Raw genomic sequence first — 115,078 nt, 5'->3', positions numbered from 1 at the left:
CACCGACTGCCTGCGCGCCCTGCTCGCCCAGCGGGGCGTGCCCGACCTGCGCATCGTGGTCCTCGACGACGGGTCCACCGACGGCACCGCCGACGTGGTCCGCGCGGTGGTCGGCGACGACCCGAGGGTCACCCTGCTCAGCGGGGTCGCCCCGCCGCCGGGCTGGCTGGGCAAACCACACGCCTGCTGGCAGCTGGCCACCCGGGCCGACCCGGCCGCCACCGTGCTGGTCTTCGTCGACGCCGACGTGGTGCTCGCCCCGCACGCCGTGGCCGCCGCCGTCACCGAACTGCGCGCCGCCGACGCGACGCTGCTGTCGCCGTACCCCCGGATCGTGGTGGCGACGGCGGCCGACCGGCTGGTGCAGCCCCTGCTCCAGTGGCTCTGGCTGACGTTCCTGCCGCTGCGCGCGATGGAACGCTCGCGGCGGCCGTCGCTGGCCGCCGCGGGCGGGCAGTTCCTGGTGCTGGACCGGGCCGGCTACACCGCCACCGGCGGGCACGTCGCGGTCGCCGACAAGATCCTGGAGGACGTCGAGCTGGCCAGGGCGGTCAAGCGGGCCGGTGGGCGGATCGCCCTGGCCGACGGCTCCCGGCTGGCCACCTGCCGGATGTACGACGACTGGCCGCAACTGCGCGACGGGTACTCGAAGTCGCTGTGGGCGACGTTCGGGCATCCGGGCGCGGCGGCCGTCGTGGTGGCGATGCTGCTCCTGCTCTACACCGCCCCGCCGCTGGTCGCGCTGGCCGGCGTGGTGGCCGGCGCGCCGGGGGTGGCCGCCGTGGGTCTGGCCGGTTACCTGCTCGGGGTGGCCGGGCGGGTGCTCACCGGCCGGTCGACGGGGGGCCGGTGGTGGCCCGACGCGCTCGCACACCCCGTGTCGCTCGTGGTCCTCGGTTGGCTGACCCTGCGGTCGTACCATCTGCGAAAGCGACACCGCCTGACCTGGCGGGGCCGCCCGGTCAGCTAGGAGGACGCGGCATGGCGCGGATCGTGGTCGTCGGCGCCGGGGTGGGTGGCCTGGCCACCGCCGCCCGGCTGGCCGCAACCGGGCACCAGGTGACCGTCTTCGAGGCCGCCGACACGGTCGGCGGCAAGCTCGGCCGGTACGTGCACGACACCCCGGCCGGGTCGTTCCACTTCGACACCGGGCCGAGCCTGCTCACCCTGCCCGAGGTCTTCCACGACCTGTTCGAGGCGACCGGGGCGAAGCTCGACGAATACCTGGACCTGGCGCCGCTGGACCCGATCGTCCGGCACGTCTTCGGAGGCGACGGTCCCGCGCTGGACTCCTGCGCCGACCCGGTGGAGTTCGCCGACCGGATCGGGGCCGCCTTCGGTGACCGGGCGGCGGCCGACTGGCAGCGGCTGTGGCGCCGGGCCGCCCGGGTGTGGAACGCCTCCTCGCGGGACATCCTGCGCCGCGCCGTCGACTCCCCCCGCGACCTGGCGTCGCTGGCCTGGCGCGTCGGTGACCTGGCCGCCATCGCGCCGGGCCGCACCCTGCGCGGGTTGGGCCGCCGGCACCTGTCCGACCCGCGGCTGCGGATGCTGCTGGACCGGTACGCCACCTACACCGGCGCCGACCCGCGCCGCGCGCCGGCGGCGCTGGTCGCCGTCCCCTACGCCGAGTTGACCTTCGGCGGTTGGTACCTGCGCGGCGGGCTGGGCACGCTCGCCGACGCGCTGCTGACCCGCTGCCTGGACCTCGGCGTGGTCGTGCAGACCGGCGCCACGGTGACCCGGATCGACGCGGCGGGCGGCCGGGTGCACGGGGTACGCCTCGCCGGCATCGCCGCGCCGGTGCCCGCCGACGTGGTGGTGGCCAACGTGGACGCGCTCACCGTCTACCGTGATCTGCTGCCGCACGCGCGTCGGCTGGCCGGGCTGAGCGACCGCAGCCTGGCCGGCTTCGTGCTGCTGCTCGGCGTCTCCGGCAGCACCGGGCTGGCGCACCACAACGTCTTCTTCCCGCGCGACTACGACGCGGAGTTCGACGCGGTCTTCGGTGATCCGGGGCGGGGCGTACGGGCCCGGCCGGCGGTCGACCCGACGGTGTTCGTCACCGTCGCCGACGACCCGATGGTCCGCCCGGCCGGGCACGAGGCGTGGTTCGTGCTGGTCAACGCCGCTCGGCAGGGCACCTCCGGTGGCGCTGTCGACTGGCGACGCCCGGGGCTGGCCGACGCGTACGCCGACCGGATCCTGGAGGTGCTGGCGCAGCGCGGCGTGGACGTCCGCGACCGGCTGCTGTTCCGCGAGGTCCGCACCCCGGCCGATCTGGACGCGGCGACCGGAGCGCCCGGCGGCGTGATCTACGGGACCGCCGGTGGGCTGCTCCGCCCGGCCAACCGGGGTCCGGCGCACGGCCTGTGGTTGGTGGGCGGTTCCAGCCACCCGGGCGGTGGCCTGCCGATGGTGACCCTCTCCGCGCAGATCGTCGCCGACGAGATCGGCCCCGCCTGGTAAGCCCTGTCGCTCAGCCGGCGTCGAGCAGCGCGCGGCGGACCGTGGAGAGCAACTGCCCCAACCCGAAGCCGGCCAGCAGCACCCACACCGCGGTCGCCATGGTGATGGTGCCGGCGGCCAGATCCGGCTCGATCAGCCCGGCCAGCCCGGCGATCAGCAGCCCGGCCAGCGCGACCGACACCCGGGTGGGTCGCTCGCCGACGGTCACCGCGCCGATCTCGCGCATCCCGGCGGAGACCGCGCGGGCACGGACGTACTCGTGCAGCCAGGACAACGCGCCGCCCGCGACGACCAGCGCACCCGGCGCGCCGACCAGCCAGAACGCCAGCAGCCAGGCCACCTCGCCGAGCCGGTCGGCGACCGAGTCGTAGACGTAGCCGAGCCGGGTGGTGCGGCCGGTGGCCACCGCCACCGCCCCGTCAACGCTGTCGGCCACCGCGGCGAGCAGCACGAACAGCGCGCCGAGGAACGGCCCGTCCGCCGGCCGGGTGGCCAGCAACGGTACGCAGAAGCAGAGCAGCACCCCGGCCACGGTGACCGCGGTGGGGCCGACCCGCAGCCGGCCCAGCACATACCCGACGTGGTAGGAGAACCGCAGCCAGGCGCGGACCACCGGCGCGGCGGCCCGAGGGTCGAACCCGCCGTGCAGCCGCGCCCACGCCGTGGCGTACTGGTCCCAGTTCAGCTGTGTGCCCACCACGGATCAACCGTCGTGCCGAGCATCAGGTGTCGCGGACCCCGTGTTCACACCCGCGCGCCGGCCTTGAGGTTCTGCCAGACCTCGCGGGTCGCCGTGGACCGGTTGAGGGTGATGAAGTGGATCCCCGGCACGCCCTCGTCCAGCAGCCGGCGGCACATCTCGCTGGCCTGCTCGATGCCGAGCTGGCGGACCGCCTCCGGATCGTCGGCGACCCGCTCGAAGCGGGCCGCCAGCGCCGTCGGGAAGGGTGCCCCGGACAGCTGCACCGACCGCTCGATGGTGCGGATCTGGGTAACCGGCATCACCCCGGCCAGGATCGGGGTGTCGCAGCCGGCCGCGGCCACCCGGTCACGCAGCCGCAGGTAGTCGTCGGCGTCGAAGAACATCTGCGTGATCGCGAACTGGGCGCCGGCCCGGCACTTGCGGACGAAGTGCGCGGTGTCGCTGGCCACGTCGACCGAGCGGGGGTGCTTGTACGGAAAGGCCGCCACGCCCACGCTGAAGTCGCCGGAGTCGCGTACCAGGCGCACCAGGTCCTCGGCGTAGTCGACGCCCTCGGGATGCCGGACCCACTCGCCGCCCGGGTTGCCGGGCGGGTCACCGCGCACCGCCAGCACGTTGCGCACCCCCACCCCGGCGAGCCGGCCGATCACGTGCCGCAACTCGGCCACGGAGTGGTCGACGGCGGTCAGGTGGGCCATCGGCAGCAGGGTGGTTTCGGTGGCGATCCGCTCGGTCACCGCGACGGTGGTGTCCCGGGTCGAGCCGCCCGCCCCGTAGGTGATCGACACGAACGACGGGCGCAGCGACTCCAACTCGCGGATGGCCTGCCAGAGCAGCAGCTCTCCCGCCTCGGTCTTGGGCGGGAAGAACTCGAACGAGAAGGTCGGCTGACGGTCACGGATGAGCTCCCCGATCGCCGGCTGGGGATTGGGGAGGACCGAGGGAAGACCGAGCGCCACGTCCCCGACTCTAGCTGGCGGGGCCATCGACACCCAGGTGCTTCCCACCGCCTCCCACAGTTCGGCGGGCGCGTGCCGGTCCGGCGGGGGAAAGCCGTCGTACCCCCGGGGTAGGAAGGGGTGGCGCGGGAGGGGCGGCGGGGGCGGCCCGAGATCCGGCGCGGGGGTCGCACAGCCGAGAGTGGCGCCGGTCTCGTCCGTGGGCGGGCGGGTGCCGCCGCGCCGACGCCCCGCCGGGAGGCCCGATGACCTCGCCCACACCACCGCGCCCCACCCCGCTCGGGCCGCTCCTGGCCCGGTGCCGGCTCGCCCGGGGTTGGAGCCAGCAGCGCACCGCCGCCGAGTTGTGCGCCGCCGCCGGCGTGCCGACCCTGAGCAGGCACGAGGTGTCCCGGTGGGAGCGGCAACGACGCATACCGGGAGGGTTCTGGCTCGGCTGGCTCGCCGTCGTGCTGGACGTGCCGCTGGTGGTGCTCGCCGAGGCCGCCGCGAGCGCCCGACGAGCCGGTCCGGCGCGGGCCGCCGGGCCGGGCCGGGCCGGCACGGCGGGCACACGGCCGGGCGGGCGGGCCCGGTCCGCGCAAAACGGACCACGTGCCGGTACAACGCGGGCCGTGGCGACCCGCTAGCGTCGTGGCGTGACCCACGCTGCTCCCGTGTCCCCCGTCGACCGCGCCGACCTGCGGCAGCGGGTCGACAAGGCCCTCACTGAGTTCCTGGCCGGCCAGCGGGCGCGGCTGACCCGGGTGGACCAGGCCCTCAACCCGGTGGCGGAGGCCATCGAGGCGTTCGTGCTCGGCGGCGGCAAGCGCCTGCGGCCGGCCTTCGCGTACTGGGGGTTCCGGGGTGCCGGCGGGGTGGACTCCGACCAGGTCCTCACCGCCCTGGCCGCGCTGGAGTTCGTGCAGGCCAGCGCCCTGATCCACGACGACCTGATGGACCGCTCCGACACCCGCCGCGGTGAGCCGGCGGTGCACCGGCGGTTCGCCACCCAGCACCGGGCGGCCGGCTGGGGCGGTGACCCGGACGGGTTCGGTGACTCGGCCGCGATCCTGCTCGGCGACCTCTGCCTGGTGTGGTCCGACGAGCTGCTGCACTCCGCCGGTCTGGATCTACGGGCGGTGGCCCGTGCCCGGCCGGTCTTCGACGAGATGCGCACGGAGGTCACCGTCGGGCAGTACCTCGACGTGTTGACCCAGGTCACCGGGGACACGTCGGTGGAACGGGCCAGCAAGGTCGCCCGGTACAAGTCGGCGAAGTACACGGTCGAACGGCCGCTGCTGCTCGGCGCCGCGCTGGCCGACGCGACGGACGACGTACGGACAACCTACTCGGCGTACGGGCTGCCGTTGGGTGAGGCGTTCCAACTGCGCGACGACGTGCTGGGGGTCTTCGGCGACCCGGCGCAGACCGGCAAGCCGGCCGGGGACGACCTGCGCGAGGGCAAGCGCACCTACCTGGTGGCGGCGGCCCTGGAGGCCACCGACGACGCGGGCCGGGAGCTGCTGCTGAACCGGCTCGGCGACCCGGCCCTGGACGAGCAGGGGGTGACCCGGCTCCGCGAGCTGATCACCGCGAGCGGGGCACTGGCCCGCACCGAGCAACGGATCGTCACACTCACCGACACCGCGCTGGCGGCTCTCGCCGCCGTCGACCTCGACACCGAGGCCCGCCAGGCCCTGGTCGACCTGGCCATAGCCGCCACCCGCCGCACCGACTAACCCCCTCCGGTTGATCATGAGATTGCCGGCGCGGGTGCCGCCAACCTCATGATCAACGGGGATGAGAGGGGTCAGAAGCCGAGGGCTTGGGCTCGGCGTTTGACCTCGCGGGCCTGGTCGCCGGAGAGGGCGGCGGCCGGGGTGGCGCCGGGCAGGGTGTCGTCCGGCTCGTAGAGCCAGCGCAGCGCCGCCTCGTCGTCGTAGCCGTTGTCGGAGAGCAGGTTGAGCACGCCGGGCAGGTGCTTGCGCACCACATCGTTGGCCACCAGCTCCGCCGGCACCCGGCGGATGCCGTCGCGGCGGACCGCCAGCAGCTCCCGGTCGCGGATCATCTGGTGCACCTTGCTGATTGACACGTCGAGGCGCTCGGCGACGTCGGGCAGGGTGAGCCAGCCGGCCGGGTCGGTGGGGCCGGCGAGCTCGGGGCCGGGCACGGCCTCATCGGGTACGGGTTCGGTCACCCGATCACCCTGCCACGCCGCCGCCGCGGGGAGCCACCGGCACCCCGAACGGCCCGTCCGCGCCCGATCCGGGACCCGGGATGACCAGCGGATCAGGGCCGGACCGGGTGCCCCGACCTCGACGGGACGGCCCGGGTGTGACCCCGGCCTGTAGCATCCTGTTCAACCTTCGCCCCCTGGACACATAGACTCCCTGCCGATGGACACACAGGTCGCCGACACGTTGCTGGGCTCGCTGATCGACGGGCGCTACCGCATTCGCGGTCGCGTGGCCCGTGGCGGCATGGCGACCGTGTACACCGCAACCGACGAACGCCTTGAGCGCACCGTCGCTGTCAAGATCATTCACCCGACCCAGGCGTCCGAGGCGCGGGCCCGGATCGCCAACTTCGTGGCCCGGTTCACCGACGAGGCGAAGACCATCGCCCGGCTGACCCACCCGAACGTGGTGGCGGTCTACGACCAGGGCACCCACGCCGGCCTGCCATACCTGGTGATGGAGTACGTCCGCGGTCGCACGCTGCGCGACGTGCTGGCCGAGCGACGCCGACTCAACCCGGACGAGGCCCTGGCCATCGTCGAGCAGATGCTCGCCGCGATCGCCGCCGCGCACCGGGCCGGCCTGGTGCATCGCGACGTCAAGCCGGAGAACGTGCTGGTCGCCGAGGCACCCACCGGCGGCGTCGCCAACCTGGTCGACAGCGTCGTCAAGGTGGCCGACTTCGGGCTGGCCCGCGCCGTCGAGGCGAGCGCCGACGACGAGCAGGGCAACCAGTTGATGGCCACCGTGGCGTACGTCGCCCCGGAGCTGGTCACCGAGGGTCGGGCCGACCCGCGCACGGACGTCTACTCCGCCGGGATCGTGCTGTTCGAGATGCTCACCGGCCGGGTGCCCTACGACGGGGACCGCCCCGTGGACGTCGCCTGGCAGCACGTCGACCGCGACGTACCGGCGCCCTCGACGCTGGTGCCCGGCCTGCCGTCGGTCCTCGACGGCCTGGTTCAGCGGGCCACCCGGCGCGATCCCGACGCCCGGCCCGCCGACGCCGGGGCCCTGCTGGCCGAGGTGCAGTTCGCCCGGGACCAACTGGGCGACGTCAACAGCAGCACCGCCGTGATCCACCGGGTGGCCGACGAGACCCCGGTCTCCCAGCCGACGATGATGGTCGCCACGGTCCGCCCGGCCGAGCGTCCGGCCTGGGCCCGCCTGCCCGAGGGCGGTGGCCAGGGGCCGGGTCGACGGCGGGCCGCCCCGGAGCCGTCCGAGGGCCTGGGTGCCCGACTCGCCGCGCTGCGCAGCACGGTGATGGGCAACCCGCGGGGCCGGCTGGCCGTCGCGGCCGTGGTGGTGACGCTGGGGCTGGTGGCCGCGATCGGCGGCTGGTGGTTCGGTTCCGGCCGCTACACGGCCGCACCGCAACTGGTGAGCCTGAGCAAGGCCGACGCGCAGGCGCAGGCCGAGCGTGCCGGTCTGACCCTGGCGTACGGGGAGCCGCGCTTTGACGAGACGGCCCCGAAGGACAGCGTGCTGGAGCAGAGCCCCGCGTCGACCACCAAGATCGTCAAGGGTGGCGTGATCACCCTGACCCTCTCCCTCGGCCCGGAGCGCTTCCCGGTGCCGGACGTGATCGGCAAGGAGTACGAGCTGGCCGAGGCGGACCTGGTCAACGCGAAGCTGGTGGTGGCCAAGGGCACCGCCCGCTACGACGACACCCTGCCCGCCGGCGTCGTCCTGGACAGCAACCCGAAGGTCGGCGCCGAGGTCAAGCCGGGCACGAAGATCACCCTCATTCTGAGCCGTGGCCGGGCACCGGTGTCGGTGCCGAATCTGGTCGGCAAGAGCCTGACCGAGGCCCGTGCCACCCTGGCCGGGCTCGGCCTGGTGCCGGTGGAGACCCCCAAGGACTCCGACAAGCCCAAGGACGAGATCCTCGGCCAGAGCCCGGCCGACGGCACCGGCGTGGAGAAGGGCGCCCAGGTCAAGCTGGATGTCAGCAAGGGGCCGCCGCTGGTCGTCGTGCCCCGCGTCGTCGACCTGCCCTGCCAGCAGGCCAAGCAGGTGTTGGAGGGCCAGGGCTTCCCGGTGGCGGTCCAGTTCAACCCGAACGCCACCGTGCGCTTCCAGAACCCGGGCGAGAATTCGCAGGTGCCGCCGGGCACCCAGGTCACCATCGGGTGCCTCTGACATGCCGGTGACCCGTTCCCGCCCGGTCGGCGCGCACACCCCCACCTCCGGTGGGCTCGCCAGAGCCGCCCTGCCGTACCTCGACGCGACCGGCGCCGAGGTGGTGCAGGTCTACGTCTCCAACTCGCGGGGCTGGGCGTTACCCCCGGGCGATCCGACGCAGGACGCGCTGTTCCGCGACGGCTGCGCCGAGCGGGGCATCCCGGCGTTCATCCACGCCTCGCTGCTGGTCAACCTGGGCTCCCCCACGCCGGCCACGGTCGAGAAGTCGGCACAGACGCTGGCGCACGCGCTACGCCGGGGCGTGGCGATCGGTGCCCGTGCGGTGGTGTTCCACGCCGGCAGCTCGGTGGACGAGGGGTACGCCGAGACGGCGATGCGGCAGGTCCGCCAGGAACTGCTGCCCCTGCTCGACTGGGCCGCCGAGGCCGGCGGGCCGATGCTGCTGGTAGAGCCGAGCGCGGGCGGCGGCCGGTCGCTCGCCTCACGGGTCGAGCACCTCGGGCCCTACCTGGACGCGGTGGACCGGCACCCCATGCTCGGGGTCTGCTTCGACACCTGCCACGCCTGGGCCGCCGGGCACGACCTGGCCGCCGAGGGCGGCATGACGGCGACCCTGGACACGCTGGTGGCCACGGTGGGAGCGGACCGGCTGCGGTTGGTGCACGCCAACGACTCGAAGGATCTGTGCGGCTCCACCCGGGACCGGCACGAGAACATCGGCAAGGGCACCATCGGCGAGCCCGCCTTCGCCGAACTGATGGCCCACCCGGCCACCGCCGGCGTCCCGATGGTCGTGGAGACCCCCAGCGAAAAGCACGTAGGCCACACAGCCGACATCCAGACCCTAACCCGCCTGTCCCGCTAGCCCCCGACCCCGCCCCCACCCCAACTCCGCCCGTTGCTCCGCCCGTTGCTCCGCCCGTTGATCATGAAGTTATTGCCATGACACGCCGGCACTAGTGGCAATAACTTCATGATCAACAGGGAGGGGCGAGGGGGCGGCAGGGCGGGGGGTGGGGTGGGGTTAGGCGGCGGCCAGGATGCGGGGTAGGGCTTTTAGCGCTCGGTCCAGGCCTTCGTCGTCGAGGCCCAGGTGGGTTACCAGGCGGGCGGTGCGGGGGCCGAGCACTGAGATCAGCACACCCTCGGCCCGCGCGGCAGCGGCCAGGGCGCGGGCGTCCAGGGCGTGCTTGGTCAGATCCAGCGCGACCAGATTGGTACGGACCGTGGTGGCCAGCACACCGAACGGCGCGACCGCCTCGGCGAGCCGGGCCGCCCTCGCGTGATCGTCAGCCAGCCGGTCGACGTGGTGCGCGAGCGCGTACCGACCGGCGGCGGCGAGGATGCCGGCCTGACGCATGCCGCCGCCCATCCGCTTGCGGATCATCCGGGCCCGTTCGATCTTCTCCGCGCTGCCCACGACCAGCGAGCCGACCGGCGCACCGAGGCCCTTGGAGAGGCACACCGACAGCGTGTCGAAGAGCCGGCCGTACTCGATCAGCGGCACCCCGTCGGCGACGTGCGCGTGCCAGATCCGGGCGCCGTCGCAGTGCAGCGCTAGGCCCGCGTCGTCGGCGACCGCGCGCAGATCCCGCAGGGTGGCCAGCGGGATCACCCCACCCCCGCCGCGATTGTGGGTCTGCTCGACGGCGATCGCGCGGGTGGGGACGGCGAAGAAGCCGTCCGGCCGGATCATCCCGGCCACCACCTCCGGGTCGATGTCCGCGCCGACCGCAGGCCAGGTCCGCGAGGAGATGCCACCGTACGCGGCGGCGGCCCCGATCTCGTACGTGACCACGTGCGCGTCGGCGTCGCAGAGCAGCTCGTCGCCGGGAGACACCAGCAGTTGCAGGGCGATCTGGTTGGCCATCGACCCGCTCGGGGCGAACAGCGCCGCCTCGTGCCCGAACAGCGCGGCCACCTCGGCTTCGAGGGCGTTGACGGTCGGGTCCTCGCCGTAGACGTCGTCGCCGACCTCGGCGGTGGCCATCGCCTCCCGCATCCCGGCGGTGGGCCGGGTCACCGTGTCGGAGCGCAGGTCAACAAGATCAGCCACAGTCATCCCTTTCGACCGCCGGTTGCGGGTCGCTCATTCTTCTCGGCTGCCGACAGAGAAGTCCGCGGCCTCAGCCACGGAGCATCTCCGCCACGAGGAAGGCCAACTCCAGCGACTGCTGGGTGTTCAGTCGCGGGTCGCAGGCGGTCTCGTACCGGTCGGGCAGGTCGAGGTCCTCGATGCCCTGGGCGCCGCCGAGGCACTCGGTGACGTCCTCGCCGGTCAACTCGACGTGCAGGCCACCGGGGTGGGTCTCCAGGCCCCGGTGCACCTCGAAGTAGCCGAGCACCTCGTCGACGATGCGGTCGAAGTGCCGGGTCTTGTAGCCGTTGGACGACTCGTGGGTGTTGCCGTGCATCGGGTCGCACTGCCAGACCACCTTGGCGCCGGCGGCGGTCACCTTCGCCACGATCGGCGGCAGGGCGTCGCGTACCCGGTGGTTGCCCATCCGGCTGATCAGGGTGAGCCGGCCGGGGATGTTGTCCGGGTTGAGCTTCTCGCACAGCTCGATCGCCTCGTCCGGGGAGGTGGTCGGGCCGAGCTTGACGCCGATCGGGTTGGCGATCCGGGAGATGAAGTCGATGTGCGCGCCGGTGATCTGTCGGGTGCGCTCGCCGATCCACAGGAAGTGCCCGGAGAGCCCGTACGCCCGGCTGTCGGAGACCCGGGTGAGCGCCCGGTCGTACTCCAGGGCGAGGGCCTCGTGGGAGCAGTAGAGGGTGACGGTCCGCAGCGCCTCGTCGTCGGTCATCCCGCAGGCCCGGATGAAGGCCAGCGCTCGGTCGATCTCCCGGGCGATCGCCTCGTAGCGCTCCCCCGCCGGGGAGTTCTTCACGAAGCCCTTGTTCCAGTCGTGCACCGCGTGCAGGTCGGCGAGGCCACCGGCGAGGTACGCCCGCAGCATGTTCATCGCCGCCGCCGAGTTGGCGTACGCCCGGATCATGCGCTGCGGGTCGGCGACCCGGGCGACCGGGTCGGCCTCCAGCGAGTTGATCATGTCGCCGCGGTAGGCGGGCAGGCCACGGGCGTCGGTCGGCAGCGAGCGGGGCTTGGTGTACTGGCCGGCGACCCGGGCGACCTTGACCACCGGAAGCGACGCGCCGTAGGTGAGCACGATCGCCATCTGGAGCAGGGTGCGGGCATTGGCCAGCAGGTGGCTCTCGGTGTTGTCGGCGAAGGTCTCGGCGCAGTCACCGCCCTGGAGCAGGAACGCCTTGCCCTCACAGACGAGGGCCAGCTTCTGCCGGAGCTGGTCCACCTCGTAGGGCGCGACGACCGACGGCACGGTGTCGAGGACCTTGCAGACCTCGGCGACGGCGGCCGGGTCGGACCACGGCGGGACCTGCTCGCGGGGAAGCTCCCGCCATCGGTCCAGGCCGAGGGCGGCGTCCTCGGCGGAGTCCGCGGTCGGACGACTGGTCTGCAGACCCGGGTTACCAAACCCGGGATGGCTCAGCTGATGCCACTCATGGCGCATGACAGAAAGCGTACGGCGACCCCCGGTGCGGCCGAGCGCCGAGGGGGACGGTTCCGCACGTTGGGAGGTCGATCCCGGCGACCGCGAATCAGGACACGGGGGACGGAACGGCGCCCTGTGGCGTCGCGCCGGCGGCCGGTGCGCCGCCCGGCGCCTCTTCGGCGATGCACCAGTCGCCACCGTCACGGGTGACGGTGAACACCAACGGCCGGGTGATCTTGCTCTTGCCCGCGGTGACCGAGACCGACACGCTGACCTCCTGACCACGCGGCCCGGACCGGACGTCGGTGATCGTCGCCTCGGGCACCGTGAAGTGGTCGGCGAAGTCGCCGTTGGGGCCGGTGGCCGCGGCGTCGAAGCCGTCGTGCAGCAGCGCGCAGAGCTGACTCCGGCCGGCGGCGACGTCCTTGGCAGTCATCGCGTCGAGGTACGCCTGCACACGCTCGCGGGACCGCGTGGCCGCCTCCTCGGCGGGGGCCCGCTCGGGCTTGGCCGCCTCGTCCTCGTCGCCGCCCATCCCGCAACCGACCAGGGCGGCCGGGAGCAGGACGAGCCCGGCGGCGGTCGCCGCCAGCCTGCGGTGGATCGGGCGCATGACCACCTCCGTCGACGGGGATCGAGACGTGCCGAGCCGCGAGTCTGCCACATCCGGGCGGAACCGCCCAATGCCGGCGGCCCGGCCGACGCGTTGCGTCGACCGGGCCGCTTCGTCACGGGCGGGGAGAGACGGTGCGGTCCCTCCCCACCGTGTGGGTGGTGCGTCGGCCCTCGGCTCAGCCGAGACCGCCCTTGATGGCGCCGATGAGCTCACCGTTGCTGGTGTCACCGGAGAGTTCCCAGAAGAACGCGCCACCGAGGCCCTGGTTCTTCGCGTACGTCATCTTGCCGTTGATGGTCGACGGGGTGTCGTAGCTCCACCAGTTGCTGCCGCACTTGGCGTACGCGGTGCCAGCGATCGTGCCGGTGGTCGGGCAGGTGTTCTTGAGGACCTTGTAGTCCTCGATGCCGGCCTCGTAGGTGCCCGGTGCCGCGCCCGTGGCGCTGCCACCCGGTGCGGCCTGGGTGACCCCGGTCCAGCCCCGACCGTAGAAGCCGATGCCGAGCAGCAGCTTGTTGGCCGGTACGCCCTTGCTCTTGAGCTTCTGGATCGCGGCGTCGGAGTTGAAGCCCTGCTGCGGGATGCCGGTGTACGAGGTCAGCGGCGAGTGCGGGGCGGTCGGACCCTGGGCAGCGAAGGCACCGAAGTAGTCGTAGGTCATCGGCATCAGCCAGTTGAGGTTGCCGATGGCCCCGGCGTAGTCGGTAGCGTCGATCTTGCCGCCGTTACTGCCGTCCGCGGTGATGGCGGCGGTGACCAGGGCGTTGGAGCCGAACTTCGTCCGCAGCGCGCTGATCACGTTCTTGAACGCGTTCGGACCGCTGCTGTCACAGGTCAGGCCGCAGGCGTTCGGGTACTCCCAGTCGACGTCGATGCCGTCGAAGACGTCGGCCCAGCGCGGGTCCTCGACGAGGTTGTAGCAACTCTCGGCGAAGGCGGCCGGGTTCTGTGCGGCCTGGGTGAACCCGCCGGACCAGGTCCAGCCACCGAAGGACCAGATGACCTTGAGGTGCGGGTTCATCTGCTTGAGCTTGCGCAGTTGGTTGAAGCTGCCGCGCAGCGGCTGGTCCCACGTGTCGGCGACACCGTCGACGCTGTCCGCCGCCGTGTACGCCTTCTCGTAGTCGGCGTAGCTGTCACCGATCGAGCAGCGGCCACCGGTGGTGTTGCCGAAGGCGTACAGGATGTGGGTCAGCTTGGCGGCGGAGCCGCTGGTCTGGATGTTCTTGACGTGGTAGTTGCGGGCGTAGACGCCCCACTCGGCGAAGTAGCCGACGACCTTCTTGCCACCCGGCGGGGTGGTGGTCGGCGGTGGCGTGGTGGGCGGAGCGGTCGTGGGCGGCGCCGTGGTGGGTGGGGTGGTGGTCGGCGGTGCCGTGGTCGGCGGGGTGGTCGGGGTGCCGCCACCACACGGTGCGCCGTTGATGGTGCAGTTCAGCGGCGCCTTGTACGCGCCGGCGCCGTTGTAGCCCCAGTTGAACGAGGCGCCCGGGGCGAGCGCGCCGGCCCAACTCTTCTTGACCGCGACGTAGTGGTTGCCGCTGCTGGTCACGTCGGCGTCCCAGGCGCTGCTGATGGTGGTGCCCGACGGCAGGTCGAACTCGATGCGCCAAGTGCTGACGCTGGCGCTCGACCCGTTGGTGACGGTCACCCTCGTTTCGTGACCGGTCCCCCAGTCCTGCACCTTGGTGAACGTGGTGGTGACCGTGCCGGCGCCGAACGCGGTGGTCATCGGCACCGCTGCGACGGTCACGGCGACCACGGCACCGGCCCAGAGGGCCCGGCGGAGCGATCTTTTCATGAGGCGTCTCCCGAACTGTTAGGAAACTTTCCAAAAGAGATTGCTGAGACCGTACTCACGAGGTCATCACTTCGTCAAGATGTGCATGTTTCGATTTCCCTTGGTGCGTGGACTGCACTCGCCCGGCCCTCGCCGGATGCCCGCCGGCCCGCCGCCCGCCCTTCCCGGCGACCTCGATGCGCCGCGCGTAGCCTCGGGTCCATGACCGTCTTCGACATCCCGATCGACGCCCTCAACGGCGGCCCCGCCAACCTCGCCCAGTACCGGGGCCGCGCGCTGCTGGTGGTCAATGTCGCCTCCCGCTGCGGCCTCACCCCGCAGTACGCCGGGCTCCAGGCCCTCGCGGACACCTACGCCGAGCGCCTGGTGGTCCTCGGCGTGCCGTGCAACCAGTTCGCCGGGCAGGAGCCGGGCACCGCCGCCGAGATCAGCGACTTCTGCCAGGTCAACTACGGCGTCACCTTCCCGCTGACCGAGAAGGTCGACGTCAACGGATCGGACCGGCACCCGCTCTACGCCGCGCTGGTCGACACCCCGGACGCCGACGGGCACACCGGGGACGTCCGCTGGAACTTCGAGAAGTTCCTGGTGGCCCCCGACGGCACGGTCGCCGCCCGGTTCGCCCCGACGGTCGAACCCGACGCCGACGAGTTGCGCGCGGCCATCAACAAGGTGCTCCCCGCCGAGGTGTAACCAACCCTCCCGCTCGCGTCGATCATGGACTTGTGGTGCCCGGTATGCGATGTCTTGCCGGACTCCTCCCCCACCACAACTCCATGATCGACGCGAGCGGGGGGGGGCGGGGTGGGGCGCTCGTTACCGGACGGGTGGCACGTCACCGGGGAGCCGATTCTTGGCCAGCTCGGGCAGTACGTTGTGCTGGACCGGGTTGCGGCGCAGCCATGCGTCCGTGCTGGCGGTGAAGGTCGCGCGATCCTCGGCGAGGCAGCGCATTCCGAGGGCCTGTGGGGGACTGTCGACGCCCCGGCAACCGAATTACCCACCGCGCCGGTCGGGAATGTGTCACGGGTGGACGGAGTTGGGGACCAGCATGACAACTGTGGGACTGATCGGCAGTGGCAACATCGGCGGCACAGTGGCCCGGTTGGCGGTGGCCGCCGGCTACGACGTCGTGTTGAGCAACTCGCGGGGGCCCGAGACGCTCACCGGGCTGGTCGAGGAGTTGGGCGAGCACGCCAGCGCCGGCACGGCACAGGGCGCGGCGCAGGTCGGTGACCTGGTGGTGGTCAGCGTGCCGCTGAAGGCGTACCGGGCGGTGCCCGTCGAGCCGCTGACCGGCAAGGTCGTCATCGACACCAACAACTACTACCCGCAGCGTGACGGCACGATGCCGGAGCTGGACGCCGGCGAGATCACCAGCAGCGAACTGCTCCAGCAGCACCTGCCCGAGGCTCGGGTGGTCAAGGTCTTCAACAACATCTTCTTCAAGCACCTGGGTTCGCTGGCCCGGCCGGCCGGCGCGGCCGACCGCAGCGCCCTCGCCATCGCCGGTGACGACGCCGCCGCGAAGGCCGAGGTCACCGCCTTCCTGGACCGGATCGGCTACGACGCCGTGGACGCCGGGTCGCTGGACGAGGGGTGGCGCTACCAGCCGGACACCCCGGCCTACGGCACGCTCTACTCCGCCGACCCGGCCAACTGGGAACACCCGGCCCCGGCCGACGCCGAGAAGCTGCGTACCCTGCTGGCCGCCGCCACCCGCTGAGCAGCACCGCCGCCCTCCGTGTGACCGCCTACCGGGTGGTCGTGCGGAGGGCGGCGGCCAACTCCTCGTCGTAGCTGGCGATCGGCTGACCGTCCGAGGCGTACGCGACGAGCCGCCCCTGGGCCATGTTCGCCGACCGGAACGAGAACGTGCGCGTTCCCGGGTACGCGTCGAGCAGCGGGATGGCCCGGGGCGCCCCGCCCGGGGCCGAGTAGTACTCCAACCGGGCCACCTCCGGGGAGACCACGCCGTTGACCCGTACCTTGGTCTTCTCGGCGCGGGTGCCGAAGGTGACCGGCGCGTCGGTGGCGTAGGCGGCGCACTCGGCCGGGCCACGGCAGACGAAGAAGTATCGCGGGTTGACCACGTCGCCGAGGGTGTACGCCTTGAAGGTCGGGTCCGCTCCGGCGGGCAGCGGTTGCACGGCGAAGAACGCGAGCGCCACCGTGGCCGTGATGCCCACCCGCAGCCAGGCTCGGCCGGCGGCGGGTCGCCGGGTCGTCCGGGAGGCGGCCACCGCGACGCCCCCGAAGCCGGCCAGGCACAGCAGGCACACCCCGAGAGCGCGGGCGTTCTCGAACAGGAACTGCACGCCCGGCCGCACCGACACCGGGCTGAGGGCCGCGCCCAACGAGACGACCATCGTGCCGAGCAGCGCCGCCCCGGCTACCCGCCGGGTCACCCCGGACGCACCGATCAGCAGCATCGCGGCGAGCACCGGCCACACCTGGTGGTGGGTCCAGGACACCGGGGACGCGGCCACGGTGGCGCAGCCGACGAGCACCGCGCCGTGCGCCGGTCGGCCCTGCGTCGTCAACTGCCGGGCGCGCAGCAGCGCCACCGCGCAGATCAGCGCCACCAGGCCGGCCCAGAGCAGGGGCAGCGTCGACTCGTCGACGCCGACGCGCAGCAGCATCCCGTGCACGGACTGGTTGCCCAGCGAGGCCAGATTGCCGATCCGGGAGGTCTGCCGCACGGCCTCGGTCCAGTACGTCCAACTCTCCCCGGGCAGCACGATCGCGGCGAGCCCGGCGCAGGCCACGAACGTCGCCGCGGCACGACCGGCGTCGCGGTAGCGGCCCGTGGCGAGGAAATACACCACGAACAGCAGCGGCGTCAGCTTGATCGCCGCGGCAATCCCGACCAGCACCCCGCGCAGTCGGGGTGGGACGACGCCCATCCCGTCGAGCAGGGCCATCAGCACGATGAAGACGCTGACCTGGCCGAAGCGCAGGTTGCTCTGCACCGGCGCGGAGAGCATCAGCACCGTGGCCGCCACCGCCACGACGAGCGGGCGCCGGGACCGTCTGGTGGTCAACGCGACGCCGACCGACCCCGCGATGGCGACGACCGCCGCGCAGGTCGCCACCAGCCAGATCCCTTGCAGTACGCCCTCGCTGACGGCGGTGATCGGCCCCAGCACGAGCGCGGCGAACGGCGGATAGGTGAACGGGCCGCCGTTCGCCGCCACGTACCCGTACAGCGGTCGACCGGCGTGCAGATCGGACAGCGCGCCGTAGTAGATGTGCAGGTCGGAGAGGCGGTCCGGGCGCCGCAGCACGAGCACACAGGACACCAGCGCGACGACCACGAAGGCCGACCACGCCAGCGCCACCCGGCGATCCCGCATCGACCGATGATAATCGGGCGCGACGCCGCCAGCAGTCCCGTGCCCGCCCGGTGCGGGTAACGCGCCGAGCGACGGCGGCGGCAGCGGCGGCAGCGGCAGCGGCAGCGGCAGCGGCAAGAAACTTCGCGCGCACAACTTGCGCCGCAGTCCCGTACACGGGACTCTGTTTCCCTGGGTTGCTGCCCGCTCACCGAACGTGCCCCCGGAGGCCACATGCACACGCTCCGCACCGTGCCCCGCCGGCTGCTGGCCGGCGCTGGCGCGCTCCTGCTCGGCGCCACCCTCGCCGCCGCCGGCACGCCGACGGCGGCCAGCGCCAACACCGTCGGCTACGTCCGGCTCGCCCACCTCTCCCCCGATACCCCCGCCGTGGACGTCTACCTGGCCGCCCCCGACGCCGCGAAGCCGCAGGTCTTCCCCGGTGTCGGCTATGGCGTGGTCTCCGACTACCTGGCGCTGGCGCCCGGCCGCTACGCGGTGGCGATGCGCGAGGCCGGCACCCCCGCCAGCGAGCCCCCGGTGCTCACCACCGAGGTCGCGGTGAGCAGCGGCGAGGCGTACACGGTGGCCGGTGTGGGCCGCCACGCCGACCTGGGGCTGCGCGTGCTCCACGACGATCTCAGCGCGCCCACTCAGGGCCGGGCCAAGGTCCGCGTCGTGCAGGCGTCGGTGCGGACCCCGGTGCTCGACGTGGCCGCCGCCGACGGACCGATGATCGCCAACGGCGTGCAGTTCGCCACGACCACCGAGTACCAGCAGGTCGAGCCGGGTGCCTGGCGGCTGCGGCTGACCGGCGCCGGCGGGCCGAGCACCGACGCCGAGGTGCAGCTCACCGGAGGCGCGGTCTACTCACTGCTGGTGCTCGACGGCAAGCAGGGCGGTCTCACCGCCGAGCTGCGCCGCGACGCCGAGGGCGGCACCGTCGTACCCGCCGGTGGGGTGGACACCGGCGCGGGCGGCACCGCCGGGTTCGGCGCGTACCCCCTGGTGGCCGGCGGGTTGGCCGCGGCGGCCGCGGCCGCGAGCCTGCTGCTGTGGCGCCGGCGGCGCACCACCTGGTGAGCACCGGGTCCGCGATCCGACGGCACCGCGACCGTCGGGTGCCGCTGGTCGCGCTGGTCGCGGCCGGCGCGGCGGTCTGCCTGGCCGCCGGCACCGGGGTCGGGCTGGCCACCACCGGCCCACCGCCGCCCACCGCGAGCTGGCACCCCGGCTGCGCCGACGCCTGCCCGTCGGCGGCCGCCGGGCCCGCGTCACAGGGGCCACCCACGCGGGTACGCGTGCCACGCATCGGCGTCGACTCGCCGCTCACGGTGCTGGGGCTGGACGGCAGCGGCGCGTTGGTCCCGCCGGCCGACTTCGACACCGCCGGCTGGTACGGCGGCGGCCCGGCGCCCGGCGACACCGGCCCGGCGGTGCTCGCCGGGCACCTGGACTCGCGGCGCGGCCCGGCGGTCTTCGCCCGGCTCGGCGAGCTGCGCCCCGGCGACCGGGTGCAGGTGTGGCGCGGCGGGCGGTGGCTGTCGTTCCGGGTGACCGGGTCGCTGCGCACCCGCAAGGACGGGTTCCCCACGGCCACCGTCTACGGGCCGACGCCCGGCCCGGAGCTGCGCCTGGTCACCTGCGGGGGCGAGTTCGACCGGCGGCGCGGGCACTACCGGGACAATGTGGTGGTGTTCGCGGTGAGTGAGGCCGCCATCGGCTGAGCCGCCGTGGCGTCAGATTGGGCGGCGGCCGGCGAAGCCGCACTCGGCCCGGTGGTACCAGCGCACGTCGGAGTCGCCCTCCAGCCAGCACCAGAGCACGGCGCGGCCGGCCCGCTCGCCGGGGAAGTCGAGCAGCACCGGGGCGATGCCCTTGACCTGGATGTCGTGGGAGTGCAGCTCCTCGACGACGCCGTGCAGGCGGGCCTCCAGCCCCTTCACCTCGGCCATTCCGCCGAGCGCGCTGACCCCGTGGTCGGCCAGGTCGACGCGCAGCTCAGCCAGGTCGGCGCGGAGCCGGATCAACTCGTCGACACGCGGCTGCAGGGTGGCCACCAGGTGCCGGGCCTGGGCGAGTGTGAACACGCCCGCCAGTATGCGGCACGCACCCGTCGCGCACGGTCCCGCGCGGACGTCAGTCGGCCTGGGCGGCCAGCTCCCGGGCGCGGTCCCGGGCGGCCTCCAGAGCGGCGAGCAGCGCCGCCCGCACGCCGTGTTTCTCCAGCTCGCGGATCGCCGAGATGGTGGTGCCGGCCGGCGAGGTGACCGCCTCGCGCAGCTTCACCGGGTGCTCGCCGGAGTCGCGCAGCATCACGGCGGAGCCGATCGCGGTCTGCACGATCAGCTCGTGCGCCACCTGGCGCGGCAGCCCGAGCAGGATGCCGGCGTCGATCATGGCCTCGACCAGCAGGTAGAAGTAGGCCGGGCCGGAGCCGGAGAGCGCGGTGACCGCGTCCTGCTGTGACTCGGGCACCCGGATCGTCTGCCCGAGGGGCTTGAACATCTCCTCGGCCAGCGCCAGGTGCGCCCCGGTGGCGTACGTGCCCGCCGAGATGGCCGTCATCGCCTCGTCGACCAGCGCCGGGGTGTTGGTCATGACCCGGACCACCGGGGTGCCCTCGGGCAGCCGACGGTTGAAGAAGCTGCTGGGCAGCCCGGCGCAGAGTGAGATGACCAGCTTGTCGGCGGGCACCTTGGGGCCGATCTCGTCCAGCAGAGCGCCGGCGTCCTGCGGTTTGACCGAGACCGCGAGCACCGCCGCCTCGTCCACGGCGGTCAGGTTGTCGACCACCCGGACGCCGTAGCGGGCGGTCAACTCCTCGGCACGGGCCGGCCGGCGGGCGGTGGCCAGCAGGCGGTCCACCGGCCATCCGGAGCGCAGCAGCCCGGAGAGCATCAGCTCACCGATCTTGCCCGCGCCGATCACCGCGACCGTGTGCACCCCGGCTGACATCTCGGCCGTACTCCCCTCGCCTCGGGTCGCGGCGCGACGGACCCGTGGGCCCGCCGCGCCGCCGTAGGTGTTGATCAGCTGCCGAAGAAGACCTCAGCCTCGGCGTACCGCTCCAGCGGCACGGTCTTCAGCTCACGGGTGGCGTCGGCCAGCGGCACCCGGACGATGTCCGTGCTCTGCATCGCGACCATCTTGCCCCAGTCGCCCTCGTGGACCGCGTCGATGGCCTGCAGGCCGAGGCGGGTGGCGAGGACCCGGTCGAAGGCGGTCGGGGTGCCACCGCGCTGGATGTGACCCAGCACCACGGTGCGGGCCTCCTTGCCGGTCTTGGCCTCCAACTGCTCGGCCAGCCACTGGCCGATGCCGCCGAGGCGGACGTGGCCGAACGAGTCCAGCTCCTGGTTGGCGAGCACCATCTGGCCGTCGAGCGGCTGGGCGCCCTCGGCGACCACCACGATCGGGGCGTACTGGTGCTGGAAGCGCTTCTCGACGTAGCCGGCCACCTGGTCGACGTCGAACTGCCGCTCGGGCAGCAGGATCACGTTGGCGCCGCCGGCCAGGCCGGCGTGCAGGGCGATCCAGCCGGCGTGCCGGCCCATCACCTCGACGACCAGGGTGCGGTGGTGGCTCTCCGCGGTGGTGTGCAGCCGGTCGATGGCCTCCATCGCGATGTTGACCGCGGTGTCGAAGCCGAAGGTGTAGTCGGTGGCGCCCAGGTCGTTGTCGATCGTCTTCGGTACGCCGATGACGTGCACGCCCAGCTCGTAGAGCTTGGTGGCCACGCCCAGGGTGTCCTCGCCGCCGATCGCGATGAGCGCGTCGACGCCCTGGCTGGCGAGGTTGTCCTTGATCCGCTCGACGCCGTTCTCGATCTTGAACGGGTTCGTGCGGGACGAGCCGAGGATGGTGCCGCCGCGGGGCAGGATGCCGCGGACGTCCGCGATCTCCAGGGGACGGGACAGACCCTCCAGCGGGCCCTTCCAACCGTCCCGGAAGCCCACGAATTCGTGACCGTAAGTGGCGACGCCCTTGCGGACCACCGCCCGGATGACCGCGTTGAGACCTGGGCAGTCGCCGCCGCCGGTGAGCACGCCGATACGCATGATCCGCTCATCCTCCTGGAGCATCAGGTAAAGCCCGATTTGCCCCAGGATATGTGTCAGGTCAGACCATCGGCGCCGTTGCCGGCCCGGGGCGGGCCGTCACTGCGCACTGTAGTCGGCCTGCCTGTGCGATGACAGCGCGCCCCGGGCGACCCGACACCCAGCCACGGTTCAGTAGGTCACCTCGTGGTTCGCGCCCGGCGCCGGCGGCTGGCCGGTGACGACGGCCTTGGCGAACCCGAACAGGTTGACCACGGTGCTGCTCGGCGAGTCCCAGTACTCGGCGGAGCTGGCGTGCACCTTGATCAACGTCAGACCAGGGGTGTCCAGCCCGTCCGGGAACCACACCCTGAACACCGGATTCCACAACTGCTCGGCGCGGGCCCGGTCGAACCCCTCGGTGGCGGTGCCCGAAACCGACACCCAGGCGCTGCGCTTCTGGTCGGAGAACGCGACATTGACCTCCGGGTTCACCCGGATCTGACGGACCTTGGCCGAGTCGGCGGAGGCGAAGAACCACAGGTCTCCGTCGAACTCGGCCTCCTGCAGCCCCATCGGCCGACTCACCTGCCGCCCGTCCAGGGCGATCGTGGTCAGCATGCAGATCCGGGCGTCGCGGACCAACTCGGTGACCCGGGCGCGGGCCTCGGTGGCGTTGGTCGGCTCGTTGCTCATGGCGGTCTCCCTCGGCTCGACTCGTCGGACCGATGCCCGGGACAGAACCGGTCAAACCTGCAAAGGTACGACGACTCTCAGCGGGTCGTCATCGCCCGCCAGCGGGCCAGGTTGTGCCGGGCGTCGACCAGGGCGTCGTGCCGGGCCGCGTCCGCGTCCGGCAGGTGCGGCCGACCCCGGTCGTCCCAGAGCTGGCGCAGATCCTTGGTGAACCGGGGGATCTCCCGGGGCAGCGCCGGCATCGCACCCCAGAGCTGGGCGAGGACCACATGGTCGTACGCGGCGTACCAGGCCCACAGCTCCACCTGCTCCCCCGGCCGGTCCCGAACCGGCTCGACGAGGAAGTCGTACAGGTCGTCGCGGATGCGCTCGCGCGAACGCCAGGCCCGGTCCGCGGGCGAGGGCAACTTGTCCAGCACGTTGCGCCGGACCCAGGGCACGGCTCGGGAGTCGTCGAACTCGGTGGAGACCGCGTAGAACTCGCGGCCGTACTCGTCGACGACACCGATCGAGACGAGATCGACGATCCGCCCGTCCTCGATGAATTCGCAGTCGTAAAAGTAGCGGTACACCATTCCGGCCATCCTCGCCCACCGCCGTCGGACGCCTCCCGGCGGGGCCCGCAGACGGATCACCGCAGCTCAGCGGCGATCCGGGCCACGGACCACGGCCGGCACCCACAACGGAGGTACGCCGCAGGTCGAGACGGTCACGGAAGTGCTTCGAGGGGTGTACAGCAAGCGACCGGACCGTCATGATCTGATGTGTATCGCTAACCGGACGCCAAATCGGTGTCAGTTCACCTTGTCTGGGCCATCAGGTTTCGCCCGGTGAGCGAATTTGTGGTCCTTGACCGGGGAGGGGTTGGGCCGTGGAGGTTCGCCTGCCAGAGCCGGGTGATGCGCTCACGGGTGTCGAAATGTTCGCTGGACTGGAACCCGAGGTGCGGCAGCGCGTGATCGCCGCCGCCGTCCCCCGCACCTACCGCAAGGGCCAACTGCTCTTCGTGGAGAACGACCCGGGTGAGTCGCTGATCGTCCTGCGCCGGGGTGCCGTGGCCGTCTTCCGCACCGCGCCCACGGGCGAGCGGGCGGTGCTGTCGGTGATCCGTCCACCGGACGTGCTCGGTGAGGTCTCCCTGCTCGACGCCTCCACCCGGTCCGCCTCGGCCGAGGCCATCGAGGACTGCGCGGCGCTCGCGCTCTCCCGGGGGGCGTTCATGGAGCTGGTGCACTCCAACCCGCGCATCCTGGACGCGGTGATGCGCTCGCTGGGCGGGCTGATCCGCCGGCTCACCGAGCAGAACGCCGACCACGTCTTCCTGGACCTGCCCGGCCGGGTGGCCAAGACGCTGGTGCGGCTGGCCGGCGAGAGTCAGGCCCCGATGATCACGATCGAGCTCAACCAGAGCCAGTTGGCCGAGATGGCCGGCGGCTCCCGGCAGAGCGTCAACCAGGCGATCGGCTCGTTCGCCAGCCGCGGCTGGCTGCGCACCGAGGGCCGCCGCATCGTGGTCACCGACGTGGCCGCGCTGCGCCGCCGTGCCGGCATGAACGACCGCTGACCCGCCGGGAGCGGGCAGCACACAGAGACGAACACGACGCGGCCAGGTCACCCGAGGGCGACCCGGCCGCGTCGTCGTGTCACAGGCGCCGGATCAGACTCCGGAGCTGCCCGGCCCGGCCCACTTGTCCGGACCCTTGCCGTCGCCACCCGGGCCGTGGGACTGCTCGATGACGATGCCCTCGGCCTGGAGCGTGGCGAGCGTGGCGGCGTCGACGTCCACCGACTCGCCCGCGGAGTGGCTGACCCCGTTGCCGTCGGTCCAGTCGCTCTCCAACTTGACGTACACCATTGACCTGTCCCCCTCTGGTCGCTGATCGAGATTGGCTGACTGAATGTAGTCCGCGAATCCCCCGTGTGGACTGTCCACAAGCCAACAGGCCGGTACCCGACAGCGGTCCCGACGGTGATACTCCGTCTGACGGGACGCCCTTGGCGTCGACCGGTCCGCCAGTGGAGGGTGTCATCGCCGCGCAGTGTGAGCGCTGTGGACGCACGGCCGCCGACGGCGACCGCTTCTGCGGTGGCTGCGGCGCCGAGCTGGGCGCCGTCTGCCCCCACTGCCTGCGCCCGCTCGCCTCGGACGTCACGTTCTGCACCTCGTGCGGGTCGCCTCGGCCGGGAGCGGACCGACCCGCCGCCGTCACCCCCCAGGAGGACCGCCGGCGGGTGAGTGTGCTCTTCGTCGACCTGATCGACTTCACCCCGTACGTCGAGCGGGCCGACCCGGAGCAGGTCCGTGGCATGCAGACCGGCTTCTTCTCCGCCGCCCGCCGGGTCGTCGGCCAGTACGGCGGGGTGGTGGAGAAGTACATCGGCGACGCTGTGATGGCGCTCTTCGGCGCGCCGATCGCCACCGAGACCGACGCGCTGCGCTGCGTACGCGCCGGGCTGGAGCTGCAACGGGTGCTCACCCGGTTCGCGCCGACCGGCAGCACCGAGCTGCGGTTCCGGGTGGGGGTGGCCACCGGCGAGGCGCTGGTCGACGTGGCCGCCGCCCGCGACGGCGGGCAGGCGATCGTGGCCGGCGACGTGGTGAACACCGCCTCGCGGATGCAGTCCGTCGCGCCGCCGGGCGGAGTGCTGGTCTGCGGCAACACGCACGCGCTGACCAAGGACGCCATCCGCTACGAGGAGCAGCCCCCAGTCACGCTGCGCGGTCGGTCGTCGCCGACCGAGGTGTGGCTCGCCCTGTCTCCGCTGCGCCGCCAGCCCACCGATCGGGAGCCGGACACCACGCCGCTGGTCGACCGGGAGCACGAGCTGGGCATGCTGGTCAACGCCCTGCACCGGTCGCTGCGGGACCGGCTGCCGCAGGTGGTGACGATCTTCGGCCGAGCCGGCATCGGCAAGAGCCGGCTGCTGCGGGAGCTCTACCGGCACACCGGCCGGCTGGTCGACGAGCCCCTGACCTGGCGGACCGGGCGATGCCCGCCGTTCGGGGAGAACGTCACGTTCGCGGCGCTCGCCGACATCGTCAAGACCGAGGCCGGCATCCTGGACACCGACCCGGCCGGCAGCGCGGCCCAGCGGTTGGCCACCGCCGTCGGTGAGCTGATCGGGCCGGGCGAACGGGACCGGGTGGTGGACGCCCTGCGCCCGCTGGTCGGGCTGCCCGGCACGCCGCTGCCGGCCGAGGAGGCGGAGTCCGCGTGGCGGCGCTTCCTGCTGGCGTTGGCCGCCCGGCGCCCCACCGTGCTGGTCTTCGAGGACCTGCACTGGGCCGACGACGCGATGCTGCGCTTCGTGGAGCTGCTCGGGGCGGCGGCCCGGGAGGTGCCGCTGCTGCTGCTCTGCACCGCCCGCCCGGAGCTGGTCGACCGGGATCCGAGCTGGGCCGGCACGATCACCGGTTCGGTGACCATCACCCTGCCGCCGCTACGCGACACCGGCATCGCCGCCCTGTACGCGCACCTGTTCGGCCAGGCGGCGTTCTCCGCCGACATGCTCAGCCCGCTCATCGAGGTGGCCGGCGGCAATCCGCTCTACGCCCACGAGTACGTCCGGATGCTGATCGAGCAGGGCGCGTTGCGCCAGTCCGGGCGGGGGTGGTCGCTGGACAAGCAGCTCGAACTAACCATGCCGGAGAGCGTGCACGCGGTGATCGCCAACCGGGTGGACCTGCTGGACGCCAAGGACCGGGCGGTGCTGCTGGCCGCCTCGGTGGTCGGGGTGCAGTTCTGGCCGGGTGCGGTGGCGGCGGCGCTGGGGCAGCCGGTCGAGTCGGTCGAACGCTCGCTCCGCCGCCTGGAGCAGCGCGACTTCGTGCACGAGCAGGCGGCGTCGACGATGGCCGGGCAGGCGGAGTTCCGGTTCCGGCACGTGCTGGTGCGCGACGTCTGTTACCAGCGGCTGCCGCGCACCGAGCGGGTCGCGCGGCACGAGCGGGCGGCGGACTGGCTCGACGCGCTGTCGCACAGCCGCGACACCGACCTGGCGGAGGTGCTCGCCCACCACCGCTGGGCGGCCCACGAGATCGCCCGCTCGCTCGGCATGCAGGTCCGCCGTTATGCGGCGCCGGCGCGGCAGGCGCTGCACCGGGCAGCCCGCCGGGCGTACGCCCTGCACGGGCTGGACGCGGCGGCGAGCCACGCGGGCCGGGCGCTCGGCCTGGCCGACGACGGTGACCCGGTGGGCCGGCTCCAACTGGAGCTGCTCAGCACGGAGATCTCGTTCTACCGCGACGGCAACGGGTTCCTCTCCGGCGGTGGGCCCGAGCAGGTGCACGCGCTCGCCGACCGGCTGCTGGCGCACGGCGACGACGCCTGCGCCGCCCGGGCGTGGACGCTGCTCGGCCAGGCGGCCTGGCTGCGCGCCGACCGCGCCGACGCGCTGGTCTGCCTCGACCGCGCGGTCCAGTTGTTCGAGCCGCTGCCGGACACCTCGCAGAAGGCCGACGCGTACGCCGAGCTGGGCCGGTTGCACATGCTCAACTACGAGCGGGACCTGGCCGTGGCGGCGGCCGACACGGCGGCGGAGATCGCGGAGCGGCTGGGCCTGACCGAGACCCGCACCAACGCCCGGATCACCGCCGCCACCGCCCGTTACCAGGCCGGCGACCGGATCGGCCTGGACGAGCTGCACGCGGTCGTCGAGTTCGCGCGGGCCGGTCAGCTGCTCGCGCTGCCCCGGGCCACCCAGAACCTCGCCTGGGCGATCCGCGAGGAGGGTGACTGGCTGCGCTCGGACGCCCTGCTCTCGGCAGCGCCGGCCCGGACGGCCAGCGGCCAGACGCTGACCACCAGCTATTCGGCGGAGGCGATGCGGGCCTGGTTCGAGGGTGACTTCGGCCGGCTGCTCGCGGCGGCGGAGGCGTTCGTGGACACTCCGACCGGCAGTTGGGACATGCAGGTGCGGGGGTTGCGCTGCTGCCTGCTGGTGCTGCGCGACGACGATGATCCGAGCGACCTGGTCGACGCGCTGGACACCGCGCGACGCAGCGGGTTCCACCGCCTGCGCTGGACGATGCTGGGCATGGCGGCGCTCTGCCGGGCGTTGCAGGACCGTGGCGCCGAGGCGGCGGAGCTGATCGACGAGCTGGATCGGTCCTGGTCGGAGGTGCCGGCCCTGGCCAGCGGGGAGTGGATCGCCGCTGCCGCGTACGCCGCCGCCCTGGCCGGGCGGGACGCCTCGGTGCGGGTCCGGGCGATGCTGGACCGGGTGGGTCATCGCACGCCGTGGTCGGAGGCGGCGCTGCGGACCGTGACGGCGGCGGTGGCCGCGGCCGACGGCGACCACCGGCGCGCGGCCGAGCTGCACCTGGCCGCCGCCGAGACGTACGGCCGGATCCCGGACGCCAGTGACCGGGCGCTGGCGCTGGCGCTCGCGGCGGCCGAGCTGACCCGGGCCGGCGAGCCGGCAGCCGCCCGGGTGGCGCGTGCCGAGGTCGGCACCTTCGCGTTGCGCAACAACGCCCCGGGTCTGCTCGCGCTGGCCGGGCGGCCGATCAGCCCGACCGGGCCGGCGGTGGCCTGCTGAGCGTGGGTCAGGCGGCCACCGGCGCGGGGGCGAGCTGCTTGAGCTTCTGCGCGTAGATGTCGACGTACTCGCGGCCGGAGAGTTCCATCAGCTCGTACATGATCTCGTCGGTGACCGCGCGCTCGACGAACCGGTCACCGGCCATCCCCTCGTAGCGGGAGAAGTCGAGGGGGGCGCCGAAGCGGATCCGCACCCGGGCGATCTTGGGGATGAGCTTGCCGGGCGGCTGGATCTGGTCGGCGTTGAGCATCGCCACCGGCACCACCACCGCGCCGCTCTCCAACGCGAGCCGGGCCACCCCGGTCTTGCCCCGGTAGAGCCGCCCGTCCGGGGAGCGGGTGCCCTCGGGGTAGATGCCGGCCACTCCCCCGGCGCGCAGCACCTGCAACTGGGTGTCCAGGGCGGCGCGGGCGGCCCGGCCGCCGGAGCGGTCCACCGGGATGGTGCCGGTGCCGACGAAGAACATCCTGGTCAGCCAGCCCTTGATCCCCTTTCCGGTGAAGTACTCGGCCTTGGCCACGAAGGTGACCTTCCGCCGGGTGATCAGCGGGGTGAAGATCGAGTCGGAGAAGGAGAGGTGGTTGCTGGCCAGGATCACCGGGCCGGTCGCCGGCACGTTGTCCAGACCCTCCACCTGCGGACGGAAGATCAGCTTGAGCAGCGGACCGAGGATGACGTACTTCAGCAGCCAGTAGAGCACCGGCGTCCTTTCCCGTGGTGGGCCCGCGACGGCGCGCCATGCCCGCAAGCGTCGCCCGTCACGGTCGAGCCTACGAAGCCCGGAGCCGCACCACAACGGACCAAGTGGGCACCTCGCACACGGCTACCCGCCCTGCTCCTCCTTCCACTGTAGGTATTCGCGGTACAGCGCATCTTCCCGCCGTCGCTTGCGCCTGTGCAGCACCCGGGAGGCGACGAGGAGCACGGCGCCGCCGCCCAGCATCAGGTAACCGATGATCCGGTCGTCGGCGACCTTCGGGGCCGCGCTGAACAGCGCCCCCACGAAAATCGCGGCGAGGCCCAGATAGAGGGCGATACCGGGTGGCGTCTGCCGGTACTCCAGGTGGTGGCGGTCGGCGAAGGTCTGGAACTGCGGCGGAATGTCCAGTTCCTCGTACTCATCAGCAGCCACGTGCGCCTCCCCGGTCCCGTTCGATGACAGCCCGGCAGGGCGGGCTCGGCGTGTCGAGTTGCCCGCGTCAACGATCATCGAGATAGCACTTGTCGCGCAAGAACGGACATTGGAGCCCTGCCGCGACCTGCGGCAGTGGCCGTGACTTTGGAAGACGCGACACAACGCACTCCCGGAACCGACCCCTGACGTGTCACGATTCAGAGCACGGCGTGCGGACGGACGCCGAGGGGGCAGGGCCGGCCGCGCCGCACGGCGCGTTGAGGAGGATGTCCGGGTGTCAGCGGGTGGGGCCCGCCGGGGACGGCGGGACAACGGGCTCGACGCGAGCGAGTACGCCGTCGTCGGCGACGTCGATCCGCGCGTCGGCGAGCACCTGCTCGACGTGCTGGCCGCCGGCGGGATAGCCGCCTACCTGCAACCGTCTGCCGACCTCAACCCGGTCACCCGCACCACCACCGTTCCGGCCCGACCGGTCGACCGGCTCTACGTCGACCGGTCGCACCTGACCACCGCACGCGACTACCTCACCCAGCTCGCCGACGAGACGGCCCCGGAGCAGCCCCCAGCCCGCGACGAGCCGGACATCGACGCCGAGTGGGCCCGGATCGTGGCCGGTTTCCACACCGCCTCGACGGCCGGCGACCACCCGTGGCCGGCCGCGGAGGACGTCGACGACCGGGACGACCGCAAGACCCGGGACGAGCCGGCCGCCGGGCCACTCGCCCGTGCCGGCACCGACGAGGCCGGGCCGACCGCCACCGACGTCCGCCGGCTGCCGTCGGCCACCGACTTCTCCGGGATCTCGGTCGGGCGGGGCCCCCGGCCGGACGAGCCGTCGCTGCTGGACGGGCTGGACACCTTCGGCGCCGACCTGCCCGACGACGACGAGGACGAGGGTTACCACCCGCCGCCACCGCCGCCGCTGCCCCGGTTCTCCAAGTACGCGGTGATCGGCACGCTCGCGGTGGTCGTCGGGTTCGTGCTCTTCCTCTTCCCGTGGCTGCTCCCCATCGACCGTTCGGCGGTCACCCTGTTCGGCTTCACCGGTATCCTGGCCGGTTTCGTCACGCTGATCTGGCGACTGCGCCCCGGTGACGAGGACGACGACGATCCGGGCAACGGCGCCGTCGTCTGACGCCCGACCGCATCCCGGGACGACCTCGCCCCGCCCGGGGCGTAACAATGGTGTAACTTACGGTCAGTAGGAATACCGCTGTACGTCACTTCCCCCGCTGACTGACCGGTTTTTCCTTGCTCGTGGCGGTCAGTCCTCTGCTGATCGGAATGCCCGAGATGCGACAGAGTTCCCTCGTGGTGGTGGCCAACCGCCTCCCCATCGACGACAACCAGGCGCCGGACGGGGCCTGCGAGTGGCGCCGCAGCCCCGGTGGGCTGGTCAGCGCGCTGCACCCGCTGCTGCGACACACCCCGGCCACCTGGGTCGGCTGGGCCGGCGGCACCGGGCCGGCCCCCACGCTGCCGGACGTGGACGGCGTTCGGATGCACACCGTCCCACTCAGCCACGAAGACCTTCGCGACCACTACGAGGGGTTCTCCAACGCCACCCTCTGGCCGCTCTACCACGACGCCGTCGAGCAGCCGGAACACCACCGCCGGTGGTGGGAGGCCTACCAGCGGGTCAACCAGCGCTTCGCCGAGGCGACCGCCGAGGTGGCCGAGCCGGGCGCGGTGGTCTGGGTGCAGGATTACCACCTGCAACTGGTCCCCGGGCAACTGCGCGCCCTGCGACCCGACCTGCGCATCGGGTTCTTCCTGCACGTGCCGTTCCCGCCGCCGGAGCTGTTCATGCAGCTCCCCCGCCGGGCCGAGCTGCTGCGGGGCATGCTCGGGGCCGACCTGGTCGGCTTCCAGCGCGCCCAGGCCGCGCACAACTTCGCCCAACTCGTCACCCGGGTGCTGGAACTGCCCGCCACCGACCGCCGGATCGGGATCGACAACCGGGTGGTCCGCATCGGGGCGTTCCCCGTCTCCATCGACACCACCGAGATGGCCGCCCTCGCCGCCCGCCCCGAGGTGGCCGCCCGGGCCCGCCGGCTCCGCCAGGACCTCGGCGACCCCCGGCAGGTCATCCTCAGCGTGGACCGGATGGATTACACCAAGGGCATCGAGCAGCGGCTCAAGGCCTACAGCGAGTTGCTCGCCAGTGGCGACGTGAAGGTTCGCGACACGGTGCTCGTCCAGGTCGCCATGCCGAGCCGGGAACGCGTCGGCCAGTACCAGATCCTGCGCGAACGGATCGAACGCGAAGTGGGCCGGATCAACGGCGAGTTCGGCCGGGTCGGCGAACCGGCCATCCACTACCTCACCCAGCCCTTCGACCGGGCCGAGCTGGCCGCGCTCTACCGGGTCGCAGACGTGATGGCGGTGACCCCGCTGCGCGACGGGATGAACCTGGTCGCCAAGGAGTACGTCGCCGCGCGGGTCGACGACACGGGCGCGCTGCTGCTCAGCGAGTTCGCCGGCACCGCCGCCGAACTCTCCCAGGCCTACCTCGTCAACCCGCACGACCTGGAAGGGCTCAAGCAGGCGCTGTGCACGGCCCTGCGGGCCAGCCCGACCGACGTCACCGAACGGATGCGGGCCATGCGCGCCCACCTGCACGAGCACGACATCCGAGCCTGGGCCCGCTCCTACCTCAGCGCCCTCGACGAGAACGGCGCCCTGGTCGGTCGCCTGACCAGCACCGACGGCCCCCCGGACGGCACCGCCCGGGTGCCCCGGCCCGCCGACCGGGCCACCCAGCACACCACCGGCTGACCCGCGGCCGCCGCTCGCTCAGCGCGCCACCGGCTCCTTCTCCAACCAGTCCAGGATCGCGTCGATCGGCTCCGCCCACCGCACGTCGAGCATCAGGTCGTGCCCCATCCCGGGGAAGAGCAGCGGCGCCGAACCGTAGCGGCGAGCCACCCGGGTCAACGTCGACGACGGCACCACCCGGTCGTCCGGGCTGCCCAGCACCAGCACCGGCGGCGCACCCACCGGCGGCTCCGCCTCCGGCTCGCCCAGCAGCGCCCACTGCGCCCGCCGGCCCGCCCGGCCGAGCCGCGCCGTGTACCGCCGCGCCTCCTCGTCGGGCAACTCGCGGCTGAACAGCTGCCCACGGCTGAGCCGCAGCGGCCCCCCGAACACCGCCGGCAGCGTGCCGGCCGGGTTGCGACGCACCGCCGTCCCGAACATCCCCCAGCCGCCGAAGACCGGCGCCACCAGCACCGCGCCGCGCGCCGGGTAGCGGGCCAGCGCGTGCGCCACCACCAACGCCCCGGCGCCGTGCCCCACCAGCACCGCCTGGCGCGGCAGGCCCGCCGCCACCTGGACCACATCGTGGGCGTACGCCCGCAGCGTCGCCTCCGGCGCCGGCTCGCTGCCGCCGTGCCCCCGCAGACTCATCGCGTACGCCGGAAAGCCCCGTGACGCGGCGTGCCCCAACCAGTGCTCGGCGAACGCCCACGCGCCGTGCCCGAAACCCGGCACGAAGAGCAACGGAGGCCGCCCCTGCTCCAGCTCCGGAACGGCGCTGACCACCTCACGCCGCGCCGGCCGGACCGGACGGGACCACTCCCGGCCCCGCATGATCCGCAGCTCACTCCTCGCGCTCACCGGCCCAGCCTTTCGTTCGCGACTGCGGGGCTCGCAAGCTCACTCCTCGCGCTCACTTGCCCTCCAGGTCGTGTAGGGCGCGCTGGACGGCGCGCAGGTAGTCGGCGTGGCCGACCTCGAACCAGTGCCGGCTGCTCTCCTTGACCTGCCCGGAGTAGCGCTCCCCGGCCCGGTCACGCGTCCGCTGCGCGAACGCCGCAGCCCGCTCCGGTCGGTCCCGCCGAGCCCGCAGCAGCCGGGCGAAGAGCACCGTCTGCCAGTGCGCCAGCGTGAACATCCCCGAATCCGGCTGCACCAGGCCGGCCACCGCCAGCGTCGGATGCCCCGGGGTGAAGGCGTTGAGCCACAGCGTGGGCCGGCCCGTGCCGGCGCTGTCACCGAACACCGATGCGTCGAGGAACTCGAAGCGCGGCAGGTAGCCGGTGGCGAAAATGACCAGCTCGGGGTCGATCTCGCGGCCGTCGGCCAACTCCACCGCGTACGGGTGGAACCGAGCCACGTCGGGCACCGGGCCGATCCCGCCGTGGCCCACGTAGTAGACGAGCTGGCTGTTGGCGATCGGGTGCGTCTCGTACACCCGGTGGTCGGGCTTGGGCAGGCCGAAACGGGTCAGGTCGCCCACGGTCAGCCGCAGCGTCCAGTGGTAGAGCCACTGGCGTACCCGCCGCGGCACCCGCAGCGCCAGCAGGGAGTCGTTGACCTGGTCGGCGGGGCGACCGAGGACGTACTTCGGGGCGTACCAGTAGCCGCGCCGGGTGGAGTGCCAGCAAAGCGACGCCTGCTGCGCGGCCTCGACGGCGATGTCGCACCCGGTGTTGCCGGCGCCGACCACCAGCACCCGCTTGCCGCGCAACTGCGCCGGGTCCTTGTAGGACGACGCGTGCATGATCTCGCCACGGAACTCTTCGAGCCCCTCGTAGCGGGGCAGCTTCGGTGACCAGTTGTGCCCGTTGGCGATCAGCACGGCCGCGTAGCGGGAGGTGCGCTCCGGCCCGTACCCGCCGGTGGATCGGGTGGTCACGTCCCAGCGGTCCCCCTCGGCGGGCTCGACCCGCACCACCTCGGTGCCGAACCAGATGTGCGACCGCAGGTCGAAGTGGTCGGCGTACCGCTCGAAGTACGAGAGCAGCTGGCTGTGGTGCGGGTAGTCCGGCCAGGAGTCCGGCATCGGGAAGTCGGGGAACTGGGTGAACGGCTTCGACGAGATCAGGTGGGTGCTGGCGTACACCGGGCTGCGGTCGTGCCGCCAGTTCCAGGCGCCGCCGACCCCGGTCTCCCGTTCGTAGCAGTCCACCCCGAAGCCGTGCTCACGCAGGTTCTTGATGGCCGTCAGGCCGCTGGCCCCGGCCCCGATGACGCAGACCGTGTCGCCCCGGTCGGAGAGCGGGCGGTCGTCGCGACTGTGCGCGGACGGGGTCGCCTCCGGGTCGGGCCGGCCGTGGTCGGTGGAGGTGGACACCGGGACATCTCCTTTTGTGCGGCACGGGTGCCGGTCGCCGCGAAATCCTCCCCACATCGGAGCCGGATGTCCAGCCCCGACGCGGACCGATCGGCGGGTCCTGCGGGCGAGGCGTCAGCCGGAGCTGGGCAGCAGCAGGTCCACCAGGACCGGAAAATGATCGCTGGCCCGCCGGGTCTGCGGGGTGTCCACCACGTCGTAGTCGACCACGGCGATCCGTGGGTCGACGAAGAGCGCGTCGATGCGTCGGCGCGGGTCCGCGCACGAGTAGGTGAGCCGGTCCGCCCGGTCGGCCGCGACCGCCGCGTCGGTCAACCCGTGCGCCACCGTGGCCCAGGCCGGCCCGTCGGGCCCCTCGTTCAGGTCGGCCCCGACCACCAGCGGGCCGCTCGCCGCGTCCAGCCCCCGCTTGAACTCGGCGGCCTGCCCGGGACGTTCGGCCGGGTCGGTGGACAGGTGCGAGCCGGCGAGGGTGAACCGGGCGTCGCCGACCCGGCATTGCGCGTACGCGGCGCCGCGCAGGTGCCGGCCCGGGGTCAGCGGGAAGCGCTGACACCTGGTGCCCGACACCTGGACGCGCAAGCTGGTCAGCAGCAGGTTGCCCAACGCGGGGAGCCCGCCGGCGGCCACCACCAGGCCGAACGACTCGGCCAGCGAGGCGGACTTCTGCCGCCACCGGAACCGGCGCGGCCCCTCCTGCACGATCACCACGTCCGGCCGTGCGGCCCGGACCACCGCCGCCAACGCGGCGGTGTCGTCGCGCTGGCTGTGGATGTTGTACGACACCACCCGCAGTGGTACGCCCGAGCCCTGGCCCATCCCGACCGCCTCAGATCCGCCGGGCCAGGTCGGCCGCGCCGATCACGCCGGCGCTGTTGCCCAACTCAGCGGGGAGCACCTCGGCCACCGGCAGGCGGCCCCGCTGGGCGAGCGCGTCGAGGTAGGAGCGGCGGGTCGGGCCGAGCAGCAGGTCACCGGCGTCGATCACGCCGCCGCCGACGACCAGGGTCTGCGGGTCCAGGATCTGCGCCATGTCGGCGAGGCTGGTGCCCAGCCACCGGCCGATCTGCGCGAACGCCTCGGCGGAGACCAGGTCGCCGCCCTGCGCGGCGGCGGTCACCATCGGGCCGGTGATCGCCTCGGCCTCTCCGCCGGCCAGATCCAGCAGCGCGGCGGCCCGCTGCGGCTCCTGCCGGGCGCCGGCCCGGGCGAAGCGGACCAGGGCGCTGCCGCTGGCGTACTGCTCGATGCAGCCCAGCCGCCCACAGCCGCACTGGTGGCCGTCCGGCACGGCCAGCATGTGGCCCAACTCCGCGGCGATGCCGTGCGCGCCGCGCACCAGCTCACCGCCGAGCACGATGCCACCGCCGACGCCGGTGCCGATGGTGAACATGACCATGGAGTCGTCGGCGGCGCGGGCGGCGCCGTAGCGGAACTCGGCCCAGGCGGCAACGTTGGCGTCGTTCTCCACGATCACCGGCAGGCCGACCGCGGTGCTGACGTAATCGCGCAGCGGCTCGTCGCGCCAGGCCAGGTTGGGGGCGAAGAGCACGGTCGAGCGGTTGGCGTCGATCCAGCCGGCCGCGCCGATGCCGACGCCCTCCACCGTGTGCTCGGCAGCCAGCTCGCTGACCAGTTCGATGATGACGTCGCGGGTCTTGCCGACGTCATCGGCGGGAGTGTCCCGTCGGGCCTGCACGAGGACCTTGCCGGTGTCGTCCACGACACCGCCGGCCACCTTCGTGCCACCGACGTCGACTCCGATGGTCAGCGTCACCGCTGCCGCTCCCCTCTGCTGTCCGGCCCACGCGCCGACGGCACGCCGGTCCGGGTCAGGTTGTCCCGCGCTCAGGCGACGTCGCCCGGTGCGTCCGCACCGGTGTCGTCGGGCACCCGCGATGCGGGCACCACGGGTCGGCTGGTCGGTGCCGGTGCGGCCACCGACCCGGCCTCGTCGACGGGTGCTGCGGCGGCCGGGGCGGGTGCGTCCGCCGTCCGGGTGGCGACCGACCAGACATCTCGCTCCGGCGCCGGCTGAGAATCATGCCCGCTGCGGGTGGCATCGCGCCACACGTGATCGTCATCGGAGGTGCCGGGCCGGTCGGCCGGGTCGGCCTGCGGCGCCTCGCCGCCGCTGCTCGGGGCGGCCGTTCCCGCAGGTGCCGGCGGGGTCGGCGCGGAGGACGACGCGGGCGACTCGCTCGGGGCAAACGCGCGGAGCAGGCTGGCCACGCCGGCCGCGAGGTCGCCGGCTCCGGTCGCGAGCCGCTCGGCGAATTCCGGACTCGGGTCACGTAAAGCGGCGATGCCGCGACAGACCGGGCAGACGCAGCATTCGGCCGAACCGGTGGCGAAACCACCGCCGACGCCGGAGCCGCCGCCCGGTGCGGCACTGTGACCGAGGACACCGGACAACATCCCGCCCAACGGGCCGAACGCACCACCCGCCGCCCCGCTGGAGGCCAGTCGCGCCCCCGCCAGCAGGGTGGCGACAAGCCGTTCCGCCTCTTCCCGGGCCGAACCCGGATCCGTTTCCCCCACCCTCGGCTCCCCTACCGTGCTGCCGGACACGTCATTGCGCCGCACCGGGTGTTTCTACCCGGCGCTTGAGCTGCTTCAACGCAGTGTCCATGATCATCTTTTCGGCCTTGCGCCGGAACATGCCGAGCATCCCCACGGACAGCTCGACCTCCAGGGTGTAGGTCACCGTGGTGCTGCCGTCCGGGTTGGCCACCAGGTCGTACGAGCCGCGCTGGCTCTTCTGCATCTTCGAGGGGGCGACCAGCTGCCACTCGATGCGCGAGATGTCCTCGGCGTACTCATAGGCGAGCACGTACTCGTCGGCCATCACCCCGGCGTCGATGGTGAAACGCACCTGGCTGGCGTAGCCGTCCTCGTACTCCTCGATCACCTCGGCGTGCCGCACCGCTTCGGTCCACTCCGGGTACCGCGAAAAGTCACAGATGACCGCCGCCACCCGGTCCGGTGACGCGCCGATGATGATCGACTGGGTGGAGGAGTCCGCCATGGGCGAAGGCTACCCGGCGGGTACCTCCCGCGCGCCGCGCCGCCCCCGACCACCCGCCGAACCGGCCGCCACGAGCCCCAACCTGCATCCTGCCTGTGCCATCCGTTCCGCCCGCCGGGTAGTTTCGACAGTGCCGCCACCCCCGGGCGGCTGGCCGCCTGGCCAGTGCGAGCACGAAGGAGTGCAGGTGCGCGAGTTCTCTGTTCCGCCGATCGTCACCGTTGGCGAGGCGGCCAACCTCACCGATCCGGTCTGGGACAACGCCGAGGTCGCACCGGACGCCGTCCAGTTCGCCCGCGCCACCCCGTCCGCCGACGGCACCGGCACCACCTGGGCGGAAGTGACCTGCCTGCAGTTCCGCGACGAGGTGACGGCGGTGGCCCGCGGGCTGATCGCCGCTGGCATCCAGCCCGGCTCCCGGGTCGCGCTGATGAGCCGCACCCGCTACGAATGGACGCTGCTGGATTACGCCATCTGGACGGCCGGCGCGGTCACCGTCCCGATCTACGAAACCTCCAGCGCCGAGCAGGCCGCCTGGATCCTCGCCGACTCCGGCGCGGTCGCCGTGGTGGTGGAGACCAGCGTGCACGCCGACCTCATCGCCGGAGTACGCGACCGGGTGCCCGAGCTGGACCACGTCTGGCAGATCGAGCTGGGCGCGGTCGACGAACTGGTCAACACCGGCGCCGCCGTCGAGCTGGCCGAGGTGGAGCAGCGACGCAAGGGCGTCCGCGCCAGCGACCTGGCCACCATCATCTACACCAGCGGCACCACCGGCCGGCCCAAGGGCTGCATGCTGACCCACCGCAACATGTACGCCGACATCGCCAACGCGATACCGGTGCTGCCGAACCTGTTCAACGCCGGCGCGGCCACCCTGCTCTTCCTGCCGCTGGCGCACGCCTTCGCCCGGCTCATCCAGATCGGCGTGGTGCAGGCCCGCGCCACCATGGCCCACTGCGCCGACACCAAGAACCTGATCGCCGACCTACAGGACTTCCGGCCCACCTTCGTGCTCTCCGTACCCCGGGTGTTCGAAAAGGTCTACAACGGGGCCAAGCAGAAGGCCGAGGCCGGCGGCAAGGGCGGCATCTTCGCCCGCGCCGAGCAGGTCGCCATCGCGTACAGCGAGGCGCTGGAGACGCAGCGCGGGCCCAGCCTGGCGCTGCGCGCCCAGCACGCGGTCTTCGACCGGCTGGTCTACCGCAAGCTACGCGCGGCGCTCGGCGGCCGGTGCCGCGACGCCATCTCCGGCGGCGCGCCGCTGGGCGCCCGGCTCGGTCACTTCTACCGCGGCATCGGCGTGACGATCCTGGAGGGCTACGGGCTGACCGAGACCTCGCCCGCGGCCGCCGCGAACCTGCCCACCGGCACCCGGATCGGCACGGTCGGCCGGCCGCTGCCCGGCGTGACCGTGCGGATCGAGGACGACGGCGAGATCCTGATCGCCGGCGAGCTGATCTTCCAGGGCTACTGGCACAACGAGGTGGCGACCGCCGAGGTGCTCAGCCCCGACGGCTGGTTCCGCACCGGTGACCTGGGCCAGCTCGACAACGACGGCTACCTCACCATCACGGGCCGCAAGAAGGAGCTGATCGTCACCGCCGCGGGCAAGAACGTCGCCCCGGCCGTGCTGGAGGACCTGGTCCGGGCACATCCGCTGATCAGCCAGTGCGTCGTCGTCGGCGACCGCCAGCCGTTCATCGCGGCGCTGGTCACCGTCGACGAGGAGGCGTTGCCGGCGTTCCTGGAGAGCGCCGGGTTGGCCCCCGGCACCCCCGTCGACCAGCTACGCGAGCACGAGGCCCTGCGGGCGGAGATCCAGTCCGCCATCGACACCGCGAACCAGGCCGTCTCCAAGGCCGAGGCGATCAAGGTCTTCCGGATCCTGCCCCAGGACTTCACCGAGGCCACCGGTGAAATGACGCCGTCGATGAAGGTCAAGCGACAGGTCGTGCACAAGACGTACGCGGCGGAAATCGCCGATATCTATCGAGGCTGACTACCATCCGTCACGTGCCCGCATCCACAACAGCCGCACCACAGCCGCATCCCCTTGCCCTGGCCGCCCGCCTGGTGATGCTGGCGCTGGTGGCGATCCTGACCCTGTTCGCCACCAGCGACGTCGCCGAGCTGTGGTGGATCGCGCTGCTGGCGGTCGCCGGGCTGCCCGCGCTGCTGGCCCCGCAGCACCGGCTGATCGGGCCGCTGAGCCGGATGGCCGAGGTCGTGGTGCTGGGGCTGGCCGCGAGCCAGGTGGCCGCGGTCGCGTCGACCGACGGCACGGTCGGCGGGCTCGGCGCCTCGGCGGTGCTCCCCTACCTGGCGGTGCCGGTGACCGTCACCGCGCTGCGTCGCCGCTTCGCCGAGAGCGCCGCGCTGCTCGTGGTGGCCGCCGCCACGCTGCTGGTCAGCGGCGCGTTGACGGAGGTCGGCGACGGGCGTCAGCTCGGCCAGGTCGGCTACCTCGCGGTCTGCGCGCAGTGGCTGGTCCTGGCCACGTTCGGGCTCTACGCCGCCAGCACCCTGCACCGGATGATCGCCGTACGCGCCGAGAGCAAGCCGCAGCCGTACGCCGAGGCGACCCGGCTGCTGACCCAGCTGCGTACGGTGGCCCGGCAACTGCCCGGCGCGACCCTGGACCCGGGCGGCATCTCCGAGCACCTGCTGGAGGAGTTGCGCACGGTCGCCCGGGCGGACCGGGGCGCGGTGCTGTCGGCCAGCGGAGGCGGGCGGCTCGTGGTGCTCGCCCAGGCCGGGGTGGACCGGGTGGACTGGGAGACGACGCTCGACGCGGACTCGGCGATCGCCGACGCCTGGGCCAGTCAGCAGGCGCAGACGGCGGCGCGGTCGCAGTCCCGCTCGCACCGGGGCGGTGACGTCTCCGCGCTGATCGTCCCGTTGGTCGCCGGGGTACGCACGGTGGGGTTGGTGGTGCTGGAGGCCGACGCCGCGCACGCGTACCCGCCCCCGGTGGTGTCCCGGGTGACCGGGCTGACCCAGCCGGCGGCGCTGCGGCTGGAGGCGGCGCTGCTCTTCGACGAGGTCCGCTCGCTGGCCACCAACGAGGAACGCCAGCGGCTGGCCCGGGAGATCCACGACGGGGTGGCACAGGAGTTGGTGATGGTCGGCTACGGCATCGACAACGCCCTGGCCACCGTCTTCGACGACGCGGACGAGACCGCTGAGGCGCTGCGGACGCTGCGCGCCGAGGTGACGCGGGTGATCACCGAGCTGCGGCTGAGCCTGTTCGAGCTACGCAGTGAAGTGGACCGCCAGGGTGGGCTGGCCGCGGCGATCGCCGAGTACGCTCGGACGGTGGGTGCCTCCGGCGGGTTGCGGGTGCACCTGTCGCTGGACGAGTCGACCGCTCGGCTCCCGGCCGCCACCGAGGCCGAACTGCTGCGCATCGCCCAGGAGGCGGTGACCAACGCACGCAAGCACGCGGGGGCGTCCAACCTCTGGGTCACATGTGAGGTTGATCCCCCCTACGCGCAAATTGAAGTGTCGGATGACGGTCAGGGGATGGCTGACCAGCGCCCCGACGGGCGGTACGGTCTTGCGATCATGGCCGAGAGGGCGGAACGTATCCGGGGCCGGTTGGAGATCAGGCCGCGGCAGCCCAGCGGCACGACCGTGGCGGTGGTTCTTGGCACCTCGTCCCGGCGCGATAACGTGCGCGGTAGCGCAGCATCAGAAGGGGAGTAACCCAAGGATGACCACAAGTCCGACACCGGCCACCCGCACCAAGGTCCTCCTTGTCGACGATCATGACCTCATTCGTAAGGGCCTGCGGCACGCCTTCGAGCGCGACCGCCAGTTCGAGGTCGTCGGTGAGGCCGCCACGGCGGCGGAGGGGGTACGCCAGGCCGGTGCCCTACAGCCGGACGTTGTGATCATGGATCTGCGGCTGCCCGACGGCAGCGGCCTGGAGGCAACCCGGGCGCTGCGCAAGTCCAGCGCGTCGATGGGCATCGTGGTGCTGACCATGTACGCCGGCGACGACCAGCTCTTCGGGGCTCTGGAGGCCGGCGCGAGCGCGTTCGTGCCGAAGACCGCGCCGGCCGACGAGGTGGTGGCCGCCGCGCGGCACGCAGCCTCCTCCCCCAGCGCGTTCACCGCCGCCGACCTGGCCGAGGCGATGAAGCGTCGACTCGCGCCGTCCGGTCCGCAGCTCTCCCCCCGCGAGGGGCAGGTGCTGCGACTGCTGGCCGACGGGATGAGCGTGGCGGGCATCGCCAAGCAGCTGTTCGTCAGCGAGTCGACGGCCAAGACGCACATCTCCAAGCTCTACGAGAAGCTCGGGGCCGCCAACCGGGCGCAGGCGCTGATGACCGCGCTGCGGCTGGGCCTGCTTGAGGCACCGGACGCCCCGAAGTTCTGACCCCCACCCGCTCGTCGAGCGGAACGCCCCGCCCGAAGTCCGCGCCCGCTTCCCGCCGGCGCGGACTTCGCGTATCGACCGCTGTTGGGGGCAACCTTGCGGCAGGCTATGGTCTGGCGGTCCCGACGGGGGCACAATACCCGCGCGGGCGACGCCCGCATCGCGGACTCAAGGGGTGAGCGCATGCAGCGGCCGGACTGGGCACCCGACACCATCGACATCGAGCGCCCGAGCGTCGCGCGGATGTACGACTACTACCTCGGCGGCTCGCACAACTTCGCCGTCGACCGAGCGGCGGCTCAGGCGATGGTGGCCGCCGTCCCGCAGGCGCCGTTGATGGCCCAGGCCAACCGGGCGTTCCTGCGTCGCGCGGTGAGCCACCTCGCCGAGGCCGGCGTTCGACAGTTCCTGGACATCGGCTCGGGCATCCCCACGGTCGGCAACGTGCACGAGATCGCCCAGCGGATCGACCCGCGGTCTCGGGTGGTCTATGTGGACGTCGACCCGGTCGCGGTGGCGCACAGCCGGGAGATCCTGGCCGGCAACGACCGCGCCGTGGTGGTGCAGGAGGACCTGCGGCACCCGGAGCGGATCCTGGCCCACCCGGACATTCGCAAGCTGCTCGACCTGAGTCAGCCGGTGGCCGTGATGATCGTGGCCGTGCTGCACTTCGTCCCCGACGAAGACCGGCCGGCGGAGCTGCTGCGGACCCTGCGCGACGCGCTGGCCCCCGGCAGCTACCTGGTGCTGTCGCAGGCCAGCGACGACGGACGCAGCGCCGACGAGCGGGCCGAGGCGGAGCGGGTCTACCAGCGCACCGACAATCCGCTCTCGGTCCGCAGCCGAGCCGAGCTGATCGCGCTCTTCGACGGCTTCGAGCTGGTCGACCCGGGCGTGGTCTGGGTGCCGCAGTGGCGACCGGACACTCCGGAGAGCGCAGAGGACGCCGAGCGTGCGGTCTTCATGGGCGGCGTCGGGCGACTCGGTGAGTGAGTCGCCCGGGGCGGACACCCACCCGGGCACCTTCGCCCGTGCCTGGGCCAAGGCGGTCTCCGGCACGAGCTACCTGCCGATGACCCAGGCCCAGCTCGAGGCCCTGCTGCAGCGGCTCACCGGGCAGCTGGCCGGCGCGTTGCTCGCCGAGCCGTTCGACCTGCGAGCCGGGCACCGGGTCGGCGCCGAGCTGGTCGCCGCGCACATCGCCTCCGCGGAGGGGCTGGGTCGTACCGTCGAGGTGATCCAGCTGCGGCTCGTGCGTGACCTGGGGTTGGTGGCCGAGGACGTCGAGGACCGGATGGCGCGGCTGCTGGCCGCCGTGGCGACCGGTTACGCCCGCGCCTTGCGGGACCGGACGCTCGACGAGCAGGAGTCGATCCGCCGGGCCGCGATGATGGCCCGGACACAGGCCGAGCGCGCCCTGCGGGCCAGCGAGGCGCGGTTTCGCCACCAGGCCACCCACGACCCGCTCACCGGCCTGCCCAACCGGACGCTGTTCACCGAGCGGCTCACCGCCGCGCTCAACGAGCCGGGTCGGGGCGCCCAGCGCGTCGGGGTGTGTTTCCTCGACCTGGACCGGTTCAAGGTCGTCAACGACAGCCTGGGGCACCAGGTCGGCGACCAGCTGCTGACCATGGTGGCCGAGCAGTTGCGCCAGACCCTCGGCGAGCACCTGGTGGCCCGGCTCGGTGGGGACGAGTTCGTCATCCTGGTGGAGGGCAGCGGGGGCACCGACGACATGGTGAAGGTGGCCGAGGCGGCTCTGGCGGCTGTCCGGGCACCGAGGTCGGTCGACGGGCACGAGTTGCAGGTCTCGGCGAGCATCGGCATCGTCGAGCGCCAGGTCGCCGGGGCCGACCCCAGTGACCTGATGCGGGCCGCCGACAGCACCCTGCACTGGGCGAAGGCGGCCGGCGGGGCGCGCTGGGCGCTCTACGACGCCGAGCGCAACCGCCGCGAGCTGGCCCGGTACGCCCTCTCCGCGGCCATCCCGGCAGCCCTCGACCGTGGCGAGTTCTACCTCGACTACCAGCCGCTGACCTCGCTGCGCGACGGCCGGCTGCTCGGCGTGGAGGCGCTGGTCCGCTGGCGCCACCCGGAGCTGGGCGTGCTGCGGCCGGACAGCTTCATCGGCCTGGCCGAGGAGACCGGCCTGATCGTGCAACTGGGCGGCTGGGTGCTGGCCGAGGCGTGCCGGGAGGCGGAGGCCTGGTCGGCCGGCGGCGCGCAGGCACCGTTCGTGAGCGTCAACCTGGCCGTCCGGCAGGTGCACCGGCCCGGCCTGGTGCAGGACGTGCTCGCCCTGCTCCGGCAGACCGGGCTTCCGCCGGAGCGGCTCCAACTGGAGATCACCGAGAGCACGATGATGAGCACCGCCGAGGAGCCGGTACGCGCGCTGCGGGTGCTGGCCGACCTCGGGGTGCGGATCGCCATCGACGACTTCGGCACCGGTTACAGCAATCTGGCGTACCTGCGGGACCTGCCGGTCACCGAGCTGAAGGTCGCCGGGGAGTTCGTGGCCGGCCTGCGGTCGCCGGCGGTCGGGCGCACCGACGAGCGGATTCTCGCGTCGCTGGTCTCGCTGGCGCACGCGCTGGACCTGACGGTCACCGCCGAGGGGGTGGAGACCGCCGGGCAGGCCGAGCGGCTGCGGGCGATCGGTTGCGACGCCGCGCAGGGCTGGCACTTCGGCCCGCCCGCCCCCGCCGACCGCATTCTTGCCCGCATCCGCTGACCGGCCTGGCCGGACGCTGTGTGACATCTCCCCCGCACGCTCATAGACAGTGTCTACGCGAACTGGTAGACACTGTCTATGAGCGTGGAGGACGCGAGTCTGCGGGCCCGGTTGGTGGCCGTCGGGGTGGACCTGGTGCTGCGCGAGGGCCAGTCGGCGGTGTCGCTTCGGGAGATCGCCCGCCGGGCGGGGGTGTCCCACGGCGCCCCACGTCGCTACTTCCCCACCCACGTCGACCTGCTCTCCGCCATCGCCCGCGAGGGTTTCGCCGACCTCACCGCACGGGTGGAGCAGACGATGCGCGAGGCCGGCCCGGACCCGCGTACCCGACTGGTGGCCCTGGGCCGGACGTACCTGGACTTCGCGGCGGAGCACCGCGGCATGTTCGAGCTGATGTTCCGGCACGACCTGCTGGCCAGCGGCCGCCTGCGGCTGCGCGAGACGAGCCTGCCGCTCTTCGCCGACCTGGCCGACCTGGTGGCCCAGGTACGCCGGCCGACGGACGCCCCCGTCCCGGTGCTGGCCGGCGCCCTCTGGGCCAACCTGCACGGCATCGCCCAACTCTGGGCGTGGGGCAGCCTGCCGCTGGCCACCGACACCACCGACGACGACGCCCTGCTGCACGCCGCACTCGACGCACACCTCGGCCCCGCCACCAGTTGAACCCCGACCACCCGGAGAACCCGTGCCCCTGCTGTACGACCTCACCAAGCTGACCGTCGGCGCCGCCCTACGGCTGGGCTGGCGACCCCAGGTGCACGGGCTGGAGCACCTGCCCCGGCACAGCGGCGCGATCCTCGCCGGCAACCACCTGTCCGTCGCCGACGAGTTGTTCCTGGTCACCGCGGCACCCCGGCACGTCACCTTCTGGGCCAAGTCCGAGTACTTCACCGGGCGTGGTCCGGGCGGCTGGCTCAACCGACGGATCGTCCACGGCATGGGCGCGATCCCGGTCGAACGCGGCGGCGGTCGGGCGGCCCTCAGCGCCCTCGACGCCGCCGTGCCGGTGCTGCGTGCCGGCGGCCTCGTCGCCATCTATCCGGAGGGCACCCGCTCCCCGGACGGACGGCTCTACCGAGGCCGGACCGGCATGACCCGACTGGCCCGCGACGCCGGAGTGCCGATCATCCCGGTCGGCGTGCTCGGCACCGCCGAGGTGCTGCCCGTCGACGCCCGGCTGCCCCGCCGACACCCGATCAGCCTGCGGTTCGGCCCGCCGATCTCCGTCGCCGACCGGATCAACGGACCACGCGACATCCGGACCATCACCGACGAGGTGATGGCCGCGATCCAGCAACTCACCGGCCAGGAGTACGTGCCCCACCACGCCCCGCCACGGCCGGCCCGCACCTGAGCGGCGGTCAGCCGGCGAGCAGGGCCGTCATCCGCTGCGCCTGCGCCTCCCAGCGCCATTCCCGCTCCACCCACGCCCGGCCCGCCGCGCCCAACTGGCGGGCCAGATCGCGGTCGGCGAGCAGCCGGGACACACGATCGACGAGCTGGGCGACGTCCCGCCCCGGGACCACGAACCCGGTCTCCCCCTCGCGGACCGCGTCCGGCGCGCCCCCGGAGTCGCCCGCCACCACCGGCAGACCGGTCGCGGACGCCTCCAGGTAGACGATGCCGAGCCCCTCCACGTCCAGGCCACGGTTGCGGGTGCGGCAGGGCATCGCGTACACGTCGCCGGCCGCGTAGTGCGCCGGCAGCTCGGCCGACGGCACCGAGCCGGTGAAGACCACGTCCCGCTCCACCCCGGCCTGCCGGGCCAACTTCTCCAACGTCGCCCGGTAGGGCCCGCCGCCCACGATCAGCAGCGCCGCGTCGGGCACCCGGCGGCGGATCTCCGGCAGTGCCCGGATCAGCATGTCCTGCCCCTTGCGCGGCACCAGCCGGGACACGCAGACCACCACCGGCCGGTCGGCCAGCCCCAGCCGGACGCGGACCGGCTCACCATCCACCGAGGGGTGGTAGGTGTCCACGTCCACCCCGGGCGCCAACCGGCGCAGGTCGGTCACGCCGTCGAGCACCCGGGCCAACCGGCTGCGGGTGTATTCCCCGAGGTAGGTGGTCACGTCGACGCCCCGGCCGATCCGGCGCAGCGCCGGACGCGCGGCGGGCAACGCCGCCCAGCCGACCTCGTGGCCGTGGGTCTGCGCGACCACTCGACGCACCCCGGCCCGGCGGCGCAGGCCCGCGGCGAGCAGCCCGAGCGGCGCGGCCGCGCCGAACCACACCGTGTCGCAGTCGTACGCGCGGGCCAGCCGGGCCGCCCGCCGGGCGATCAGCGGGGTGGGCAGCAGCACCCGGGTGCGTTCCCGAACCACCTCGAACGGCTGGTCGGCGTCGAACTTCGCCGCCCCCCGCCAGCTCGACGCGTACACCACCACCGAGCCGGCCGGCTGACGCACCGCCAGGTTGTGCACGAAGGACTGGATCCCGCCGGGGCGGGGCGGAAAGTCGTTGGTGATCAGCAACGTGCGGCTCATCGGCCGGCCTCCCGGGCGTACGCGCGGGCGGCGGCCATCCGCTCCACGGTGGACGGATGCGAGGCCGAATAGAGGTATTCCCAGCGCGGCGGATCGGGATCGCCGAGGTTGACCGAGCCGAGGCGGCGCTGCATCGACTCGAAGGCAACCGGGTCACGGGTGAGCGCGAGCGCGTGCGCGTCGGCCCGCGCCTCCACCCGGCGGGACATCAGCGCCTGCGCCGGCGCCGCGACCAGACCAGCCACCGTGACCAGGGCGACCAGCAGCGGGAACGCGCGCGGATCGGCGACCGAGTCGACGCCGGCCAGCCGCAGCAGCAGCCCCCACGAACCGAGCAGGTAGAGCGCCACCACCGCCGCCGCCGCGCCCAACGCCCCGGTGAGCGTGCCCACCGCCACGTCGGAGTCCTTCGCGTGCCCCAGCTCGTGCGCCACGACGGCCGTCACCTCGGCCGGGGTGGCCTCGCGCAGCAGCGTGTCGTAGACGACCACCCGCCGGGTCGGCCCGAGACCGGAGACGTACGCGTTGACCGCCCTGGTGCGCCGGGAGGCGTCGGCGACGAGCACGTCGCGCACCGGCACCCCGTCGCGGGCGGCCATGCTCATCAACTCGGTGCGCAGCGGCCCCTGCTCCATCGGGGTGAATCGGTTGAACACCGGCTCCACGAGCACCGGCAGCACGAACGAGAGCAGCACCACCAGCAGTGCGGCGCCGGCCGCGCCGACCGCCCACCACCAGCGCGGCGCGAGCCGGATGACCGCGTAGAAGCCGAACAGGGCGACCGCGCCGATCACCGCGCTCACGGCGTACGACTTGAGCAGGTCGACGGCCCAACCGCTCCAGCCGTTGGTGCTCAGCCCGTACCGCGTCAGCACGCTCTGCCGCCAGGCGGAGAACGGCAGGGTGAGCAGGTCGGCGACGAGCACCACGGCGAGCCCGCCGAGCACCGCCTGCGCGATCCAGTGCCCACCGAACGGCCGGCCCACCAGCTCGACCAGGCGACTGCCCAGCGGGGTGAGGCCGAGGGCGAGGGCGATCAGCAGACCGACGGCGAGCGCCGCGTACCCGCCTGGGCGCAGCGCAGCGCGGAACTCCCGCCCACGGGCCACCTGCTCGGCCGGGAGGTCGCGCAGCGCGGCCAGTTGGTCAGCGCGGGGTGCCGGCGGCCGGTGCCACGGGATGAGCAGCGCGGCGATCACCACCAGCGCCACGGTCAACCCGGCGAGGGTCAGCAGCGCCCAGCCGCGCGGTGTCACCGGGGCACCGCCGCGCCGCCGACGGGTTGGCTGCCGCCGCGTCGTACCCCGCTCATTCCGCCGCTCCTCCCGCCGTGACCGCCCATCCTATGGCCCGCGAAAACCCCGCACCGGGCGCGGTATGGCGCTCAGCCGACCCGGCGGGCGGCGTGGCGGCGGACCCGCGCCGGACGCCCGGCGTGCCGCGCTCAGGCGACCCGGCGGCGGGCCTGGCGGCGGGCCGTGCCGGGGCGCGCGGGCGCGGCCAGCACCTCCACGTCGAAGCCGGCTCGGGCGAGCACCTCGATCGCCTCGACCTCGGCGGCGACCAGCCCGGCCGCCGGGGACGTCTCGTCGAACAGGGCGGCCAGCGGGCAGCCGGAGCAGCCCGTGCCCCGCTTCGCGCACCCGTCGCAGTCGATGAGCATCACGCCTCCTGATCGGCTCGCGATGCCGGCCCGCGCCTTGTCGTCGCCGGCCGAGCACCGTCGGTCACATCGACGCTATCCACCGGGTACGACAGAACCGTCCGCACCGACCGTTGCGGGCGAGATCCACTCCAGATCAGCGATATCGGGGTATCCCGGCCGGTCCGACACCCCGACCGTGTCGACAACGCCGGGGGTCGAGGTCAGGAGCGGGCGAGCCGCCGCAGCAGCGAGTCGGCCCCCAGCGGGTACGCGCCGTGCCGGCGGACCCCGTCGGCCACCTCGCGGTCGGACGAGACCACCACGACCGGCCGACCCGCCGGTTCGGCGCGGACCAGCCGTCGGATCAGCTCGTCGGCCGTCTCGCCCTTGCGGGAGAAGAGCACCCGGACGCCGCGCGGCGCCGGTGGCAGCCCGTGCATCCGCTCCGCCCCGTCGAACACGACGGTGACCTCGTCGCCGGTCTGCGCGGCGATCCCGCCCAGCCCGGTGATCAGACGCTTGCGCTGCTGCTCCAGGGACATCTCGCCGAAGCCGCGCTTGGTGACGTTGTAGCCGTCGACCACCAGGTGCGCCCGGGGCAGGGCGAGCAGCTGGTCCAGCCGGGCCGGATCGTCGGTGTCGCGGGCACGCGCGGCCGGACCGGCCGGGGCGGCGCCCGGCTGCTCGGCGAACGCGTCGGCCACGAAATCGGCGGGGAGCTTGTCCACCGGGTCGAGGGCCAGCTCGCGGCGCAGCCCGACGGCGGCCTGACCGATGGTCTCCAGCAGCAGCCAGAGCCGCGCGTCGTCGACCGAGCGCGCCTCCTTGGCGCTGGCGCGGGCCACCCCGGCCGCCGCCTCCGCCTCGGCGAGCCGGGCGCGGGCGCGACGCAGCTCGGCGTCCACGTCGGCGCTCGCCCGCGCCGCCCGGCCCCGCTCGGTGGCCAGCAGCTCGGTGGCCTTGCGCTCGCGGGCCTGGGTCTCCCGCAGGGTACGGGCCAGCTGGCGGGACTCCTCGCGGAGCTGGCCCAGCTCCTCGCGGACGCGCGACAGCTCGTCGCGCAGCTTCTCGGCCTCGACCCGGGCCACCGCCCGGTCGTGCTCGGCGCGGGTGGCCCGCTGCTCGGCCTCGCGGACCAGCTCGGCGACGACCGCGCTGTCGGCCTCGGCGCGAACCGCGGCGCCGCTGGCGTCGATCAACTGGCGCCAGCCGCGGGGCCGGGCCAGGTAGGCCAGCGCGGCCACCTCGACGGGGTCGGCGGCGGCCGGCGCGGTGCCCTCGATCACGGCCGCGCCGAGGTCGCCGGCGTCGGTCAGCACCCGGGCGGTGACCCGCTGCCGGAACAGCGGATCAGCGGCGAGCTGGGCGGCGATGGCCGGCGCGCCGAGCCGGGCCCGCCGGTTCGGGGCGAACTTGGCCACCCGGCGCAGCGGCACCGGCACCTCGTCGGCGGGCAGGGCGGGCAGCACGGCGGCGGTCAGCGCCACGATCCGCTGTCGGACCGGCTCGGGCAACGTGGGCTCCGGCTCGACCGCCGGCTCACCACCGGCTGGTCCGGCGGAATCCTCGCTGATGTCCGGGTCGCCCACGGCACCGTCGCCCACGACCGGATCCTCCTGCGGGAGGTGGTCGTCGTACGGCTCGGTGAGGGGCATGTGGCAAGTCTCCCACCGTTGGTGGGCCCACCGCCCGGTGAGTGAGCCGATCTCTCATCCTAGCCCCATGGTTACTGGTGAGGCCGCTGTGCCGGGAGTGTCGGACCGGGGCGCTAGCGTGCCGCCGATGGCACAGGCGGAGTACGTCCAGGAATCACTGGCCGGTCTCGACCCGGCGGCGGGCGGGGTGGACCCGGCACTGCCCCTGTATGCGACCACCTTCGTGGTGGTCGACCTGGAGACCACCGGTGGAGCGCCCGACGGCGGCGGCATCACCGAGATCGGCGCGGTCAAGGTGCGCGGGGGCGAGCAGTTGGGCGTGCTGGCCACCCTGGTCAACCCGGGGCAGCCGATCCCGCCGTTCATCACCGTCCTGACCGGGATCACCCAGGCCATGCTGGTGCCGGCGCCGCCGATCGAGCAGGTGCTGCCGAGCTTTCTGGAGTTCATCGCCGACGCGGTGCTGGTGGCCCACAACGCCCCCTACGACGTGGGCTTCCTCAAGGCCGCCTGCGCGAAGCACGGCTACCGCTGGCCCAGTCCCCGCGTGTTGGACACGGCCGCGCTGGCCCGTCGGGTGCTGACCCGCGACGAGGTGCCCAACCGCAAGCTGGGCACCCTGGCGGCCTACTTCCGCACCGCCACCCAGCCCACCCACCGTGCGCTCGACGACGCGAAGGCCACCGTCGACGTGCTGCACGGGCTGATCGGCCGGCTCGGCGGCCACCGGGTGGACACCGTCGGCGACGCCATCGAGTTCGCCCGCGCCGTCACCCCGACCCAGCGCCGCAAGCGCCACCTGGCCGAGGGGCTGCCGAAGGTCCCCGGGGTCTACATCTTCCGGGCGGCCGACGACCGGCCGCTCTACGTCGGCACCTCCGGCGACATCGCGACCCGGGTGCGCAGCTACTTCACCGCCGGCGAGAAGCGCGCCCGGATCTCCGAGATGCTGGCCGCGGCCGAGCGGGTCGAGGCATTGGAGTGCGCGCACTCGCTGGAGGCTGAGGTCCGCGAGCTGCGGTTGATCGCCGCGCACGCGCCGCCGTACAACAGGCGGTCGAAATACCCGGAGCGCATGGTCTGGCTCAAGCTGACCGACGGCCCGTACCCCCGGTTGTCGATCGTCCGTGAGATCTCCCCCGCGGACACCGCCTATCTCGGGCCCTTCACCTCCCGGCGGTCCGCTGAGCTGGCCGCCGCCGGCTTCCACGACGCCGTGCCGCTGCGCCAGTGCACGCACCGGCTCTCGCTGCGCACCGTCACGCCGGCCTGCGCCCTGGCCGAGCTGGGTCGCTGCCCGGCACCCTGCGAGCACAAGATCACCCCCGACGAGTACGACGACCGCGCGGCGGCGCCGTTTCGCACCGCGACCGCCAGCGACCCGCAGGTGGTGGTGGACGCGCTGCTCGCCCGGATCGAGGTGCTCTCCCGCGACCAGCGCTACGAGGAGGCCGCCGTGACGCGGTCCCGGCTGGCCGCGGTGCTGCGCGCCACCCTGCGGATGCAACGGCTGGCCGCGCTGACCGGGATCGCCGAGCTGGCCGCCGCCCGGCCGGCCGCTCGGGGCGGCTGGGAGCTGGCCCTGGTCCGGCACGGCCGGCTGGCCGGCGCTGGGGTGTCCCCGCCGGGCGTTCACCCGCGACCCACGCTGACCACCATCCGGGCCACCGCCGAGACGGTGCCGGGCGGGCACGGCCCGGTGCCGTCGGCCACGGCGGAGGAGTCCGAACGCATCCTGTCCTGGTTGGAGCGATCGGAGACCCGGCTCGTCGAGATGTCCTCCGGATGGTCCTCGCCAGCCGGTGGCGCGGGCCGCTTCCGTGACCTGCTGGCGAAGGCCGAGAGCGGAGCATCCCACCAACTCTCGACCGAACGCTCATGACCAAGTGTCCGATCGGACTACGTCGGCTCGCTTAGGCTGTTAGAGGAGTGCAGTCCTGCCCGTTTCGTGGGCCTGCTCCCGTCCGCCGGGTCCGGCGGGCGCGGAGCCGGGGTGAGGAGGTGTCCCTCGTGGACGTCGACGCCGGACACGGCGCCGCCCTGGGGGGCGCCCTGCCGACCCAGTCGGGTGAGCTGCCACTGACCCGCCGCCTGCGGTCGTTACTCACCTGGCCGACCACCGACTCCGACCCGGTCACCCAACTGGTCCGCACCCATCGGAGCATCCACGCCGGCACCGACCCGGCGGTGTTGCGCCGGGCGTACACCATCGCGGAGAACATGCACCGCGGGCAGTTCCGCAAGAGCGGCGAACCGTACATCACCCATCCGCTCGCGGTGGCGCAGATCTGCGCCGAGCTGGGCATGGACACCACCACCCTGGTGGCGGCGCTGCTGCACGACACCGTCGAGGACACCCGCTACACGCTCCAGGCGCTGTCCGAGGATTTCGGCGGCGAGGTGGCCCACCTGGTCGACGGGGTGACCAAGTTCGACAAGGCGTTCTACGGCAAGGCCGCCGAGGCAGAGACGATCCGCAAGATGATCGTCGCGGCCGCCAAGGACGTCCGGGTGCTGATCATCAAGTTGGCCGACCGGCTGCACAACATGCGGACCCTCGGTGTGCGCTCCGCCGCGTCGCGGGAACGGATCGCCCGCAAGACCCAGGAGGTGCTGGTCCCGCTCTGCGACCGGTTGGGCATCCAGAGCCTCAAGCGTGAGCTGGACGACGTGGTGCTGCTGCACCTGGAGCCCGACGAGCACGCCCGGCTGGCCCGGCACGTACACGACCGGCCCGGCTGGGACGCGTACCTGGACTCGGTGGTGACCCGGACCCGGGTGGCGTTGCGCCGCAGCCGGGTCGACGCCGAGGTGTCCCCTCGCCCCCGGCACCTCTACTCGATCTGGAAGGACACCGTCGCCGGCGGTCACACCGCCCCGTACGACCTGCCCCGCATCTCGGTGGTGGTCGACGGCCCGGCCACCGACTGTTACGCCGCACTGGGCGCGATCCACGGCACCTGGCGACCGGTCCCCGGCCGCTTCAAGGACTTCATCGCCTCACCGAAGAACAACCTCTACCGCTCACTGCACACCAGCGTCTGCGGCCCACAGAACCGCACGGTCGAGGTGCTGATCCGCACCGAGGAGATGCACCGGTCGGCCGAGTACGGCATCGCCGCCGACTTCCGCTTCCCGCGTTCGGGCCGGGGCGGCGCGGCGGCCCGCGCCGAGCAGCTGGACTGGCTGCGCCGGGTGCTCGACTGGGAGCCGGACGCCGCCGACCCGGCGCAGTTCTACGAGTCGCTGCGCTGCGACCTCGCCGAGGGTCAGATCCAGGTCTTCGCCGACGGGCGTCAGGTGGTGCTGCCGGCCGGTGCCACGCCTGTCGACGTGGCCTACGAGCTGGGCAGCGAGCGGGGCGACCGCTGCCTCGCCGCCCGGATCAACGGCCGGCTCGCGCCGCTGAGCTCGGAGCTGGACGAGGGCGACGTGGTGGAGATCTTCACCGAGAACGACGGCGACAGCGGCTTCGAAGCCGGTGAGGAACGGCGGGGCCCGCGCCGCGAATGGCTCAGTTTCGTCAAGTCGCCGCACGCCCAGATGCAGATCAACCGCTGGTTCGCCGAGCACACCGAGCCGGGCATCACGATCAGCGACAAGGTCCGCCTGGGTCGGGCCACCATCGGGCTGGCCCTGCGCCAGCACAACCGTGGCCTCGCCAGCGACCTGCCGCTGCTGCGGCTCTCCGAGGAGCTGGGCTACCCCGACCTGGAGACCCTGCTGGTCGCGGTCTTCGACCGGGTGCTCGAACCCGACACCGTGGTGCGCCAGCTCATCGACCTGGTCGACCATCGGCAGTGACCGGCCGGGCCCCACGGCATCCGAGGGACATTCGTGACCACTAGCCTGGGGTCATGATCCCCCGTTCCCGCGCCACTGGTCGGGCCATCTTCTACCAGGCTTTCTACCGGCTGCCGCTGCCGGTGCGCCGGCGCCTGGTCCGGCTGGCCGTACCGAAGTACATCGTCGGCGCGGTCACCCTGGTCCGCGACGCCGAGGCCACGGGCGCGGGCCGGTTGCTGCTGCTGCGTCAGCCGCCCGGCCGGGGATGGTCGCTCCCCGCCGGCCTGCTCAATCGGGCCGAGGCGCCGGTGGTGGGCGCGGCGCGCGAACTGTTCGAGGAGTCCGGCATCCGTCTCCCCCCGTCGCGGCTGCGCCCGGCGGTGCCGAACGCGATCGTGCACGCCAAGGGCTGGGTGGACATGGTCTTCGAGACGGAGGTGCCGGCGTCCGACACCGCGCTGGCGGTCGACGGCGCGGAGGTCTTCGAGGCCGCGTGGCACCCGCTGGACGACCTGCCCAAGCTGACCTGGCCCACCGCCCGGCTGCTCGCCTACTACGACATCGGGCCGCTGGCCGGGCAGTTCCCGCCACCGATCCCCGACACCGCGCCATGACCGGGGCGGGCGGGCCGGCGGACGTCTGCGCGGTGGTGCTGGCCGCCGGCGAGGGCACCCGGCTGCGCCCGCTCACCGAACGGGTGCCCAAGGCGCTCTGCCCGGTGGGCAACGTGCCACTGCTGGATCACGCGTTGACCCGGCTGGCGGGGCTCGGCCTGGCCGGCCCGGCCCGGGTCGCGGTGAACGCCTGCTACCTCGCCGACCAGGTGGTCGCGCATGTCGACGACCGGGCTCACCTGTCGGTAGAGCCGGGTGACCCGCTCGGCACCGCGGGCGGCCTGGCCAACCTGCGGGACTGGATCGACGGACGGCCGGTGCTGGTCGGCAACGCGGACGCGTACCTGGCCGACCCGGCCGCTCCCCCGGGCCCGGACGTGGCCGCGATGCTGGACGGCTGGGACGGGCACACCGTACGCCTGCTCGGTCAGCCCGCCGCCGACCCGGCGGCACCTGGCACCTTCGCCGGGCACTGCTTCACCGGCCTGTCGCTGCTGCCCTGGCGGCTGGTCCGTGACCTGCCGGTGGTCCTCTCCGACCTGGTACACGCCGTCTGGCGGCCGGCCGAGGCGGCCGGCGCGCTGGAGGTGGTGCCCTACCGGGGCACCTTCTACGACACCGGCACCCCCGCCGACTACCTGAGGGCGAACCTGCACGCCGCCGCCGGTGGCGTCCTGGTCGACCCCTCGGCGACGGTCACCGGTCGCTGTGTGGAATCGGTGGTCGGCGCCGGTGCGCGGGTGGACGGCGACGTGTGCCGCACGGTGGTGTGGCCCGGCGCGACCGTGCGCGACGGCGAGCGGCTGCGGGACGTGGTCCGGGCCGCCGACGACCTGACCGTGCCCTGCTGAGCCCCGATGGCTCCACCCCCGGCTCGACCCGGTGGGAAAACATCTAGCATGGGCGACGACGCCAACGAACGGAGCAATGTGCCGTGATCACCGCGATCGTGCTGATCGACTGCGCCACCGACGCGATCCCCGAGGTGGCGGAGACCCTGGCCAACGTTCCCGGCGTCAGCGAGGTCTACTCGGTGGCCGGGCACGTCGACCTCATCGCCATCGTCCGGGTCCGCGAGTTCGACCAGATCGCCCAGGTCATCGCGGGCAGCATCTCCAAGGTGCCGGGCGTGCTGAACACCGAGTCGCACATCGCGTTCCGGGCGTACTCCCAGCACGACCTGGAGCAGGCCTTCGCGATCGGCCTGGCCAGCGCCGACTGACGCCGTCGGCGTTCCACGGCCCGGGCCGACCCGGACACACGACGGCCGGTCCACCCGAGCGGGTGAACCGGCCGTCCTTGCTGCCGCTACGTCAGCTCACGCTCGGAGCCGGCGTCTCGGTGGTGCCGCCGCCCGGCGCAGGCGACTCGGTGGTGCCACCCGGGGCCGGCGACTCGGTGCCGGTGCCACCCGGGGCCGGCGACTCAGTGCCGGTGCCACCCGGGCTGGGCGTACCGCTGGCGCTGGTCTGCGGGACCGGGATACCCAACTGGTTGGCGAGCTGGACCAGCTCGTCATAGTGCGCCTGCAGCGTCGGCAGGGCGGTCTGGGCCAACTGGACCACCGACTGGTCGGAGCCCTGCGAGATCTCCGTCTGGGTGGCCTGGATGGCCTGGACGTGGCCAGCCAGCTCACTGGTCACCCAGAGCCGATCGAACTCCGCGCCGCTGACGTTGTTCAGCTTGTCGATGACCGCCTGCTGATCGGCGGTGGGTTCCTTCGGCAGTTCGACGCTGAGCTGCGACGCGGTCTGCTGCACCGTCTGGTCCAGAGACGTGTGGTCGGTCTTCAACATCGCGCCCAGGTCCTTCACCCCCTGGTCCTGGCCCTTCTGCTCGGCCAGGCCACCGGCGGTGATCTCGAACAGGTTCACCTGGTGCAGCGCCTGCAGATACTGGGTGTCCTGCGTCGACGGCTGCGCCGCGGCCTGCGCGGCCGCAGCAGGCGCGACGCCGACCAGTACCAGCGCGGCCAACAGGCCGAGGCGTTTGATACCCAACATGCTTCCCCCCCTAGAGACGTTGGACCGCACGGATACCCGGCTCACCGGGGTTATTCCTGCGATCGCCCGTCGCGCGGGGTCGACCGGTCCCGCGTCGGCCGTCCGACTCCTGGCCGGTTGGGCGACGAAGGCCGGTAAACGGCGTGGCGCCCGCCGGAGTCCGGCGGGCGCCACGTGACGCAGCGTTCGGGGGGTCAGCGACGGCTCTCGCCGCTGCTGATCTCCTCGTGCTCGGGTCGGGCCTCGACCGGCGGGTGCCCCGGCGAAACCGGTGCCTCGACCGGCTTCTCGATCGGGTAGAAGAAGCCCCGGATCGCCGGGCCGAGGGCCCCGAGCCGGTTCATCTTCTTCGGCACCACCCAGCCGACGTACTCCAGCTCGCCGTGGCCGTCGCCGTGCCCGTTCGCCGCGCTGAGCGGCTGGTGCACCTCGACGAACCGACCGTCCGGCATACGCCGGATGATGCCGGTCTCCACGCCGTGCGCGAGCACCTCCCGGTCGTGCTGCTGCAGACCCAGGCAGAGCCGGTAGGTGACGTAGTACGCCAGCGGCGGGAGGATCAGCAGGCCGATCCGGCCGGCCCAGGTCATCGCGTTCAAGCTGATCTGGAACTTGTCGGCGATCACGTCGTTGGCGCCGGAGAGCGTCAGCACGATGTAGAACGACACCGCCATGGCGCCGAGCGCGGTCCGGGCCGGAACGTCGCGGGGCCGCTGGAGCAGGTTGTGGCTCTTGCGGTCCTTGAGGTGCCGCGCCTCCAGGAACGGGTACATCGTCGACAGGCCCACCAGGATGCCGGGTAGCACCACCGTCGGCCAGAACAGCGGCGGGATGACGTATCCGTCACCGATCGGGATGTTGATCTCCCAGGCCGGCATGAGTCGCGTCGAGCCGTCGAGGAACATGACGTACCAGTCGGGCTGGCTGGCGGCCGAGACCACCCACGCCTCGTACGGGCCGAACAGCCAGATCGGGTTGATCTGGAACAGACCGCCCATCAGCGCGATGACGCCGAAGACGACCATGAAGAAGCCGCCCTGCTTCAACGCGTAGCGCGGGAACATCCGCTCGCCGACCACGTTGTTGTTGGTCCGGCCGGGGCCGGGCCACTGGGTGTGCTTCTGCTTGAAGACCAGGCCCAGGTGGACGCTGATCAGCGCGACCAGCAGGCCCGGGACGAGCAGGACGTGGGCGATGAAGAACCGGCTGATGATGATCGTGCCGGGGAACTCGCCGCCGAAGACCGACGAGGTGACCCAGGAGCCGATCACCGGGATGGACAGCATGATCGCCGAGGCGATCCGCAGGCCGGTGCCGGACAGGCCGTCGTCCGGCAGCGAGTAGCCGGTGAAGCCGGCCAGGAAGCCGACCCAGAACAGCAGCGAGCCGATGATCCAGTTGGTCTCGCGCGGCTTGCGGAACGCGCCGGTGAAGAAGACCCGCAGCATGTGCACGACGATCGCGGCCATGAACAGCAGCGCCGACCAGTGGTGCATCTGCCGCATCACCAGGCCACCGCGGACGTCGAACGAGATGTCCAGGCTGGAGGCGTACGCGGCGGACATGGGGGTGCCCTGCAACGGGGCGTAGCTGCCGTTGTAGACCACCTCGGTCATCGCCGGCTCGTAGAAGAAGGTGAGGAACACACCGGTCAGCAGCAGCACGACGAACGAGAACAGCGCGATCTCGCCGAGCAGGAAGGACCAGTGGTCCGGGAAGACCTTGTTCAGCAGCTTGCGCAGCGGGGTGGCCACCTGGAAGCGGTCGTCCACTCCCACCGCAGCCTTGCCCGGCGTCGCCGCAAGGTCAAGCTTTCGACGCTTCATGGCCGCTCCCAGAAATCAGGCCCGACGGTCTCGGTGAAGTCGGACTTCGCCACGAAGAAACCCTCGGAGTCCACCTCGATCGGCAGCTGCGGCAGCCGCCGGCTGGCAGGGCCGAAGACGGGCTTGGCGTTGTCGGTGATCAGGAACTGGGACTGGTGGCACGGGCAGAGCAGCCGGTTGGTCTGCTGCTCGTACAGGCTGGCGGGGCAGCCGGCGTGCGTGCAGATCTTGGAGAACGCCGCGTAGTTGCCCCACATGTAGTCGCCGTGGCCGATCCGCTCGTTGGCCCGGCGCGACTCCTGCGCGTCGGAGTCCCGCAGGTGGATCAGCAGCGTGGGCGAGTCGGCGTGCAGGTTGCTCACGCCGTGGTCGATGCCCGGGAAGACGGTCAGCTGACCGCCGGCGCTGACGTCAGCCGGACGGATCGGACGGCCGTCCTCGCGGACGAGGCGGATCCGCTGGCCACCCTCCGCGGGAGAGAAGCCGGTGCGGAACATCTGGTTGTTCTTGTGCGGGTTGGAGATCAACCCACCGACCAGCGGCGCCGCGGCGACCGCGGCGACCGGCGCGAGACCGGCCAGCAGCGAGATGCCCAGCAGCGGGCGACGCTTCACACCCAGCTCGTCGGCCATGTAGAGCATGGTCTGCCCGGTGATGGTGCGGCCCTCGGCGTCCACCTGACCTTCGTGCCGGTCCTGGATCGAGACCTCCTTGGGCAGCAACTTCTTGCCCCAGGTCAGGATGCCGAAGCCGACGGCGAGCAGCGCCACGCCGAGGGTGGCGCCGAGCAGCGGCGTGTAGAGCTTGTCGCCACCGCGGCCCGGCTCGTACTGCCACGGCCACCAGATGTAGATGGCCAGGAACGCGGTGGCCGCCAGGCCGGTGATCAGGAAGAACGCGGCCACCACCCGGGTCAGCCGACGCTCGGCCTTGGTGCCGGGCAGCACCTGCGGTTCGTAGTGGACGATCTCGATGTCGTCCCGACGAGCGCCCTCGCGGACGATGTCGAACCGGGTCAGCCTGGGGTCGTTCAGGTCGAGCGGCTCCGGGCCCTGCGAGGCCTGGTGCTCGGTGTGGGTGCTCATGCCGTCACCTCGCTACGGGTGGCGCCGAGCGGCACCACGGCACGGAATCTGATGGTCCGCTCGGTCACGACTTGCCCGCAATCCAGAGGCTGGCGAAGACGAGCGCCACGATGCCAACCAGGAAGATCACCAGGCCCTCGGTGGACGGCCCGTACCGACCGAGGTTGAACCCGCCCGGGTCCTGGTCGTGCTTCAGCGTCTCCTGGATGTAGGCGATGATGTCGGCCTTCTGCTCCGGCCGGAGCTGGTTGTCGCCGAACACCGGCATGTTCTGCGGGCCGCTCAACATCGCCGCGTAGATCTGCCGGTCGGTCGCCGGGTGCAGGCTCGGGGCGAACTTGCCCGAGGAGAGGGCACCACCGCCGCCGCCGAAGGCGTGACACTGCGAGCAGTTGATCCGGAACAGTTCGCCGCCGGCCGCCACGTTGGCGCCGTCGCGGAGCACGTCGCCCTCCGGAACGACCGGACCGCCGCCGAGCTCCTGGACGTACTGGGCGAGCTGACGGGTCTGCTCGTCGGTGAAGAGCGGGGGCTTGCGGTGCGCCTGCGCCTCCTGCCGGGCCATCGGCATCCGGCCGGAGCTGACCTGGAACTCGACCGAGGCCCCGCCGACGCCGACCAGGCTCGGCCCGCGACCCTCGACGCCCTGGGCGTTGCGTCCGTGGCAGGTCACACAGCTCACGTCGAACAGCGCCTTGCCCTCGGCAGCGGCGCCGGTCATCGGCGGGTTGTCCTGCGCCTGCGCACCGGGGGCGAAGACGGTGTAGGCACCGCCGGCAAGCATCAGCGCGGCGATCAGCCGGACTGCGGCGCCCAGCCGGCGGCGGCCCCTGCTGCGCGCGGCGGGCCGCTCGCGCAACCGCGCGAGCAGGCCGCGTCGGCGGTCGTTGTCAGAAGTCATGAGCGGTGTCCTTAACCGGTTGGACCTTGTCTCAGGGGACGAAGCAGCGGCGCGGTTCGTGACGCGCCAAGATCACTGAAGCCAGTAGATCATGGCGTACAGCCCGATCCACACGACGTCGACGAAGTGCCAGTAGTACGACACGACGATCGCCGAGGTCGCCTGCGCCGGAGTGAACCGGCCCATGGTCGTGCGGACCATGAAGATGACGAAGGCGACCAGACCACCGGCCACGTGCAGGCCGTGGAAGCCGGTCGTCAGGTAGAACATCGAGCCGTACCCGTCGGCGTTGATCTTGATGCCCTCGTGGACCAGCTCGCGGTACTCGTTCAGCTGGCCGAGCACGAAGATCAGGCCCATCACGAACGTGACGGTGAACCAGCGCCGCAGCGCGTGCACGTCGCCCTTCTCCGCCGCGAAGACGCCGAGCTGGCACGTCACCGAGGAGAGGACCAGGATCACCGTGAAGGTGGTCGCGTACGGGATGTTCAGCACCTCGGTGTGCTTCTCCCATTGCTCCGGCGCTGCCGCGCGGATGGAGAAGTACATCGCGAAGAGCGCCGCGAAGAACATGAGTTCACTGGAGAGCCACACGATCGTCCCGACGCTGACCATGTTGGGTCGTGTCAGAGAATGGATCCGGCTCTTGTCAATGGCTGGGGCCGCAGTCACGCCGTCATTATTGCCCCTGACCGGGGGCGGCGATCAGCGGGGTGGCAAACCTGCGCCTTCCGTGGGCCGACCGTCAGGGTCCGGTTCGCCTGGCCTAGCCTGAAAAGCGTGCTGCACGTCGATCCGATCCTCGCCGCCACCTCGGCCGTCCCGGCCGCTGTGCTCGCGGCCACCCCGGCGGGCTCGTCCACCCTGGCCGCCAGCGCCGAGGCGACCCCGCCACCGTTCACCGTCGGCGCGGTCCTGACCGAGACCCGGCTGGACAGCTGGCTGGCCCTCGGCCTGGTGCTCGCCGCCGGCCTCTACCTCTACGGGGTGCACCGGCTGCGCGTCCGCGGCGACCGCTGGCCGATCGCGCGTACCGCGTTCTTCCTCGGTCCTGGCCTGGGCGGCATCGCGCTGGTCACGGTCAGCGGGCTGCACGCCTACGACACCGCGCTGCTGTCGGTGCACATGGTCCAGCACATGGTGCTCTCCATGGTGTCGCCGATCTTCCTCGCGCTGGGCGCGCCGATGACGTTGGCCCTGCGGACGCTGCCGGTCGGGCCGCGCAAGCGCCTCCTGGCGATCGTCCACAGCCGCGTCGCCCGCATCTACAGCTTCCCGCTGGTGGCGTTCGCCATCTTCGTGGTCAACCCGTTCGTGCTGTACTTCAGCGACCTGTACCGCTACACGCTGGAACACGCCTGGGCACACGAGCTGGTGCACGCGCACTTCATCATGACCGGCTGCGTCTTCTTCTGGCCGCTGCTCGGCCTCGACCCCCTGCCCGGCCGCTGGCCGTACCCGGCACGCGCGCTGCTGATGCTGCTCTCCGTGCCGTTCCACACCGTGCTCGGGCTCACCATCATGCAGAGCAGCACGCTCTTCGGCGGCGACTGGTACCCGTCGCTCAACCTGGGCTGGGCCGACCCCAAGGCCGACCAGGTGCTGGCCGGCGGCATCCTGTGGGCGGGTGGCGAATTCGTCAGCGTGACGATGATCGCGGTGCTGGTCGTGCAGTGGATCAAACAGTCCGAGCGGGAGGCCCGCCGACTCGACCGCGAGCTGGACCGCCAGGAGGCCCGCGACCGCGCCGCCGACGCCGCGACCGCCTGAGCTGCGCCGACGGTACGCCGGACGGGCGGCGGCGGGCGGCGTGTCGGCTACGTCACGTGGACCGGTACGATCTGCGGGCAGCTACGAGGTGGAAGCGGAGTGCCGGCATGAGTGAGCGCAGCGAACGAATCATCGGGCTCAGTGCGATGGTGCCTCATGGCGGCACGCAGCGAAGCGGAGTGCCGGCATGAGCGACCGACTTTGCACCGTCCTGCTCTACAGCGACGACCCGCAGGTCCGTGACCGGATGCGGCTCGCTGTCGGCACCCGGCCCGCACCCGGGTTGCAGGTCGAGTTCGTGGACGCGTCGACCTACGCCGAGACGATCCGCCTGGTCGACGACTACGAGATCGACCTGCTGCTGCTCGACGGTGAGGCGAGCCCGGGCGGCGGCATCGGCATCGCCCGGCAGATCAAGGACGACCGGGACGACGCGCCGCCGACCTGCCTGGTGATCGCCCGCGCCGCGGACCGATGGCTCGCCGCGTACGCCGAGGTCGACGCGACGCTGGTGCACCCGCTCGACCCGGTGACCACCGGCAGCACGGTGGCCGAGCTGCTGCGGACGCACGCACCCGCCTGACGTCCCCCGCTCTCCGGCACCGACACGGCGCCGGAGGGATCGGCGCCGGTTCCAGCCCACCCGCACTTCGTACGCTCGGGAGGCCCGTCATGGGCGATCGGACCTGGCCGCACCTGCTCACCTCGCTGCTGCGCGGCGAGGAGCTGTCCACCGCCGACACGGCGTGGGCGATGGGCGAGATCATGGCCGGCTCGGCGGGCGCCGCACAGGTCGCCGGCTTCGCGGTGGCGCTGCGGGCCAAGGGCGAGACCTCGGCTGAGCTGGCCGGTCTGGTGGAGACCATGCTGAGCCGGGCGGTCCCGGTCGACCTCCCCGACGAGCTGCGCTCGACCGCCCTGGACGTGGTCGGCACCGGCGGTGATCTCGCGCACACGGTCAACATCTCCACCATGGCCGCGCTGGTCGTGGCCGGCGCCGGCGTCCGGGTGGTGAAGCACGGCAACAGGGCCGCGTCCTCCTCCTGCGGCACCGCCGACCTGCTGGAATTCCTCGGCATCCCGCTCGACCTCGACCCGGACGCGATCGTGCGCTGCGTCACCGAGGCCGGCATCGGATTCTGCTTCGCGGCCCGCTTCCACCCCGGGATGCGGCACACCGGGCCGGTACGCCGGGAGTTGGGCGTCCCCACCGTGTTCAACTTCCTCGGCCCGCTGACCAACCCGGCCCGGCCTCGCGCCGGTGCCGTCGGCTGCTTCGACACGCGGATGGCGCCGGTGATGGCCGGCGTGTTCGCCGCTCGTGGCGACTCCGTGCTGGTGATGCGCGGCGAGGACGGGCTGGACGAGTTCACCACCGCCGCGCCGACCCGCGTCTGGGCGGCTCAGGGCGGCACCGTACGTGAGGCTGTGCTGGACGCGACGGACCTGGGGGTACCCCGGTCCACCCTCGGTGACCTGCGCGGCGGTGACGCCGCGTACAACGCCGACGTGGCCCGTCGCCTGCTGGCCGGCGAGACCGGTCCGGTGCGCGACGCGGTGCTGGTCAACGCGGCGGCGGCACTGGCCACCCAGGGTTCGCTGGAGGGCGACCTGACCGAGGCGCTGCGCGCCGGCCTGGACCGCGCCGCCGAGTCGATCGACTCCGGTGCGGCGGCGGCCACCCTCGACCGCTGGATCGAGACCGCCACCACCTGACGCGCGCCTGGCGGCCCGGTCACTCTCGACTCGTGACCCTTGCTGCTTCCGGCGACGGTGCGTGGGGATTTGTCGTACCCGCGTGTGAAACTACAGCCGAGTAGTTCTCCGTTTCCGCTGTGCGCCGCTGTCGCATCCGGGGCGGTTCACCTGGACTGAAAAGGAGACGCCCGTGTCGCACCGCGAGCTGCACTGCGACGTCTGCGAGGGCGTGACGCTGTTTGAGGCGCCGCCCTGCGTCGACGGCCACGGCACCGACTGTCCCGAGCTGATCTGCACCGACTGCGGCGCCGCCGTGGTCCTCGCCACGTTCGCCTCCCGTGTCACCCGCCTGGGTGACCGCCAACGCCCTCAGCGCACCCGCCGCCACGCCGCCTGAGGTGTGCGGCGTCGCGATCGACGCCAGATCGCCGACGTGGGGGCATCCCGCCGCGCTGTCACCCCCGCATCGCCGAGGTGGAGTTGATCACGACGAAGGCCCGCTCCCCCATCGGGGTGCGGGCCTTCGTGGCGGTACGGGTCGGCCGCGAGCGCGGCCGGATGGATCAGTGCTCTGCGGTACGCCGGGTGCCGGTGTAGTACTCGAACAGCAGCCCGCAGACGGCGAAGATGACCGCCAGCATGCCGGCGCCGATCAGCCAGTACTGCCAGAACACCAGGCCCAGCGCGGCGATCGAGGCGGCCATCGCCAGGCCGAACGGCCAGTAGCTACCCGGGCTGAAGAAGCCCACCTCACCGGCGCCGTCGGCGATCTCGGCGTCCGGGCGGTCCTCCGGGCGCAGGTCGATGCGGCGGGAGACGAACCAGAAGAACCCACCGCACATCGTGCATAGCAGGAACGACAGCAGCAGGGCGACCGTGCCCACCCACTCGACGCCGCCGGACTCACCGTGGGTCCAGACGCCGTAGAGGATGGTGGCGCCGAAGAGGAACCCGGCGATGATCAGGAAGATACGCCACTCGGTCTTCATGCGGCTGCCTCAGCTTCCCGGGAAGGCCGGAGCGTCGTCCGGGTTGAAGTTGCTCTGCGTCCGCCGGGTGTCGAACGGTCGCGTGGTCTCCGCGTACGGCTCTTCACCGATCTCGGACAGCGCGTCCTGGGTGGACTTGCCACCCTGCTTGGCCGCCAGGAACTGGTCGTACTTCTCCGGCGACACCACACGCAGCTCGAAGTTCATGAACGCGTGGTAGCTGCCGCACAGTTCGGCGCAGCGGCCGACGTACGCGCCCTCGGCGTCCAGGCTGGAAACCTCGAACACGTTGCGGACGTTGCCCGGGAAGACGTCCCGCTTGAACAGCAGCTCCGGCACCCAGAAGGAGTGGATGACGTCGCGGCTGGTCTCCTCGAACCGGATGGACCGGTTGGTCGGCAGCACCAGCACCGGGATGACGTCACTGGTGCCGAGCGTCGACGCCGTGGTGCGGGCGTCCGGGCCCTGCCCGTCGCGGTAGTTGAACTGCCAGTTCCACTTGAACGCGACGACCTCGACCGTGACGTCCGGGTTCTTCGACAGCTTGTCCACGTCGGTCTGCACGATCGCCGTGTAGTAGAACAGCACGGAGACGATCAGGATCGGCGCGATGGTGTAGAGGAACTCCATCGGCAGGTTGTAGCGGGTCTGCACCGGCAGCGCGTTGCCCCGCTTGCGGTAGCGCACGACGCACCAGAAGATCAGGCCCCACACGAAGACCCCGACCACGAGCGCGGCGATGCAGGAGGCGATCCACAGGTCGTACATCCGCCGCGACTCCGGCGTGATGCCGCCCTGCGGCCAACCGAAGCCGCCGAACGTCCGGCCCACGTCACAACCCGTGAGCAGGACCAGCAGCGCCACGCCACCGAGACCGAGCCCGGCCAACCGACCAGCACCACGTCCCCGGCGTCCACTTACCCCTGGGGAAGCGCTGTGCCGTACGGCCGACGGCCGTACCTCCGAACTCCTTGCGACCACCTGGTCCTGCCTCCCTAGCGCGCCGCGATGCGTCTTCCGTCAGCACCGGCGGCAAAGGCGTCACCGACGGTCGCAGATTACTCGACCATGACGGGCTCGGCCGTGGTGGGGTCACTCTCCGCCCCCATCGGGGGGATCCTGCGCATACCGCCGCGATAGCGTTGGGAACCGTGAGCGCGAGGAGCGAGCCGGGGTTGCGAGCCCCGCAGCCGCGAACAAAGGCAGAACCGTGAGCGCGAGGAGCGAGCCGGGGTTGCGAGCCCCGCAGCCGCGAACAAAGGCGAGACCGTGAGCGCGTCCCCGGTCTATCTCGACGCGGCGACCGCCGCGCCGCTGCATCCGGTCGCCCGGCAGGCGTTGCTGGCCGCCCTCGAGGACGGCTGGGCCGATCCGGGCAAGCTCTACACCCAGGCTCGTCGCGCTCGGCAACTGCTCGACGCCGCTCGCGAGGCCACCGCGCAGACGCTCGGCGTCCGCGCCGACGAGGTCTCCTTCACCCCCAGCGGTACGACGGCAGCGCACGCGGCGGTGCTCGGTGGCCTGGCGGGGCGGCGCCGGTCGGGGTCGACGTTGGTGCACTCGGCGATCGAACACTCCGCCGTCCTGCACGCCGCCGAGCGGCACGTCGCGGCGGGTGGTACCGCCAACCCGGTGCCGGTCGACCGGCGGGGCCGGCTGGATCTGGCTGCCTGGTCGGACGCCGTCCGGGTGCCCGGTGTCGCGCTGGCCGCGCTGATCACCGCGAGCCACGAGGTGGGAACCGTGCAACCGGTCGCCGAGGCGGCGGCCGCCTGCGCTGACGTCGGGGTGCCGCTCTACGTCGACGCGGCGCAGTCGGTCGGGCGGGTGCCGCTGCCGGCCGGCTGGTCCGTGCTCACCGCCAGCGCGCACAAGTGGGGTGGCCCGCCCGGGGTGGGGGTGCTCGCGGTGCGCAAGGGCACCCGCTGGGAGTCGCCGTGGCCGGCCGACGAGCGGGAGGGTGGGCGTACCCCCGGGGCGTTGAACCTGCCCGCGGTGGTGGCGGCGGCGGCGAGCCTGCGCGCGGCGGCGGCCGACGCGGCGGCGGAGCAGGCCCGGTTGGCGCCGCTGGTGGACCGGATCCGGGCGCGGGTGTCGGCGGAGGTGCCCGACGTGGAGGTGGTCGGCGACCCGGTGCTGCGCCTGCCCCACCTGGTGACGTTCTCCTGCCTGTACGTCGACGGCGAGACGCTGCTGCACGCGCTGGACCGGCGTGGCTTCGCGGTGTCGTCCGGTTCCTCCTGCACCTCGTCGACGCTGCGGCCGTCGCACGTGCTGGAGGCGATGGGGGTGCTGTCGCACGGCAACGTCCGGGTCAGCCTGCACCGGGAGACGACCGAGGCGGACGTCGAGCGGTTCCTCGCCGAGTTGCCCGGGATCGTCGCCGGGCTGCGCGCCGAGGCCGGGGTGGTGGGGCTGTGACGATGCCCGACGAGGTGCTCGACTGCCGGGGCCAGCGCTGCCCGCTGCCGGTGATCGCGGCGGCCCGACGGATGCCCGAGGTGCCGGTGGGCACGGTGGTGCGGGTGCTCGCCGACGACCCGGCGGCAGCGGTGGACATTCCCGCCTGGTGCCGGATGCGCGGCCAGGAGTTCCTCGCGGCCATCACCGGCCCCGACGGCCCCGCCTACGACATCCGCCGAACCCACTAACCGCCTACCCCGGCACCCCGGCACCCCGGCACCCCGGCGATCTTGCAGTTTCTGCCCCGACGAAAAGGGCATATGGTGCGTATCAGCGTCACAAAGTGCAAGATCGCGGGGGTGACCGGGGTGACCGGGGTGGGGCGGGTGGGTCAGGGCAGGAGGTGGGGGCGGATCTCGTCGGCGGCGGTGTCGCCGTAGGACTCGGCCAGGCGCTTGACGAACAGGTCGCGGCGGACGTCGTACTCCTGGGTCCCGACGGTTTCCAGGACCAGCGTGGCGAGCAGCGAGCCGACCTGGGCGGCCCGCTCCAGGCCGAGGCCCCAGGAGAGCGCGGTGAAGAAGCCTGCGCGGAATCCGTCGCCCACCCCGGTCGGATCGACCGCGCGGATCTCCCGGGCGATCGGCACGTGGATCGGGTCGATGCCCCGCCCGGCGATCTCGACGCCGTCCTTGCCCAGCGTGGTGACCCGCACCTTGACCAGGTCGAGCAACTGGCCGTCGTTCAGCCCGGCCTTGCTCTGCAGCAACGACTTCTCGTAGTCGTTGGTCATCAGGTACTCGGCGCCCTCGATCAGCGCCACCACGTCCTCGCCCGGCATCCGGGCGAGCTGCTGGGAGGGGTCGGCGGCGAACGCGTACCCGCGGGTGCGGCACTCGGCCGAGTGGCGCAGCATCGCCTCCGGGTCGTTGGCGCTGACCAGCACCAGGTCCAGGCCGCCGATCCGCTCGGCGACCGGAGCCAGCTCGATGTTGCGCGCCTCGCTCATCGCGCCGGCGTAGAACGAGGCGATCTGGCACATGTCGGTGTCGGTGGTGCAGACGAACCGGGCCGTGTGCGCCACCTCGCTGATGTGCACCGAGTCGCAGTCCACGCCGTGCCGCTCCAGCCAGGAGCGGTAGTCGGCGAAGTCGGCGCCCACCGCACCGAGCAGCACCGGACGCAGCCCGAGCTGCGCCATGCCGAAGGAGATGTTCGCCGCCACCCCGCCACGGCGGAGCACCAGGTCGTCCACCAGGAAGGAGAGGGAAACCTTGTGCAGCTGATCGGCGATGAGCTGGTCGGCGAACCGGCCGGGGAAGCTCATCAGGTGATCGGTGGCGATCGAGCCGGTCACGGCGATCTTCATGTCAACCCTCGGGGTCGGGAGCAGGGCGCGGTCAGCCTACCGGCCCGGCAACCCCGTGGTGTCCGCTCGGTCGGACAACGGCAACCCGCCGGTAACCGGCGAGCCGGGACCGCTCCCACCGGCACCCCGACACGACGACGGGGCCGCCCCGAAGGACGGCCCCGCCTCGTGCTGGTGTGTGGCGCGACTCAGTTGAACGAGTCACCGCAGGCACAGGAGTTGCCCGCGTTCGGGTTGTCGATGGTGAAGCCCTGGGCGTCGATCCGGTCGGCGAAGTCGATCGTCGCGCCGGACAGGTAGGGGGCACTCATCCGGTCGACGACGACCCCGACACCGTCGAAGTCGGTGACGACGTCACCGTCGAGCGAACGCTCGTCGAAGAAGAGCTGGTACCGCAGGCCGGAGCAGCCACCCGGCTGCACCGCGACGCGGAGCCGCAGGTCGTCGCGGCCCTCCTGCTCGATCAGAGCCTTGACCTTCTGCGCCGCGACGTCGGTGAGGACGACGGAAGTAGGGGCCTGGGCCTCGGTCGACTCGGTCTGCGCTGGCGTGGTCACGTGGAAGTCTCCCTGCGCGGTTTGGGTCCGGACGCACTAGCCAACGCCGCGCGCCGTCCAGTGATTCCCGGTTGTGGTCCAGTTCCGATCGTACGCCGCCCCGGCCGGACTCACCCGCGTGGCGGGACCGGCACCGCAGGTCGCCCCGGACACGGCGGTGTCGACCGGGCCCGCGGATCGCTCAGCGGCTCCACTGCCGGGCCAGTCGGGCGCCCAGCTCGCGCAGCCCGTCCGCGGGCCGGCTGAGCGCGGCGTCCAGCCCACCGGCCTCCTCCCCGCCGAAGTGCTCGACCAGGCTGTACGCGTCGGTCACCCCCGCCGAGGCAGCCTCCCGCCGGCCGGTGCTGACCTGGCCGGCCACCACCACGCAGGGCACCCCCCGGTCGCGGGCGGCACCGGCCACCCCGGCGACGACCTTGCCGCGCAGCGACTGGTGGTCGAAGGAGCCCTCACCGGTGATCACCAGGTCGGCGTTGTCCAGCGCGGCGTCCAGCCGGGTGGCCCGGGTGACCAGGCCGATGCCCGACTCGCAGCCGCCGCCGAGCGCGAGGATGGCCGCGCCGAGGCCGCCGGCCGCCCCGCCGCCGGGCAGCGCGCCGAGCTCCGCCGGGCAGCCGGGCAGGTCCCTCTCCAGCACTGCCGCGAAGCGCTCCAGCGCGGCGTCGAGCAGCAGCACGTCGGCCCGGTCGGCGCCCTTCTGCGGGCCGAACACGTTGCTCGCGCCGTGCAGGCCGAGCAGCGGGTTGTCCACGTCGGTGGCGGCGACCAGCCGGGCACCGCGCAGCCGGGGCGCGCCGTCCAACGCGTCGACCGCGGCCAGCGCGGACCCGCCGTACGGCAGCGCGGCGCCGGCAGCGTCGAGCGGGGTCACGCCCAGCGCCGCCAGCATGCCGGCGCCACCGTCATTGGTGCCGGAGCCGCCCAGCCCGATCACCACCGTGCGGGCGCCGCTCTCCACCGCGGCGGTCACCAGCAGGCCCAGCCCGTACGACGTGGTGGTCTTCGGGTCGCGTTCGGCAGGGGCGAGCAGGTGCAGGCCGCAGGCTTGGGCGCTCTCCAGGTAGGCGGTCGCGCCGTCGACGGTGAGCAGGATCTCACCGGCCGCCGGCCGGCCCAGCGGGTCGACGGTCGGCACCGGCACCCGCCGGCCGCCGAGGGCATCGGCGAGCACCTCCACGAAGCCCGGCCCACCGTCGGCGAGGGGCCGGATCAGCAGGTCATCCTCGGCGGCGACGGTGCGCCACCCGGCGGCCACCGCGGCGGCAACCTCCGGCGCGGGCAGGGTGCCGGCGAACTTGTCTGGGCAGAGCAGCACACGCATGCCGAGCAGTGTGGCAGCCCACACCGAGCGGAGCTGCGCCGTGCTCGCGCTGTGGGACCATGGATCACGTGACTTCGACCTGGGTGGAACCCTCGAACACGGCGACGGCTCTGCTGCTGCTCGGCCGGGGCAGCGACCCCGACACCGAGCGTGGCGTGGAATGTCCGGGCGATCTGCCGGCGCCCAGCGATCCCGATCTGGTGGCCCGGGCCACGGCGGCGAAGGCGAAGCTGGGCAGCAAGGTCTTCGTGCTGGGGCACCACTACCAGCGCGACGAGGTGATCCAGTTCGCGGACGTGACCGGCGACTCGTTCAAGCTGGCCCGGGAGGCCGCGGCCCGCCCGGACGCGGAGTACATCGTCTTCTGCGGCGTGCACTTCATGGCCGAGAGCGCCGACATCCTCACCACCGACGCCCAGCGGGTGATCCTGCCCGACCTGGCGGCGGGCTGTTCGATGGCGGACATGGCCGTGCTGGGTCAGGTCGAGGCCGCCTGGGACACGCTGACCGAGCTGGGTATCGCCGGTGACACGGTTCCGGTGACGTACATGAACTCGTCGGCCGACATCAAGGGCTTCGTGGGCCGCAACCGCGGCGTGGTCTGCACCTCCTCCAACGCCAAGCGCGCCCTGGACTGGGCGTTCGAGCAGGGGTCGAAGGTGCTCTTCCTGCCCGACCAGCACCTGGGCCGCAACACGGCCGTGCTGGAGATGGGCCTGTCGCTGGACGACTGTGTGCTCTACGACCCGCACAAGCCCGGTGGCGGGCTCACCCCCGAGCAGCTGCGCGACGCCAAGATGATCCTCTGGCGGGGGCACTGCTCGGTGCACGGCCGGTTCACCCTGGAGAGCGTCAACGACGTACGCGAGCGGGTGCCCGGGGTCAACGTGCTGGTCCACCCGGAGTGCCGGCACGAGGTGGTCACGGCCTCCGACTACGTCGGCTCCACCGAATACATCATCAAGACGATCGAGGCGGCTCCGGCCGGTTCGGCGTGGGCGCTGGGCACCGAGCTGAACCTCGTCCGCCGGCTGGCGCTGGCCCACCCGGACAAGCAGATCATGTTCCTGGACAAGGCGGTCTGCTACTGCTCGACCATGAACCGGATCGACCTGCCACACCTGGTCTGGGCCCTGGAGGAGCTGGTCGCGGGTCGGGTGGTCAACCAGATCACCGTGGACGCCGACACCGCCCACCACGCCCGGGTGGCGCTCGATCAGATGCTCGCCCTGCCCGGCGGGGTCACCCCACCACCGGCGGCGACCTGATCACGTTCCGTAGCGCCCCTGGTACACAAAAGTGCCGGATCACCGATTAATGCCGCACACGCCGGTGTGACCGAGTCCTTTTTCGTCACCGAGGGCTATGCTGCCGGAGCGACGACGCAAGCGGGCCGTTTCGATATGGCCGCATCCGGGGTAACGACAGTTTTCGTGCTCCCCACCATCAACACAGCAGCACCGACGCGCTGGAGGTTGCGTTGACCGACGACGTCCTGGTCGTGCACGGAGGGACTCCGCTTGAAGGGCGGATCCGGGTGCGCGGCGCGAAGAACCTGGTTTCGAAGGCGATGGTCGCCGCGCTACTCGGCGACAGCCCGAGCCGACTGTTCGACGTGCCGAAGATCCGCGACGTCGAGGTGGTCCGGGGTCTGCTCGGTCTGCACGGCGTCAAGGTGACCGATGGCGTCGAGGACGGCGAGCTCGTCTTCGACCCGGTGAACGTGGAGAGCGCCAGCACCGACCAGATCAACGTGCACGCGGGCTCGAGCCGGATTCCGATCCTGTTCTGCGGGCCGCTGCTGCACCGGCTGGGGCACGCGTTCATCCCCGACCTGGGCGGTTGCCACATCGGCCCGCGCCCGATCGACTTCCACCTGCAGGCGCTGCGGGAGTTCGGCGCCACGGTCGACAAGCGGCCCGAGGGTCTGCACCTCTCCGCGCCGAACGGGCTGCACGGCACCAAGTTCGCCCTGCCGTACCCGAGCGTCGGCGCCACCGAGCAGGTGCTGCTGACCGCGGTGATGGCCGAGGGCGTCACCGAGCTGCGCAACGCCGCGGTGGAGCCGGAGATCATCGACCTGATCTGCATCCTGCAGAAGATGGGCGCGATCATCAAGGTCCACACCGACCGGGTGATCGAGATCCAGGGCGTGCCGAAGCTGCACGGCTACACCCACCGGCCGATCCCGGACCGGATCGAGGCGGCCAGCTGGGCGGCGGCCGCGCTGGCCACCCGCGGTCACGTCGAGGTGCTCGGCGCGCAGCAGGCCGACATGATGACCTTCCTGAACATCTTCCGGTCCGTCGGCGGCGAGTACGAGGTCACCGACGCGCGTCCGCCGAAGCTGGGCGACCCGGGCCAGGAGGGCGGCATCCGCTTCTGGCACCCGGGCGGCGAGCTGAACGCGGTGGCGCTGGAGACCGACGTGCACCCCGGCTTCATGACCGACTGGCAGCAGCCGCTGGTCGTGGCGCTGACCCAGGCCCGCGGCCTGTCGATCGTCCACGAGACGGTCTACGAGCAGCGGCTCGGCTACACCGACGCGCTCAACTCGATGGGCGCCAACATCCAGGTCTACCGGGACTGCCTCGGCGGCACCCCGTGCCGCTTCGGCCGGCGCAACTTCAAGCACTCGGCGGTGATCGCCGGGCCGAGCAAGCTGCACGCCGCCGACCTGGTCATCCCGGACCTGCGGGCCGGTTTCAGCCACCTGATCGCGGCACTCGCCGCCGAGGGCACCTCCCGGGTGTACGGCGTCGACCTGATCAACCGGGGCTACGAGGACTTCGAGGCGAAGCTCGCCGACCTGGGCGCGCACGCCGAGCGTCCGTAACCTCGACCACTTCTCGCGCCCGGTGCACCGCGATGTGCACCGGGCGCGAACCGTTGGCTACCCTTGCCGCGTGCCGTCGCTCTTTCGCCGCAAGTCCACCGACCTCGTCGACGAGGCCGCCTCCCAGGTGACTCCCGAGGAGTCCGCCGAGCGGTCCCGGGGCTACACCCCGGCCAAGGGTCGGGAGACGCCCAAGCGGCCGACCGTCGGCCGGCGCCCCGCCGGCCCCACCCGCCCCCTCAGCAAGGAGGAGGAGCGGGAGCGCCGACGCAAGCTGCGCGCCGAGGCCGCCGCGGAGTTCCGCCGTGAGGGCGGCCCCCGCGACCGTGGCCCGGAGCGGCTGCTGGCCCGCAACGTGGTCGACTCACGCCGTACCGTCGGCACCTGGTTCTTCGGTGGCGCGCTGATCGTGCTGATCGGCTCGAACGCGGCGATGCCGCCGGTGGTCCGGCTGGTCTCCAACCTGCTCTGGGGCGCGCTGGCGCTGGGCGTGGTCATCGACTCGCTGCTGATCTGCCGCAAGATCGGCAAGTTGGTCCGGCAGCGCTTCCCGAAGACCGACCAGCGGATGGGCTCGCTCTACCTCTACGCGGTGATGCGGTCGATCACCTTCCGGCGGATGCGCGCCCCGGCCCCCCAGGTCAAGCTCGGCGACAAGGTCTGATCCCGGCTCACGGCACACCGAGCAGACGCAGCACGGCGGCCGTACCAGCCGCACCGGCCACCACCAGCAGGAACGGCGCCCGCCGCCAGGCGAGCAGCAGGCCGACGAGCACTCCGGCCGGCCTGGCCCAGCCGGCGAACCGGCCGGCCTCGGTGAACGCCGCCGTCGCCGCCAGCGCGGCGAGCAGCGCGGCGGCACCCACCGGCAGCAGCAGCCGGGCCCACTCGGGCAGGTCGAGCCGGTCCCGCAGGAGCACACCGGCCACCCGGAAGCCGTAGGTGCCGGCGGCCAACGTCAGGATCACGACGATCAGCACGCCGCCCCCTCCCCGGTGCGCCCCGCGCCAGCGGGTGCGGGCAGGTCGGGACCGGCGCCGCCGGGCGGTGTGGAGCGACGACGCAGGGCGATGGCGGCCGGGCCGGCGAGCGCGAGCAACACCGGCAACCCGGCCGGCAGCAGCGGGGTGGCGATGACCGCGAGGGCGGCCCCGCCCAGCGCCGCGTGGCGGGTGTCCCGGTCGCGCATGGACGGCAACAGCAACGCGATCAGCCCGGCCGGGAAGGCGGCGTCCAGGCCCAGCGCGGCCGGGTCGCCAACCGCGCCACCGGCGAGTACGCCGACCAGGGTGCCCGCGTTCCAGGCGAGGAAGAGCAGCGTGCCGGCCAGCCAGAACGCCCGTCGGCGGGCGGCGCCCTCGGGTTGGGCCAGCGTGAAGGCGGTCGCCTCGTCGGTCAGCAGGTGACTGCCGAGCAGCCGGTGCCGCAGCCGGGGGCCGAGGCTGTCACCGAGGGCGAGCCCGAACGGCAGGTGCCGGGCGTTGAGCAGGAGCCCGGCCAGCACGGCGGCCAGTGGGCTGCCGGCGGCCACGAGGCCGACCGCCATGAACTGCGCGCCGCCGGCGTAGAGGACCGCGGACATCGTCAGGATCGCCCACACCGGGATCCCGGCGGCCACCGCGACCGCCCCGAAGGAGGCGCCCACGGCGACCATCGCCGCGCCCAGGGCAAGCACATCGCGGAGAACCCGGGCGCCGGCTGTTCGTTGTACCGTACGCATGGTTCATCATAGTGAACAGCTCGCCCCCGTTCGTCAAACCGAACATTGATCCAATGGAGCGAACACATGCCGCCGGAACCGGCCGCCCCGCTGGCCACCATCGCCACCGCCCTACGCCGCGAACGGGAGCGCGTCGGCATCTCGCTGACCGAACTCGCCCGCCGGGCCGGTGTGGCCAAGTCCACCCTCTCCCAACTGGAGTCGGGCACCGGCAACCCGAGCGTGGAGACACTCTGGGCGCTCGGCGTGGCGCTCGGCGTACCGTTCGGCCGGCTCGTGGAACCGGTGGACGACGACATCCGGGTGATCCGCGCCGGGGAGGGGCCACGGGTCCGCTCCGAGCAGGCCGACTTCACCGGCACGCTGCTCAGCGCCGGGGCGGCCCACCTGCGGCGGGACGTCTACCTGATCGAGTTGGAGCCCGGCGCCATCCGGGAGGCGGACGGGCACACCCCCCGCAGCGTCGAGCACGTGGTGGTGGCCGCCGGCCGGCTGCGTGTCGGCCCCGAGGGGAGCCCCGTCGACCTGGACCCCGGCGACTACGCGACGTTCCCCGGCGACATCCCACACCGGTACGAGGCGCTACTCCCCGGCACCTTCGCCGTACTCGTCATGGAACATCCCTGACCGGGCACGGGCGGTCCCGCCCGGACCGACCCGCCAGCGGGTGGGGTATCGTCGGAGACCAGATACGGTTATCGACCCAAATGTCCGGAACCATCGGATAACGTTTGCGCTCGTGGGCGGTGCCATAGTGGCGGTGACCGAGCCCACGCCGTTACCCTCCATCCGCAGCCACGCCCTGCCGGAACGGGCGACCTGACCGGCACGCGAGGCCCCAGCGCGACAACTTGCAACGAGGTGACAACGCCGTGAGCGAGCGGACGCGAGCCGGCCACTGGAGCGTGGCAGGCGGCGACCGGACGCCCGGCGGGGGCCCGGCCCCGGACACGTCACCGCCGACGGGGATCGGCCGAGCGGCCGGGTGTGGCGACGGGCTCGACGGATGAACGGTCGTTACACCGACCGGTGGCGGGACCCGAACGAACCGTCCTGGGTGGTCGAACCGACCACCGAGTGGCATCCCCAGTTCCCTGGCCAGCGCTACCCCGGTGACATCGGCGCATCCCACCAGCCGCCCCCGCCACCGCGCGGGCGGGCGACCGTGGTCGGTCGCACCGAGGTGCCACCGCTCGCGCCGACCCGCCCGGACGGCACCTACCTCGGCCGTTCCTGGTCCGACGAACCCCCTGCCGAGCAGGCCCACGACCGTTCCTGGCCAGACGACGAGCCGGGCGGGACACCGGCCTACGGCTGGTCCCGGGGCGACGACCGCCCGGTGGAGACACCCCCGCGCGGCCGGCCCGACACCCCCCACTACGACCACGAGCCGTACCGGCGTCCGCTCCCCGAGCCGCCCCGGCGCGAGGAGCGCCGCTCCCCCGAGTCGGACCGACGGACCGCCTGGTCCGAGCGGCGCCCCAGCGACGAGCGCGGGCCGGGCCGGGAAGCCGCCTGGCACCGCGAGCAGCCCGCCTCCGAGCGGTACGACAGCCGCCGGCCCCCGCCGACCGACCGGGGGTATCCGACCGCACCGCCGGTCTCCCCCGCACCCCGGGTCGACGCCGGCTGGGTGCCTGAGCCTGACGAGACGCCGCGCCGACGGGGCACACCCGCCGGCCACGACCGACGTTCCTCCGACGGGTACGGCACCCCGCCGACCCGGGGGCACGACGGCCGCCCCGCCAACAGTTGGGCCGCCGATGGGGCGGGCCAGTGGGCGCCCGTGGACGGCGGATCGCGGTACCGCGACGACGGCCGCCCTGACAGGCTGCCCGACGACAGCCGCCGTTCGGAGCGGGGCGTCGACGACGCCGGGCCGGCCGGCCGATCCCGCGCGGACGGGGGCGCCGGTGCGTCCACCGAGCGGCGGTACCGGCCGGACGAGGGGTACGGCACGCCACCGGCCTCCGACGGCGGATGGCGACGCCGCCCCGAACCGGAGCCAGCGGAGCAGCCACGCCGGGACGAGCGCCGCCGCCCGGACGCCGAGCAGCACCGGCAGCAACCCCGCGAGGCAGCGGCCCGCGCTGAGGCGTACCCGGAGAGACGCCCGCGCGAGGAGACCCGGCCGGCGGCGTACCGCGAGGACACCTACCGCGAGCCACGGGTGCAGCCCGGCCCCCGGCCGGACGGCACCCTTCCGTGGCCGCCACCCGGGCCGGTGCGCCCGGACCGCACCCGGGAACCCGGCCACCGAACCGAGCCGCACCGCAGTGCCGAGCCGGGCGTCCCGTCGCGGCCGGCCACTCGGCCCGAACAGGCACCGACCGAGCCCTCCCGGTATGACGACCGGCGGGCGCGTCCCGCCGCAACGGCACCGACCGCCCCCGGCCGAGCCGCGCCGGTCCCGCCCACACCCGTCTCACCGGCCGGGCCGGGCACCGGCCGCGCCGCTCCGGTTCGCCCGGATTCCCCCCAACGACCGGTATCGCCGGCACCCGTATCGCCGGCCGCGCCCAGCCGGGACCGCCCGGTGTCCGCAGCCCCGATCTCGCCCGCCCCGATCTCACCGGCTCCGGCCGAACACGAGCGCCGGGCGTCCACTCCCCCCGGTCACGACCGGGACCGACCGGTGTCGGCCATGCCGGTCTCCCCAGCGGCGGACGTACCCGTCTCCGGCCCGCCCGCCGCCCGGCTCCGGCTGGAGTTCCTGCCCGCCCCGGTGGACCCCCCGCGACCCGACGAGCAGCCGGAGCCGCCCCTGCCGCCCCACCGGCAGGACCTGTCTCCGCCGGCCGATCGGCGCGAGCCGCCACCGCCGCCCGAGCGGCGGGCGCCTGCCGGGCCGGCACCGACCGCCGCCACCCCGTCCACCGCGCCACCGCGCTACGCCGGCCCGAGCACGGGTGATGGCCCGGCCGAGCGGCGGCGGGACGCCGAACCCACTGGGGACCGACGGTACGGTTCAGAGCCGCTCGGCCCCACCCCGCCGGCTGATCGCCGCCCGGCCCCACCGGACCGGTCCGTGCCGCAGGACCGCCCACCCGTCCAGCGGCCCGCACCGCAGGACCGCCCGGCACCACAGGACCGCCACGCACAGCAGGACCGGCCCGCACCGCAGGACCGGCCGTCCGGGGCGGACGGCCGCCCACCGGTCGCGCCGCCGCCCACCTGGCAGCGCCCGGATCCGCCGGCCACCCGTCCGGCCTCGGCACCCACGTCACCAGCGCCCACGGCGGATGTCGAGCCGGCGCTTCCCATCGCCCCCGGCGTGCCACGTCGTTACGTACCGCCGCCGCCCTCGGAACCGCCCGTGGCGTCCGCTCCCGCGCCGGTCGAGGCTCCGGCTCAGCAGCAGGACGCCTGGTTCAGCCCGGCCACGCCGGTCGAGTCCCACCAGCCGGTCGAGTCCCACCAGGACGAGACGACGACCGAACGCCGGCCGACCGAGACGACCGAAGCGACCGAAGCGACCGAAGCGACCGAAGCGACCGAGGATCGGGCGGCCTACGGCAGTTCGGCCACCTCCCTGTCCCGGGCCGTGGACGAGCACGTCCCGTCCACGGCGGATGCCGAACCCACTGCCGCTGACCCCGCGACCGACCAGCGGCCCGACGTCACGGTCACGGCACCGGTATCCGCACCGCCGGCCCGGCCGGTATCCGCGCCACCGGCCGAGGTGGACGTCGACGACCGCGATGCCTGGACCGACGACGCCGCCACCTACCGCGAGCCCTCAGTCGGCTCGACGCTGACCGACGCTCTCCAACCGACCTCGGGGCCACCGGCACGCCCCGTCTCCGGGCCACCGGCACGCCCCGTCTCCGGGCCACCGGCACGCCCCGTCTCCGGGCCACCGGCACGCCCGGTCTCCGGTGTCCCGCGCACCTGGGCGGACGACCTCTTCGACGAGGCGCCGTCGACTGTCGAGTCGACATCGAGCGAGGCATATCGCCCGGTCCGGGAGGACACCGACGCGCGGGGCCACACCGAATTCGCCCTCGACACCGACCACACGGGCGCGGACACCCTGAGCGCACCGACCTTCCAGGACCTCAGCGAGTCGGCGATGGACGATCACGCCGACCCCGAGCCACCGGACCGGCCGACGTCGGCACCGGTCGAGGCGCACCGGCAAGCCCACGCACCAGCCACGGTGGACTCGGAGCCGCGCGAACACCACCCGTCGGTAGGCGCGACCTCCGCGCCGCCTGACCACGACACCGAGCGGCCCGTCTCGGGAGCGCCCGTCTCCGCGCCACCCATTTCCGCGCCCCCGGCCTCCACCGCACCCGTCTTCGCACCACCCGTCTCCGGACCACCTGAGCACGACGCCGAGCGGCCCGTCTCGGCACCACCCGTCTCCGCGCCACCGGCCCTCACCGAAGCCGTGCCCGTGTCCGCACCACCGGCCACCGCGCCCGTCTCCGCACCACCCGTCTCCGCACCACCCGTCTCCGCGCCACCGGCCTCCACCGCACCCGTCTCCGCGCCGCCAGTGTCCGGCGTACCCGCTGGTCTTGTTCCCGGGCCACGGACCGGGTCGTTGGACGCGGACCTGCCGGTGTCGGCGCCACCCGCCGCGCCGGAGACGACCCGCCCGTCCCTGGCCGACCCGGGCGACCCGGAGCAGGTGCTGGCGGCGTACCGCTGGCGACTGGACCCGGTGAGCCTGCGGGAGGAGCTGACGGAGCCGGACAACATGCGGGCTCTCCGGCGGCGGCTGACCGAGAAGCTGGGTTCGGCCCTGGACAACCGCGCCCGAGCCCGGCTGCTCAGCCTGCGGGCGGTGGCCTCCCGGATCCTCGGCGACCTGGACGACGCGCTGGCCGACGGTCGGCTCGCCCTCACCTACGCCGAGGCGACCGGCGAGTTGCGGCGGACCGCGCTGGCCCAGGCGCGGCTGGCCCACGTGCTGCGCTGGCGTGGCGACTTCGCCGAGGCCGACCAGCTCTTCGCCGAGGCCAACTCGGTCGAGCTGCCCGACCGGCTGCGGGCCGCCCTGCACGAGCACGCCGGGCGGACCTGCTACGACCAGGGCCGGCTGATGGAGGCCTGCCAGCACTTCGAGCGGGCCCTCGACCTGCGTGGCGCTGGCGACGCCGAACTGCTGGACCGGATCCGGGTGGCGCTCGACGCGGTCACCGAACGGGCGTCCGCCGACGGCTTCGGCCCGTACCCCCGGAGTCGGGACGAGGTGCTCGACCGTGACCGGCCCCCGCAGCCGGACCGGGACGGACCGCTGTGGGGGTACGCCGACCAGGACGGTGACGTGGTCATCCCCGCCCGGTACGCCGAGGCGCAGCCGTTCCACGACGGCCTGGCCTGGGTCCGGCGGCCGGACACCGACCGGTGGTCCCTGATCAACCTGCTCGGCACGACGGTGATCCCGCCGTCGTACCGCGCGGCGCGCCCGTTCAGCGACGGCCTGGCCTGGGTGGTCACCGACGGCGGGTGGACGGCGATCGACCCCACCGGCGCGGTGCAGGTCCCACCGAACTTCGCCGAGGTACGGCCGTTCCGCCGGGGGTTGGCCGCGGTACGCCGCGAGGGGTGGGGGGCGGTCGACCGGACCGGGCGGATCGTGGTGCCCACCCGCTACCACGGCTTCGTCACCGAACTGAGCGACGGTGGACCGGTCGACGGCTTCACCGACGAGGGCCTCGCGGTGGTCGACGTGGCCGGTCGACGCGGTGTGGTGGACCGGGCCGGTGCGGTGCTCGTGCCGCCGGCGTACCCGATGCTGGTCATCCACCCGGTGGCGTTCCTGGTCGGCAGCGGCAGCGGACGGTGGGGCGCGCTGGACCGGCGGGGTGAGCCGCTGATCGATCCGGTGCACCGCGATCGCGCCGAGGTGCTGGCGGAGATCGACCGGCTGCTCACCGACGCCAACCCGGTGCTCTGACCGCCGGTCAGCGGCAATGATCCGCCAGGTCTAGGGTCGGCGTATGGAATTCCGACACCTGGGCCGCTCCGGCCTGATGGTCAGCGAGATCTCGTACGGCAACTGGATCACCCATGGTTCACAGGTCGAGGAGGACGCCGCGTTCGCGTGCGTCCGTGCCGCCCTCGACGCGGGGATCACCACCTTCGACACCGCCGACGTGTACGCCGGCACCCGGGCCGAGGACGTGCTCGGCCGGGCGCTGCAGAGCGAGCGTCGCGAGGGCCTGGAGATCTTCACCAAGGTCTACTGGCCGACCGGGCCGGGCCGCAACGACCGCGGCCTGTCCCGCAAGCACATCATGGAGTCGATCAACGGCTCGCTGCGCCGGCTGCGCACCGACTACGTGGACCTCTACCAGGCCCACCGGTACGACAACAGCACGCCGCTGGAAGAGACGATGGAGGCGTTCGCCGACGTCGTGCACTCCGGCAAGGCGCACTACATCGGCGTCTCCGAGTGGACGGCCGCGCAGCTGCGCGCCGCCCACCCGCTCGCCCGGGAGCTGCACATCCCGCTGGTCTCCAACCAGCCGCAGTACTCGATGCTGTGGCGGGTCATCGAGGCCGAGGTCGTACCGGCCAGCGAGGAGCTGGGCATCGGGCAGATCGTCTGGTCGCCGCTGGGGCAGGGCGTGCTCTCCGGCAAGTACCTGCCGGGGCAGCCGCCGCCGGCCGGTTCCCGGGCCACCGACGAGAAGTCCGGCGCGAGCTTCATCTCCCGGTTCATGCGCGACGACGTGCTGACCCGGGTGCAGCAGCTCAAGCCCCTCGCCGAGCAGGCCGGGCTGAGCATGGCCCAGCTCGCCGTGGCCTGGGTGCTGCAGAACCCGAACGTCTCCTCGGCGATCATCGGCGCGTCCCGCCCCGAGCAGGTGCAGGACAACGTGAAGGCGGCCGGGGTGAAGCTCGACGCCGAGCTGCTCAAGGCGATCGACGAGATCATCGAGCCGATCACCGAGCGGGACCCGGCCAAGACCGAGTCCCCCGCGCAGCGGCCCTGAGGTCGGCCCGGTCCGGTCGGCGCGTGCCCCACACGCCGGCCGGGCCGGTCAGCTCTGCCAGAAGCGGATCAGGTCGAGGCCGGTGGCGTAGAGCCACGACGGCAGACCGAGCAGGTCACCGACGGCGAAGACGGCATCGAAGAACCAGCCTCCGATGCGCGGGTTCCACAGCAGCGCGAAGAGCAGAATGAAGCCGTACGGGGCGAACAGGTCGTACATCTTGCGCCACTGCGGGTTGAGCCACGGCTGGATCATGTTGCCGCCGTCCAGGCCGGGCACCGGCAGCAGGTTCAGCACGCTGGCGGTGAGTTGCAGGAAGCCCAGCAGCGCCACCCCGGCCCAGAACTCCACCGGGCCGCCCGACTGGGTGCCGAAACGCACCGCAGCCACCAGCACCAGCGTGAACAGCACGTTCGTCGCCGGGCCGGCGAGGCTGACCAGGGTGTGCCGCAGCCGACCCGGGATGGCGTGCCGGTCCACCCACACCGCGCCGCCGGGCAGGCCGATGCCGCCGAGCAGCACCACCACCACCGGCAGCACGATCGACAGCAGCGGGTGGGTGTACTTGAACGGGTTGAGCGTCAGATAGCCCCGGTGGGCGATGTCCCGGTCGCCGGCCCGGTAGGCGACCACCGCGTGGGCGTACTCGTGCAGGCAGAGCGAAACCAGCCAGCCGGTGACCACGAAGACGAACACGTTGAACCGGACGTTGCCGTACCCGTTCCAGGTCAGCACGCCGGTGGCGGCGAAGAGGGCGACCAGGCCGAGGAAGACCGGGCTGGGCCGGAATGCCGCCCTGGGCACGCCGAGCACCAGCCCTTCTCCGCCCGGCCGGTCGTAGCCCATCACTCGGCCGTGGGCAGCAGACTCATCCGGTAGTCCACCCGGTCGTCCTCCACGAGCGCGACCGAGGTGACGCCGGACGCCGCGAGCTCACGCCAGGTCTGACCGATCCACGATTCGGCGTCGGCCTGGCTGCTGAACGACTCCGCCGGTCCCTCGACCGTCTGGCCGTCCGTGCCCTCGTACCGCCAGCTCCACGCCATCTGCGCGTCTCCCCTCGCCGCTGAGTCCCGCTGGGACGAACCTCGCAAGCGTAGTCGGCCGCGCCGACGGCCGGACCGCGCGGAGGTTCCACCGCGCGCACCTGAGGGTATGCCGGCGGCATCGGCACGGACCGGCGACGTACGACGGGGGGCGAGCGGATGAGCAGGCCGTTGCGGGAGTGGGACACCGATGAGCTGCGGAACATCGCGGTACGGGGTGGCATCGAGGGCGCGCGGGAGATGGACCGGGAGGATCTGGTCGATTCTCTGCTCGCCCGGCCCGGCGAAGGCCTCTGGCAGGAGGATCCGAAGCCTGCGGACGTCAACCCGAACGACTACATGTATCGGGCACCCGACGAGCACTGAGACCTAGCCGGGACAGCACACCTGTGCTGTCGACGCCTTCCGGGTGGCTCTAAGGTACGAGCATGTCCGTTGACGGGTGGAAGACGATCCTGGTGCTCGGCGGGATCCGGTCCGGCAAGTCCGAGTTCGCCGAGTCTCTGGTCACCGACGCGCCGGTGGTCCGTTACGTGGCCACCGCGCCGGAGGGCGACCCGGAGGACACCGAGTGGGCGACCCGGCTGGCGGCGCACCGCGCCCGGCGGCCGGGCAGCTGGACCACCGAGGAGACCGCCGGGGAGCCTCGGCGGCTGGCGGACGTGCTCGCGTCCGCCGAGCCCAACGAGACGCTGCTCGTGGACGACCTGGGCGGCTGGGTGACGGTGCTGCTCGACCCGGACCACCAGCCCGCCGACGACCTGGCGACGATCGCCGAGCTGGCCGAGGCGATCCGCACCTGCCCGGCACGGGTGGTGCTGGTGAGCCCCGAGGTGGGTCTGTCGCTGGTGCCGACCACCCCGCTGGGCCGGGCGTTCACCGACGCGCTCGGCGCGGCCAACCGCGCGGTCGCCGACGCCTGTGACGCGGTGGTGCTGGTGGTCGCCGGCCAGCCGGCCTGGCTGAAGCCGGCCGCCAGCGCGCCCACGGCCGCCACCACCGCTACCGCTCCCACCGCCGCCGCGACGGTGGCCGCGTCGGTCGGGTCGGCCCCGGTGCGCCCGGTCGACGCCGAGCCCACCCCCGAGGTGCAGTTGCCCGACGTGTTGACCCACACGCCGCCGGTCGCCCCGAACCAGGAGCCCGGCAACCCGTGGGCCGCGCCGACCATGGCACTGCCGATGGTCGCCACCGGCCTGGTCATCCAGCCGGGCATGGAGCTGCCGATGCCCGACGAGTACGCCGGCCCGCAGGCGGTGGACCGTCTGGCGACGTTGGACGTACCGGGTGCCGGGCTGGGCGTGCTGGACCGGGTGGTCGGCTTCGCCGCCGCCACCCAGGGCACCTCGACCCCGCTCGCCTGGGGGTCGGTGCGGGTGCTGCTGCTGCACGGCGACCACGCTGGCGGGGCGTCCGCCGGCACCGTCGCCGGCGAGTCGGCGCGCCGGGCCGCGCAGGCCCGTGCCGGCCAGGGCGCGCTGGCCCGGCTGGCCGCCGAGAGCGGCGCCAGCCTGCAGGTGGTGGACACTCCCGCCGCCGCGCCGATGGAGCACGAGCCGGCGCTCACCCCCGAGCAGGTGGAGTCGGCGCTGCGCTACGGCTGGCGGCTGGCCGAACAGGCGGCCGACGCGGGCGTACAACTGTTGGTTCTGGGGGCGTGCGGCGCCGGCACCGAGGCGGCAGCGGCGGCGGTGCTGGCGGCCACGGCGGGCGCGGAGCCACCGGCCGTGCTGGGCCGGGTGATCACCGACTCCGGCGAGATCGACGACGCGGCCTGGATGATCCGCTGCGCGGCGGTACGCGACGCGTTGCACCGCACCCGCAGCTCCCCGCGCGGCGCCAAGGACATCCTGTCCGAGCTGGGCGGCGGCGACGTGGCGGTCGCCACCGGCGTGCTGCTCGGCGCGACCGCCCGGCGGGTGCCGGTGCTGCTGGACGGGCCGGTCGGGCTGGCCGCCGGCATGGTCAGCCGTGACCTGGCCGGGCAGGCGCGACACTGGTGCCTGCTGGCCGACCACGGTGGGCACCCAGCGGCGCGGCTCGCCGCCGACGTGCTCGGCCTCACCCCGCTGCTCGACCTGCGACTCGACCTCGGCGAGGGGGCCAACGCGCTGGTCGCGCTCCCGCTGCTGCGCTCGGTGCTGGCGCTGGCCGCCGCGCTGCCCGTCCACCCGTCGCTGGCCGGCGACGCGGCCCTCGACGAGCCGGAGTCGCCGGCGACCGACCCCGACGACACCGAGCCGGACGACACCGAGCCCGACCATGCCGCCGAACCGGACTTCGTCGAACCGGAGCCGGCCGGGCCGGGCCCGACCAGCACCGCGCCGGACGAGCAGCCGGCGTCGGGCTGGCGTGCCGGCTGAGTCGCGGCTCGTCGCGGGGGCCCGGCTGGCGGTCACCACCTTCAGCACGCTGCCGGTGTGCGCCGGGAGGATCGACCGCCCGGTGGCGGGCACCGCGATGGCACTCGCCCCGGCCGTCGGCGCGCTGCTCGGCGCCCTGCTGGCCGCCGTCCTGCTGCTGGTCGGCGCCCTCGCTCCCGCGCTGGTGGCCGCCGGTGTGACGGTGGGCGCCGCCGCCCTGCTGACCCGGGGCCTGCACCTGGACGGGCTGGCCGACACCGTGGACGCGCTCGGCTCGTACCGGCGGGGCGCTGCCGCCTTGGAGATCATGAAGAAGCCGGACGTCGGGCCGTTCGGCGTGGTCGCCCTGGTGGTCGTACTCCTGGTGCAGGCCGCGGCACTCGCCGAGCTGGCCGGTCGTTCGTGGCCGGCGTGTCTCGCGGCGGTGGTGGCCGCGACCGCCGCCGGGCGGCTCGGCGTGACGATGGCCTGCCGGCGGGGCGTGCCGGCGGCCCGGCCGGACGGGCTGGGCGCCCTGGTGGCCGGCACGGTCGGCCCGGTGGCGCTCGCCGCCGGCGCGGTCGCCGTCGTGCTGCTGGCGGTGCCCGCGGTGCCGGGCCGGCCGTGGCAGGGGCCACTGGCCGTCGTGGCCGCGCTCGCCGTCGCGGTGCCGCTGCTGGCCCACGTGGTACGCCGGCTCGGCGGGATCACCGGCGACGTGCTCGGCGCGACCGTCGAGGTGGTCACCACGCTGGTCTACCTGGGTCTGGTGCTGTCCGGCTGAACCGGGCTGGGCCGGCCGGGTAGCGTTCGGCTCGACAGCACCGGCGCCGCCACCGGGGGAACCCACATGCTCATCACGGACGACTTCCTGCCCGTACCGGTCCCGGAGTCGCTCAGCGCGACCTACCTGGTGCCGATGGCAGGGCTGCCGAAGGTCAGCGCCAAGACCGCGGTGGCGGCGCTGACCGGCCGGCTGGCCGAGCCGGTGCACGGTCTCGCCCGGCAGATGCTGGACAGCCCGCTGATGAGCGTGGACACCCGGCCGATCAGCGAGTTCCCGGAGCTTCCGCCCGATCTGCTCACCGCGTTCGGCGCCACCGAGGCGCAGCTGGCCCGGCTGGCCGCGGCGACCCACCTGGTCGTGGTGCAGGCCGAATACCGGCCCGGTTGGCCGCCCGCACACGAGTGGGCGGCACGGGCGGTGGCGGCGGCGGTGGCCGAGTCCGTCGACAGCGACGTGGTGGACGTCTTCGGCCTGCAGTTCCTCGACCCGGCGACGGCGCTGCGCTCGCTCCCCGACGAGCACGGCCGGATCCGGCTGGTCGACTGGGTGCTGGTGCCGTACTCCTCGGACACCGAGGGGCTGTGGTTCACCACCAAGGGGCTACGCCGTTTCGGCCTGCTGGAGTTGCAGACCCAGGGGGTGCCCGACCACCTCACCCGCGCCTGGGGTGCGGTGATGACCGGTGCGGCTCGCCGGCTGCTGCGGGACTGGACCGACGGCCTCGCCGGCTCGGAGGTGCCCGCGTTCGTGCAGCTCCCGGTGCTGGCGACGGTGACCGGGCACGACATCGCCGTGGCGTACGGCAACCCGGAGCAACACGGCGCGACCGCGCCGGTGCTGCTGCGCCTGGAGCTGGACCCGGCGACCGACCCGGAGGCCGACTCGTTCCTGAGCCTGCGCCCGCCGGCCGGGCATCCGGGTTCGGACGGGCGCTACTACGCCGCCGCCTGCGCGACGTTGTTCTCCGGCATCCAGCCGGACGTGCGCTACGCCCGCTCGGGTGACGCGATGAGCCGGGCGGTCGCCACCGCCCGGGCGGCACTGGGTGACGCCCGGGCTCGGCTCGTCGCCGGTCACCTGCCGCCGGAGTCGCAGCTGGTGGTCAAGTACGGCCTGCCCGGCGACGACGGCCCGGAGTACGTCTGGGCGGGCGTCACCTCGTGGGAGGCCCCGGAGCGGATCGTCGGCGTCAGCGCCAGCGACGCGGCCACCGATCCGAGCGTGCGGATCGGCGCTCCCGTGGTGGTGGAGGCGACCGACGTGGTCGACTGGGCCGTCCTGGACGCCACAGGCGTCATCGAGGGCGGCTGGACCCAAGCCGTCCTGGACTCCGGCGAACCCCCAACCCCCAAAACCCCCTAACCCCACCCCCACTCCCCCGCCCCGCCCACCCGGGTGATCATGAAGTTATTGCCTCCGCCGTCGGCGTGTCGCGGCAATAACTTCATGATCAACGGGGGTCAGCGGGGGTGGGGGGCGGGGTGGGTGGGGTTACTTGACTGAGGGGGTTACGAAGGGGGGCTTGGTTAGGGTTAGGGGGGCTTTGCGGCCGCGGATGTCGATTTCTACCTCGTCGCCGTCGGTTAGGTTGGCGTCGGTGTTCAGTAGGGCCAGCGCTATGCCCTGCTTGCGGGTTGGCGAGAAGGTGCCGCTGGTCACCTCGCCGACCTGCGTGTCGCCGACGTGCAGGGTCATCCCGGGGCGCGGAATGGCGCGGTCGACGGCAACCAGGCCGCGCAGCGTACGTCGGGGACCGGCGGCCTTCTCGGCGAGCAGCGCGTCGCGGCCCCAGAAGGCCGGCTTGTCCCAACCCACCGCCCAGCCCGAGCGGGCCTGCACCGGGGTGATGTCCAGCGAGAGGTCCTGCCCGTGCAGCGGGTAGCCCATCTCGGTGCGCAGCGTGTCCCGCGCGGCCAGCCCGCAGGCGCGCAGGTCGAAGCCCGCACCGAAGAGCGCGTCCCACACGGTCACCGCGTGCTCGGCCGGCACCACCAGCTCGAAGCCCAGCTCGCCCGTGTAGCCGGTCCGACAGACGGTCAGTTTCACCCCGGCCAGGCTGGCGGCGGAGAAGCTCATGTAGCCGTGCTCGGTGGGCAGGCCGAGTGCGGCCAGCAGCTCGCCCGAGCGGGGGCCCTGCACGGCCAGCACCGCGTACGCCTCGTGCTCGTCGGTGACGGTGACCCGCTCCGGCGCGGCGGCGCGCAGCCGGCGCACCACCTCGGCGGTGTTGGCGGCGTTCGGGATGAGGAAGACGTGGTCGTCGGCGTACAGGTAGGCGATGATGTCGTCCACCACGCCGCCGGTGGCGTCGTCGCAGCAGAGCGTGTACTGCGCCCGCCCCGGCCCGATCCGGCCGAGGTCGTTGCTGAGGCAGGCGTTGACGAAGTCGGCCGCGCCAGGCCCCGTCACACGGGCCTTGCCCAGGTGCGACACGTCGAAGACCCCCACCGCGGTACGCACCGCGGTGTGCTCCTTGAGCACCCCGCCACCGGCGTACTCCAGTGGCATTTCCCAGCCCCCGAAGGGGGCGAACTTGGCGCCGGCGGCGGTGTGCCGCTCGTGCAGCGGGGATCGGCGCAGCCGGGTCACGGCGGCGGCGGAGGTCACGTCGGTCATGGGTGGCAACTTACCGGGGACAACACCGCTGGTTAGCATCGGCGGCGACCCCGTCGGCGTCATCGACGGGACAGCCCTGATGTCCGGCGGGTAGGTTCCGTCGGAGACCTTCACCGCCGGTACGCGACGCCGCGACCGGCCCGGCCCGCCCGGAGTAGCTTCAGTGACATCCCCCCGCACCACCATCCTGAGCCTGGTCGACACCGACCCGGCGGAGCTCGCCGTCGACGCGATCGTGATCGGCGTGCACAGCCAGACCGGAGAGCAGGGCGCCACCAGCGGCCTCGCCGGCACCCTGCTGCTCGCCAGCGGCGCGGAGAGCATCGCCGCCGCGTTCGACGGCAAGCTGACCGAGACGCTGGCGCTGCTCGGCGCGACCGGCGCCCCGGGCGAAGTGATCAAGCTGGCCACGCTCGGGACGGTCACCGCCCCGCTGGTCGCCGCCGTCGGGCTGGGTCCGGAGCCGTCGGGCGCCGCCCCGGCGCCGGAGGCGCTGCGCCGCGCGGCCGGCTCGGCGATCCGGGCCGTGGCGGGCGCGTCGAAGGTGGCGCTGGCCATGCCGCTGCCGGACGACGCGGACGCTCCGGCCGCGCTGCGCGCGGTCGCTGAGGGAGCGCTGCTCGGCGGGTACCGGTTCGCCGGTTACAAGACCCGGCCGCAGCCGACCCGGCGGGAGCCGGTGGCCGAGGCGCTGATCAGCGTGCCGGACGCCGCCGACGCGGGCGCCCAGGCGGAGATCACCCGGGCGCAGGCGGTGGCCGGCGCGGTTCGACTCAGCCGGGACTGGGTGAACACCGCCCCGAACGAGCTGCGTCCGCCGTCGTTCGCCGACGCCGTGGCCGGTGCCGCCCGTGACGCGGGCCTCGACGTCGAGGTGCTCGACGAGGCGGCGCTGGTCGCTGGCGGGTACGGCGGCATCGTCGCGGTCGGGCAGGGTTCGGAGGCTCCGCCGCGGCTGGTGAAGCTCACCTACACCCCGCAGGGCGGCGGCAACGGCAAGCGGGTCGCGCTGGTCGGCAAGGGCATCACCTTCGACACCGGTGGCATCTCGATCAAGCCCGCGCAGGGCATGTGGGAGATGAAGTCCGACATGGCGGGCGCCGCCGCGGTGGGTGCCGCCATGCTGGCGATCGCCGCGCTCAAGCCGGCGGTGGCGGTCAGCGCCTACCTGCCGATGGCGGAGAACATGCCCTCGGGCAGCAGCTACCGGCCGGGCGACGTGATCAGCATGTACAACGGCAAGAAGGTGGAGGTGCTCAACACCGACGCCGAGGGCCGGATGGTCCTGGCCGACGCCATCGCCCGCGCCTGCGAGGACGGCACGGACTACCTGTTCGAGACGTCCACGCTGACCGGCGGCCAGGTGATCGCGCTCGGCAAGAAGATGGCCGGCGTGATGGGCACCCCGGAGTTGTGTGAGCGGGTCCGGACGGTCGGCGACGCCGTCGGCGAGCCGGCCTGGCCGATGCCGCTGCCGGACGACGTGCGCAAGGGCATGGAGTCCGAGGTGGCGGACATCTCGCAGGTCAACGCCGGGATGGACCGCGCCGGGCACATGTTGCAGGGCGGCGTGTTCCTGCGGGAGTTCGTGGCCGACGGCGTGGCCTGGGCGCACATCGACATCGCCGGGCCGGGTTACCACTCGGGTGAGCCGACCGGCTACTGGACCAAGGGCGGCACGGGTGTCCCCGTCCGCACCCTGGTGCAGCTGGTGGAGGACGTCGCCGCCAACGGCTGACCGTCGCGCGGGTTTCCGGGGCGTCCCCACGTGGGGGCGCCCCGGTTCGCGTTCTCAGTACCGCTCGGGGCGGCGCTTGCGACGCTCGTTGAAGTCACGCATCCGCTGCGGGTAGCCCATCAGCCGGACGTCGTACACCGGGATGCCCATCCGGTACGCGAAGCGCCGCGCGCCGTCCGGGCCGTCGATGCGCCGGCGGGTCCACTCACCGTCGTCGGCGATCAGGATGACGGTGGTCTCGGTGACCGTCGTCCGCGGCTCGATGAACGCCTCGACGCCACGCCGGCTGCGGATGAAGGTTTCGAGGTGCTCCAGATCGCCACGATCGGCCGCGCGGTCGTGGCTCGGCACACGCTCCTGCTTGCGGCGTCGGAACAACCCCACCGATCATCTCCCCCAATGCCCCGTTGTCGACAACGGTGCCAAGGGTACGTGTCGATGACGTGTCGTTGGGCACCTCGGTACGCGCCCTGTGCCCAGTGGTGACAAGATGACCGAGGTGGGGTGTGTCCGTGTTACAACCCCGTGACCCCCGATGCAGCGACGCGACCTGGGAGTTGGACGTGAGCGAGCCGAACGAAGCGACCTTCGACATCGTCATTCTCGGAGGTGGCAGCGGCGGTTACGCGACCGCGCTGCGCGCCGTCCAGCTGGGCCTGAAGGTCGCGCTGGTCGAAAAGGGCAAGCTCGGCGGAACCTGCCTGCACAACGGCTGCATCCCGACCAAGGCCCTGCTGCACGCGGCGGAGATCGCCGATCAGGCCCGCGAGTCGGAGCAGTTCGGTGTGAAGGCCGAACTGATCGGCATCGACATGGCCGGCGTCAACGCGTACAAGGACGGCGTGATCGCCCGCCTGTACAAGGGCCTGCAGGGCCTGGTGGGCGGCTCGAAGAACATCACCTTCGTGGCGGGCGCCGGCAAGCTGGTCGGCAAGAACGTGGTCGAGGTGGACGGCAAGCGCTACACCGGCCGCAACATCGTGCTGGCCTCCGGCTCGTACGCGAAGAGCCTGCCCGGCCTGGAGGTCGACGGTGAGCGGATCATCACCAGCGACCACGCGCTCACCATGGACCGCGTGCCGTCGTCGGTGATCGTGCTGGGTGGCGGCGTCATCGGCGTCGAGTTCGCCAGCGTGTGGAAGTCCTTCGGTGTGGACGTCACGATCGTCGAGGCGCTGCCCCGGCTGGTGGCCGCCGAGGACGAGGAGTCGTCGAAGGCGCTGGAGCGGGCGTTCCGCAAGCGGAAGATCAACTTCAAGGTCGGCAAGCCCTTCGAGAAGGTCGAGAAGACCGAGAAGGGCGTCAAGCTCACCATCCAGGGCGGCGAGACCGTCGAGGCCGAGCTGCTGCTGGTCGCCGTCGGTCGCGGCCCGAACACCGCCAACCTCGGGTACGAGGAGCAGGGCGTCAAGATGGACCGCGGCTACGTGCTGACCGACGAGCGGCTGCGCACCAGCGTGCCGAACGTCTACGCGGTCGGCGACATCGTGCCCGGCCTCCAGCTCGCGCACCGGGGCTTCCAGCAGGGCATCTTCGTGGCCGAGGAGATCGCCGGGCAGACCCCGGCCGTGATCGACGAGGTCGGCATCCCGCGCGTCACCTACTGCGACCCGGAGCTGGCGTCGGTGGGCCTGACCGAGGCGAAGGCCAAGGAGCAGTACGGCGCCGACAAGGTCACGACGTACAACTACAACCTGGGTGGCAACGGCAAGAGCCAGATCCTCAAGACCACCGGCTTCGTGAAGCTGGTCCGGGTGGAGGACGGCCCGGTGGTCGGCGTTCACATGATCGGCGCCCGGGTCGGTGAGCTGATCGGTGAGGCTCAGCTCATCTACAACTGGGAGGCCTACCCGGCCGAGGTCGCCCAGCTCGTGCACGCCCACCCGACCCAGAACGAGGCCCTGGGCGAGGCGCACCTGGCCCTCGCCGGCAAGCCGCTGCACGCGCACGCCTGACAATCAACCGCGGCGTCCGGCGACGGGCGAAGATCCCACCAGGGGAATGAAGGAGTCTCAGAAAATGCCGGTATCGGTCACCATGCCCCGGCTCGGCGAGAGCGTCACCGAGGGCACCGTCACTCGCTGGCTCAAGCAGGAGGGCGACACGGTCGAGGTCGACGAGCCCCTGCTCGAGGTCTCCACCGACAAGGTCGACACCGAGATCCCGTCGCCCGCGGCGGGCGTGCTGAGCCGGATCGTGGTCGGCGAGGACGAGACCGCCGAGGTCGGCAGCGAACTCGCCGTCATCGCCGGTGAGGGCGAGTCGACCGGCGGCGGCGAGGCCGCCCCGCAGGAGCAGGCACCGGCCGAGGCGGTCGAGCCGGCCACCGAGCCGACGGCCGCCGCCGAGGGCACCGCCGACCAGGTCGCGCAGGACGAGGCCCCGGCCCAGGACGAGGCGCCGGCTGCGGCCGCCGCGCCGTCTGGCGAGGGCACCGCGGTGAAGATGCCGGCCCTGGGCGAGAGCGTCACCGAGGGTACGGTCACGCGCTGGCTCAAGCAGGTCGGCGACACCGTCGAGGTGGACGAGCCGCTGCTGGAGGTCTCCACCGACAAGGTGGACACCGAGATCCCGTCGCCGGTCGCCGGCACCGTTCTGGAGATCAAGGTCGCCGAGGACGAGACCGCCGGCGTCGGCGCCGAGCTGGTGATCATCGGTGCCGCCGGCGGGGCCCCCGCCCAGGCGAAGCCCGAGCCGAAGGCGCAGGCCGCGCCGAAGGCTGAGCCGAAGCCGGAGCCGAAGGTCGAGGAGCCGACCCCGGGCACGTCGTACAACGAGCCGGCCGCGGAGGCGGAGACCTCCCCGGAGCCGGCGAAGACCGAGCAGGCCGCGCAGCCGTCCGCGCCGACCGCCGCACCGCAGCGCCCGGCGCAGGGTGGCGGCGAGGAGGCCGCCGGGTACGTCACCCCGCTGGTGCGCAAGCTGGCCAGCGAGCACGGTGTCGACCTGGCCTCGCTCAACGGCACCGGCGTGGGTGGCCGGATCCGCAAGCAGGACGTCCTCGACGCGGCCGAGAAGGCCAAGGCCGCTCCCGCCGCCGCGCAGCCGACCGCCGCGCCGTCGGCGGCTCCGGCCAAGCCGGCCGCGAAGCCGCAGCCCAGCGGTAAGCGGGGCACCACCGAGAAGCTGCCGCGCATCCGCAAGGCCATCGCCACCCGGCTGCACGAGTCGCTGCACGAGATGGCGCAGCTCACCACTGTCGTCGAGGTGGACGTCACCCGGATCGCCAAGCTGCGGGCGCAGGCGAAGGACTCCTTCGTCCAGCGGCACGGCGTGAAGCTGTCCTTCCTGCCGTTCTTCGCGCTCGCGGCGATCGAGGCGCTGCAGACGTACCCGATCGTCAACGCCCGCATGGATCTCGAGGGCGGGACGATCACCTACCCGGAGGCCGAGCACCTCGGCATCGCCGTGGACACCGAGCGTGGGCTGTTGACGCCGGTCATCCACAACGCGGGCGACCTCAACCTGGGCGGCATCGCCAAGCGGGTCGCCGACCTGGCCGAGCGCACCCGGACCAACAAGATCAGCCCGGACGAGATCGCCGGGGCGACCTTCACGCTGACCAACACGGGCAGCCGGGGCGCGCTCTTCGACACCCCGATCGTGCCGTCGCCGCAGTCGGCGATGCTCGGCACGGGTGCCGTGGTGAAGCGGCCGGTCGTGGTCAACGACCCGGACCTGGGTGAGGTCATCGCGGTCCGGTCGATGGTCTACCTGGCCATGTCCTACGACCACCGGCTGATCGACGGCGCCGACGCGGCCCGTTTCCTGGCCGCGGTCAAGGAGCGGCTGGAGGCCGGCAACTTCGAGTCGGAGCTGGGCCTGGCCTGATCTCCGTAGCAACGCCGAGAGGCGCCCCGGTCGTTGACCGGGGCGCCTCTTCGTTCGGCTGGTGTCCGGGCCGCTCGCACCAGCCGGAGCCCGCGGTCGGGCTCTCAGCCCTTCAGGAGGGCCGTCGACGTCTGCCAGAGCCGCTCGGCGGCCTCCGGATCCAGCGCGTACCCGGCGACGCCGCGCCGCTCACCAGGCTGGGCCAGGCCGGCCTCCTGGCAGTCCTCGAAGTAGCGCCCACCGACCCCGTCGAGCAGCGGCGAGGTGGCGACCAGCACCGAGGTGGCGGCACCCTGTTCGACGGTCTTCCAGGCCGCCGCGTTGCCGGCGCGCATCCGGTTCAGCTCCTCCTCGGTGACGTACCGCTGGAGGTTGGTCTGGATCGCGCCGGGCATCAGCGAGTTGGCCAGGATGCCGTCGTCGGCCCAGCGGCGGCTCGCCTCCACCGCGAAGAGCACGTTGGCCGTCTTGGACTGCCCGTACGCCTCCCACGGCTCGTACGGCCGGCGCTCGTACTGGATGTCGTCGAAGACCACCGGGGAGCGCAGGTGGGCGGCGGAGCTGACCGAGACGATCCGGGCCCCGTCCGCCGCGGAGAGGGCAGGTCGCAGCCCGGTGGCGAGCGCGAAGTGCCCCAGGTGGTTGGTGGCGAACTGCATCTCCCAGCCCTGCGGGGTACGCGTCTCCGGTGCGGCCATAATGCCGGCGTTGTCGACCAGGATGCGCAGCGGGCCGTCCCAGTTGGCCACGAAGTCGGCGATCGAGCCCTGGTCGGCGAGGTCGAGCGGAGCGACCAGGACCTGGTCGTTGCCCGTGGTGGCGGTGATGTCGTCGGCGGCGCGCTGCCCGGCGTCGGTGTTGCGCACGGCCAGCGTGACCTGGGCGCCGACGCTGGCCAGGGCACGGGCGGTCTCCACGCCGATGCCGGACGACCCGCCGGTGACGATGGCCCGCCGCCCGCCGAGGTCCACGCCCTGGATCACGTCCATCGCGGTGGATTCATGGGTGAAAGGGGTGGTGATCGGGTTGCTCGTCGTCATTGTCCATCCTTGTCCGGGTGGGGCGGCCGTCGCAACCACGAGCGGCTGCTGGAGGCCGCGGTCCAGGCGTTTTCCCGCCCCGGGCCGGAGGTAACGCTCGACGCCGTCGCGCCGGAACGCGCGGCGCCGGCGCCGGCTGCCGGCTGACCCGTTCGGCCTCCGACCAGTCCGGACGCTGCCAGAGTGGGTTTGTGGGCGGCTTCCGACGACGTGGGCATCTGGGGCCTGCTGTCCCGATCGCCCCCGGCGCCCGGGTGGACAAGTTCGAGGTCTTCTTCGACCTGGTCTTCGTCTTCTCGTTCTTCATCATCACCCGGGCCACCGCCGCGAACATCTCCGGCCGGCAGCTGCTGCACGCCGGCCTGGTGCTCGCCGTGCTCTGGTGGTGCTGGGTGGTGCACAGCCTCGTCGCCACCCGGGTCCGGCTCGGCGAGGGCTACGTGCCGGTGCTGATGGTGGTCGCGATGGCCGCCCTGTTCTCGTTCGCGTTGGGGCTGCCGCAGGCGTTCAGCGACCCGAGGGGAGGCGCCGCCGGCCCGATGCTGGTGGCCGTCAGCTACGTCGTGGTCCGGGGCGTCCACATGATCTTGTATCAACATGTGGTGCGGGACAGCCCGCAGGAGCGCCGCCAGCTGCGCCGCTTCGCCCCGGAGCTGGTGGCGAGCATCGTGCTGCTGCTGGCCGCCGCGCTGATCCCGCCGCAGATCGCCGACACCGACCGGGCCGCGCTGGTTCGGGACGGGCTGTGGATCACCGTGGTGCTGTTCCAGTACGCCACCGGCTTCATCGTGGGCACCTGGGGCTGGGGTGTGACAAGCGCCGAACACTGGACCGAGCGGTACGACCTCATCCTGATCATCGCTCTGGGCGAGTCGGTGATCTCCACGGGCGTGGGCGGCAACCTGCTCGGTCAGCCGGTCACCTGGCCGGCGGTGACGGCCGCGACGCTCGGCATCGTGCTCACCGCCGCCCTGTGGTGGGCGCACTTCGACTTCATCGGGCCGGCCGCCCGGATCGCCCTGCACGCGGCCGAGGGCAGCCCCCGGGTGGCGATGGCCCGGGACGCGTACGCGTACCTCTACCTGCCGATGATCGCCGGGATCATCCTCTTCTCCATCGGCAGCGAGGAGATCCTGCACCAGGTCACCGACCCGGCCGGCGGGCCCGCCCAACAGATCCATGGACCCGCCGTGCCGATGCTCTTCGGTGGGTTGATCTGCTACTTCGCCGTCAACATGCTGTTCCAGCTCCGCACCCTGCACACCGTCACCTGGACCCGCGTCGGCGTGATCGTGGCGTTGGCGGTGGCCCTGCCGCTCGGCCAGTACCTGCCGGCGCTGGGCGCGCTCGCCCTCGCCACCGTGATCTGCGTCGGCCTGGTGGCCGTCGAGGTGCTGGTGATGTCGAGTTCCCGGCACGCGCTGCGGGCGGCCGTTTTCCAGGAGCGGACCACCCACGAGGCCAGCGATGCCGCCTGGCGGGCCCGCTGGCACGACGTCCACGAGCCGGACGAGCCCACCACCCCCTGACCAACCGACCGAGCGCTTCTCCCCTTGGCAGAACCGCTGGCCGTCCCGGTCCCGTGCCGGGCAGGCTGGGGCGCGTGATCACCTTCTCGGTGCAGGCAAGCCCGTCCGATGCCGCCGGCTGGTGCGACCTGGCCCGCCGGGCCGAGTCCGCCGGCTACGACGCGCTGCTGGTCGGCGACCATCCGGGCGGGGTGCCCGCGCCGTTCGTCGCGCTGGCCGCCGCCGCGTCGGTCACCTCGACCCTCGGGCTCGGCTCGTACGTCTCCAACGCCGGCGTCCGCGAACCGGCCCTGCTCGCCACCGACGTGGCCACCCTCGACCTGGTCTCCGGCGGCCGGGCCCGGCTCGGCATCGGAGCCGGCCACACCCCGGCCGAGTGGCGGGCCGTCGGACGGGAGCGCCCCGACGTCGCCGGCCGGGTACGCCGCTGCATCGCGGTGACCGAGGCGGTACGCGCGCTGCTGGCCGGCGACGAGGTCACCGTCGACTCCGCCGACCTGGTGATGCGTGCCGCCCGGCTGGACCGGCCCCACCCGGTGCGGCCCCACATCCCGCTGACCGTCGGCACGGCCAACACCGAGCTGCTGCGCTGGGCCGGGGCGTACGCCGACGTGGTCGGACTGACCGGCTTCGGCCGTACCCTCGCCGACGGCCACAGCCACGGCGTGCGCTGGCGGGCCGCGCAGCTCGACGCGCAGTTGGCCGCGGTCGCGGCCGGCGCGGCCGGCCGGGCCGAGCCACCGGCGTTGGAGGCGTTGGTGCAGCGGGTGGCCGTGGGCGACGGCGCGCGGGCCGCCGCGGAGCAGATGGCCGAGGAGACCGGCCTGCGGGTCGACGAGCTGCTGGCCAGCCCGTTCGTGCTGATCGGCAGCCCCGACGAGATCGTCGCGGCGGTGGCGGCTCACCGGCGGCGGTGGGGCGTCACCCGCTACGTGGTACGGGCCGACGCGCTCGATCCGCTGACCCCGCTGCTGCCCCGGCTGGCGGCCATCGGCTGACCCTTGACATGGAGCGCACTCCAGGTTGGAGGCTTGGCGCATGACGACGACACGGACGCTGGGATGCGGCGGCATCGAGGTCAGCGCGATCGGGATGGGTTGCTGGGCGATCGGCGGCCCGCTCTGGGGTGACGACGGGCAGCCGTTCGGGTGGGGTGAGGTGGACGACGACGAGTCGATCCGCACCATCCACCGGGCGCTGGACCTGGGGGTGACGCTGTTCGACACGGCCAGCAACTACGGCGCCGGGCACAGTGAGCTGGTCCTCGGTCGGGCCCTGGCCGGTCGTCGCGACGATGTGGTCATCGCCACCAAGTTCGGCAACGTCAGCGACGAGGCCACCCGGCGGGCGCTCGGCACCGACGCCAGCCCCGCGTTCGCCGTGCGCAGCCTGGAGGACTCGCTGCGCCGGCTCGGCACCGACCACGTGGACCTCTACCAACTGCACCTCAACGACCTGCCGGTGCCCGCCGCGCTCGACCTGGTCGGCACCCTGGAGGCCCTGGTCGACCAGGGCAAGATCCGGGGGTACGGCTGGAGCACCGACAACCCGGGCTCGGCGGAGGCGTTCGCGGCTGCCGGCCCGCACTGCGTCGCCATCCAGCACGACGAGTCGGTGCTGAGCGACAACGCGGCGGTGCTGGCGGTCTGCGACGAATACGACCTGGCCAGCCTCAACCGGGGGCCGCTGGCGATGGGGCTGCTCACCGGCTCGACCCGGGCGGTCGGCGCGGACGACGTACGCGGCCGGGCACCCGAGTGGTTGCGGTGGTTCACCGACGGCCGACCCACGCCCCGCTGGGCGGCACGGGTCGAGCAGGTCCGGGAGGCGCTCACCGCCGACGGGCGCACCCTGGCCCAGGGCGCGCTCGGCTGGCTGCTGGCGCGCAGCCCGCGTACGGTGCCGATCCCCGGCCTGCGCACGGTGGCCCAGGCGGAGGAGAACCTGGCCACCCTGGCGCTCGGCCCGCTGAGCCACGACGCGTACGCCGAGGTGGAGAAACTGCTAGCAGACCTACGCCCAACCCCTGCGGCCTGACGCGCTCCACCCACCTTCGTCGATCTTGCACTTGCTGCCCCGACAGAACGGACTTGCCTGGGCAGAACGGCGACACGAAGTGCAAGATCGGCGAGGGGTGGGGGCGGGGCGCGTCCGTGGACGGCGTTCTGGGCAAGGATGGGGGCATGCGGATCCTTCTGGCCGGCGCGTCCGGCTTCCTCGGCACCCGGTTGGCTGACCGACTCGCGGCCGACGGGCATCAGATCACCCGGCTGGTGCGTCGGCCGCCGCGCGATCCGCAGGAGCGACGGTGGGACCCAGCCGCCGGGCAACTCGACCCGGCCGTGGTCGCCGAGTCGGACGCGGTGGTCAACCTGGCCGGCGCGGGCGTCGCCGACAAGCGCTGGAACGACGACTACCGGCGGCTGATCCGCACGAGCCGGGTGGACACCAGCGGCACGCTGGCGACCACGATCGCTGGCCTGCCCGCCGCCGACCGTCCCCGGGCGCTGCTCAACTCGTCGGCCGTCGGCTGGTACGGCAACACCGGCGACCGGGTGGTCGAGGAGGACGCGCCGGCCGGCGAGGGCTTCCTGGCCGACGTCTGCCGGGTGTGGGAGGCCGCGACCCGACCGGCCGAGGACGCCGGGGTACGCGTGGTGCGGCTGCGGATCGGCCTGCCACTGCACCGTGACGGTGGGCTGCTCAAGCCACAGCTACTGCCGTTCCGGCTGGGCATCGCCGGCCGGCTGGGCAGCGGCCGGCAGTGGCTACCGTGGATCTCCATGGTCGACTGGCTGGACGCGACAGTCTTCCTGCTGGCCCACGACGAGATCGCCGGCCCGGTGAACGTGGTGGGGCCGAACCCGGTGACCAACGCCGAGTTCACCCGGGAACTGGCCCGCCAACTGCACCGGCCGGCGATCATCCCGATCCCCGCGCTGGCGCTCAAGGTGGCGCTCGGCGGCTTCTCCCACGAGGCCCTCACCAGCACGAGGGTCCTGCCCGGCGTCCTAACCCGCGCCGGCTACCAGTACCACCACCCAACCCTGCCCACAGCCCTAACCGCCGCCCTCACCCCCTGACCCCACCGACCCCCGCCCCCCACCGTTGATCATGAAGTTATTGCCCATCGCCTCGCGTGTCGCCGGCAATAACTTCATGATCAACGGTGGGGGTGGGGTGGGGTTTAGCAGCCGATTACCCAGTGGTTGGGGGCGGTTTGTTTGAGGGTGGTGGTGTAGAAGGTGTTGTAGAGGCCCATTCGCTGGTTGGAGCCGTTCGCGTAGGCGTAGCCGCCTGACTGGTACGCCCGGCCGGCCACCACGTGCGCGTAGTTGCTGGCCGTTACGCAGGTCGGCGGCACGGTCGGCGTCGGCGTGGGGCTGGCGGTCGGCCTGGGGCTGGCCGTGGGCGTGGCCGTGGGGGTCGGGGTCGGGGTGGTGCCGCCGCCGTTCAGGCCGAAGAAGAGCGCATCGCGGTACGTCGAGCAGATGGTGTCCAGGAAGTAGGCGGCAGCGGTGCCGCACTGGTCAGCCCCGGAACCCGGGTCGACGGGCGTGCCGTGGCCCATCCCGGAGACGCGGTAGAGCCGCACGTCGTCGTTGCCGTACACCTCCAGGCTGGTGTTGGCGGGCAGCGACGAGGTGCTGGTCGGGGTCTGTGAGACCCCCCGCACGTTGGTCCACTGGTCCCGGGACTCGGTGCCGTTGAGCGGGGTGACAGTGGTGTCCGAGGTGCCGTGCCAGATGGCCACCCGGGGTCGCGGGCCGGTGTAGCCGGGGTACGCGCCACGGACCAGGTCGCCCCAGGCGGCCGGGGTCTTGTCCGCGCCAGGGTTCATGCAGCTGAACGCGTTGACCATGCCGGTGGCGCAGCGGTACGGGATGCCGGCGACGATCGAACCGGCGGCGAAGACGTCCGGGTAGGTCGCGAGCATGACCGCGCTCATCGCCCCGCCGGCGGAGAGACCACTGACGTAGACCCGGGAGGAGTTGACCCCGAAGTTCGCCTTGGCGTGGTCGACCATCTGCTTGATCGACAGCGCCTCGCCCTGGCCCCGGGCGGTGTCCCCCAACTCGAAGAAGTTGAAGCAGGAGTTGGCGTTGTTGCCGGCGGGCTGCTGGGCGACGATCAGGGTGAACTTCCACTGGTCGGCGTACTTCTGCCAGCCGGAGTTGGCGAAGTAGCCGGAGGCGTTCTGGACGCATCCGTGCAGCAGCACCACGGCCGGGGCGTTGGCCGGCAGGTTGTCCGGCCGGTAGGCGTACATGGCGAGGTTGCCGGGGTTGGAGCCGAAGCTGGCGACCTGGGTGAGGGTGGCGGCCTGGGCGGGTGCGGCGACGGCGACCGCGCCGGCTGCGGCGAGGACGAGCCCGGCGACCGCACCGAGCAGCCGGGTGAGGGGGGACGAGGAGCGGCGCACGGCGGCCTCCTGAGAGGGGCAGACTGTGAACTGGGTCACGGTCGAATTGCCGAGACGTTACGACGATGTGTCGCCGCCATGACATGGGGCGCACGCACACATTCACCACCACCGCTGTGTACGCCACACCGTCGACGTGGTGAGAGGGGCCCCCTCCCCTACCTCAGGCGATAACACCGGTCCCCTCCTTGCACGTATGACCGGCCCGTCCAGGTCCGGTTGGTAACGTCCGCTGCGTGCCGTCCTCCCCGTCGCTGGCCACCGGCCCCGCACCCACGTCACCGCCGCGCGCCGTCCGGGACCGCCGGGCCGACCTGATCGTCGTGCTGGTGGCGCTCGCGCTCGCCGTCTGGGTGACCAGTGGCCTGTGGCGGGACCCGAACGGGCGCGCCATCACCGTCAACTCCAGCGACCAGGCGCTCTTCGAGTGGCTGCTGGCCTTCGGCGGGCACGCGGTCACCCACGGGGACAACCCGCTCTTCACGAACCTGATCAACGTTCCGGACGGCGTGAACCTCGCGGTCAACACCTCGATCACGGTGTACGCGGTGGTCTTCGCCCCACTCACGTACCTGATCGGGCCGCCGGCGACGTTCCTGGTGATCCTCACCCTGAACCTGCTCGCCACCGCGCTGGCCTGGTACTGGCTGCTCTCCCGGCACCTGGTGCGCAGCCGGCTGGCCGCCGGGGTCGGCGCCCTGTTCATCGCCTACTCCCCCGGCATGGTCTCGCACGCCAACGCCCACCTGAACTGGACCGCCGGCTGGCTGGTGCCGCTGCTGATCTGGCGGGTGTTCGCGTTGCGCCGGTCCGGGCGCTGGCTCCGCGACGGGGTGATCCTCGGCGTGCTCGTCGCGGTGGCCTTCTCGATCGCCGCCGAAGGGCTCTTCTTCACCGCGCTCGCGCTCGGGGTGTTCGTCGCCGTCTGGGCGTTGCACCCGGCCAACCGGGCCGAGGCACGCGCCGCGCTGCCCAATTTCCTGCGAGGGCTCGGGGTGACCGCCGTGGTCGCCGGCGTGCTGCTGTCGTACCCCCTGTGGCTGCACTTCGCCGGGCCGCAGCGGTTCCACGGCACCGGCTTCGACCCGGTGATCCACTCTGAGGACATCGCCGCGTTCGCCGCCTTCCCGCGCCGCTCGCTGGCCGGCGAGGTCGGGTTGGGCACCTCCCTGGCACCGAACCCGACCGAGGAGAACTCGTTCTTCGGCATACCCCTGCTGGTGCTCACCGTGGTCTGCTTCGTCGCGCTCTGGCGGCGGGCCGACTCCGGCCGTCGGGCCACCCTCTGGGCGCTGGGCGTCGTCGCGGTGATCTTCACGGTGCTCTCGTTCGGGCCGGTCGCGAAGATCGACGGACGGCGGACCGACCTGCCGATGCCGTTCGACCTGCTCGGCCAACTGCCGGTGGTGAACGCCGCGCTGCCCGCCCGGCTGGCGCTGGTGGTCGCACCGGTGATCGGGGTGCTGCTGGCGTACACCCTCGACCAGCTGCGCGCCGCGCCGCCCCGGCACCGCTCCGCGGAGCTGGCCTGGTCGGTCGGTTTCGTGGTGGCCCTGCTGCCGCTGCTGCCCACGCCGCTGCTGACCGACGAACGGGAGCCGATCCCGCAGTTCATCACGTCCGGCACCTGGCGGGAGTACGTCTCCCCCGGCGGGGTGCTGACCCCGGTGCCGCTGGCGGTGGACATCTATCCGGACGGCCAACGCTGGCAGGCGTACGCGCTGTCGCACCGGCAGGGTGAGTTCAGGATCCCGGGCGGATTCTTCCTCGGACCCGGCGGGCCGGACGGGCGCGGCCGGATCGGGCCCGTTCCCCGCCCGCTGAGCGCGCTGATGGACCAGGCCGGCCGCACCGGACTGGTGCCGATCATCACCGACGGCACGAGGCGGGACGTGGCGGACGACCTGCGGCACTGGCAGATCGAGGCGGTGATCCTGCCGGACGCGGTGCACGGCGCGAAGTTCGAGGTCGACGAGGAGGCGGTCCGGCGTACCGCCACCGAGCTGTTCGGCGAACCGCAACGGGTCGACGACGTCTGGGTCTGGCGCATCCCGCCGGCCTGACGCCGGGCCGAGGAGGGCACCTCGTGAGGCGGCTCACCAGCGATCATCGCCGCGCGCGGGACTACGCTGAAGGGCGTGACAACGACGATCTCCGGCCTGACGGCCGTCCGCGCCGGCCTGCTCGACTACCGGGCCGCCTGGGACGAGCAGCGTCGCCTGCACGAGTCGGTGGTGGCTGGCGAGCACGGTGACACCGTGCTGCTGCTGGAGCACCCGAGCGTCTACACCGCGGGCAAGCGCACCGAACCCTGGGACCGACCGATGGACGGCACGCCCGTCGTCGACGTGGACCGCGGCGGCAAGATCACCTGGCACGGGCCGGGGCAGCTCGTCGGCTACCCGATCCTGCGGCTGCCCGACCCGGTCGACGTGGTCGCCTACGTCCGCCGCACCGAGCAACTACTCATCGACGTGTGCGCCGAGTTCGGGCTGGCCGCCGGCCGGGTCGAGGGGCGCAGTGGCGTCTGGGTGCCCGAGGACGACCGGGGGCCGGCCCGCAAGGTGGCCGCCATCGGCATCCGGGTGGCCCGGGGTGTCACCCTGCACGGCTTCTCGATCAACTGCGACTGCGACCTGACGTTCTTCGACCGGATCGTGCCGTGCGGCATCCGCGACGCTGGCGTCACCTCGCTCACCGCCGAGCTGGGCCGCCCGATCACCGTGGCCGACGTGCTGCCGGTGGTCGAGCGTCGGCTCGCCACCCTCGTCGAGGTCTGAGCGGCGGCCCCCGGCGGCGACGCCGAGGGCCGCGACGCTCACGGCGTCAGGCGGTGCAGGTCGCGCGGGAACGCGGTGACCTCCCGGACGTTGGCCGCGCCGACCAGGCGGGCCACGAAGCGTTCCAGGCCGATGGCGAAGCCGCCGTGCGGCGGCATGCCGTGCCGGAACGCGTCCAGGTATTCGGCGACCGGCCCGACCGGCTCGCCGCGGGCCGCCAGCGCCGCCAGGTAGTCGGCGTGCCGGTGCAGCCGCTGCCCGCCGGTGACCAGCTCCAGACCACGAAAGAGCAGGTCAAAACCGTTCGAGTACGCCGGCCGCGCCGGGTCCGGGTGGGTGTAGAACGGTCGCTTCGCCATCGGGTAGCCGGTGACGAAGAGGAAGTCCGAGGCGTGTTCGCGGCGGGCCCACTCGCCCAGTGCCCGTTCGTGGGCGGGCGCGAGGTCCGGCTCGTCGGCGGGTGCGCCGGCGATTCGCAGCGCGTCGGTGAAGTGCACCGCCGGGATCTGCGCCGGCACGGCCGGCAGCTCGACGCCGAGCGTGGCGAGCGCACCGGCGGCCCGCTCCCCAACCGTTGCGAGCATCGTGGCCAGGACGTCGCGCAACACCCGCATCACGTCGTGGTGGTCGGCGACGAAGCCCATCTCGGCGTCGAGCGACGTGTACTGCGCGAGGTGCCGGACCGTGTCGTGCGGCTCGGCGCGGAAGACCGGCCCCACCTCGTAGACGCGTTCGAAGACGCCGACCATCAACTGCTTGTAGAACTGCGGCGACTGGGCCAGGTACGCGGATTGGCCGAACCAGTCCAGGGTGAACACGTTCGCGCCGCTCTCCGTGCAGGAGCTGACCACCTTCGGCGTGTGGATCTCCACGAAGTCGCGGATGTCGAGGGCGGCCCGGAACCCCGCAACCGCCGCCGCCGAGACGCGCAGCGCGGCCGACCTTCTCGGGTGGCGCAGCGCGGTCGGCGCGTTGTCGAGCTGGGTGGGCAGGCTCGCGGTGAGCGTCGGCCGGTACAGGTCGAACGGCGGTGGCACGGCGGGCGGGCCGAGGGGACGCACTGTCGGATCGGTCAGCTCGACCCCGGCGGGCGCTGCGGCGTTCGCGGTCACCGTCGCGGTGACCTCGACAATCGTCTCCTCGGTGAGTTTCTCCAGCTCGGCGCGGATAGCCGGGTCGGTGACGACCACCTGGGCCAGGCCGGCGGCGTCCCGCACGATGAGGAAGGCCACCGACTTGAGCATCCGTCGGCGGTGTACCCAGCCGGCGATCCGCACGGTCACGCCGAGATGGGCGGGCAGGTGGTGGGACAGGGTTCGTTGCACGGGCGGGCTGCTCCTCGATCGATCGCGACGCCGCCACCGGGGCGACGATGTCGCATCAGCCCCAGGGAGGTGTGGGCGAGCGGGAACCTCGCGGTGCCACCACACCTTCGCTCCCGCCGCGGCGGGAGCCTCGTTCGTCGCCTGGTGACCGGGGCCAGCCGGGCGGGCTCTACTGGGCGTTCCCGCCGTTCTGCCCGCAGCTCGGGAGGGTCTTCGCGCCCCGGCGTCAGACCGCCTCTCAGCACCGGCGGCTCTCTGCACTGGCGGGTCGGGGCGCTACTCGGCTCCGTCGTCGCTGTTGGCGGCGACCGTAGCACCCGCTCCCGCCGAGTGTGACGCCATTTTTCGGCACTCCGGTGTCGGGCGTCACAACATTCACGGCGTGACGGCGGTCGCCTGGCGCGCATAGACAGGTGCCGTCGGGCGTAGGCTCGTTTTCGTGACGATCGAGCACTCCGCGCCGACGACCGGCCAGGCAGCCCGCACCGCAACGGCGGCCCCCGAGGGGCGTCGACTGCTGCGGATCGAGGCGCGCAACGCCGAGACGCCGATCGAGCGCAAACCGCCATGGATCAAGGTCAAGGCCAAGATGGGGCCGGAGTACACCCAACTGCGCGGGCTCGTGTCGCGCGAAGGGCTGCACACCGTCTGCCAGGAGGCCGGCTGCCCCAACATCTACGAGTGCTGGGAAGACCGCGAGGCCACCTTCCTCATCGGTGGCGACCAGTGCACCCGGCGCTGTGACTTCTGCCAGATCGACACCGGAAAGCCGGCCGAGTTCGACGCCGACGAGCCGCGCCGGGTCGCCGAGTCGGTGGTCTCGATGGGGCTGCGCTACGCCACCATCACCGGCGTCGCCCGCGACGACCTGCCCGACGGTGGCGCCTGGCTGTACGCCGAGACCGTCCGGCAGATCCACGCGCTGCAGCCCGGCTGCGGCGTCGAGCTGCTGATTCCGGACTTCAACGCCGTCCCCGAGCAGCTGGCCGAGGTCTTCGGCTCCCGCCCCGAGGTGCTGGCGCACAACGTGGAGACGGTGCCGCGCATCTTCAAGCGGATCCGGCCGGCGTTCCGCTACGACCGCTCGCTGGACGTGATCCGGCAGGCTCGCGCCGACGGTCTGGTCACCAAGAGCAACCTCATCCTGGGCATGGGCGAGGAGCGGGCCGAGGTGTCCCAGGCCCTGCGCGACCTGCACGAGGCGGGCTGCGAGCTGATCACCATCACGCAGTACCTGCGCCCCTCCCCCCGGCACCACCCGGTGACCCGCTGGGTCAAGCCGGAGGAGTTCGTGGAGCTGCGCGAGGAGGCCGAGGAGATCGGCTTCGCCGGGGTGATGAGCGGGCCGCTGGTGCGCTCGTCGTACCGGGCCGGCCGGCTCTACCGGCAGGCGCTCGACGCCCGCGCCGCCACCCCGGTCGCCGCCGCCGGCTGACCCGCCGGCAGCAGGGAGCACAACCGTCCGGCACCCGGGTGTCATGATCGTGCGATGACCGCCGGGGTACGCCAGCAGCCGCGCGACGCGGGTCGACCGCGTCCGCGGCGCGCTGCGCGGCTCGGGCTGGTCGGCTGGCTCACCGGCCTGGCCCTGCTCACCGGGATCGGTTACCGGCTCTGGCTGCTGGCCCACGCCACACCGCCGACGAACAGCGACGAGGCCACCATGGGGTTGGCCGCGTTGCACATCGCCCGGGGCGAGGGTTTCCCGGTCTGGTTCTACGGCCAGCAGTACATGGGCGCCCTGGAGGCGTACCTCGCCGCCCCGGTGTTCGCGCTGGCCGGCGGGCCGTCCCTGCTCGGCCTGCGACTGCCCACCCTGGCGCTGTACGCGCTGTTCCTGCTGCTGGCCTGGCGGTTGACGCTGCGGCTGACCAGGGACCGCTGGTTCGGGCTGCTGGTGGTGGCGCTGCTTGCTCTCGGCTCCGACCGGGTGGTGAAGAACCAGCTGATAGCCGGCGGCGGCTACCCCGAGATGAACGTGGCCGGGGTGACGCTCGCCCTGCTCGCCGTGGACCTGGCCGCCGGCCGATCGCAGCGGCGCCTCGCGCGGTGGGCGGCCTGGGGGTTCCTGTCCGGCCTGATGCTCTGGGTCGACCCGCTGGTGCTGCCGTACGTCCTGGCGACCGGGGCGGTGCTGGTCGGTTTCCGCCACCGGGAGCTGCGCGGGCGGGCCGGCGCGCTGCTCGGGTCGGCCGCCGTGCTGGGGGCGGCCCCGCTGCTGGCGCACAGTCTGCTCACCGGCCGGAACCCGCTGCACGCGGTGCTCGCCGCGGGCGGCGCGGACGCCAGCGCGGGCTGGGCCGACCGGCTGCACGGCGGGCTGCTGCTCGGGCCGCCACTGGGCATGGGGTTCTGCGATCCCGGTTCGTGCGCCACGTGGCAGCTGTGGTGGGCGCTCGCGCTGCCGGTGCTGCTGGCCCTCGCCGCCGCCACGGCCTGGCGGGCGTTGCGCCGGCCGTCGAACGCTCCGGCCGACCCGGCACCCCGGGCGGCAGCCGCGATGCGGTTGGCCCTCGTGCTGGCCGCGGTGGCGACCCTCGCCGCGTACACCCTGAGCAGCGCCTCCGGGCTCACCCCGGTGGAGAGTTCGCGCTACCTGTCCTGCCTGCTCATCTCCCTGCCAGCCCTGCTCTGGCCGGTGTGGACGACGGCCCTGCGCGGCGCGGGCACTGCCGGCGCCCGTCGCGGTCTGGGGTGGACGGTGGCCCGGCCGGTCGCGCTGGTCGTGCTCGTCGCCACGCTGGGCACCGCCGCACACGCCACCTGGCGGGCCACGCAGACCGCCCCGGCGACCCGGGCCGCCGAGGCCCGGCACGCCGAACTGGTGAGCACGCTGCGTCAGCTCGGCGTACGACACGTCCGGGCCGGCTACTGGACCTGCAACCGGCTCACCTTCGCCAGCGCGGAGGACGTGGTCTGCGCCGTCGTCGACGACACGCTGCGTCCCGGCTTCGACCGCTACCCCGCGTACCGCCGGGAGGTCGAACGCGCGACGGTGCCGGCCTGGGTGGCGCCGACCGGGTCGCCGCTGGCGGCCCGACTCGACGAGCGACTCCGCGCGGCCCCCAACAGTCTGGGCGTGGTCACCACGGACGGCTGGCGGATCTATCTGCCCCGCGCCTGAGGACCCGCCGCCGCGCCGCGCTGGTCGGCGGCATGTCCCGCGCCCGGTCGGGTACGGCTCGTCAGCGGGGTTGCGACGGACTCGACAGGGCCCGTCAGCGGGGCACGGCGGGCTCGCCGAGCAGGCCCAGCCGGTGGGCCAGGGCGGCGGCCTCGACCCGGTTGGTCACGCCCAGCTTGGCGATGATCCGGGAGACGTGCACGCTTGCCGTCTTCGGGGAGATGAACAGCCGCCCGGCGATCTGACTGTTGCTGTGCCCCTCGGCGACCAGGAGCAGCACCTCCCGCTCCCGAGCGGTCAGCAGGTCGGTGCCGGGCCCGGCCGGGCCCGCCCCGCGCAGGCCGACCCGGCGCGCCAGGGTCGCGGCCGTCTCGGCCAGAGGTGCCGCAACCAGCCGCCGCGCGATCTCCGCGGCCTCGGTGACCGCGGCCGACACCTCGTCCCGCTCGCCCGCGGCGGCAGCCGCCTCGGCCAGCGCCAGCAAAGCCCGACCGAGCGGGTACGGCTGCCCGTCGGCGCGCCACGCGGCCACCGCCGCCCGCCACGCCGGCAGCCCCTGGTCGCCGGCGGCCAGCAGGGCGGTGACCTGGGCGGCGTGCGCCCGCGCGGCCGGGTGCCGGGCCGGCAGACCGGCGGCGAGGGCGGCGACGGCCGCGGCCAGCTCCCGGTCACCCACCCGGGCGGCGGTACGCGCGGCGGCGCTCAGCACCGGCCAGCCCTCGCGAGGCAGTTGCGGCAGACACTCGTCGGCCAGCGCGACGCGAGTCGCGCGGACCGCCTCGACCTTGTCGTCGGCGGCCAACGCCGCCTCGATCGCCAGCTCGTGCAGGGGCAGCCGGTGGTTTGGCCAGAGGTAGGGCCGGCCCAGGAAGGCCAGTGCCCGGCCGACCAGCTCGTCGGCGCCCGGGTGCCCACGGGCCAGCCGCAGCCCGGCGCCCAACTGGAGCCAGTGCAGCCCGGTTACGCCCGAAAGGTCGATCCGGGCGGCCTCCGCGCACACCGCCTCGGCCTCGTCCCACCGGCCGAGGGCGATGAGCGCCTCGGCCCGGTTGGACAGCAGGTACGCCCCGGTCGAGCGGCTGATCCCCACCCGACGCGCCTCGGCCACCCCGGCCTCGGCCGCCTCGGCGGATTCGACGTAGCGGCCCAGCTCGCACAGCACGTCCGACTGGAACACCTTGGCGAGCACGAGGGCCGACGTGTCCCCGGCCGCCCGGGCGACGGCCTCGGCCCGGTCCAGCTCGGCCAGCCCGCGCTCCCGCTCGACGTGGCAGAGCAGGGCGATCCGCGTCGGCAGCAGGGCCAGCTCCTCGCCGAGCGCCTCGGCATCCGTACCCGCCTCGGCGGCCACCCGCGTCGCCTGCTCAGGATCGATCTTGACGAGGTGGGCGGCGATGTCGGCGAGCAGCCGGACCCGCTCCACCCCGAACGGGCCGGCGGCGGCCAGCCGGTACGCCTCACCCAACTCCCGGCGGCCGTCGCTCTTGCCGAGCAACGCCAGCAGCCGGCCCCGCTGGTCCAGTAGGCGAGCGGCGCGCAGCGGTGTCGCATCGGCGTCCACTTCGGCCAGACCGGCCCGGGTCAACGTGATGGCCCGGCTGAAGTCACCGGCCGTGACAGCGGCGTCCAGAGTCTGCTCCAGCAGCGCCAGATGGTCCATGCCGAGCAGGTCGGCGGCGTCGGGCACCAACTCCCACAGCTCCAACGCCCGCTCCAGCAACCGGCGCTGCTCGGCGTACGCGTACCGGTCGGCGGCGGCGCAGGCCGCGACCCGCGCGGCGACCAGGGCGCGCGAGTGGTGGTGCGCGGCGTACCAGTGGTGGGCGATCTCGGCCGGGGCGCGCCCGGCGGCGACCAGGTGTGGCTGGGCCTCGATCGCGGCGGCGAAACGGGCGTGCAGCCGGGCATGTTCGCCGGGCAGCAGCTCGTCGTGTACGGCCTCGCGGACCAACGCGTGCCGGAACTCGTAGTCACCGTCCGGGTCGGCCACCACCAGCTGCGCGGCGACGGCGGCGCGCAACGCGTCCTCCAGCTCGCCCTCGGGCAGCTCCGCGACCTCGGCGAGCAGGTCGTGGGCGAACCGGGTGCCGCCCGCCGCGGCGATCCGCAGCACTCGCTGGGCCGGGTCGGGCAGCCGGTCCACCCGGGTCAGCAGCAGGTCGCGCAGCGTCTCGGGCAGCGCCGCGCAGCCGAGCGGGTCGCCGGCCACGGCCAGCTCCTCGATGAAGAAGGGGTTGCCGTGGGTGCGGTCGTGGATGTCGTCGACGGCACGGGCGGCCGGTTCGGCGCCGAGCAGGTCGGCGAGGATCGCGCGGGTGCCGTCGCGGTCCAGCCGGCCAAGCTCGACGCGCTCGACGCCGCGCGCCCGGTCCAGTTCGGCCAGGAACGGTCGCAGCGGATGGCCACGCTGCAACTCGTCCGTGCGGTAGGTGCAGACCAACAGCAGCCGGCCCGGCCGGGCCGCCCGAACCAGAAATCCGATCAGATCCCGGGTGGAGCGGTCCGCCCAGTGCAGATCCTCGATCACCAGCACCAGCGGACGGGCGTCGGCGAGCCGCTGGAACAGCTCGGCGACCAGGTCGAACAGGTATCCGCGCGGGGCGTCGGTCAGCAGTCGGGTGCTCGGCTCGGCCAGCGCGGACGAAGCACGGCCCAGCTCCGGCAGCAGCCGGGCGAAGTCCGCCTCGTAACCGGCGAAGACCTCGGCGCCGTCGGCACGCAGCACCGCGCGCAGGGCGGCGGCGAACGGGGCGAACGGCAGGCCCGCCTCGCCCAACTCCAGGCACTGGCCCACCAGCACCCGCGCTCCACCGCCGGTGGCCGAGTCGGCGAACTCCTCCAGCAGCCGGGTCTTGCCCACTCCCGCCTCGCCACCGACCAGCACCGTGGCCGGCTCGCCCGCGCGGGCGCGACCCAGCGCGGCCCGCAGCGCCGCGATCTCGCGCTGGCGCCCGACGAGAACGGAACTCGCGGCACGTACGGTCACAGGATCGAGCATGCCATGACCGGCCCGACCGCCGGCTTGGCCGATCAGCCGGTGCGCCGGGGTGGGTCGCGCCTGATCGGGCGGCGCGGGCCCGACGGTCGCGGTCACCGCCGCTCGTCGCCGGTGCGGCCAGCGTGCTGGCGGCGGCCCAGCCAGGTGCGGCCGGGGCGGGCCGGCACCGACCGGGCGAGCCGGTCCGCGGCGGCCTCGGCGCGCAGCTCAGCGGCATGGATACGGTGCAGGGAGAGCAGGAAATCCGCGTCGTTGCCGAACATGTCGGGCTCCTTCGTAGCGTCGTCGTCCTTCTGCTGACGACTCTTCGCGCGAAGGCCCCCGCCGGGCATGGGCACAGCGCCTCATCTTCCTCGGCAGCACCCTCCTTACCCGCCCGGTCCGGGTGGCTGAGGCGACGTAAGGTACTCAGCCGGACGCGGATCAACGAGGCCGACGGCGACCACTAGACTCGGCGGCATGGCAAAGCCCCAGGAGAAGGTCTCGTTCGGCCAGCGGCTGAAGCAGATCGGGATGGTGTTCAAGTTCACCGCCAAGCAGGATCGGTGGTTCGCGCCACTGGTCGCCGCCGCGGTGCTCATCCCCCTCGCCCTCACCGTGGTCGCGGTCATCCTCTGGAGCTGGATCTGGCTGCCGCTAGGCATCATGTTCATCCTGCTCGCGGTGCTGATCGTGCTGAACCTGCGGTCCAACAAGGCGATGATGAACGCCGCCGAGGGACAACCCGGCGCGGCGGCGCAGATCATGGAGAACATGCGCGGCGACTGGCGGGTGACCCCGGCCGTCAGTTCGACCACCCAGATGGACATGGTCCACCTGGTGATCGGCCGGGCCGGCGTGATCCTGCTGGCCGAGGGCAACCCGCAGCGGGTGCGCGGCCTGCTCGGGCAGGAGAAGCGGCGGCTGGCCAAGGTGATCGGCTCCGCCCCCCTGCACGACTACGTGATCGGGCAGGAAGAGGGCGAGCTGCCGATCCGCAAGCTGCGGACCACGCTGCTGCGGCTGCCCCGCGCGCTCAGCGGCAAGGACGTCAACGCGCTGGACAAGCGGCTCAAGGCGCTCACCGCGCGGCCACAGATGCCCAAGGGCGCGATCCCGAAGAACATGCGGCCTCCGGGCGGCTCGTTCCGCCAGTCGCGGCGCTGACACCCACGCCGTACGCCTCAAAGAGCCGGGCCCCGCACGGGCCCGGCTCTTGCGCGTTGCACCCGGGCACCCAAGCCCGCCCCGGCGGAGTCACGAACCTGCGTGCTCTCGTCGGCGGCACCGCCCTCGCGGGGTCAGGGGCGGGGCGCGTCGACGATGACCGAGTCGGTGAGCCGGTCGTGCAGGCCGCGACGGTGCTCGTCCATGATCAGCGCGGGAACGACCAGGGCCAGCAGCACTCCCCGGCCCAGCGCCCGGAGCAGCCCGATCCGGCCCCCGTTGAACCAGTTCACGCAACGGATCTTCGTGATGTACATGCCCGGCGTCTGCGCGAACAGGCCGAGGAAGATGGCGTACTCCAGCACCAGCACCAGCACCGGCGCCCAGCCGTCGCGCACCGGGTCGGCGAAGATGTTGGCCACCAGCAGGCAGAGCACCCAGTCGATGATCAGCGCCCCGAACCGTCGTCCCAGAGTCGGTGGGGTGAAGGTGGGGTCGTTGGCCGGCGCTGCCGGGGCGTGCGGATTGGTCACAGTGATCAAGGGTATCCGCGTCAGGAATCAGTCCTACGAGTGCCGCCACCACTGCGTGCCGAATCGGGCTATTGGCATCAGATGTCATTACACTGGCACAGCCGGTACCGTGAATCACGCGGACTGAGTGCGTGAACAGGAGTGTTGCTGACACTCAGGGAGTGACGTAACACGGCAGAAACACAGGAGACATGGCCGGGCAACCCCCCGGCCATAGCGTCGCCGAAAGCCTAGCCACCCCGTTGGACGTGCCAGGAGGATGTGTGTTCGCCAATCCCGAGGAACTGCTGCGATACCTCAAGAACGAGGACGTGAAGTTCGTCGACGTTCGTTTCTGTGACCTGCCCGGCGTGATGCAGCACTTCAACCTGCCGGTCGAGTCTGTCAACGACGACCTCTTCACCGACGGCCTCGCGTTCGACGGCTCGTCGATCCGCGGTTTCCAGGCGATCCACGAGTCGGACATGCTCCTGCTCCCGGATGTCGCCACCGCTTTCATCGATCCGTTCCGGGCGCAGAAGACCCTCGCCCTCAACTTCTTCATTCACGACCCGTTCACCCGTGAGGCCTACACCCGCGACCCGCGCAATGTCGCGAAGAAGGCCGAGGCGTACCTGGCGGCGAGCGGCATCGCCGACACCGCCTACTTCGGCGCCGAGGCGGAGTTCTACATCTTCGACTCGATCCGCCACGAGACGTCGGCGCACCAGTCGTTCTACTACATCGACTCGATCGAGGGCGCCTGGAACACCGGCCGCGAAGAGGCGGGCGGCAACCGCGGTTACAAGACCGCGTACAAGGGCGGCTACTTCCCGGTGCCGCCGGTCGACCACTACGCCGACCTGCGCGACTCGATCGTGCGCCGGCTCGTCGACGGCGGCTTCACCGTGGAGCGCTCGCACCACGAGGTGGGCACCGCCGGCCAGTCCGAGATCAACTACAGGTTCTCGACGCTGCTGCACGCCGCCGACCAGCTTCAGCTCTTCAAGTACATCGTGAAGAACGAGGCCTGGGCCAACGGCAAGACCGCCACCTTCATGCCCAAGCCGCTCTTCGGCGACAACGGCTCCGGCATGCACACCCACCAGAGCCTGTGGCTCAACGGTGAGCCGCTCTTCTACGACGAGACCGGCTACGCGGGCCTGTCCGACATGGCCCGCTGGTACATCGGTGGTCTGCTGCACCACGCGCCGTCGCTGCTGGCCTTCACCAACCCGACGGTCAACTCGTACCGTCGCCTGGTGCCGGGCTTCGAGGCGCCGGTCAACCTGGTCTACTCGCAGCGCAACCGCTCCGCCTGCACCCGCATCCCGGTGACCGGCAGCAACCCGAAGGCCAAGCGCGTCGAGTTCCGCGTGCCGGACCCGTCGGCCAACGTCTACCTCGCCTTCTCGGCGATGATGATGGCCGGCCTGGACGGCATCAAGAGCAAGATCGAGCCGCCGACGCCGATCGACAAGGACCTCTACGACCTCCCGCCGGAGGAGTGGGGCGACGTCAAGCAGGTGCCGGGCTCGTTGTCGGCCGTGCTCGACTCGCTGGAGGCCGACCACGACTACCTGCTCGACGGTGGCGTCTTCACCCCCGACCTGATCTCCACCTGGGTCGAGTGGAAGCGCGCCAACGAGGTCGACCCGGTGCGTCTGCGCCCGACCCCGCACGAGTTCGCCATGTACTACGACTGCTGAGCAGTCACTCGATTCACCGGCCGGGCCGGCTCCGCGACACGCGGAGCCGGCCCAGCCGTTTCCGCGCCCCTGCGCCCCTGCGCCCCTGCGCCCCTGCGCCCCTGCGCCCCTGCGCCCC

At 72.8% G+C, this 115,078-nt stretch carries 103 protein-coding genes (1 of these 103 cut by a window edge); 55 read left to right on the top strand and 48 right to left on the bottom strand.

Annotation, left to right across the window (positions count from 1 at the left end):
• Both ABZ808_RS25005 and crtI read left to right on the top strand, forming a co-directional pair.
• Positions 1-970, top strand: the 3' portion of a protein-coding gene (locus ABZ808_RS25005; protein ID WP_357010934.1) for a glycosyltransferase family 2 protein. It extends 158 nt beyond the left edge of the window; only the last 970 of its 1,128 coding nucleotides appear in the window; its start codon lies beyond the left edge, outside the window; its stop codon occupies positions 968-970.
• Between the two features lie 11 nt (positions 971-981).
• Positions 982-2,469 carry a phytoene desaturase family protein gene (gene crtI / locus ABZ808_RS25000; protein ID WP_357010932.1) on the top strand — a complete coding sequence of 496 codons (1,488 nt, stop codon included), beginning with the start codon at positions 982-984 and terminating at the stop codon, positions 2,467-2,469.
• A gap of 10 nt (positions 2,470-2,479) precedes the next feature.
• Here the strand turns inward: crtI and ABZ808_RS24995 are convergent, their stop codons facing one another.
• Together ABZ808_RS24995 and metF are read right to left on the bottom strand one after the other, a co-directional pair.
• Positions 2,480-3,169, bottom strand: coding sequence for a CDP-alcohol phosphatidyltransferase family protein (locus tag ABZ808_RS24995; RefSeq protein WP_357010930.1), 690 nt, complete (start codon positions 3,167-3,169; stop codon positions 2,480-2,482).
• A gap of 44 nt (positions 3,170-3,213) precedes the next feature.
• The gene (gene metF / locus ABZ808_RS24990) at positions 3,214-4,131 is read right to left on the bottom strand and encodes a methylenetetrahydrofolate reductase [NAD(P)H] (RefSeq protein ID WP_357010928.1); all 918 of its coding nucleotides are present in this window, start codon (positions 4,129-4,131) and stop codon (positions 3,214-3,216) included.
• A gap of 245 nt (positions 4,132-4,376) precedes the next feature.
• Between metF and ABZ808_RS24985 the strand changes: the two genes are divergently transcribed.
• Together ABZ808_RS24985 and ABZ808_RS24980 are read left to right on the top strand one after the other, a co-directional pair.
• Entirely contained in the window at positions 4,377-4,760 is a 384-nt protein-coding gene (locus ABZ808_RS24985) for a helix-turn-helix domain-containing protein (protein ID WP_357010926.1), read from the top strand.
• Between the two features lie 9 nt (positions 4,761-4,769).
• Complete coding sequence (locus ABZ808_RS24980) at positions 4,770-5,852, top strand: polyprenyl synthetase family protein (protein WP_357010924.1); 1,083 nt, start codon at positions 4,770-4,772, stop codon at positions 5,850-5,852.
• 71 nt (positions 5,853-5,923) lie between these two features.
• Here ABZ808_RS24980 and ABZ808_RS24975 read toward each other — a convergent pair whose 3' ends face one another.
• Entirely contained in the window at positions 5,924-6,313 is a 390-nt protein-coding gene (locus tag ABZ808_RS24975; RefSeq protein ID WP_357010922.1) for an Rv2175c family DNA-binding protein, read from the bottom strand.
• Between the two features lie 199 nt (positions 6,314-6,512).
• On the opposite strand from ABZ808_RS24975, the gene pknB reads away from it, so the two are divergent.
• Entirely contained in the window at positions 6,513-8,498 is a 1,986-nt protein-coding gene (pknB, locus tag ABZ808_RS24970) for a Stk1 family PASTA domain-containing Ser/Thr kinase (RefSeq protein ID WP_357010920.1), read from the top strand.
• Between the two features lies 1 nt (position 8,499).
• Positions 8,500-9,366, top strand: coding sequence for a deoxyribonuclease IV (locus ABZ808_RS24965; protein WP_357010918.1), 867 nt, complete (start codon positions 8,500-8,502; stop codon positions 9,364-9,366).
• A gap of 159 nt (positions 9,367-9,525) precedes the next feature.
• Here the strand turns inward: ABZ808_RS24965 and ABZ808_RS24960 are convergent, their stop codons facing one another.
• The 4 genes from ABZ808_RS24960 to ABZ808_RS24945 form a co-directional block, all read right to left on the bottom strand.
• Entirely contained in the window at positions 9,526-10,557 is a 1,032-nt protein-coding gene (locus tag ABZ808_RS24960; RefSeq protein ID WP_357010916.1) for a GntG family PLP-dependent aldolase, read from the bottom strand.
• Positions 10,558-10,627: 70 nt separating this feature from the next.
• A complete protein-coding gene (locus ABZ808_RS24955) occupies positions 10,628-12,034 on the bottom strand; it encodes a class II 3-deoxy-7-phosphoheptulonate synthase (protein ID WP_357010914.1) in 1,407 nt (468 codons plus the stop codon).
• Between the two features lie 88 nt (positions 12,035-12,122).
• A complete protein-coding gene (locus tag ABZ808_RS24950; RefSeq protein ID WP_357010912.1) occupies positions 12,123-12,629 on the bottom strand; it encodes a nuclear transport factor 2 family protein in 507 nt (168 codons plus the stop codon).
• 178 nt (positions 12,630-12,807) lie between these two features.
• A complete protein-coding gene (locus ABZ808_RS24945) occupies positions 12,808-14,433 on the bottom strand; it encodes a glycosyl hydrolase family 18 protein (protein WP_357010910.1) in 1,626 nt (541 codons plus the stop codon).
• A gap of 201 nt (positions 14,434-14,634) precedes the next feature.
• Between ABZ808_RS24945 and ABZ808_RS24940 the strand changes: the two genes are divergently transcribed.
• On the top strand, positions 14,635-15,126 hold the full coding sequence (locus ABZ808_RS24940) for a glutathione peroxidase (protein ID WP_357010908.1): 492 nt from the start codon (positions 14,635-14,637) through the stop codon (positions 15,124-15,126).
• A 358-nt stretch (positions 15,127-15,484) separates the two neighbouring features.
• Positions 15,485-16,159 (top strand): NADPH-dependent F420 reductase, encoded by a 675-nt coding sequence (locus ABZ808_RS24935; protein ID WP_357010906.1) that lies wholly within the window; start codon positions 15,485-15,487, stop codon positions 16,157-16,159.
• Between the two features lie 28 nt (positions 16,160-16,187).
• Here ABZ808_RS24935 and ABZ808_RS24930 read toward each other — a convergent pair whose 3' ends face one another.
• Positions 16,188-17,789 carry a glycosyltransferase 87 family protein gene (locus tag ABZ808_RS24930; RefSeq protein WP_357010904.1) on the bottom strand — a complete coding sequence of 534 codons (1,602 nt, stop codon included), beginning with the start codon at positions 17,787-17,789 and terminating at the stop codon, positions 16,188-16,190.
• Positions 17,790-18,002: 213 nt separating this feature from the next.
• On the opposite strand from ABZ808_RS24930, the gene ABZ808_RS24925 reads away from it, so the two are divergent.
• Complete coding sequence (locus tag ABZ808_RS24925) at positions 18,003-18,851, top strand: DUF4397 domain-containing protein (protein ID WP_357010902.1); 849 nt, start codon at positions 18,003-18,005, stop codon at positions 18,849-18,851.
• Positions 18,824-19,495, top strand: coding sequence for a class F sortase (locus ABZ808_RS24920; protein ID WP_357010900.1), 672 nt, complete (start codon positions 18,824-18,826; stop codon positions 19,493-19,495). The genes ABZ808_RS24925 and ABZ808_RS24920 overlap by 28 nt, the downstream gene beginning before the upstream one ends.
• A gap of 12 nt (positions 19,496-19,507) precedes the next feature.
• Here ABZ808_RS24920 and ABZ808_RS24915 read toward each other — a convergent pair whose 3' ends face one another.
• The 5 genes from ABZ808_RS24915 to ABZ808_RS24895 form a co-directional block, all read right to left on the bottom strand.
• The gene (locus ABZ808_RS24915; protein WP_357010898.1) at positions 19,508-19,858 is read right to left on the bottom strand and encodes a DUF2203 domain-containing protein; all 351 of its coding nucleotides are present in this window, start codon (positions 19,856-19,858) and stop codon (positions 19,508-19,510) included.
• A 49-nt stretch (positions 19,859-19,907) separates the two neighbouring features.
• Positions 19,908-20,726: a pyrroline-5-carboxylate reductase gene (proC, locus tag ABZ808_RS24910; RefSeq protein WP_357010896.1), complete on the bottom strand. Its 819-nt coding sequence runs from the start codon at positions 20,724-20,726 to the stop codon at positions 19,908-19,910.
• 74 nt (positions 20,727-20,800) lie between these two features.
• Entirely contained in the window at positions 20,801-21,829 is a 1,029-nt protein-coding gene (locus ABZ808_RS24905; RefSeq protein ID WP_053658323.1) for a 6-phosphofructokinase, read from the bottom strand.
• Between the two features lie 171 nt (positions 21,830-22,000).
• Positions 22,001-22,504 (bottom strand): pyridoxamine 5'-phosphate oxidase family protein, encoded by a 504-nt coding sequence (locus tag ABZ808_RS24900; protein ID WP_357010894.1) that lies wholly within the window; start codon positions 22,502-22,504, stop codon positions 22,001-22,003.
• Between the two features lie 77 nt (positions 22,505-22,581).
• Positions 22,582-23,079: a polyadenylate-specific 3'-exoribonuclease AS gene (locus ABZ808_RS24895; RefSeq protein ID WP_357011229.1), complete on the bottom strand. Its 498-nt coding sequence runs from the start codon at positions 23,077-23,079 to the stop codon at positions 22,582-22,584.
• Positions 23,080-23,375: 296 nt separating this feature from the next.
• Here ABZ808_RS24895 and ABZ808_RS24890 point away from each other — a divergent pair, with 296 nt between their 5' ends.
• A complete protein-coding gene (locus ABZ808_RS24890; protein ID WP_030337710.1) occupies positions 23,376-24,068 on the top strand; it encodes a Crp/Fnr family transcriptional regulator in 693 nt (230 codons plus the stop codon).
• A gap of 93 nt (positions 24,069-24,161) precedes the next feature.
• On the opposite strand, the gene ABZ808_RS24885 is transcribed toward ABZ808_RS24890, so the two are convergent.
• Entirely contained in the window at positions 24,162-24,359 is a 198-nt protein-coding gene (locus ABZ808_RS24885; protein WP_357010892.1) for a hypothetical protein, read from the bottom strand.
• A 161-nt stretch (positions 24,360-24,520) separates the two neighbouring features.
• On the opposite strand from ABZ808_RS24885, the gene ABZ808_RS24880 reads away from it, so the two are divergent.
• Positions 24,521-28,045 carry an adenylate/guanylate cyclase domain-containing protein gene (locus tag ABZ808_RS24880; RefSeq protein ID WP_357010890.1) on the top strand — a complete coding sequence of 1,175 codons (3,525 nt, stop codon included), beginning with the start codon at positions 24,521-24,523 and terminating at the stop codon, positions 28,043-28,045.
• Between the two features lie 7 nt (positions 28,046-28,052).
• Here ABZ808_RS24880 and ABZ808_RS24875 read toward each other — a convergent pair whose 3' ends face one another.
• Together ABZ808_RS24875 and ABZ808_RS24870 are read right to left on the bottom strand one after the other, a co-directional pair.
• Positions 28,053-28,745: a lysophospholipid acyltransferase family protein gene (locus tag ABZ808_RS24875; protein ID WP_357010888.1), complete on the bottom strand. Its 693-nt coding sequence runs from the start codon at positions 28,743-28,745 to the stop codon at positions 28,053-28,055.
• Between the two features lie 123 nt (positions 28,746-28,868).
• Complete coding sequence (locus tag ABZ808_RS24870; RefSeq protein WP_357010886.1) at positions 28,869-29,177, bottom strand: hypothetical protein; 309 nt, start codon at positions 29,175-29,177, stop codon at positions 28,869-28,871.
• Positions 29,178-29,454: 277 nt separating this feature from the next.
• On the opposite strand from ABZ808_RS24870, the gene ABZ808_RS24865 reads away from it, so the two are divergent.
• On the top strand, positions 29,455-30,315 hold the full coding sequence (locus tag ABZ808_RS24865; protein WP_357010884.1) for a DUF308 domain-containing protein: 861 nt from the start codon (positions 29,455-29,457) through the stop codon (positions 30,313-30,315).
• 158 nt (positions 30,316-30,473) lie between these two features.
• The gene (locus ABZ808_RS24860) at positions 30,474-31,958 is read left to right on the top strand and encodes a trehalose-6-phosphate synthase (protein WP_357010882.1); all 1,485 of its coding nucleotides are present in this window, start codon (positions 30,474-30,476) and stop codon (positions 31,956-31,958) included.
• Positions 31,959-31,976: 18 nt separating this feature from the next.
• Here the strand turns inward: ABZ808_RS24860 and ABZ808_RS24855 are convergent, their stop codons facing one another.
• The 6 genes from ABZ808_RS24855 to ABZ808_RS24830 form a co-directional block, all read right to left on the bottom strand.
• Positions 31,977-32,771, bottom strand: a complete 795-nt coding sequence (locus ABZ808_RS24855; RefSeq protein WP_357011227.1) for an alpha/beta fold hydrolase — start codon at positions 32,769-32,771, stop codon at positions 31,977-31,979.
• A gap of 79 nt (positions 32,772-32,850) precedes the next feature.
• Positions 32,851-34,257, bottom strand: a complete 1,407-nt coding sequence (locus ABZ808_RS24850) for an NAD(P)-binding domain-containing protein (protein ID WP_357010880.1) — start codon at positions 34,255-34,257, stop codon at positions 32,851-32,853.
• A gap of 114 nt (positions 34,258-34,371) precedes the next feature.
• Positions 34,372-35,076, bottom strand: a complete 705-nt coding sequence (locus ABZ808_RS24845; protein ID WP_357010878.1) for an endonuclease/exonuclease/phosphatase family protein — start codon at positions 35,074-35,076, stop codon at positions 34,372-34,374.
• Positions 35,077-35,086: 10 nt separating this feature from the next.
• Positions 35,087-36,034: an ROK family glucokinase gene (locus ABZ808_RS24840; protein WP_357010876.1), complete on the bottom strand. Its 948-nt coding sequence runs from the start codon at positions 36,032-36,034 to the stop codon at positions 35,087-35,089.
• Between the two features lie 71 nt (positions 36,035-36,105).
• Positions 36,106-36,798, bottom strand: a complete 693-nt coding sequence (locus ABZ808_RS24835; protein ID WP_357010874.1) for a hypothetical protein — start codon at positions 36,796-36,798, stop codon at positions 36,106-36,108.
• A gap of 31 nt (positions 36,799-36,829) precedes the next feature.
• A complete protein-coding gene (locus tag ABZ808_RS24830; RefSeq protein ID WP_357010872.1) occupies positions 36,830-37,285 on the bottom strand; it encodes an SRPBCC family protein in 456 nt (151 codons plus the stop codon).
• A gap of 187 nt (positions 37,286-37,472) precedes the next feature.
• Between ABZ808_RS24830 and ABZ808_RS24825 the strand changes: the two genes are divergently transcribed.
• The 7 genes from ABZ808_RS24825 to ABZ808_RS24795 all read left to right on the top strand — a co-directional run bounded on the left by ABZ808_RS24825 (position 37,473) and on the right by ABZ808_RS24795 (position 45,754).
• Positions 37,473-39,287 (top strand): AMP-binding protein, encoded by a 1,815-nt coding sequence (locus tag ABZ808_RS24825; protein ID WP_357010870.1) that lies wholly within the window; start codon positions 37,473-37,475, stop codon positions 39,285-39,287.
• Between the two features lie 14 nt (positions 39,288-39,301).
• Entirely contained in the window at positions 39,302-40,993 is a 1,692-nt protein-coding gene (locus tag ABZ808_RS24820) for a GAF domain-containing sensor histidine kinase (protein WP_357010868.1), read from the top strand.
• 7 nt (positions 40,994-41,000) lie between these two features.
• Positions 41,001-41,669, top strand: a complete 669-nt coding sequence (locus ABZ808_RS24815; RefSeq protein WP_007072219.1) for a response regulator transcription factor — start codon at positions 41,001-41,003, stop codon at positions 41,667-41,669.
• A 183-nt stretch (positions 41,670-41,852) separates the two neighbouring features.
• A complete protein-coding gene (locus ABZ808_RS24810) occupies positions 41,853-42,662 on the top strand; it encodes an SAM-dependent methyltransferase (RefSeq protein WP_357010866.1) in 810 nt (269 codons plus the stop codon).
• A gap of 79 nt (positions 42,663-42,741) precedes the next feature.
• A complete protein-coding gene (locus ABZ808_RS24805; RefSeq protein ID WP_357011225.1) occupies positions 42,742-44,400 on the top strand; it encodes a bifunctional diguanylate cyclase/phosphodiesterase in 1,659 nt (552 codons plus the stop codon).
• 78 nt (positions 44,401-44,478) lie between these two features.
• Positions 44,479-45,063: a TetR/AcrR family transcriptional regulator gene (locus tag ABZ808_RS24800; RefSeq protein WP_357010864.1), complete on the top strand. Its 585-nt coding sequence runs from the start codon at positions 44,479-44,481 to the stop codon at positions 45,061-45,063.
• Between the two features lie 22 nt (positions 45,064-45,085).
• On the top strand, positions 45,086-45,754 hold the full coding sequence (locus ABZ808_RS24795) for a lysophospholipid acyltransferase family protein (RefSeq protein ID WP_357010862.1): 669 nt from the start codon (positions 45,086-45,088) through the stop codon (positions 45,752-45,754).
• A gap of 7 nt (positions 45,755-45,761) precedes the next feature.
• Here the strand turns inward: ABZ808_RS24795 and ABZ808_RS24790 are convergent, their stop codons facing one another.
• The 4 genes from ABZ808_RS24790 to ABZ808_RS24775 all read right to left on the bottom strand — a co-directional run bounded on the left by ABZ808_RS24790 (position 45,762) and on the right by ABZ808_RS24775 (position 50,186).
• Positions 45,762-46,886 carry a glycosyltransferase family 4 protein gene (locus tag ABZ808_RS24790; protein ID WP_357010860.1) on the bottom strand — a complete coding sequence of 375 codons (1,125 nt, stop codon included), beginning with the start codon at positions 46,884-46,886 and terminating at the stop codon, positions 45,762-45,764.
• Complete coding sequence (locus ABZ808_RS24785) at positions 46,883-48,142, bottom strand: M48 family metallopeptidase (protein ID WP_357010858.1); 1,260 nt, start codon at positions 48,140-48,142, stop codon at positions 46,883-46,885. Before ABZ808_RS24785 ends, ABZ808_RS24790 begins: the two co-directional genes overlap by 4 nt.
• Positions 48,143-48,330: 188 nt before the next feature.
• On the bottom strand, positions 48,331-48,549 hold the full coding sequence (locus ABZ808_RS24780) for a hypothetical protein (RefSeq protein WP_357010856.1): 219 nt from the start codon (positions 48,547-48,549) through the stop codon (positions 48,331-48,333).
• A gap of 203 nt (positions 48,550-48,752) precedes the next feature.
• Positions 48,753-50,186, bottom strand: a complete 1,434-nt coding sequence (locus ABZ808_RS24775; protein WP_357010854.1) for an NYN domain-containing protein — start codon at positions 50,184-50,186, stop codon at positions 48,753-48,755.
• A gap of 127 nt (positions 50,187-50,313) precedes the next feature.
• Between ABZ808_RS24775 and ABZ808_RS24770 the strand changes: the two genes are divergently transcribed.
• From ABZ808_RS24770 to ABZ808_RS24750, 5 genes are all read left to right on the top strand, one after another.
• The gene (locus tag ABZ808_RS24770) at positions 50,314-52,068 is read left to right on the top strand and encodes a DEDD exonuclease domain-containing protein (RefSeq protein WP_357010852.1); all 1,755 of its coding nucleotides are present in this window, start codon (positions 50,314-50,316) and stop codon (positions 52,066-52,068) included.
• 128 nt (positions 52,069-52,196) lie between these two features.
• Positions 52,197-53,990, top strand: coding sequence for an HD domain-containing protein (locus ABZ808_RS24765; protein ID WP_357011223.1), 1,794 nt, complete (start codon positions 52,197-52,199; stop codon positions 53,988-53,990).
• A 53-nt stretch (positions 53,991-54,043) separates the two neighbouring features.
• Positions 54,044-54,586, top strand: coding sequence for an NUDIX domain-containing protein (locus ABZ808_RS24760; protein WP_357010850.1), 543 nt, complete (start codon positions 54,044-54,046; stop codon positions 54,584-54,586).
• Positions 54,583-55,437, top strand: coding sequence for a sugar phosphate nucleotidyltransferase (locus tag ABZ808_RS24755; RefSeq protein ID WP_357010848.1), 855 nt, complete (start codon positions 54,583-54,585; stop codon positions 55,435-55,437). The genes ABZ808_RS24760 and ABZ808_RS24755 overlap by 4 nt, the downstream gene beginning before the upstream one ends.
• Before the next feature lie 83 nt (positions 55,438-55,520).
• Positions 55,521-55,808: an Lrp/AsnC ligand binding domain-containing protein gene (locus ABZ808_RS24750; protein WP_357010846.1), complete on the top strand. Its 288-nt coding sequence runs from the start codon at positions 55,521-55,523 to the stop codon at positions 55,806-55,808.
• Between the two features lie 91 nt (positions 55,809-55,899).
• Here the strand turns inward: ABZ808_RS24750 and ABZ808_RS24745 are convergent, their stop codons facing one another.
• The 5 genes from ABZ808_RS24745 to ABZ808_RS24725 all read right to left on the bottom strand — a co-directional run bounded on the left by ABZ808_RS24745 (position 55,900) and on the right by ABZ808_RS24725 (position 61,073).
• Complete coding sequence (locus ABZ808_RS24745) at positions 55,900-56,589, bottom strand: DUF4142 domain-containing protein (RefSeq protein ID WP_357010844.1); 690 nt, start codon at positions 56,587-56,589, stop codon at positions 55,900-55,902.
• A gap of 194 nt (positions 56,590-56,783) precedes the next feature.
• Entirely contained in the window at positions 56,784-58,415 is a 1,632-nt protein-coding gene (locus tag ABZ808_RS24740) for a cytochrome b N-terminal domain-containing protein (RefSeq protein WP_357010842.1), read from the bottom strand.
• The gene (locus ABZ808_RS24735; protein WP_357010840.1) at positions 58,412-59,500 is read right to left on the bottom strand and encodes a Rieske 2Fe-2S domain-containing protein; all 1,089 of its coding nucleotides are present in this window, start codon (positions 59,498-59,500) and stop codon (positions 58,412-58,414) included. The genes ABZ808_RS24740 and ABZ808_RS24735 overlap by 4 nt, the downstream gene beginning before the upstream one ends.
• Positions 59,501-59,564: 64 nt before the next feature.
• Positions 59,565-60,401 carry a cytochrome c gene (locus ABZ808_RS24730; RefSeq protein ID WP_357010838.1) on the bottom strand — a complete coding sequence of 279 codons (837 nt, stop codon included), beginning with the start codon at positions 60,399-60,401 and terminating at the stop codon, positions 59,565-59,567.
• 72 nt (positions 60,402-60,473) lie between these two features.
• Positions 60,474-61,073 (bottom strand): heme-copper oxidase subunit III, encoded by a 600-nt coding sequence (locus ABZ808_RS24725; protein WP_357010836.1) that lies wholly within the window; start codon positions 61,071-61,073, stop codon positions 60,474-60,476.
• A 108-nt stretch (positions 61,074-61,181) separates the two neighbouring features.
• On the opposite strand from ABZ808_RS24725, the gene ABZ808_RS24720 reads away from it, so the two are divergent.
• The 4 genes from ABZ808_RS24720 to ABZ808_RS24705 all read left to right on the top strand — a co-directional run bounded on the left by ABZ808_RS24720 (position 61,182) and on the right by ABZ808_RS24705 (position 64,266).
• On the top strand, positions 61,182-62,171 hold the full coding sequence (locus ABZ808_RS24720; RefSeq protein ID WP_357010834.1) for a cytochrome c oxidase assembly protein: 990 nt from the start codon (positions 61,182-61,184) through the stop codon (positions 62,169-62,171).
• 187 nt (positions 62,172-62,358) lie between these two features.
• A complete protein-coding gene (locus tag ABZ808_RS24715) occupies positions 62,359-62,754 on the top strand; it encodes a hypothetical protein (protein ID WP_357010832.1) in 396 nt (131 codons plus the stop codon).
• An 89-nt stretch (positions 62,755-62,843) separates the two neighbouring features.
• Positions 62,844-63,887 (top strand): anthranilate phosphoribosyltransferase, encoded by a 1,044-nt coding sequence (trpD, locus tag ABZ808_RS24710; RefSeq protein WP_357010830.1) that lies wholly within the window; start codon positions 62,844-62,846, stop codon positions 63,885-63,887.
• Positions 63,888-64,059: 172 nt separating this feature from the next.
• Positions 64,060-64,266 carry a hypothetical protein gene (locus ABZ808_RS24705; RefSeq protein WP_357010828.1) on the top strand — a complete coding sequence of 69 codons (207 nt, stop codon included), beginning with the start codon at positions 64,060-64,062 and terminating at the stop codon, positions 64,264-64,266.
• A 166-nt stretch (positions 64,267-64,432) separates the two neighbouring features.
• Here the strand turns inward: ABZ808_RS24705 and ABZ808_RS24700 are convergent, their stop codons facing one another.
• Both ABZ808_RS24700 and coxB read right to left on the bottom strand, forming a co-directional pair.
• Positions 64,433-64,858, bottom strand: coding sequence for a cytochrome c oxidase subunit 4 (locus ABZ808_RS24700; RefSeq protein ID WP_357010826.1), 426 nt, complete (start codon positions 64,856-64,858; stop codon positions 64,433-64,435).
• A gap of 9 nt (positions 64,859-64,867) precedes the next feature.
• Positions 64,868-65,839 (bottom strand): cytochrome c oxidase subunit II, encoded by a 972-nt coding sequence (coxB, locus tag ABZ808_RS24695; RefSeq protein ID WP_357010824.1) that lies wholly within the window; start codon positions 65,837-65,839, stop codon positions 64,868-64,870.
• Between the two features lie 288 nt (positions 65,840-66,127).
• Here coxB and ABZ808_RS24690 point away from each other — a divergent pair, with 288 nt between their 5' ends.
• Positions 66,128-67,279, top strand: coding sequence for an aminotransferase class V-fold PLP-dependent enzyme (locus ABZ808_RS24690; RefSeq protein WP_357010822.1), 1,152 nt, complete (start codon positions 66,128-66,130; stop codon positions 67,277-67,279).
• Positions 67,276-67,509 (top strand): sulfurtransferase TusA family protein, encoded by a 234-nt coding sequence (locus tag ABZ808_RS24685; RefSeq protein ID WP_357010820.1) that lies wholly within the window; start codon positions 67,276-67,278, stop codon positions 67,507-67,509. Before ABZ808_RS24690 ends, ABZ808_RS24685 begins: the two co-directional genes overlap by 4 nt.
• A 143-nt stretch (positions 67,510-67,652) precedes the next feature.
• Here ABZ808_RS24685 and ABZ808_RS24680 read toward each other — a convergent pair whose 3' ends face one another.
• The 3 genes from ABZ808_RS24680 to ABZ808_RS24670 all read right to left on the bottom strand — a co-directional run bounded on the left by ABZ808_RS24680 (position 67,653) and on the right by ABZ808_RS24670 (position 70,508).
• Complete coding sequence (locus tag ABZ808_RS24680; protein WP_357010818.1) at positions 67,653-68,630, bottom strand: carbohydrate kinase family protein; 978 nt, start codon at positions 68,628-68,630, stop codon at positions 67,653-67,655.
• A 188-nt stretch (positions 68,631-68,818) separates the two neighbouring features.
• Positions 68,819-69,187, bottom strand: coding sequence for an iron-sulfur cluster insertion protein ErpA (erpA, locus tag ABZ808_RS24675; RefSeq protein WP_357010816.1), 369 nt, complete (start codon positions 69,185-69,187; stop codon positions 68,819-68,821).
• Between the two features lie 181 nt (positions 69,188-69,368).
• Entirely contained in the window at positions 69,369-70,508 is a 1,140-nt protein-coding gene (locus ABZ808_RS24670) for a glycerate kinase (protein ID WP_357010813.1), read from the bottom strand.
• A 68-nt stretch (positions 70,509-70,576) separates the two neighbouring features.
• On the opposite strand from ABZ808_RS24670, the gene nadA reads away from it, so the two are divergent.
• From nadA to ABZ808_RS24655, 3 genes are all read left to right on the top strand, one after another.
• Positions 70,577-71,776: a quinolinate synthase NadA gene (gene nadA, locus ABZ808_RS24665; protein WP_357010811.1), complete on the top strand. Its 1,200-nt coding sequence runs from the start codon at positions 70,577-70,579 to the stop codon at positions 71,774-71,776.
• Between the two features lie 212 nt (positions 71,777-71,988).
• Positions 71,989-73,344 (top strand): UDP-N-acetylglucosamine 1-carboxyvinyltransferase, encoded by a 1,356-nt coding sequence (gene murA / locus ABZ808_RS24660; protein ID WP_357010809.1) that lies wholly within the window; start codon positions 71,989-71,991, stop codon positions 73,342-73,344.
• A 70-nt stretch (positions 73,345-73,414) separates the two neighbouring features.
• Positions 73,415-74,008, top strand: a complete 594-nt coding sequence (locus tag ABZ808_RS24655; RefSeq protein WP_357010807.1) for a DUF3043 domain-containing protein — start codon at positions 73,415-73,417, stop codon at positions 74,006-74,008.
• 7 nt (positions 74,009-74,015) lie between these two features.
• On the opposite strand, the gene ABZ808_RS24650 is transcribed toward ABZ808_RS24655, so the two are convergent.
• Positions 74,016-74,324, bottom strand: a complete 309-nt coding sequence (locus ABZ808_RS24650; protein ID WP_357010805.1) for an AzlD domain-containing protein — start codon at positions 74,322-74,324, stop codon at positions 74,016-74,018.
• Positions 74,318-75,064, bottom strand: coding sequence for an AzlC family ABC transporter permease (locus ABZ808_RS24645; RefSeq protein ID WP_357010803.1), 747 nt, complete (start codon positions 75,062-75,064; stop codon positions 74,318-74,320). Before ABZ808_RS24645 ends, ABZ808_RS24650 begins: the two co-directional genes overlap by 7 nt.
• Before the next feature lie 66 nt (positions 75,065-75,130).
• On the opposite strand from ABZ808_RS24645, the gene ABZ808_RS24640 reads away from it, so the two are divergent.
• The 3 genes from ABZ808_RS24640 to ABZ808_RS24630 all read left to right on the top strand — a co-directional run bounded on the left by ABZ808_RS24640 (position 75,131) and on the right by ABZ808_RS24630 (position 82,014).
• Positions 75,131-75,691, top strand: coding sequence for an XRE family transcriptional regulator (locus ABZ808_RS24640; protein WP_357010801.1), 561 nt, complete (start codon positions 75,131-75,133; stop codon positions 75,689-75,691).
• A 379-nt stretch (positions 75,692-76,070) separates the two neighbouring features.
• A complete protein-coding gene (locus ABZ808_RS24635; RefSeq protein ID WP_357010799.1) occupies positions 76,071-80,972 on the top strand; it encodes a WG repeat-containing protein in 4,902 nt (1,633 codons plus the stop codon).
• Positions 80,973-81,015: 43 nt separating this feature from the next.
• A complete protein-coding gene (locus ABZ808_RS24630; protein ID WP_357010797.1) occupies positions 81,016-82,014 on the top strand; it encodes an aldo/keto reductase family protein in 999 nt (332 codons plus the stop codon).
• A 48-nt stretch (positions 82,015-82,062) separates the two neighbouring features.
• On the opposite strand, the gene ABZ808_RS24625 is transcribed toward ABZ808_RS24630, so the two are convergent.
• On the bottom strand, positions 82,063-82,860 hold the full coding sequence (locus tag ABZ808_RS24625; protein ID WP_357010795.1) for a site-2 protease family protein: 798 nt from the start codon (positions 82,858-82,860) through the stop codon (positions 82,063-82,065).
• Positions 82,860-83,060, bottom strand: coding sequence for a hypothetical protein (locus tag ABZ808_RS24620; RefSeq protein ID WP_357010793.1), 201 nt, complete (start codon positions 83,058-83,060; stop codon positions 82,860-82,862). Before ABZ808_RS24620 ends, ABZ808_RS24625 begins: the two co-directional genes overlap by 1 nt.
• Before the next feature lie 159 nt (positions 83,061-83,219).
• On the opposite strand from ABZ808_RS24620, the gene ABZ808_RS24615 reads away from it, so the two are divergent.
• The 4 genes from ABZ808_RS24615 (at position 83,220) to ABZ808_RS24600 (ending at position 87,551) form a co-directional block, all read left to right on the top strand.
• Complete coding sequence (locus tag ABZ808_RS24615) at positions 83,220-83,426, top strand: hypothetical protein (protein ID WP_357010791.1); 207 nt, start codon at positions 83,220-83,222, stop codon at positions 83,424-83,426.
• A gap of 62 nt (positions 83,427-83,488) precedes the next feature.
• Positions 83,489-85,423, top strand: a complete 1,935-nt coding sequence (locus tag ABZ808_RS24610; protein WP_357010789.1) for a bifunctional adenosylcobinamide kinase/adenosylcobinamide-phosphate guanylyltransferase — start codon at positions 83,489-83,491, stop codon at positions 85,421-85,423.
• A complete protein-coding gene (locus ABZ808_RS24605; RefSeq protein WP_357010787.1) occupies positions 85,413-86,186 on the top strand; it encodes an adenosylcobinamide-GDP ribazoletransferase in 774 nt (257 codons plus the stop codon). Before ABZ808_RS24610 ends, ABZ808_RS24605 begins: the two co-directional genes overlap by 11 nt.
• A gap of 66 nt (positions 86,187-86,252) precedes the next feature.
• Positions 86,253-87,551, top strand: a complete 1,299-nt coding sequence (locus ABZ808_RS24600) for a DUF2314 domain-containing protein (RefSeq protein ID WP_357010784.1) — start codon at positions 86,253-86,255, stop codon at positions 87,549-87,551.
• 129 nt (positions 87,552-87,680) lie between these two features.
• Here ABZ808_RS24600 and gcvT read toward each other — a convergent pair whose 3' ends face one another.
• Positions 87,681-88,805, bottom strand: coding sequence for a glycine cleavage system aminomethyltransferase GcvT (gene gcvT / locus ABZ808_RS24595; RefSeq protein ID WP_357010782.1), 1,125 nt, complete (start codon positions 88,803-88,805; stop codon positions 87,681-87,683).
• 163 nt (positions 88,806-88,968) lie between these two features.
• Here gcvT and ABZ808_RS24590 point away from each other — a divergent pair, with 163 nt between their 5' ends.
• Positions 88,969-90,543, top strand: a complete 1,575-nt coding sequence (locus ABZ808_RS24590) for a leucyl aminopeptidase (protein ID WP_357010780.1) — start codon at positions 88,969-88,971, stop codon at positions 90,541-90,543.
• Between the two features lie 54 nt (positions 90,544-90,597).
• On the opposite strand, the gene ABZ808_RS24585 is transcribed toward ABZ808_RS24590, so the two are convergent.
• Positions 90,598-90,927: a hypothetical protein gene (locus tag ABZ808_RS24585; RefSeq protein ID WP_357010778.1), complete on the bottom strand. Its 330-nt coding sequence runs from the start codon at positions 90,925-90,927 to the stop codon at positions 90,598-90,600.
• 179 nt (positions 90,928-91,106) lie between these two features.
• Here ABZ808_RS24585 and lpdA point away from each other — a divergent pair, with 179 nt between their 5' ends.
• Together lpdA and sucB are read left to right on the top strand one after the other, a co-directional pair.
• Entirely contained in the window at positions 91,107-92,498 is a 1,392-nt protein-coding gene (gene lpdA / locus ABZ808_RS24580) for a dihydrolipoyl dehydrogenase (protein WP_357010777.1), read from the top strand.
• 64 nt (positions 92,499-92,562) lie between these two features.
• Complete coding sequence (sucB, locus tag ABZ808_RS24575) at positions 92,563-94,374, top strand: 2-oxoglutarate dehydrogenase, E2 component, dihydrolipoamide succinyltransferase (RefSeq protein WP_357010775.1); 1,812 nt, start codon at positions 92,563-92,565, stop codon at positions 94,372-94,374.
• Positions 94,375-94,478: 104 nt separating this feature from the next.
• Here the strand turns inward: sucB and ABZ808_RS24570 are convergent, their stop codons facing one another.
• Positions 94,479-95,414, bottom strand: a complete 936-nt coding sequence (locus ABZ808_RS24570; protein ID WP_357010773.1) for an SDR family NAD(P)-dependent oxidoreductase — start codon at positions 95,412-95,414, stop codon at positions 94,479-94,481.
• 191 nt (positions 95,415-95,605) lie between these two features.
• Here ABZ808_RS24570 and ABZ808_RS24565 point away from each other — a divergent pair, with 191 nt between their 5' ends.
• The 4 genes from ABZ808_RS24565 to ABZ808_RS24550 all read left to right on the top strand — a co-directional run bounded on the left by ABZ808_RS24565 (position 95,606) and on the right by ABZ808_RS24550 (position 100,026).
• The gene (locus ABZ808_RS24565) at positions 95,606-96,943 is read left to right on the top strand and encodes a low temperature requirement protein A (RefSeq protein WP_357010771.1); all 1,338 of its coding nucleotides are present in this window, start codon (positions 95,606-95,608) and stop codon (positions 96,941-96,943) included.
• Positions 96,944-97,017: 74 nt separating this feature from the next.
• The gene (locus ABZ808_RS24560; protein WP_357010769.1) at positions 97,018-97,941 is read left to right on the top strand and encodes an LLM class flavin-dependent oxidoreductase; all 924 of its coding nucleotides are present in this window, start codon (positions 97,018-97,020) and stop codon (positions 97,939-97,941) included.
• 40 nt (positions 97,942-97,981) lie between these two features.
• Positions 97,982-98,980, top strand: a complete 999-nt coding sequence (locus ABZ808_RS24555; protein WP_357010767.1) for an aldo/keto reductase — start codon at positions 97,982-97,984, stop codon at positions 98,978-98,980.
• 146 nt (positions 98,981-99,126) lie between these two features.
• Positions 99,127-100,026: a TIGR01777 family oxidoreductase gene (locus tag ABZ808_RS24550; RefSeq protein WP_357010765.1), complete on the top strand. Its 900-nt coding sequence runs from the start codon at positions 99,127-99,129 to the stop codon at positions 100,024-100,026.
• Between the two features lie 104 nt (positions 100,027-100,130).
• On the opposite strand, the gene ABZ808_RS24545 is transcribed toward ABZ808_RS24550, so the two are convergent.
• Entirely contained in the window at positions 100,131-101,366 is a 1,236-nt protein-coding gene (locus tag ABZ808_RS24545) for a PHB depolymerase family esterase (RefSeq protein ID WP_357011221.1), read from the bottom strand.
• Between the two features lie 236 nt (positions 101,367-101,602).
• On the opposite strand from ABZ808_RS24545, the gene ABZ808_RS24540 reads away from it, so the two are divergent.
• Together ABZ808_RS24540 and lipB are read left to right on the top strand one after the other, a co-directional pair.
• Positions 101,603-103,429: a DUF2079 domain-containing protein gene (locus tag ABZ808_RS24540; RefSeq protein WP_357010763.1), complete on the top strand. Its 1,827-nt coding sequence runs from the start codon at positions 101,603-101,605 to the stop codon at positions 103,427-103,429.
• Positions 103,430-103,504: 75 nt separating this feature from the next.
• Entirely contained in the window at positions 103,505-104,146 is a 642-nt protein-coding gene (gene lipB, locus ABZ808_RS24535; RefSeq protein WP_357010761.1) for a lipoyl(octanoyl) transferase LipB, read from the top strand.
• Positions 104,147-104,184: 38 nt separating this feature from the next.
• On the opposite strand, the gene aspS is transcribed toward lipB, so the two are convergent.
• On the bottom strand, positions 104,185-105,471 hold the full coding sequence (gene aspS, locus ABZ808_RS24530; RefSeq protein ID WP_357010759.1) for an aspartate--tRNA(Asn) ligase: 1,287 nt from the start codon (positions 105,469-105,471) through the stop codon (positions 104,185-104,187).
• 439 nt (positions 105,472-105,910) lie between these two features.
• Here aspS and lipA point away from each other — a divergent pair, with 439 nt between their 5' ends.
• Entirely contained in the window at positions 105,911-106,906 is a 996-nt protein-coding gene (gene lipA / locus ABZ808_RS24525) for a lipoyl synthase (protein ID WP_357010757.1), read from the top strand.
• A gap of 54 nt (positions 106,907-106,960) precedes the next feature.
• Positions 106,961-108,595, top strand: coding sequence for a hypothetical protein (locus tag ABZ808_RS24520; protein ID WP_357010755.1), 1,635 nt, complete (start codon positions 106,961-106,963; stop codon positions 108,593-108,595).
• A gap of 94 nt (positions 108,596-108,689) precedes the next feature.
• Here the strand turns inward: ABZ808_RS24520 and ABZ808_RS24515 are convergent, their stop codons facing one another.
• Positions 108,690-111,581 (bottom strand): AAA family ATPase, encoded by a 2,892-nt coding sequence (locus ABZ808_RS24515; protein WP_357010753.1) that lies wholly within the window; start codon positions 111,579-111,581, stop codon positions 108,690-108,692.
• Between the two features lie 104 nt (positions 111,582-111,685).
• On the bottom strand, positions 111,686-111,856 hold the full coding sequence (locus ABZ808_RS24510; protein WP_357010751.1) for a hypothetical protein: 171 nt from the start codon (positions 111,854-111,856) through the stop codon (positions 111,686-111,688).
• A 196-nt stretch (positions 111,857-112,052) separates the two neighbouring features.
• Between ABZ808_RS24510 and ABZ808_RS24505 the strand changes: the two genes are divergently transcribed.
• Positions 112,053-112,739: a DUF4191 domain-containing protein gene (locus tag ABZ808_RS24505; protein WP_357010749.1), complete on the top strand. Its 687-nt coding sequence runs from the start codon at positions 112,053-112,055 to the stop codon at positions 112,737-112,739.
• Between the two features lie 134 nt (positions 112,740-112,873).
• Here ABZ808_RS24505 and ABZ808_RS24500 read toward each other — a convergent pair whose 3' ends face one another.
• Positions 112,874-113,272: an RDD family protein gene (locus ABZ808_RS24500; protein ID WP_357010747.1), complete on the bottom strand. Its 399-nt coding sequence runs from the start codon at positions 113,270-113,272 to the stop codon at positions 112,874-112,876.
• A 263-nt stretch (positions 113,273-113,535) separates the two neighbouring features.
• Between ABZ808_RS24500 and glnA the strand changes: the two genes are divergently transcribed.
• Positions 113,536-114,960 (top strand): type I glutamate--ammonia ligase, encoded by a 1,425-nt coding sequence (glnA, locus tag ABZ808_RS24495; protein ID WP_357010745.1) that lies wholly within the window; start codon positions 113,536-113,538, stop codon positions 114,958-114,960.
• Positions 114,961-115,078 lie beyond the last annotated feature (118 nt).

Source organism: Micromonospora sp. NPDC047527, from assembly GCF_040643015.1.
GTDB lineage: Bacteria > Actinomycetota > Actinomycetes > Mycobacteriales > Micromonosporaceae > Micromonospora.
The sequence above is the reverse complement of the archived record's forward strand: the minus strand, read 5'-3'. Positions and strand labels throughout refer to the sequence as shown.

Bases quoted from the DNA above. Each gene is read 5' to 3' on its own strand.
- crtI (WP_357010932.1), top strand. From the start codon at position 982: ATGGCGCGGATCGTGGTCGTCGGCGCCGGGGTGGGTGGCCTGGCCACC.
- ABZ808_RS24985 (WP_357010926.1), top strand. From the start codon at position 4,377: ATGACCTCGCCCACACCACCGCGCCCCACCCCGCTCGGGCCGCTCCTG.
- pknB (WP_357010920.1), top strand. From the start codon at position 6,513: ATGGACACACAGGTCGCCGACACGTTGCTGGGCTCGCTGATCGACGGG.
- ABZ808_RS24965 (WP_357010918.1), top strand. From the start codon at position 8,500: ATGCCGGTGACCCGTTCCCGCCCGGTCGGCGCGCACACCCCCACCTCC.
- ABZ808_RS24955 (WP_357010914.1), bottom strand. From the start codon at position 12,034: ATGCGCCATGAGTGGCATCAGCTGAGCCATCCCGGGTTTGGTAACCCG.
- ABZ808_RS24950 (WP_357010912.1), bottom strand. From the start codon at position 12,629: ATGCGCCCGATCCACCGCAGGCTGGCGGCGACCGCCGCCGGGCTCGTC.
- ABZ808_RS24945 (WP_357010910.1), bottom strand. From the start codon at position 14,433: ATGAAAAGATCGCTCCGCCGGGCCCTCTGGGCCGGTGCCGTGGTCGCC.
- ABZ808_RS24940 (WP_357010908.1), top strand. From the start codon at position 14,635: ATGACCGTCTTCGACATCCCGATCGACGCCCTCAACGGCGGCCCCGCC.
- ABZ808_RS24935 (WP_357010906.1), top strand. From the start codon at position 15,485: ATGACAACTGTGGGACTGATCGGCAGTGGCAACATCGGCGGCACAGTG.
- ABZ808_RS24930 (WP_357010904.1), bottom strand. From the start codon at position 17,789: ATGCGGGATCGCCGGGTGGCGCTGGCGTGGTCGGCCTTCGTGGTCGTC.
- ABZ808_RS24925 (WP_357010902.1), top strand. From the start codon at position 18,003: ATGCACACGCTCCGCACCGTGCCCCGCCGGCTGCTGGCCGGCGCTGGC.
- proC (WP_357010896.1), bottom strand. From the start codon at position 20,726: ATGTCAGCCGGGGTGCACACGGTCGCGGTGATCGGCGCGGGCAAGATC.
- ABZ808_RS24905 (WP_053658323.1), bottom strand. From the start codon at position 21,829: ATGCGTATCGGCGTGCTCACCGGCGGCGGCGACTGCCCAGGTCTCAAC.
- ABZ808_RS24900 (WP_357010894.1), bottom strand. From the start codon at position 22,504: ATGAGCAACGAGCCGACCAACGCCACCGAGGCCCGCGCCCGGGTCACC.
- ABZ808_RS24895 (WP_357011229.1), bottom strand. From the start codon at position 23,079: ATGGTGTACCGCTACTTTTACGACTGCGAATTCATCGAGGACGGGCGG.
- ABZ808_RS24885 (WP_357010892.1), bottom strand. From the start codon at position 24,359: ATGGTGTACGTCAAGTTGGAGAGCGACTGGACCGACGGCAACGGGGTC.
- ABZ808_RS24860 (WP_357010882.1), top strand. From the start codon at position 30,474: ATGCGACAGAGTTCCCTCGTGGTGGTGGCCAACCGCCTCCCCATCGAC.
- ABZ808_RS24855 (WP_357011227.1), bottom strand. From the start codon at position 32,771: ATGCGGGGCCGGGAGTGGTCCCGTCCGGTCCGGCCGGCGCGGCGTGAG.
- ABZ808_RS24845 (WP_357010878.1), bottom strand. From the start codon at position 35,076: ATGGGCCAGGGCTCGGGCGTACCACTGCGGGTGGTGTCGTACAACATC.
- ABZ808_RS24830 (WP_357010872.1), bottom strand. From the start codon at position 37,285: ATGGCGGACTCCTCCACCCAGTCGATCATCATCGGCGCGTCACCGGAC.
- ABZ808_RS24815 (WP_007072219.1), top strand. From the start codon at position 41,001: ATGACCACAAGTCCGACACCGGCCACCCGCACCAAGGTCCTCCTTGTC.
- ABZ808_RS24810 (WP_357010866.1), top strand. From the start codon at position 41,853: ATGCAGCGGCCGGACTGGGCACCCGACACCATCGACATCGAGCGCCCG.
- ABZ808_RS24805 (WP_357011225.1), top strand. From the start codon at position 42,742: ATGACCCAGGCCCAGCTCGAGGCCCTGCTGCAGCGGCTCACCGGGCAG.
- ABZ808_RS24800 (WP_357010864.1), top strand. From the start codon at position 44,479: ATGAGCGTGGAGGACGCGAGTCTGCGGGCCCGGTTGGTGGCCGTCGGG.
- ABZ808_RS24790 (WP_357010860.1), bottom strand. From the start codon at position 46,886: ATGAGCCGCACGTTGCTGATCACCAACGACTTTCCGCCCCGCCCCGGC.
- ABZ808_RS24780 (WP_357010856.1), bottom strand. From the start codon at position 48,549: ATGCTCATCGACTGCGACGGGTGCGCGAAGCGGGGCACGGGCTGCTCC.
- ABZ808_RS24775 (WP_357010854.1), bottom strand. From the start codon at position 50,186: ATGCCCCTCACCGAGCCGTACGACGACCACCTCCCGCAGGAGGATCCG.
- ABZ808_RS24770 (WP_357010852.1), top strand. From the start codon at position 50,314: ATGGCACAGGCGGAGTACGTCCAGGAATCACTGGCCGGTCTCGACCCG.
- ABZ808_RS24760 (WP_357010850.1), top strand. From the start codon at position 54,044: ATGATCCCCCGTTCCCGCGCCACTGGTCGGGCCATCTTCTACCAGGCT.
- ABZ808_RS24755 (WP_357010848.1), top strand. From the start codon at position 54,583: ATGACCGGGGCGGGCGGGCCGGCGGACGTCTGCGCGGTGGTGCTGGCC.
- ABZ808_RS24745 (WP_357010844.1), bottom strand. From the start codon at position 56,589: ATGTTGGGTATCAAACGCCTCGGCCTGTTGGCCGCGCTGGTACTGGTC.
- ABZ808_RS24740 (WP_357010842.1), bottom strand. From the start codon at position 58,415: ATGAAGCGTCGAAAGCTTGACCTTGCGGCGACGCCGGGCAAGGCTGCG.
- ABZ808_RS24735 (WP_357010840.1), bottom strand. From the start codon at position 59,500: ATGAGCACCCACACCGAGCACCAGGCCTCGCAGGGCCCGGAGCCGCTC.
- ABZ808_RS24730 (WP_357010838.1), bottom strand. From the start codon at position 60,401: ATGACTTCTGACAACGACCGCCGACGCGGCCTGCTCGCGCGGTTGCGC.
- ABZ808_RS24715 (WP_357010832.1), top strand. From the start codon at position 62,359: ATGAGCGACCGACTTTGCACCGTCCTGCTCTACAGCGACGACCCGCAG.
- trpD (WP_357010830.1), top strand. From the start codon at position 62,844: ATGGGCGATCGGACCTGGCCGCACCTGCTCACCTCGCTGCTGCGCGGC.
- ABZ808_RS24700 (WP_357010826.1), bottom strand. From the start codon at position 64,858: ATGAAGACCGAGTGGCGTATCTTCCTGATCATCGCCGGGTTCCTCTTC.
- ABZ808_RS24680 (WP_357010818.1), bottom strand. From the start codon at position 68,630: ATGAAGATCGCCGTGACCGGCTCGATCGCCACCGATCACCTGATGAGC.
- ABZ808_RS24670 (WP_357010813.1), bottom strand. From the start codon at position 70,508: ATGCGTGTGCTGCTCTGCCCAGACAAGTTCGCCGGCACCCTGCCCGCG.
- ABZ808_RS24645 (WP_357010803.1), bottom strand. From the start codon at position 75,064: ATGCGTACGGTACAACGAACAGCCGGCGCCCGGGTTCTCCGCGATGTG.
- ABZ808_RS24640 (WP_357010801.1), top strand. From the start codon at position 75,131: ATGCCGCCGGAACCGGCCGCCCCGCTGGCCACCATCGCCACCGCCCTA.
- ABZ808_RS24635 (WP_357010799.1), top strand. From the start codon at position 76,071: ATGAACGGTCGTTACACCGACCGGTGGCGGGACCCGAACGAACCGTCC.
- ABZ808_RS24630 (WP_357010797.1), top strand. From the start codon at position 81,016: ATGGAATTCCGACACCTGGGCCGCTCCGGCCTGATGGTCAGCGAGATC.
- ABZ808_RS24625 (WP_357010795.1), bottom strand. From the start codon at position 82,860: ATGGGCTACGACCGGCCGGGCGGAGAAGGGCTGGTGCTCGGCGTGCCC.
- ABZ808_RS24620 (WP_357010793.1), bottom strand. From the start codon at position 83,060: ATGGCGTGGAGCTGGCGGTACGAGGGCACGGACGGCCAGACGGTCGAG.
- ABZ808_RS24615 (WP_357010791.1), top strand. From the start codon at position 83,220: ATGAGCAGGCCGTTGCGGGAGTGGGACACCGATGAGCTGCGGAACATC.
- ABZ808_RS24610 (WP_357010789.1), top strand. From the start codon at position 83,489: ATGTCCGTTGACGGGTGGAAGACGATCCTGGTGCTCGGCGGGATCCGG.
- ABZ808_RS24600 (WP_357010784.1), top strand. From the start codon at position 86,253: ATGCTCATCACGGACGACTTCCTGCCCGTACCGGTCCCGGAGTCGCTC.
- gcvT (WP_357010782.1), bottom strand. From the start codon at position 88,805: ATGACCGACGTGACCTCCGCCGCCGCCGTGACCCGGCTGCGCCGATCC.
- sucB (WP_357010775.1), top strand. From the start codon at position 92,563: ATGCCGGTATCGGTCACCATGCCCCGGCTCGGCGAGAGCGTCACCGAG.
- ABZ808_RS24570 (WP_357010773.1), bottom strand. From the start codon at position 95,414: ATGACGACGAGCAACCCGATCACCACCCCTTTCACCCATGAATCCACC.
- ABZ808_RS24555 (WP_357010767.1), top strand. From the start codon at position 97,982: ATGACGACGACACGGACGCTGGGATGCGGCGGCATCGAGGTCAGCGCG.
- ABZ808_RS24550 (WP_357010765.1), top strand. From the start codon at position 99,127: ATGCGGATCCTTCTGGCCGGCGCGTCCGGCTTCCTCGGCACCCGGTTG.
- ABZ808_RS24520 (WP_357010755.1), top strand. From the start codon at position 106,961: ATGACCGCCGGGGTACGCCAGCAGCCGCGCGACGCGGGTCGACCGCGT.
- ABZ808_RS24510 (WP_357010751.1), bottom strand. From the start codon at position 111,856: ATGTTCGGCAACGACGCGGATTTCCTGCTCTCCCTGCACCGTATCCAT.
- ABZ808_RS24505 (WP_357010749.1), top strand. From the start codon at position 112,053: ATGGCAAAGCCCCAGGAGAAGGTCTCGTTCGGCCAGCGGCTGAAGCAG.